The sequence below is a fragment of the Polynucleobacter rarus genome (assembly GCF_003072505.1).
Classification (GTDB): Bacteria; Pseudomonadota; Gammaproteobacteria; order Burkholderiales; family Burkholderiaceae; genus Polynucleobacter; species Polynucleobacter rarus.
In genome coordinates this window covers 2646390-2758447 of record NZ_NTGB01000001.1, presented here as the reverse complement: position 1 = coordinate 2758447, position 112058 = coordinate 2646390, and the positions used below count along the sequence as shown (strand labels likewise).

The 112058-nt window shown below is 39.7% G+C and carries 127 protein-coding genes and 2 tRNA genes (1 of these 129 only partly in view); 46 read left to right on the top strand and 83 right to left on the bottom strand.

Features of this window, described 5'->3' with window-relative positions:
* Positions 1-2: 2 nt before the first annotated feature.
* The 3 genes from gatB to gatC are packed head-to-tail and all read right to left on the bottom strand — an operon-like array spanning position 3 to position 3300.
* The gene (gatB, locus tag AOC35_RS13445; protein WP_108647825.1) at positions 3-1499 is read right to left on the bottom strand and encodes an Asp-tRNA(Asn)/Glu-tRNA(Gln) amidotransferase subunit GatB; all 1497 of its coding nucleotides are present in this window, start codon (positions 1497-1499) and stop codon (positions 3-5) included.
* A complete protein-coding gene (gene gatA, locus AOC35_RS13440) occupies positions 1496-2995 on the bottom strand; it encodes an Asp-tRNA(Asn)/Glu-tRNA(Gln) amidotransferase subunit GatA (protein ID WP_170107049.1) in 1500 nt (499 codons plus the stop codon). The genes gatB and gatA overlap by 4 nt, the downstream gene beginning before the upstream one ends.
* Before the next feature lie 11 nt (positions 2996-3006).
* Positions 3007-3300 (bottom strand): Asp-tRNA(Asn)/Glu-tRNA(Gln) amidotransferase subunit GatC, encoded by a 294-nt coding sequence (gene gatC, locus AOC35_RS13435; RefSeq protein WP_108647821.1) that lies wholly within the window; start codon positions 3298-3300, stop codon positions 3007-3009.
* Between the two features lie 80 nt (positions 3301-3380).
* Between gatC and AOC35_RS13430 the strand changes: the two genes are divergently transcribed.
* Genes AOC35_RS13430 through rodA form a run of 5 tightly spaced genes read left to right on the top strand, consistent with a single transcriptional unit; the run spans position 3381 to position 8893 of the window.
* The gene (locus AOC35_RS13430) at positions 3381-4421 is read left to right on the top strand and encodes a rod shape-determining protein (RefSeq protein ID WP_108647819.1); all 1041 of its coding nucleotides are present in this window, start codon (positions 3381-3383) and stop codon (positions 4419-4421) included.
* A gap of 26 nt (positions 4422-4447) precedes the next feature.
* Positions 4448-5347, top strand: a complete 900-nt coding sequence (mreC, locus tag AOC35_RS13425; RefSeq protein ID WP_108647817.1) for a rod shape-determining protein MreC — start codon at positions 4448-4450, stop codon at positions 5345-5347.
* Positions 5347-5832, top strand: coding sequence for a rod shape-determining protein MreD (gene mreD, locus AOC35_RS13420; RefSeq protein WP_108647815.1), 486 nt, complete (start codon positions 5347-5349; stop codon positions 5830-5832). The genes mreC and mreD overlap by 1 nt, the downstream gene beginning before the upstream one ends.
* A gap of 20 nt (positions 5833-5852) precedes the next feature.
* The gene (gene mrdA, locus AOC35_RS13415) at positions 5853-7769 is read left to right on the top strand and encodes a penicillin-binding protein 2 (protein WP_108648847.1); all 1917 of its coding nucleotides are present in this window, start codon (positions 5853-5855) and stop codon (positions 7767-7769) included.
* Positions 7751-8893 carry a rod shape-determining protein RodA gene (gene rodA, locus AOC35_RS13410; RefSeq protein WP_108647813.1) on the top strand — a complete coding sequence of 381 codons (1143 nt, stop codon included), beginning with the start codon at positions 7751-7753 and terminating at the stop codon, positions 8891-8893. Before mrdA ends, rodA begins: the two co-directional genes overlap by 19 nt.
* Before the next feature lie 75 nt (positions 8894-8968).
* Here rodA and AOC35_RS13405 read toward each other — a convergent pair whose 3' ends face one another.
* Both AOC35_RS13405 and AOC35_RS13400 read right to left on the bottom strand, forming a co-directional pair.
* Complete coding sequence (locus AOC35_RS13405) at positions 8969-9268, bottom strand: HU family DNA-binding protein (protein ID WP_281259312.1); 300 nt, start codon at positions 9266-9268, stop codon at positions 8969-8971.
* Between the two features lie 178 nt (positions 9269-9446).
* Positions 9447-9890, bottom strand: coding sequence for a hypothetical protein (locus AOC35_RS13400; RefSeq protein WP_211307523.1), 444 nt, complete (start codon positions 9888-9890; stop codon positions 9447-9449).
* 95 nt (positions 9891-9985) lie between these two features.
* Here AOC35_RS13400 and AOC35_RS13395 point away from each other — a divergent pair, with 95 nt between their 5' ends.
* Entirely contained in the window at positions 9986-10471 is a 486-nt protein-coding gene (locus AOC35_RS13395; RefSeq protein WP_108647810.1) for a disulfide bond formation protein B, read from the top strand.
* Positions 10471-11049, top strand: a complete 579-nt coding sequence (locus AOC35_RS13390) for a TMEM165/GDT1 family protein (RefSeq protein ID WP_108647808.1) — start codon at positions 10471-10473, stop codon at positions 11047-11049. The genes AOC35_RS13395 and AOC35_RS13390 overlap by 1 nt, the downstream gene beginning before the upstream one ends.
* Positions 11050-11089: 40 nt before the next feature.
* On the opposite strand, the gene AOC35_RS13385 is transcribed toward AOC35_RS13390, so the two are convergent.
* The gene (locus tag AOC35_RS13385) at positions 11090-11866 is read right to left on the bottom strand and encodes a hypothetical protein (protein ID WP_108647806.1); all 777 of its coding nucleotides are present in this window, start codon (positions 11864-11866) and stop codon (positions 11090-11092) included.
* Positions 11867-11871: 5 nt separating this feature from the next.
* The gene (locus AOC35_RS13380; protein WP_108647804.1) at positions 11872-12351 is read right to left on the bottom strand and encodes a DUF2721 domain-containing protein; all 480 of its coding nucleotides are present in this window, start codon (positions 12349-12351) and stop codon (positions 11872-11874) included.
* A 158-nt stretch (positions 12352-12509) separates the two neighbouring features.
* Here AOC35_RS13380 and AOC35_RS13375 point away from each other — a divergent pair, with 158 nt between their 5' ends.
* Both AOC35_RS13375 and AOC35_RS13370 read left to right on the top strand, forming a co-directional pair.
* A complete protein-coding gene (locus tag AOC35_RS13375) occupies positions 12510-13364 on the top strand; it encodes a hypothetical protein (RefSeq protein WP_159077597.1) in 855 nt (284 codons plus the stop codon).
* An 89-nt stretch (positions 13365-13453) separates the two neighbouring features.
* Positions 13454-15085 carry a peptide chain release factor 3 gene (locus AOC35_RS13370; protein WP_108647800.1) on the top strand — a complete coding sequence of 544 codons (1632 nt, stop codon included), beginning with the start codon at positions 13454-13456 and terminating at the stop codon, positions 15083-15085.
* 10 nt (positions 15086-15095) lie between these two features.
* On the opposite strand, the gene AOC35_RS13365 is transcribed toward AOC35_RS13370, so the two are convergent.
* Positions 15096-16091, bottom strand: coding sequence for a Bug family tripartite tricarboxylate transporter substrate binding protein (locus AOC35_RS13365; RefSeq protein ID WP_211307522.1), 996 nt, complete (start codon positions 16089-16091; stop codon positions 15096-15098).
* Between the two features lie 65 nt (positions 16092-16156).
* Between AOC35_RS13365 and AOC35_RS13360 the strand changes: the two genes are divergently transcribed.
* Together AOC35_RS13360 and AOC35_RS13355 are read left to right on the top strand one after the other, a co-directional pair.
* The gene (locus AOC35_RS13360) at positions 16157-17149 is read left to right on the top strand and encodes a Bug family tripartite tricarboxylate transporter substrate binding protein (protein WP_108647798.1); all 993 of its coding nucleotides are present in this window, start codon (positions 16157-16159) and stop codon (positions 17147-17149) included.
* A gap of 12 nt (positions 17150-17161) precedes the next feature.
* Positions 17162-18529: an MmgE/PrpD family protein gene (locus tag AOC35_RS13355; protein ID WP_108647795.1), complete on the top strand. Its 1368-nt coding sequence runs from the start codon at positions 17162-17164 to the stop codon at positions 18527-18529.
* 52 nt (positions 18530-18581) lie between these two features.
* Here the strand turns inward: AOC35_RS13355 and AOC35_RS13350 are convergent, their stop codons facing one another.
* The 8 genes from AOC35_RS13350 to AOC35_RS13315 form a co-directional block, all read right to left on the bottom strand.
* A complete protein-coding gene (locus tag AOC35_RS13350; protein ID WP_108647793.1) occupies positions 18582-19679 on the bottom strand; it encodes an amidohydrolase family protein in 1098 nt (365 codons plus the stop codon).
* A 47-nt stretch (positions 19680-19726) separates the two neighbouring features.
* Positions 19727-20701: a Bug family tripartite tricarboxylate transporter substrate binding protein gene (locus tag AOC35_RS13345; protein WP_108647791.1), complete on the bottom strand. Its 975-nt coding sequence runs from the start codon at positions 20699-20701 to the stop codon at positions 19727-19729.
* A gap of 19 nt (positions 20702-20720) precedes the next feature.
* Positions 20721-22061: an amidohydrolase family protein gene (locus AOC35_RS13340; RefSeq protein ID WP_108647789.1), complete on the bottom strand. Its 1341-nt coding sequence runs from the start codon at positions 22059-22061 to the stop codon at positions 20721-20723.
* The gene (locus AOC35_RS13335; protein ID WP_108647787.1) at positions 22062-22988 is read right to left on the bottom strand and encodes an NAD(P)-dependent oxidoreductase; all 927 of its coding nucleotides are present in this window, start codon (positions 22986-22988) and stop codon (positions 22062-22064) included.
* A 39-nt stretch (positions 22989-23027) separates the two neighbouring features.
* A complete protein-coding gene (locus AOC35_RS13330) occupies positions 23028-23924 on the bottom strand; it encodes an NAD(P)-dependent oxidoreductase (protein WP_108647785.1) in 897 nt (298 codons plus the stop codon).
* Between the two features lie 89 nt (positions 23925-24013).
* Positions 24014-25447: a DHA2 family efflux MFS transporter permease subunit gene (locus AOC35_RS13325; protein WP_108647783.1), complete on the bottom strand. Its 1434-nt coding sequence runs from the start codon at positions 25445-25447 to the stop codon at positions 24014-24016.
* Positions 25417-26208, bottom strand: a complete 792-nt coding sequence (locus tag AOC35_RS13320) for a glycosyltransferase family 2 protein (protein WP_108647781.1) — start codon at positions 26206-26208, stop codon at positions 25417-25419. The genes AOC35_RS13325 and AOC35_RS13320 overlap by 31 nt, the downstream gene beginning before the upstream one ends.
* Positions 26209-26249: 41 nt before the next feature.
* A complete protein-coding gene (locus AOC35_RS13315; RefSeq protein WP_108647779.1) occupies positions 26250-27125 on the bottom strand; it encodes a DMT family transporter in 876 nt (291 codons plus the stop codon).
* 257 nt (positions 27126-27382) lie between these two features.
* On the opposite strand from AOC35_RS13315, the gene AOC35_RS13305 reads away from it, so the two are divergent.
* From AOC35_RS13305 to AOC35_RS13295, 3 genes are all read left to right on the top strand, one after another.
* Entirely contained in the window at positions 27383-28135 is a 753-nt protein-coding gene (locus tag AOC35_RS13305; protein ID WP_108647775.1) for a TerC family protein, read from the top strand.
* A gap of 51 nt (positions 28136-28186) precedes the next feature.
* Positions 28187-29176 (top strand): Bug family tripartite tricarboxylate transporter substrate binding protein, encoded by a 990-nt coding sequence (locus tag AOC35_RS13300; protein ID WP_425440629.1) that lies wholly within the window; start codon positions 28187-28189, stop codon positions 29174-29176.
* Positions 29177-29362: 186 nt separating this feature from the next.
* On the top strand, positions 29363-29788 hold the full coding sequence (locus AOC35_RS13295; RefSeq protein WP_108647773.1) for a universal stress protein: 426 nt from the start codon (positions 29363-29365) through the stop codon (positions 29786-29788).
* A gap of 229 nt (positions 29789-30017) precedes the next feature.
* Here AOC35_RS13295 and AOC35_RS13285 read toward each other — a convergent pair whose 3' ends face one another.
* The gene (locus AOC35_RS13285; protein ID WP_108647769.1) at positions 30018-30434 is read right to left on the bottom strand and encodes an MAPEG family protein; all 417 of its coding nucleotides are present in this window, start codon (positions 30432-30434) and stop codon (positions 30018-30020) included.
* Positions 30435-30531: 97 nt separating this feature from the next.
* Here AOC35_RS13285 and AOC35_RS13280 point away from each other — a divergent pair, with 97 nt between their 5' ends.
* Positions 30532-30756 carry a TIGR02450 family Trp-rich protein gene (locus AOC35_RS13280; RefSeq protein ID WP_108647767.1) on the top strand — a complete coding sequence of 75 codons (225 nt, stop codon included), beginning with the start codon at positions 30532-30534 and terminating at the stop codon, positions 30754-30756.
* A gap of 75 nt (positions 30757-30831) precedes the next feature.
* Here AOC35_RS13280 and AOC35_RS13275 read toward each other — a convergent pair whose 3' ends face one another.
* The 3 genes from AOC35_RS13275 to AOC35_RS13265 all read right to left on the bottom strand — a co-directional run bounded on the left by AOC35_RS13275 (position 30832) and on the right by AOC35_RS13265 (position 34148).
* Entirely contained in the window at positions 30832-33126 is a 2295-nt protein-coding gene (locus AOC35_RS13275; protein WP_159077596.1) for a TonB-dependent receptor, read from the bottom strand.
* Positions 33127-33154: 28 nt separating this feature from the next.
* Positions 33155-33706 carry a YcnI family copper-binding membrane protein gene (locus tag AOC35_RS13270; protein ID WP_245898520.1) on the bottom strand — a complete coding sequence of 184 codons (552 nt, stop codon included), beginning with the start codon at positions 33704-33706 and terminating at the stop codon, positions 33155-33157.
* Positions 33707-33770: 64 nt separating this feature from the next.
* On the bottom strand, positions 33771-34148 hold the full coding sequence (locus AOC35_RS13265; RefSeq protein WP_108647762.1) for a DUF2946 domain-containing protein: 378 nt from the start codon (positions 34146-34148) through the stop codon (positions 33771-33773).
* A 381-nt stretch (positions 34149-34529) separates the two neighbouring features.
* On the opposite strand from AOC35_RS13265, the gene AOC35_RS13260 reads away from it, so the two are divergent.
* Both AOC35_RS13260 and AOC35_RS13255 read left to right on the top strand, forming a co-directional pair.
* Positions 34530-35465 (top strand): ABC transporter ATP-binding protein, encoded by a 936-nt coding sequence (locus AOC35_RS13260; RefSeq protein ID WP_108647760.1) that lies wholly within the window; start codon positions 34530-34532, stop codon positions 35463-35465.
* A 2-nt stretch (positions 35466-35467) separates the two neighbouring features.
* Positions 35468-36229: an ABC transporter permease gene (locus AOC35_RS13255; protein ID WP_108648843.1), complete on the top strand. Its 762-nt coding sequence runs from the start codon at positions 35468-35470 to the stop codon at positions 36227-36229.
* A gap of 47 nt (positions 36230-36276) precedes the next feature.
* Here AOC35_RS13255 and AOC35_RS13250 read toward each other — a convergent pair whose 3' ends face one another.
* The 3 genes from AOC35_RS13250 to AOC35_RS13240 all read right to left on the bottom strand — a co-directional run bounded on the left by AOC35_RS13250 (position 36277) and on the right by AOC35_RS13240 (position 39585).
* On the bottom strand, positions 36277-37284 hold the full coding sequence (locus AOC35_RS13250; RefSeq protein WP_108647758.1) for a sulfurtransferase: 1008 nt from the start codon (positions 37282-37284) through the stop codon (positions 36277-36279).
* A gap of 121 nt (positions 37285-37405) precedes the next feature.
* Positions 37406-38017: a histidine phosphatase family protein gene (locus AOC35_RS13245; protein WP_245898519.1), complete on the bottom strand. Its 612-nt coding sequence runs from the start codon at positions 38015-38017 to the stop codon at positions 37406-37408.
* Between the two features lie 44 nt (positions 38018-38061).
* Entirely contained in the window at positions 38062-39585 is a 1524-nt protein-coding gene (locus AOC35_RS13240) for a cryptochrome/deoxyribodipyrimidine photo-lyase family protein (RefSeq protein ID WP_108647755.1), read from the bottom strand.
* Between the two features lie 199 nt (positions 39586-39784).
* On the opposite strand from AOC35_RS13240, the gene AOC35_RS13235 reads away from it, so the two are divergent.
* A complete protein-coding gene (locus tag AOC35_RS13235; RefSeq protein ID WP_108647753.1) occupies positions 39785-41257 on the top strand; it encodes an MmgE/PrpD family protein in 1473 nt (490 codons plus the stop codon).
* A gap of 80 nt (positions 41258-41337) precedes the next feature.
* Here AOC35_RS13235 and AOC35_RS13230 read toward each other — a convergent pair whose 3' ends face one another.
* Positions 41338-42330: a Bug family tripartite tricarboxylate transporter substrate binding protein gene (locus AOC35_RS13230; RefSeq protein ID WP_245898518.1), complete on the bottom strand. Its 993-nt coding sequence runs from the start codon at positions 42328-42330 to the stop codon at positions 41338-41340.
* An 82-nt stretch (positions 42331-42412) separates the two neighbouring features.
* Here AOC35_RS13230 and AOC35_RS13225 point away from each other — a divergent pair, with 82 nt between their 5' ends.
* A complete protein-coding gene (locus AOC35_RS13225; protein ID WP_108647751.1) occupies positions 42413-43168 on the top strand; it encodes an SDR family NAD(P)-dependent oxidoreductase in 756 nt (251 codons plus the stop codon).
* Positions 43169-43235: 67 nt separating this feature from the next.
* Here the strand turns inward: AOC35_RS13225 and AOC35_RS13220 are convergent, their stop codons facing one another.
* Complete coding sequence (locus AOC35_RS13220; RefSeq protein ID WP_108647749.1) at positions 43236-44273, bottom strand: Ldh family oxidoreductase; 1038 nt, start codon at positions 44271-44273, stop codon at positions 43236-43238.
* 144 nt (positions 44274-44417) lie between these two features.
* Between AOC35_RS13220 and AOC35_RS13215 the strand changes: the two genes are divergently transcribed.
* A complete protein-coding gene (locus AOC35_RS13215; RefSeq protein ID WP_159077595.1) occupies positions 44418-45350 on the top strand; it encodes a tripartite tricarboxylate transporter substrate binding protein in 933 nt (310 codons plus the stop codon).
* A 32-nt stretch (positions 45351-45382) separates the two neighbouring features.
* Here AOC35_RS13215 and AOC35_RS13210 read toward each other — a convergent pair whose 3' ends face one another.
* The gene (locus tag AOC35_RS13210; protein ID WP_108647745.1) at positions 45383-46654 is read right to left on the bottom strand and encodes an alpha-hydroxy acid oxidase; all 1272 of its coding nucleotides are present in this window, start codon (positions 46652-46654) and stop codon (positions 45383-45385) included.
* Between the two features lie 188 nt (positions 46655-46842).
* On the opposite strand from AOC35_RS13210, the gene AOC35_RS13205 reads away from it, so the two are divergent.
* The 3 genes from AOC35_RS13205 to katG all read left to right on the top strand — a co-directional run bounded on the left by AOC35_RS13205 (position 46843) and on the right by katG (position 51263).
* Entirely contained in the window at positions 46843-47808 is a 966-nt protein-coding gene (locus AOC35_RS13205; protein ID WP_159077594.1) for an alpha/beta hydrolase, read from the top strand.
* A 314-nt stretch (positions 47809-48122) separates the two neighbouring features.
* Positions 48123-48839, top strand: a complete 717-nt coding sequence (locus tag AOC35_RS13200; protein WP_108647740.1) for a Crp/Fnr family transcriptional regulator — start codon at positions 48123-48125, stop codon at positions 48837-48839.
* A 270-nt stretch (positions 48840-49109) separates the two neighbouring features.
* Positions 49110-51263 carry a catalase/peroxidase HPI gene (gene katG, locus AOC35_RS13195; protein WP_108647739.1) on the top strand — a complete coding sequence of 718 codons (2154 nt, stop codon included), beginning with the start codon at positions 49110-49112 and terminating at the stop codon, positions 51261-51263.
* Positions 51264-51318: 55 nt separating this feature from the next.
* On the opposite strand, the gene AOC35_RS13190 is transcribed toward katG, so the two are convergent.
* The gene (locus AOC35_RS13190; RefSeq protein WP_108647736.1) at positions 51319-51837 is read right to left on the bottom strand and encodes an adenine phosphoribosyltransferase; all 519 of its coding nucleotides are present in this window, start codon (positions 51835-51837) and stop codon (positions 51319-51321) included.
* Between the two features lie 5 nt (positions 51838-51842).
* On the opposite strand from AOC35_RS13190, the gene AOC35_RS13185 reads away from it, so the two are divergent.
* The gene (locus AOC35_RS13185; RefSeq protein ID WP_108647734.1) at positions 51843-52415 is read left to right on the top strand and encodes a 5'-methylthioadenosine/S-adenosylhomocysteine nucleosidase family protein; all 573 of its coding nucleotides are present in this window, start codon (positions 51843-51845) and stop codon (positions 52413-52415) included.
* Positions 52416-52467: 52 nt separating this feature from the next.
* Here AOC35_RS13185 and AOC35_RS13180 read toward each other — a convergent pair whose 3' ends face one another.
* The 3 genes from AOC35_RS13180 to AOC35_RS13170 all read right to left on the bottom strand — a co-directional run bounded on the left by AOC35_RS13180 (position 52468) and on the right by AOC35_RS13170 (position 54556).
* A complete protein-coding gene (locus AOC35_RS13180; RefSeq protein ID WP_108647732.1) occupies positions 52468-53688 on the bottom strand; it encodes an ABC transporter substrate-binding protein in 1221 nt (406 codons plus the stop codon).
* Between the two features lie 36 nt (positions 53689-53724).
* Positions 53725-54015, bottom strand: a complete 291-nt coding sequence (locus tag AOC35_RS13175; protein WP_108647730.1) for a DUF1330 domain-containing protein — start codon at positions 54013-54015, stop codon at positions 53725-53727.
* Positions 54016-54151: 136 nt separating this feature from the next.
* Positions 54152-54556, bottom strand: a complete 405-nt coding sequence (locus AOC35_RS13170; RefSeq protein WP_108647728.1) for a DUF2177 family protein — start codon at positions 54554-54556, stop codon at positions 54152-54154.
* Between the two features lie 164 nt (positions 54557-54720).
* Between AOC35_RS13170 and AOC35_RS13165 the strand changes: the two genes are divergently transcribed.
* Positions 54721-56100: a carbohydrate porin gene (locus AOC35_RS13165; RefSeq protein ID WP_245898517.1), complete on the top strand. Its 1380-nt coding sequence runs from the start codon at positions 54721-54723 to the stop codon at positions 56098-56100.
* A 96-nt stretch (positions 56101-56196) separates the two neighbouring features.
* A complete protein-coding gene (locus AOC35_RS13160) occupies positions 56197-56904 on the top strand; it encodes a hypothetical protein (RefSeq protein ID WP_159077593.1) in 708 nt (235 codons plus the stop codon).
* A gap of 20 nt (positions 56905-56924) precedes the next feature.
* Here the strand turns inward: AOC35_RS13160 and AOC35_RS13155 are convergent, their stop codons facing one another.
* Genes AOC35_RS13155 through AOC35_RS13145 form a run of 3 tightly spaced genes read right to left on the bottom strand, consistent with a single transcriptional unit; the run spans position 56925 to position 58374 of the window.
* Positions 56925-57572: an aquaporin gene (locus tag AOC35_RS13155; RefSeq protein WP_211307521.1), complete on the bottom strand. Its 648-nt coding sequence runs from the start codon at positions 57570-57572 to the stop codon at positions 56925-56927.
* On the bottom strand, positions 57572-58048 hold the full coding sequence (locus AOC35_RS13150) for an arsenate reductase ArsC (protein WP_108647720.1): 477 nt from the start codon (positions 58046-58048) through the stop codon (positions 57572-57574). The genes AOC35_RS13155 and AOC35_RS13150 overlap by 1 nt, the downstream gene beginning before the upstream one ends.
* Positions 58045-58374 carry an ArsR/SmtB family transcription factor gene (locus AOC35_RS13145; RefSeq protein ID WP_108647718.1) on the bottom strand — a complete coding sequence of 110 codons (330 nt, stop codon included), beginning with the start codon at positions 58372-58374 and terminating at the stop codon, positions 58045-58047. The genes AOC35_RS13150 and AOC35_RS13145 overlap by 4 nt, the downstream gene beginning before the upstream one ends.
* A gap of 82 nt (positions 58375-58456) precedes the next feature.
* Between AOC35_RS13145 and arsH the strand changes: the two genes are divergently transcribed.
* Positions 58457-59140, top strand: coding sequence for an arsenical resistance protein ArsH (gene arsH, locus AOC35_RS13140; protein ID WP_108647716.1), 684 nt, complete (start codon positions 58457-58459; stop codon positions 59138-59140).
* Here arsH and AOC35_RS13135 read toward each other — a convergent pair.
* Complete coding sequence (locus tag AOC35_RS13135) at positions 59137-60030, bottom strand: LysR family transcriptional regulator (RefSeq protein ID WP_108647713.1); 894 nt, start codon at positions 60028-60030, stop codon at positions 59137-59139. The two genes, arsH and AOC35_RS13135, sit on opposite strands and share 4 nt — an antisense overlap.
* An 83-nt stretch (positions 60031-60113) precedes the next feature.
* On the opposite strand from AOC35_RS13135, the gene AOC35_RS13130 reads away from it, so the two are divergent.
* Positions 60114-61073, top strand: coding sequence for a sodium-dependent bicarbonate transport family permease (locus tag AOC35_RS13130; RefSeq protein ID WP_108647711.1), 960 nt, complete (start codon positions 60114-60116; stop codon positions 61071-61073).
* 33 nt (positions 61074-61106) lie between these two features.
* Here AOC35_RS13130 and AOC35_RS13125 read toward each other — a convergent pair whose 3' ends face one another.
* From AOC35_RS13125 to AOC35_RS13110, 5 genes are all read right to left on the bottom strand, one after another.
* Positions 61107-61712 (bottom strand): DsbA family oxidoreductase, encoded by a 606-nt coding sequence (locus tag AOC35_RS13125; RefSeq protein ID WP_108647709.1) that lies wholly within the window; start codon positions 61710-61712, stop codon positions 61107-61109.
* A gap of 99 nt (positions 61713-61811) precedes the next feature.
* The gene (locus AOC35_RS13120) at positions 61812-62198 is read right to left on the bottom strand and encodes a thiol-disulfide oxidoreductase DCC family protein (protein WP_108647707.1); all 387 of its coding nucleotides are present in this window, start codon (positions 62196-62198) and stop codon (positions 61812-61814) included.
* A gap of 1 nt (position 62199) precedes the next feature.
* Positions 62200-62373 carry a hypothetical protein gene (locus AOC35_RS15580; protein ID WP_211307520.1) on the bottom strand — a complete coding sequence of 58 codons (174 nt, stop codon included), beginning with the start codon at positions 62371-62373 and terminating at the stop codon, positions 62200-62202.
* Positions 62374-62533: 160 nt separating this feature from the next.
* Positions 62534-63289 (bottom strand): alpha/beta hydrolase family protein, encoded by a 756-nt coding sequence (locus AOC35_RS13115; protein ID WP_108647705.1) that lies wholly within the window; start codon positions 63287-63289, stop codon positions 62534-62536.
* A gap of 74 nt (positions 63290-63363) precedes the next feature.
* Positions 63364-64278: an MBL fold metallo-hydrolase gene (locus AOC35_RS13110; protein WP_108647703.1), complete on the bottom strand. Its 915-nt coding sequence runs from the start codon at positions 64276-64278 to the stop codon at positions 63364-63366.
* Positions 64279-64588: 310 nt separating this feature from the next.
* Here AOC35_RS13110 and AOC35_RS13105 point away from each other — a divergent pair, with 310 nt between their 5' ends.
* Together AOC35_RS13105 and AOC35_RS13100 are read left to right on the top strand one after the other, a co-directional pair.
* Complete coding sequence (locus tag AOC35_RS13105) at positions 64589-64837, top strand: hypothetical protein (protein ID WP_211307519.1); 249 nt, start codon at positions 64589-64591, stop codon at positions 64835-64837.
* Positions 64838-64860: 23 nt separating this feature from the next.
* Complete coding sequence (locus AOC35_RS13100; RefSeq protein ID WP_108647701.1) at positions 64861-65103, top strand: hypothetical protein; 243 nt, start codon at positions 64861-64863, stop codon at positions 65101-65103.
* A 55-nt stretch (positions 65104-65158) separates the two neighbouring features.
* On the opposite strand, the gene AOC35_RS13095 is transcribed toward AOC35_RS13100, so the two are convergent.
* The 5 genes from AOC35_RS13095 to AOC35_RS13080 all read right to left on the bottom strand — a co-directional run bounded on the left by AOC35_RS13095 (position 65159) and on the right by AOC35_RS13080 (position 68193).
* Positions 65159-65758 carry an alternative oxidase gene (locus AOC35_RS13095; RefSeq protein ID WP_108647699.1) on the bottom strand — a complete coding sequence of 200 codons (600 nt, stop codon included), beginning with the start codon at positions 65756-65758 and terminating at the stop codon, positions 65159-65161.
* A 110-nt stretch (positions 65759-65868) separates the two neighbouring features.
* Entirely contained in the window at positions 65869-66915 is a 1047-nt protein-coding gene (locus AOC35_RS13090; RefSeq protein WP_108648840.1) for a zinc-dependent alcohol dehydrogenase family protein, read from the bottom strand.
* A 50-nt stretch (positions 66916-66965) separates the two neighbouring features.
* The gene (locus AOC35_RS15575) at positions 66966-67115 is read right to left on the bottom strand and encodes a hypothetical protein (RefSeq protein ID WP_159077591.1); all 150 of its coding nucleotides are present in this window, start codon (positions 67113-67115) and stop codon (positions 66966-66968) included.
* 224 nt (positions 67116-67339) lie between these two features.
* Positions 67340-67879 (bottom strand): hypothetical protein, encoded by a 540-nt coding sequence (locus tag AOC35_RS13085; RefSeq protein WP_159077590.1) that lies wholly within the window; start codon positions 67877-67879, stop codon positions 67340-67342.
* Positions 67880-67944: 65 nt separating this feature from the next.
* Positions 67945-68193, bottom strand: coding sequence for a cation transporter dimerization domain-containing protein (locus AOC35_RS13080; RefSeq protein WP_108647695.1), 249 nt, complete (start codon positions 68191-68193; stop codon positions 67945-67947).
* Between the two features lie 226 nt (positions 68194-68419).
* Between AOC35_RS13080 and AOC35_RS13075 the strand changes: the two genes are divergently transcribed.
* On the top strand, positions 68420-69505 hold the full coding sequence (locus AOC35_RS13075; protein ID WP_159077589.1) for an acetamidase/formamidase family protein: 1086 nt from the start codon (positions 68420-68422) through the stop codon (positions 69503-69505).
* Positions 69506-69617: 112 nt separating this feature from the next.
* Here AOC35_RS13075 and AOC35_RS13070 read toward each other — a convergent pair whose 3' ends face one another.
* The 5 genes from AOC35_RS13070 to AOC35_RS13050 form a co-directional block, all read right to left on the bottom strand.
* Positions 69618-69995 (bottom strand): peptidase associated/transthyretin-like domain-containing protein, encoded by a 378-nt coding sequence (locus AOC35_RS13070; RefSeq protein ID WP_108647690.1) that lies wholly within the window; start codon positions 69993-69995, stop codon positions 69618-69620.
* Between the two features lie 328 nt (positions 69996-70323).
* The gene (locus AOC35_RS13065; protein ID WP_108647688.1) at positions 70324-71136 is read right to left on the bottom strand and encodes an ABC transporter substrate-binding protein; all 813 of its coding nucleotides are present in this window, start codon (positions 71134-71136) and stop codon (positions 70324-70326) included.
* A gap of 278 nt (positions 71137-71414) precedes the next feature.
* Positions 71415-71852 (bottom strand): CBS domain-containing protein, encoded by a 438-nt coding sequence (locus AOC35_RS13060; protein WP_108647686.1) that lies wholly within the window; start codon positions 71850-71852, stop codon positions 71415-71417.
* 343 nt (positions 71853-72195) lie between these two features.
* A complete protein-coding gene (locus AOC35_RS13055) occupies positions 72196-73209 on the bottom strand; it encodes a cytochrome d ubiquinol oxidase subunit II (RefSeq protein WP_108647684.1) in 1014 nt (337 codons plus the stop codon).
* Positions 73210-73211: 2 nt separating this feature from the next.
* Positions 73212-74564: a cytochrome ubiquinol oxidase subunit I gene (locus AOC35_RS13050; protein WP_108647682.1), complete on the bottom strand. Its 1353-nt coding sequence runs from the start codon at positions 74562-74564 to the stop codon at positions 73212-73214.
* 341 nt (positions 74565-74905) lie between these two features.
* Between AOC35_RS13050 and pstS the strand changes: the two genes are divergently transcribed.
* Genes pstS through AOC35_RS13035 form a run of 3 tightly spaced genes read left to right on the top strand, consistent with a single transcriptional unit; the run spans position 74906 to position 77747 of the window.
* On the top strand, positions 74906-75943 hold the full coding sequence (gene pstS / locus AOC35_RS13045; RefSeq protein WP_159077588.1) for a phosphate ABC transporter substrate-binding protein PstS: 1038 nt from the start codon (positions 74906-74908) through the stop codon (positions 75941-75943).
* Entirely contained in the window at positions 75940-76365 is a 426-nt protein-coding gene (locus AOC35_RS13040; protein WP_108647677.1) for a hypothetical protein, read from the top strand. Before pstS ends, AOC35_RS13040 begins: the two co-directional genes overlap by 4 nt.
* A gap of 47 nt (positions 76366-76412) precedes the next feature.
* Complete coding sequence (locus tag AOC35_RS13035; protein WP_108647674.1) at positions 76413-77747, top strand: carbohydrate porin; 1335 nt, start codon at positions 76413-76415, stop codon at positions 77745-77747.
* 258 nt (positions 77748-78005) lie between these two features.
* On the opposite strand, the gene AOC35_RS13025 is transcribed toward AOC35_RS13035, so the two are convergent.
* The gene (locus AOC35_RS13025; protein WP_245898516.1) at positions 78006-79121 is read right to left on the bottom strand and encodes an alpha/beta hydrolase; all 1116 of its coding nucleotides are present in this window, start codon (positions 79119-79121) and stop codon (positions 78006-78008) included.
* Positions 79122-79543: 422 nt separating this feature from the next.
* Here AOC35_RS13025 and AOC35_RS13020 point away from each other — a divergent pair, with 422 nt between their 5' ends.
* Together AOC35_RS13020 and AOC35_RS13015 are read left to right on the top strand one after the other, a co-directional pair.
* The gene (locus tag AOC35_RS13020) at positions 79544-79951 is read left to right on the top strand and encodes a GNAT family N-acetyltransferase (protein ID WP_108647669.1); all 408 of its coding nucleotides are present in this window, start codon (positions 79544-79546) and stop codon (positions 79949-79951) included.
* Between the two features lie 138 nt (positions 79952-80089).
* Positions 80090-80491: a BLUF domain-containing protein gene (locus tag AOC35_RS13015; RefSeq protein WP_159077587.1), complete on the top strand. Its 402-nt coding sequence runs from the start codon at positions 80090-80092 to the stop codon at positions 80489-80491.
* 171 nt (positions 80492-80662) lie between these two features.
* Here AOC35_RS13015 and AOC35_RS13010 read toward each other — a convergent pair whose 3' ends face one another.
* From AOC35_RS13010 to AOC35_RS12995, 4 genes are all read right to left on the bottom strand, one after another.
* Positions 80663-81751, bottom strand: a complete 1089-nt coding sequence (locus AOC35_RS13010; protein WP_108647665.1) for an alpha/beta hydrolase — start codon at positions 81749-81751, stop codon at positions 80663-80665.
* Between the two features lies 1 nt (position 81752).
* Positions 81753-82754: a Bug family tripartite tricarboxylate transporter substrate binding protein gene (locus AOC35_RS13005; RefSeq protein ID WP_108647662.1), complete on the bottom strand. Its 1002-nt coding sequence runs from the start codon at positions 82752-82754 to the stop codon at positions 81753-81755.
* Positions 82755-82982: 228 nt separating this feature from the next.
* Positions 82983-83489 (bottom strand): HPP family protein, encoded by a 507-nt coding sequence (locus tag AOC35_RS13000; protein WP_108647660.1) that lies wholly within the window; start codon positions 83487-83489, stop codon positions 82983-82985.
* A 182-nt stretch (positions 83490-83671) separates the two neighbouring features.
* Entirely contained in the window at positions 83672-84178 is a 507-nt protein-coding gene (locus AOC35_RS12995; RefSeq protein ID WP_108647658.1) for a TspO/MBR family protein, read from the bottom strand.
* 490 nt (positions 84179-84668) lie between these two features.
* Here AOC35_RS12995 and AOC35_RS12985 point away from each other — a divergent pair, with 490 nt between their 5' ends.
* On the top strand, positions 84669-86099 hold the full coding sequence (locus AOC35_RS12985) for a carbohydrate porin (RefSeq protein ID WP_108647654.1): 1431 nt from the start codon (positions 84669-84671) through the stop codon (positions 86097-86099).
* A gap of 265 nt (positions 86100-86364) precedes the next feature.
* On the opposite strand, the gene sorB is transcribed toward AOC35_RS12985, so the two are convergent.
* The 5 genes from sorB to AOC35_RS12965 form a co-directional block, all read right to left on the bottom strand.
* The gene (gene sorB / locus AOC35_RS12980; RefSeq protein WP_108647652.1) at positions 86365-86676 is read right to left on the bottom strand and encodes a SorB family sulfite dehydrogenase c-type cytochrome subunit; all 312 of its coding nucleotides are present in this window, start codon (positions 86674-86676) and stop codon (positions 86365-86367) included.
* Positions 86677-86686: 10 nt separating this feature from the next.
* Positions 86687-87907, bottom strand: coding sequence for a SorA family sulfite dehydrogenase catalytic subunit (sorA, locus tag AOC35_RS12975; RefSeq protein WP_108647650.1), 1221 nt, complete (start codon positions 87905-87907; stop codon positions 86687-86689).
* Between the two features lie 397 nt (positions 87908-88304).
* Positions 88305-88379, bottom strand: a tRNA-OTHER gene (locus AOC35_RS15570).
* Entirely contained in the window at positions 88359-88700 is a 342-nt protein-coding gene (gene mazF, locus AOC35_RS12970) for an endoribonuclease MazF (protein ID WP_108647647.1), read from the bottom strand. Before mazF (AOC35_RS12970) ends, AOC35_RS15570 begins: the two co-directional genes overlap by 21 nt.
* Positions 88700-88942: an AbrB/MazE/SpoVT family DNA-binding domain-containing protein gene (locus AOC35_RS12965; protein ID WP_108647645.1), complete on the bottom strand. Its 243-nt coding sequence runs from the start codon at positions 88940-88942 to the stop codon at positions 88700-88702. Before AOC35_RS12965 ends, mazF (AOC35_RS12970) begins: the two co-directional genes overlap by 1 nt.
* Before the next feature lie 563 nt (positions 88943-89505).
* Between AOC35_RS12965 and AOC35_RS12960 the strand changes: the two genes are divergently transcribed.
* Complete coding sequence (locus AOC35_RS12960) at positions 89506-89892, top strand: type II toxin-antitoxin system RelE/ParE family toxin (protein WP_108647643.1); 387 nt, start codon at positions 89506-89508, stop codon at positions 89890-89892.
* Entirely contained in the window at positions 89879-90199 is a 321-nt protein-coding gene (locus tag AOC35_RS12955) for a helix-turn-helix domain-containing protein (protein ID WP_108647641.1), read from the top strand. Before AOC35_RS12960 ends, AOC35_RS12955 begins: the two co-directional genes overlap by 14 nt.
* A 180-nt stretch (positions 90200-90379) precedes the next feature.
* On the opposite strand, the gene AOC35_RS12950 is transcribed toward AOC35_RS12955, so the two are convergent.
* Genes AOC35_RS12950 through AOC35_RS12940 form a run of 3 tightly spaced genes read right to left on the bottom strand, consistent with a single transcriptional unit; the run spans position 90380 to position 94437 of the window.
* Positions 90380-92335 carry an APC family permease gene (locus tag AOC35_RS12950; protein ID WP_108648838.1) on the bottom strand — a complete coding sequence of 652 codons (1956 nt, stop codon included), beginning with the start codon at positions 92333-92335 and terminating at the stop codon, positions 90380-90382.
* Positions 92336-92356: 21 nt separating this feature from the next.
* Positions 92357-93046, bottom strand: coding sequence for a response regulator (locus AOC35_RS12945; protein WP_108647639.1), 690 nt, complete (start codon positions 93044-93046; stop codon positions 92357-92359).
* Positions 93043-94437 (bottom strand): DUF4118 domain-containing protein, encoded by a 1395-nt coding sequence (locus tag AOC35_RS12940; RefSeq protein WP_245898569.1) that lies wholly within the window; start codon positions 94435-94437, stop codon positions 93043-93045. The genes AOC35_RS12945 and AOC35_RS12940 overlap by 4 nt, the downstream gene beginning before the upstream one ends.
* On the opposite strand from AOC35_RS12940, the gene AOC35_RS15790 reads away from it, so the two are divergent.
* Positions 94349-94555, top strand: a complete 207-nt coding sequence (locus AOC35_RS15790; protein ID WP_245898581.1) for a hypothetical protein — start codon at positions 94349-94351, stop codon at positions 94553-94555. The two genes, AOC35_RS12940 and AOC35_RS15790, sit on opposite strands and share 89 nt — an antisense overlap.
* Before the next feature lie 272 nt (positions 94556-94827).
* Here the strand turns inward: AOC35_RS15790 and AOC35_RS12935 are convergent, their stop codons facing one another.
* The 7 genes from AOC35_RS12935 to AOC35_RS15565 all read right to left on the bottom strand — a co-directional run bounded on the left by AOC35_RS12935 (position 94828) and on the right by AOC35_RS15565 (position 99589).
* Positions 94828-95412, bottom strand: a complete 585-nt coding sequence (locus AOC35_RS12935) for a uracil-DNA glycosylase family protein (protein ID WP_108647634.1) — start codon at positions 95410-95412, stop codon at positions 94828-94830.
* Positions 95413-95452: 40 nt separating this feature from the next.
* Positions 95453-95899, bottom strand: a complete 447-nt coding sequence (locus AOC35_RS12930) for a GNAT family N-acetyltransferase (RefSeq protein WP_108647631.1) — start codon at positions 95897-95899, stop codon at positions 95453-95455.
* Positions 95900-96052: 153 nt separating this feature from the next.
* Positions 96053-97867 (bottom strand): carboxypeptidase regulatory-like domain-containing protein, encoded by a 1815-nt coding sequence (locus AOC35_RS12925; protein WP_159077586.1) that lies wholly within the window; start codon positions 97865-97867, stop codon positions 96053-96055.
* A 1-nt stretch (position 97868) separates the two neighbouring features.
* Positions 97869-98234, bottom strand: a complete 366-nt coding sequence (locus AOC35_RS12920; RefSeq protein WP_108647627.1) for a c-type cytochrome — start codon at positions 98232-98234, stop codon at positions 97869-97871.
* Between the two features lie 410 nt (positions 98235-98644).
* Positions 98645-98971 carry a DUF1398 domain-containing protein gene (locus AOC35_RS12915; protein WP_245898515.1) on the bottom strand — a complete coding sequence of 109 codons (327 nt, stop codon included), beginning with the start codon at positions 98969-98971 and terminating at the stop codon, positions 98645-98647.
* 119 nt (positions 98972-99090) lie between these two features.
* Positions 99091-99453: an HVO_A0114 family putative DNA-binding protein gene (locus tag AOC35_RS12910; protein ID WP_108647625.1), complete on the bottom strand. Its 363-nt coding sequence runs from the start codon at positions 99451-99453 to the stop codon at positions 99091-99093.
* The gene (locus AOC35_RS15565; RefSeq protein WP_159077585.1) at positions 99437-99589 is read right to left on the bottom strand and encodes a toxin-antitoxin system TumE family protein; all 153 of its coding nucleotides are present in this window, start codon (positions 99587-99589) and stop codon (positions 99437-99439) included. The genes AOC35_RS12910 and AOC35_RS15565 overlap by 17 nt, the downstream gene beginning before the upstream one ends.
* 132 nt (positions 99590-99721) lie before the next feature.
* Between AOC35_RS15565 and AOC35_RS15785 the strand changes: the two genes are divergently transcribed.
* Both AOC35_RS15785 and AOC35_RS15855 read left to right on the top strand, forming a co-directional pair.
* Positions 99722-99973: a hypothetical protein gene (locus AOC35_RS15785; protein ID WP_245898514.1), complete on the top strand. Its 252-nt coding sequence runs from the start codon at positions 99722-99724 to the stop codon at positions 99971-99973.
* An 18-nt stretch (positions 99974-99991) separates the two neighbouring features.
* The gene (locus AOC35_RS15855; protein ID WP_281259288.1) at positions 99992-100123 is read left to right on the top strand and encodes a hypothetical protein; all 132 of its coding nucleotides are present in this window, start codon (positions 99992-99994) and stop codon (positions 100121-100123) included.
* A 77-nt stretch (positions 100124-100200) separates the two neighbouring features.
* Here the strand turns inward: AOC35_RS15855 and AOC35_RS12900 are convergent, their stop codons facing one another.
* Positions 100201-100953, bottom strand: a complete 753-nt coding sequence (locus AOC35_RS12900; protein WP_108647623.1) for a hypothetical protein — start codon at positions 100951-100953, stop codon at positions 100201-100203.
* 10 nt (positions 100954-100963) lie between these two features.
* Positions 100964-101710, bottom strand: coding sequence for a hypothetical protein (locus AOC35_RS12895; protein WP_108647621.1), 747 nt, complete (start codon positions 101708-101710; stop codon positions 100964-100966).
* A gap of 611 nt (positions 101711-102321) precedes the next feature.
* On the opposite strand from AOC35_RS12895, the gene AOC35_RS12890 reads away from it, so the two are divergent.
* Entirely contained in the window at positions 102322-103287 is a 966-nt protein-coding gene (locus AOC35_RS12890; protein ID WP_108647618.1) for an alpha/beta hydrolase, read from the top strand.
* A gap of 117 nt (positions 103288-103404) precedes the next feature.
* Here the strand turns inward: AOC35_RS12890 and mazF (AOC35_RS12885) are convergent, their stop codons facing one another.
* From mazF (AOC35_RS12885) to AOC35_RS15560, 3 genes are all read right to left on the bottom strand, one after another.
* On the bottom strand, positions 103405-103746 hold the full coding sequence (mazF, locus tag AOC35_RS12885; protein ID WP_108647616.1) for an endoribonuclease MazF: 342 nt from the start codon (positions 103744-103746) through the stop codon (positions 103405-103407).
* On the bottom strand, positions 103746-103988 hold the full coding sequence (locus AOC35_RS12880; RefSeq protein WP_108647614.1) for an AbrB/MazE/SpoVT family DNA-binding domain-containing protein: 243 nt from the start codon (positions 103986-103988) through the stop codon (positions 103746-103748). Before AOC35_RS12880 ends, mazF (AOC35_RS12885) begins: the two co-directional genes overlap by 1 nt.
* 66 nt (positions 103989-104054) lie before the next feature.
* Positions 104055-104231: a hypothetical protein gene (locus tag AOC35_RS15560; protein WP_159077584.1), complete on the bottom strand. Its 177-nt coding sequence runs from the start codon at positions 104229-104231 to the stop codon at positions 104055-104057.
* A 238-nt stretch (positions 104232-104469) separates the two neighbouring features.
* Here AOC35_RS15560 and AOC35_RS12875 point away from each other — a divergent pair, with 238 nt between their 5' ends.
* Together AOC35_RS12875 and AOC35_RS12870 are read left to right on the top strand one after the other, a co-directional pair.
* Positions 104470-104802 (top strand): type II toxin-antitoxin system RelE/ParE family toxin, encoded by a 333-nt coding sequence (locus tag AOC35_RS12875; protein ID WP_108647611.1) that lies wholly within the window; start codon positions 104470-104472, stop codon positions 104800-104802.
* Positions 104803-104827: 25 nt separating this feature from the next.
* Positions 104828-105097 carry a helix-turn-helix domain-containing protein gene (locus AOC35_RS12870; protein ID WP_425440648.1) on the top strand — a complete coding sequence of 90 codons (270 nt, stop codon included), beginning with the start codon at positions 104828-104830 and terminating at the stop codon, positions 105095-105097.
* Between the two features lie 101 nt (positions 105098-105198).
* Here the strand turns inward: AOC35_RS12870 and AOC35_RS12865 are convergent, their stop codons facing one another.
* From AOC35_RS12865 to AOC35_RS12860, 3 genes are all read right to left on the bottom strand, one after another.
* Positions 105199-105564, bottom strand: a complete 366-nt coding sequence (locus tag AOC35_RS12865; RefSeq protein WP_108647607.1) for a VOC family protein — start codon at positions 105562-105564, stop codon at positions 105199-105201.
* A gap of 133 nt (positions 105565-105697) precedes the next feature.
* Positions 105698-105856, bottom strand: coding sequence for a hypothetical protein (locus AOC35_RS15555; protein WP_159077583.1), 159 nt, complete (start codon positions 105854-105856; stop codon positions 105698-105700).
* Positions 105853-106326, bottom strand: coding sequence for a hypothetical protein (locus AOC35_RS12860; RefSeq protein ID WP_108647605.1), 474 nt, complete (start codon positions 106324-106326; stop codon positions 105853-105855). Before AOC35_RS12860 ends, AOC35_RS15555 begins: the two co-directional genes overlap by 4 nt.
* An 89-nt stretch (positions 106327-106415) precedes the next feature.
* Between AOC35_RS12860 and AOC35_RS12855 the strand changes: the two genes are divergently transcribed.
* Positions 106416-106811 (top strand): winged helix-turn-helix transcriptional regulator, encoded by a 396-nt coding sequence (locus tag AOC35_RS12855; protein ID WP_245898513.1) that lies wholly within the window; start codon positions 106416-106418, stop codon positions 106809-106811.
* A gap of 45 nt (positions 106812-106856) precedes the next feature.
* Here AOC35_RS12855 and AOC35_RS12850 read toward each other — a convergent pair.
* The 6 genes from AOC35_RS12850 to htpX all read right to left on the bottom strand — a co-directional run.
* Positions 106857-106932 (bottom strand) — tRNA-Phe (locus AOC35_RS12850).
* 143 nt (positions 106933-107075) lie between these two features.
* Positions 107076-107795: a response regulator gene (locus tag AOC35_RS12845; RefSeq protein WP_108647603.1), complete on the bottom strand. Its 720-nt coding sequence runs from the start codon at positions 107793-107795 to the stop codon at positions 107076-107078.
* Between the two features lie 61 nt (positions 107796-107856).
* The gene (locus AOC35_RS12840; protein WP_108647600.1) at positions 107857-110082 is read right to left on the bottom strand and encodes a sensor histidine kinase; all 2226 of its coding nucleotides are present in this window, start codon (positions 110080-110082) and stop codon (positions 107857-107859) included.
* Complete coding sequence (locus AOC35_RS12835) at positions 110079-110660, bottom strand: DUF4390 domain-containing protein (RefSeq protein ID WP_108647598.1); 582 nt, start codon at positions 110658-110660, stop codon at positions 110079-110081. Before AOC35_RS12835 ends, AOC35_RS12840 begins: the two co-directional genes overlap by 4 nt.
* Entirely contained in the window at positions 110660-111982 is a 1323-nt protein-coding gene (gene rsmB / locus AOC35_RS12830; protein WP_108647596.1) for a 16S rRNA (cytosine(967)-C(5))-methyltransferase RsmB, read from the bottom strand. Before rsmB ends, AOC35_RS12835 begins: the two co-directional genes overlap by 1 nt.
* A protein-coding gene (gene htpX / locus AOC35_RS12825) for a zinc metalloprotease HtpX (protein WP_108647594.1) crosses the window boundary here: on the bottom strand, positions 111982-112058 show its 3' end. Its footprint extends 781 nt past the window's final position; the window shows 77 of its 858 coding nt (coding positions 782-858); the start codon falls outside the window, past its right edge — the gene reads right to left on this strand; its stop codon occupies positions 111982-111984. Before htpX ends, rsmB begins: the two co-directional genes overlap by 1 nt.

The window sequence follows — 112058 nt, the reverse complement described above, 5'->3', positions numbered from 1 at the left end:
AATTATATTAGTTTCTGTTTTAATAAAGTGTTGACTTGTCCCGGATTTGCTTTTCCTTTTGAGGCTTTCATAATTTGCCCAACGAGTGCGTTAAAGGCTTTTTCTTTACCACTCCGATACTCTTCAACTGACTTTGGATTCTCGATTAATACCTGATCAATAATTTTTTCAATAGCTCCTACATCGCTAATTTGACGCAGGCCTTTTTGGTCAATAATTTGGTCGACTAATCCTTCTAACAAAATAGACTCTTGGCGATTAGATGCATTGAGGCCAAGTTCCCATATTTGTGAAAAGATCTCTTTTGCGATTTTGTTGGAGATCGTCCCATCTTTAGTTCTTTTGAGTAACTCAGCAATATGTATTGGCCGCACTGGTGCCAAGTCTGCGCTCAAACTTTCTTTATTCATGGCAGAAGCAAATTCACCTGCCATCAAATTCGCTGCTGGCTTCGCTAGGTCAATCTCAATTAACTTTAATACTTCTATAAAAAAGTGTGCTAAAGCCTTATCTTGCGTTAGTAAACCAGTATCGTAGCTACTCAGACCATATGTGTTTTGCCACTCTTCGCGTAACTCTTTAGGTAAAGCAGGCATCAAAGCACGAATACCATTAATTCGCTCTTGAGATATTTGGAGGGGCAACAAATCAGGATCGGGGAAATAACGATAGTCTTGCGCATCTTCTTTACTACGCATACTCCGTGTTTCCATTTTGTCTGGGTCATACAAACGTGTTTCTTGTACCACTCGACCACCATCTTCAATTAATTCAATTTGCCTTTGCACTTCATGGAGAATTGCTTCCTCTAAAAATTTAAACGAGTTTAAATTTTTAATCTCACAACGTGTACCAAATTCTTTTTGTCCCTTTGGTCTTACAGAAACGTTGGCATCGCAACGGAACGAACCCTCTTGCATATTGCCATCACAAATACCTAACCACATCACTAAAGCATGTAGCTCTTTTGCATAGGCTACCGCCTCAGTTGCACTGCGCATTACTGGTTCTGTAACAATTTCTAATAATGGTGTGCCGGCTCTATTGAGATCTATGCCGCTGGATGACTCTCCATGAGGGCCAGCAAAATCGTCATGTAATGATTTACCCGCATCTTCTTCGAGATGAGCTCTAGTCAATTGAATTTCTTTGACTTGTCCATCTACTTCAATCATTATTTTTCCACCAACGACTACTGGTAAAGAAAATTGACTAATTTGGTATCCCTTTGGTAAATCAGGATAAAAATAGTTTTTTCGAGCAAAAACACTCATTGGCGCGACTACAGAGCCAATCGCTAAACCAAAGCGAATCGCGTGATTGACAGCCTCTTCGTTTAACACTGGTAGAGTACCTGGCAACGCTAAATCAACGGCACAGGCTTGTTCATTGGGACTTGCCCCAAAAGCAATACTGGCACCACTAAATATTTTTGACTGCGTCATCAATTGTGCGTGTGTCTCAAGACCGATTACAACTTCCCATTCAATTTGACTCATGATTTTTCACCTGCTACATTTTGTAATGGTTGCATTGAATGCCACTCTGTCGCAGTTTGAAAATGATTTGCAACTTGAAGCATTTCAGCCTCATTAAAATAATTGCCAATCATCTGTAAACCAATCGGTAAGCCTGATTGATTAAATCCGCATGGCAGACTCATAGCAGGTAGTCCTGCTAGGTTAGCACTCAAAGTAAAAATATCTTCTAGATACATAGCAATTGGATCCTTTGATTTTTCACCAATTTTCCAGGCCACATCTGGCGCAACAGGCCCCATCAAAACATCACACTGCGTAAAGGCAGTCTGAAAATCTTGGGCAATGATTCTTCTTATTTTTTGTGCCTGCAAATAATATGCCTCGTAGTACCCTTGTGACAAAACATAAGCGCCCACCAAAATACGACGCTTTACTTCGGCACCAAAGCCCTCAGTTCTTGAATGGGTATACATTTGAGCTAAATCTTTATATTTCTCTGAGCGATAACCATAGCGAACACCATCATATCTACTCAAATTACTCGAAGCTTCAGCGGGAGCTAAGACATAGTAGACCGGGATTGATAATTCTGTTTTTGGCAAAGAGACTTCCACACAAACGGCACCAAGTGCTTCGAATTGCTTTAATGCTTCCTCAATAGCCAGTTTGACTTCATGATTCAAGCCTTTTGCAAAGAACTCCTTAGGCACCCCAATTTTGAGTCCTTGAAGAGGTTGACTGGCGTTTGAGTTACTAGAATCCCAATTGGCGCCCAACAAGCGAGTAAAGTCCTCGTTTTCTCGTTCAATACTTGTAGAGTCCCGTAAGTCTTTGCCCGCGATAGCGTTCATTAACCAGGCGCACTCACTCGCCGTTTTAGCCATTGGCCCAGCCTGATCCAATGAGGATGCATAGGCAATCATCCCATACCGGGAAACACGCCCATAAGTGGGTTTTATCCCTGTAATTCCGCAAAAAGCCGCAGGTTGACGGATAGAGCCCCCAGTATCTGTTCCTGTGGCGGCTATTGTTAAGCCTGCCGCAACCGCCACTGCCGATCCACCTGATGAGCCACCTGGAACATAATCTAAATTCCAAGGGTTTAAAGCCGGGCCAAAAGCTGAGTTTTCATTGGAGGACCCCATTGCAAACTCATCCATATTGGTTTTACCAAGGCAAACCATGCCTGAGCCTAGCATTCCCAGTTTTTCCACAACAGTAGCATCAAAAGGACTTTGATAATTTCCCAGCATCTTCGAAGCGGCAGTAGATTTCCAACCCTTTGTCACAAATACATCCTTATGTGCAATGGGAATCCCTGTTAAATATCCTTGATTACCTTGTGCAATCAGTTGATCAGCTTGTCGAGCTTGCGCTAAAGAAAGCTCTGGTTGCACATCAATATAGGCGTTTAAGTCTTTTGCAGTATCGATACGATTTAAAAAATAGTTAGTTACTTCGACGCTACTTAACTGTTTGTTAATTAAGGCTTCGTGTAACTTTTCAATGGTCATTTGATGTAGGTTCAATCGATCACCTTTGGAACTAAAAATAATCCTTCAAATTGCGCTGGGGCATTTGCCATATTCGCTTCTCGTTGATTTAACTCTGTCACCTGATCGGGACGTAGGGGCTGCATTAAAGGGGTAATCATTTCAATTGGGTGGAATAATGGTTCAATCCCAACCGTATCGATAGATTGCAATTGATTGGCCAATTGCAAAATTGACTCTAGCGCTTCAGATAGAGCCTCAATTTCATTTTCTGGCACCTCTAAACTAGATAGCTTGGCTAAATGTGTAATTTCTTCAGTTTTCATAATGTGCTTGCAGTATCATATGGTTTATACATTCTATTAATTAATAATTTAAATTATTTCATTATTTTCCCACTAAGCTTATGTTCGGTCTCTTTCGCAATTACTTTTCAAATGATTTAGCTATCGATTTAGGTACAGCTAACACTCTAATCTATGTCCGCAACAAAGGTATTGTCCTTGATGAGCCTTCCGTTGTCGCTATTCGTCAAGATGGCATGGGTGGTAAAAAGACTATTTTAGCTGTTGGACATGAAGCAAAAGCAATGTTAGGTAGAGTGCCGGGTAATATTCAAGCCATTCGCCCGATGAAAGACGGCGTAATTGCTGATTTCACTATTACCGAGCAGATGCTCAAGCACTTTATCAAAATGGTTCATGAAAGTAAATTTCTCAAACCAAGCCCTAGAATTATTATTTGTGTTCCTTGTGGATCTACTCAAGTCGAGCGCAGAGCAATTCGTGAGTCTGCTTTAGGTGCAGGCGCGTCCCAAGTATTTTTGATCGAAGAACCAATGGCTGCCGCAATTGGTGCTGGTTTGCCAGTGACTGAGGCCTCAGGTTCAATGGTAATTGATATTGGTGGTGGCACTACCGAAGTTGGTGTCATGTCACTTGGTGGCATGGTCTACAAATGGTCAGTGCGTGTAGGTGGGGATAAATTCGACGATGCTATTACGAATTACATCCGTCGTAACTACGGCATGCTAATTGGCGAACAAACAGCCGAAGCAATCAAGAAAACTATTGGTTCAGCTTTCCCGGGCACTGAGGTGCTTGAAATGGAAGTAAAAGGTAGAAACCTCTCTGAAGGGATTCCACGTAGTTTTACAGTCACTAGTAATGAAATTCTAGAAGCTCTTTCTGACCCACTGAATCAAATTGTAATTGCCGTTAAATCTGCCTTGGAGCAAACTCCCCCAGAGTTGGCTTCTGATATCGCAGAAAGAGGCATGATGCTAACTGGTGGTGGCGCGTTGTTAAGAGATTTAGATCGCTTACTTCTCGAAGAAACTGGTTTACCTGTTCACGTAGCAGAAGATCCGCTAACTTGTGTTGCCCGCGGATCTGGTATGGCGCTTGAACGTATGGATAAACTCAGCAGTATCTTCTCTCAAGAATAAATTTCACTCTACGCTAGAGGTATAGCTTGTTCAGGAGTCCACCAGCGCTTTTCAATACAGGTGCTCCAGTTTATAAAACGCTGTGGCTAGTTGCGATTGCAATTTTGCTAATGGTTCTTGATCTGAAGTATCAATCTGCAGATCAAATTCGTTCTGTAATTCAGCACCTTCTGCATCCGGTTCAAATCCTAGTTAGTCAACCAGGCAAAATTATGTCTAGTTGGGGTGATGACTTGATGACAATGCGAACGATGAAAGAAACCATCGCCGAACAAAAAAATTCGATTAGAGATCTTACTTTACTATCTAGTACTAGTGAAAATTTAGAATCTGAAAACAAGAATCTTCGTAAATTACTTCAATTAAAAGAGCAAAGTCCCTACACCTCCATTGCAGCAGAGATCATTTACAACCCAATTAATCCGAGTTCTCAAAAAATAGTCATTTCTCGTGGGAAAAAAGATGGCATTTTATTAGGAATGCCTGTAGCAAATGAAGCCGGTATTATTGGCCAAGTGGTGCGTTTATACGATGATGTCGCGGAAGTCGCTGTGCTCGAAGAAAAAGATGCTACGATTCCTGTAATGGTGTCTAGGAGTGGTCAACGAGGGGTTGTATTTGGGGCGGGTAGAGCTGCTCCTTTAGAACTTCGTTTTATAAGTAATTTTGGTGATTTAGATGTCGGGGATTATTTATCAACCTCAGGAATTGATGGGGTTTTTCCTCCGGGTATTCCTGTCGCAATTATTACTAAAATAGAACGTGCTTTAGATAATTCTGGAGCTCAAATCTCTTGTCGTCCATTAGCTGATTTAAATACGTCCAAACATTTGATCGTATTGCTTTATCGTCCTAGCAACGATGCCCCTAACCCAATAGTTCCTGAATCCATCAAGAACAAGAAAAACTTCAAAAGGGTTAACTGATGAGGTCAAATTTCTTGATGAGTATGACAATGACCTTATTGTTCGCCTTTATGATCAATATGCTTCCTTGGGGTAATCATCCTTGGATTCCTGATTTCATCTTGCCTGTCTTGCTTTATTGGGTATTGTTTTTCCCTGAAAAAATCAGCTTGATTTTATTTTTCCTACTCGGCTTAATGATGGATATTCAGACCTCTTGTCCACTAGGGTTACATGCCATGGGTTACGTCGTAGGAAGTGTTGTCATGTTTTTTTGGAGTAGAAAATTATTAACGAATTCTCCGCTCGGTCAATTGCTAGTTGTGTTCCAAATATTTTTATTAATCCATTCCATCATTAATATTATTTTTTGGTTGCTGGTTCCATCCTTTTTTTTCTCAGTTTCTTATATTTTATTTCCTGCAGTGATTGAATTATGTCTTTGGCCCCTCGTTAGAAAAGTATTAACGCATCTTGGTACCTTTTTAGCTCGAAGAAAATTGTAGTGATTTCGGGGTTATTAACAATGTCTAACAAAATAGATCCGGCGATTCGTTTAGATAATTTTCAAAAGAGAATCCAAATAGCTGTTTGGTTTGTCATCATTTGCTTGTCCCTGTTATTTTTACGGTTTTTTTGGCTGCAAGTGATTATGCATAAGAAGTACTCTACGGCTTCTGAGAGTAACCGTATTGCAATTATTACGACTCCAGCCCAACGCGGGCTTATCATCGACCGGAATGGGGTTGTCATTGCTAATAATATGCCATCCTACTCGCTAGAAATTACTCCGGCAGAAATCAATTTACCTCCTGCAGAATTAATAGATGCCTTAGATAAAGTTATTCGGATACCGTCTCGAGACAAACAACAATTTCTAAGGACTATTCAGAATAGTAAGAAAACAGAAAATTTATCGATTAGAAACTTCCTTAGTGACGAGGAAGTTTCAAGGTTTTATGCGCGCCGTTTTGAATTCCCAGGCGTTGATGTTCAAGTTCGATATTTTAGAGAATATCCTTATCAACAACTTGGCTCTCATTTACTAGGCTACACAGGTAAAGTGTCGATTAAGGATAAAGAAAAATTATTGGCGGAGTTAGAAGAAGACGCTGATGAAAACACCCCTGATGATCTGAAGGCAATTCGTATTAAAGGTATTCAGTCTGTCGGAAAAATTGGTATTGAGCAAAGTTATGAAAAATACTTAAGGGGCATTGTCGGTTCAAATCAGGTAGAAATTACTGCTGGGGGACGAGTGATTCGTAATTTATCAGTTACTCCCTCTATCCCAGGCTCGAATTTAACTTTAGCGGTTGATATTAAATTACAGTATCTAATAGAGCAACTCTATGAAAAACGTCGTGGAGCTGCAGTAGTTATCGAGGTTGCTACTGGGGATGTTCTTTCTTTTGTTTCCATGCCAACTTTTAACCCTAATGCCTTTGTTGATGGGATTGACTCTGACCTTTGGAAACAGTTAAACGAATCCCCTGAAAAACCTTTATTTAATCGTCCATTACGTGGCACCTATCCCCCTGGCTCCACTTTTAAACCCTTTATGGCACTAGCAGCTCTTGAGGGGGAATTTCGTACTGCTAGTCAGGCAATTTCCGACCCTGGTTATTTTCAGTTTGGAAATAATATCTTTCGAGACGATGCTAAAAATGGTCATGGTTTAGTCAATATGCAAAGCTCTATTGCATTATCCTGTGATACTTATTACTACATGCTTGCCAGAGATATGGGAATCGATGCGATTGCGAAGTTTATGGAGAAAGTTAGCTTAGGGCAGTTGACCGGAATAGATATTAACGGGGAGGTTAAAGGAATATTGCCTTCAAAGGAATGGAAGCGTAATTACTTTAAAGATCCCATTAAGGGAAAATGGATTGATGGAGAGACAATTTCGATTGGGATTGGTCAGGGGTATAACAGTTATACAATTCTACAGCTTGCTCAAGCAACAGCAATTGTGGCAAATAACGGCAAAGTGATGAAGCCTCATCTCGTCAAGGTAATTGAAGATCCCATTACGCATGAAAAAATCTTAACCGTTCCATCAGAGTCGAGGGTTGTAGATCTTAAGCCTGAAAACATTAAAACAATTACTGATGGAATGATTGGTGTTAATCAAATCGGTACTGGCCAAGTTCCTTTTGCTGGTGTTAGTTACCTCGTTGCTGGTAAAACAGGTACTGCTCAAGTTTTTAGTTTAGCTGGTAAAAATTACAACGCAAGTCAGGTTTCAGAATTCAAACGAGATCATGCTTTGTATATTGGTTTTGCGCCAGCGGATAATCCCAAATACGCAATGGCTATTGTGGTTGAAAATGCTGGCTTCGGTGCAACTGCTGCTGCGCCAATTGTTCGCCAAGCTTTTGATTATTTAATACTCAATAAGTGGCCCGGAGGTATCCCAGAGTGGAAAAACGCTCATTAATTAAACGTATCCGGTTTCTTTGGGCGGGATTAGATCCTAATCTGAGTTTTATCTTACTAGCCTTAATCGTTGTCGGTAACGTGACCTTTTTATCTGCTAGTTCAGGTACTGTAATTACCTGGGTAGAACAATTGAGAAACCTAATGATAGCATTCATCATTATGTGGTTTACCTCGAGGGTTCCAGTTAAATGGTTAGAAAAAGCTTCCGTTTGGATTTATTCAATTGGTCTCGGACTTTTAATCGCGGTTGCTCTTTTTGGTTTAATCAAAAAAGGGGCTCGGAGATGGCTAAATATTGGTATGGTCATTCAGCCCTCAGAAATTATGAAAATTGCAATGCCAATGATGCTTTCTTGGTATTTTTATAAGCGCGAAGAAAACACTAAGCTATGGGATTTTGGTGTTGCATTTTTATTTTTATTATTACCCACTATTTTAATTGCTAGACAGCCGGACTTAGGAACTGCAATCTTAGTTTTTGCAGCTGGTTTTTATGTCATTATTTTAGCGGGCTTACCCTGGAAATTTATCTTACCTTTTATTGGGCTTGGCGTAATTGGCATTCTTTTAATCGTCATTTTTGGTGACACCATCTGTGCCAAAGGTGTTACTTGGCCAATATTAAAAAGTTACCAACAACACCGTGTTTGTACTTTATTAGACCCTACAACAGATCCTCTAGGTAAAGGCTTTCACACCATTCAATCAATGATAGCTATTGGTTCTGGTGGATTATTAGGTAAGGGTTGGCTGAAAGGTACACAAACTCATTTAGACTTTATTCCAGAAAAACATACTGATTTTATTTTTGCTGTGTATTCGGAGGAGTTTGGCTTAGTTGGTAATTTTGTTTTATTAATTTTATTTTTATTGTTAATTCAGCGCGGTTTAAAAATTGCCGCAAGTGCGCCCAATTTGTACACGAGGCTACTTGGTGGTTCAGTAACACTTATTTTCTTTACCTATGCTTTTGTGAATATGGCTATGGTAAGCGGACTATTGCCAGTTGTAGGAGTACCATTGCCCTTCATTAGTTATGGGGGTACAGCATTAACAACATTGGGCTTAGGTGTTGGGATTTTGATGAGTATCCATCGGCATCGCCGCTTAGTTCAAACCTAAAAGTTCAAACCAAAAAAAAACCCCAATTACATTGGGGGTCTTAATTGATCCTCATTGAATGAGGTTTCAATTTAATTACTTCTTACGCTTATTAACGCTATCTTTAAATGCTTTACCAGCAGTAAATTTAACAGTTTTTGAAGCGGCAATTTTAATTGCTTCGCCAGTTTTTGGATTGCGGCCCATACGTGCAGCACGCTTACCTGAACTGAATGTGCCAAAGCCGATTAACTGAACGTTATCGCCTTTTGTAACTGCTTTTTTAATTGCTTCGAGCGCTGCGTTTAAAGCATGTTCTGCCTTAGTCTTAGATAATTCTGATTCGCCAGCAATAGCTGCAACGAGTTCTGCTTTGTTCAAATTATGCTCCTTAATATGAATAACTAAAAATGTACTTACTCTAGAGATGTACCTAAATTAATTAATGTACGGATTCATTTTACCTCGAATTTATAAGCCTGTAAGAACTTTTTACTAAGGATAACCCTTATTTTGATTAGCTGTAGGGCTTATATATTTTTGTAAACCATATTCATGAATGATTTAAGTGCTACTATTTCATCGAATCATTCGTTATTTCTTTAGCAGGCTCAACTGCCCCATTTTGCACGTCTCTTTGAAAAGTGATACTTTCAGGGACTGTTTTGATGTTCTTTAAAAAATATTCTGTTTCACCAAAGCAGTTGGAAGGGACCCCTATATGTTGAGCATAATCCACTTCGATTCTTTTACCGATAGCAGCATTGACCTCTTTAGCTAACTCTGGATCACGTACGGAAAACATAAACTTTTCTTGATTACCAAGCATACTACCCGTTACGATCTCGCCTTCCCAAGTCTTACAAACCCATCCTCTTTTAGAAAACTTTTGTAAAAAACCTGCTCTACTACCCTCAGAATAGGTGTATGTTAAGGTTATCCACGTATAGAGTGCACATAACCCTAATACAATCACTAAGAATAAGAATAATTTCAATTTAATACTTTTTGCTGTCATTTTTTACTCCCTTTACAATACTCTAACTATATCAAGTTTGTTTGACCTAGTAACTTCTTAAAGCAGTTATTCTAAATTAACTTTAAAAATAATCCATGCCTAAAACCTCTTATCTGCTTATTTCGCTAGTTTGTTTTTGCTTACTAGGGGTGGCATTATTTTTACAACACGTTGGATTAAATGGGGTTCATTACCCGCCTTGTCCGTTATGTATTTTACAAAGGATTGGGTTTTTATTCGTTGGCCTGAGTTGTCTATTTGCATTCAACATTCCTAAAGCACGAATATCTTTTCACCTGTTCGCTTTACTTGCAAGCTTATTTGGTTTGATCATAGCTCTTCGTCATGCCTACGTTATCGCGTACCCGGAAATTTCTTGTGGTTTAGATCCACTAGAGGTTTTTATCAATCAATTTGAGATAGTACAAGCTTTACCTTTTTTCTTTAAAGCGGATGGTTTTTGTAGTATGCCCTTACCTCCCATCTTCGGTTTATCTGTTCCTAACTGGTCACTCATTTGGTTTTTTTTATTAATAGTGTTATTTGGTTACTCATTATTTAACAGAAAAAAGGCGTACTAATGGACCTTCACAGCATTCTAGTCAGTACTGGCATTGTGACGCTTGCTGAAATGGGTGATAAGACTCAATTATTAGCTTTTTTACTTGCCGCCAAATATAAAAAGTCCGTACCAATTATTTTAGGTATTTTGTTTGCAACTATTTTGAATCATGGTCTTGCTGGCATACTTGGTGTGTGGATTACCCAAATATTAAGCCCAGAGATTTTACGTTGGGTGCTCGGACTCTCCTTTATTGCAATGGCATTGTGGACATTAGTGCCAGATAAAATTGAAGATGAAGAAGCTTCTTTTGGCGTGAAGTCTGGTGTATTTATTACGACCTTAGTCACTTTTTTTCTGGCGGAAATGGGTGATAAAACTCAAGTGGCAACAATTGCAATGGCAGCGCATTATCCCTCGCCTATCCTAGTGGTAATTGGCACTACACTTGGTATGATGATTGCAGATGTCCCTGCAGTTTTTTTAGGTAATTCTTTTGCAAAACAATTACCTCTCAAATTAATTCATACTATTGCAGCGTTTATTTTTCTCATCATGGGAGTTTTAGTGCTCTTAAAAATCGATCAGATTTTTTAGAGCACTCTGCTTAATTACGCGCTTCGAAATTTGAAGTTAATTAATGAAGCTTCGGGGTAAGAATTAGTTTTAAGGTAAAGGTATCGGCCGAGTCCCAACCAAAACCGGCACCAAAGTGAAGGTCAAAATTATTCATCAAACCACGCTCTGCTTTGGTTTCAAAGATAGCAAAAACTTGCTTAGCTTGAGAGTTGTTTGCGGGGAAACTATTTATTGGTCCAACTCCTTGATAGTACTCTAGACCCACTCCCGAAAGTGCTCCTTCCAATTTATAAATGCTTCTGGCACCATAATAAAAGTTAGGCGTTCGGTCCTGGCCATCAGAAAGTGCTACGGATAAAATCGGATTAAATGCTAATGACCATTGGCTATTTTCCCAACCAATAATAAATCGTGACTCGATATTTTTACGAGGTAACTCCATGCCCCATTTCAAATCACTGTATTCAAGATTTACACCAAGGGACCAAGGAGATTGCTCATTAGCTTGAATTGGCAACCACTTTAAACGCGGTTTATATCCCGCTAACTCATAGCCATAGCCTGGAGTATAAATCGTTGGCAAATAAAACCCTAGCTCAACTGTCTTGGATAAGCCGTAGGAAAACTCCGGGGTTAATCTAGTGCCCGATTGGGATGTTCGTTGTCCATCAAACTCTGGTGTTGTATTACCTCTCACCGTTGTATTGATATGTAACTCAAGGCCAAATTCTCCCGGCTCATTTATTTCTCCATCGTACACTTGAATTTCATCTAAAAAAGCAGCGTTGACGTTAAAACAAATGAAACTAAGGACTAATAGGATTCTAAATTTCATTATATTTACATTGGTAGAGTTTGTTTAGAGATGGGCTTCATTCTAACAGTATAGGATGCCAGTAGCACTTCAATGAGTAAGCCTATCAGCGCAAATACAAAACAAACGACACCCCCAATAAATGTGTACATCAATGTTTTAGATGTAACAATCCTGCCGGAGGCGGTTTCGGACAAAAACAATTCCAAAATAGTTAATGCAATGAAAATCGCGCAGACCACAAGTAAAACCATTGAGGTATTCACGACCGTTGCTCTTTTGGCAAGATTATGAAGTTCTTGGTTATAAATCCTTACTAAGAGAGGCGTTAAAGGCATGTTCCCTTCGTTGTGTAATTCCATTTGTAAGAATCTTGAGCGGTCGATTACTCTTGCTACACGCTGAGTCAAAACGCTAATCATTCCCGCGACGGCGGTTAATAAAAAAACTGGTGCGACAGATAATTTAATACTTTCACCGACGATGTCTAAGAGTGGGTCAGCCACGAGTTATCCTTTTGTAAAAAATTGCTAGTATCTTAATATGATGAATTTTACTAATTATTGCCTAGCTTTATTGTTAGGTCTTCATAAATTAAGCTTTTCAAATAAATGAAATTTATATCCCTTAGTATTTACCTATTAAACACCTTCTTTACTTAAAGATGAAATTTTTCTCTCTTTTTTATATTACCTGTATTTTGGTTTTTTCTTCATCAGTACAAGCCTATGAGCCCTTTTTTACTGAGGACGCAAGCACGCTTGAACCCGGGAAATATCAGTTAGATCTTTATTTTTATAATATTTTTGAAAAATCTGACCCCAATCCTCAATTCAAGTCACTAAGCACTGATGCAGAAGATCAAATCTTTTTTGGCGCGGATCGGTCCATTGCATTTCCAATTACTATCTCAAGAGGGATTACAAATAATGTTGAAGCGTCTTTTGGCTTGGTTTATTACCAACAGCCCAATGGCTCTTATTTTCCCATAGCGAACTGGCAACTGGGTGCAAAGTATCGTTTTTATGGGAACGGGGAAAATAGTTTTAGTTTTGCGGTAAGGCCTTACCTGAACCTTCCTGAAACCCAAAATCAACAAATTGCTGGTCTTGGTATGGCAAAAATAGGTGGTGGTTCCAACTTGATTGCTTCCTACTACGGCGAACAATTCGATTTCTACCTGAATGCCGACGTTACCTATGCCCCCTATAACGAGAATATTCCAATGGGCACAGATTTAAATCCAGATAATAGAACGACACTCTATACATTTGGTATTGCCCCGGTTTGGAAGGTAAATCCTAAATTTAAAATTGGTTTTGATATTGCCTTGGTTTCTGCAATTGCTAACTCAGACTCTCCGTTTAATACCTCTTTACAATTTGGCTTTCTCTATTCCATCCGGCCAGATATAGACTTAGTTGCCTCTTACCTAAGAACTAGTCACTTATTAACCAACAATTTTGTTGAAGGTCCCCATTCATCTATCGGAAAAATGGGTGTTTCAATTAGGTTTTAGGGATTCAAAAAGGGCTTTACTTCGAGGAAGCCCTATAATCTAGCTTTACTCATTTAAGCAAGATTTATACTTTTCTTGCAGTACTTACCATGTCAAATCACCCACTAATCAGCACTATTGAAAAAGAAGTTGGGCGAAGAAGAAGCTTTGCGATTATTTCTCACCCAGATGCCGGCAAGACCACATTAACTGAAAAGTTACTTTTGTACGCAGGAGCTATTCAAATTGCTGGCAGCGTGAAAGCACGTAAAGCGAGCCGCCATGCCACTTCTGATTGGATGGAAATTGAAAAACAACGGGGTATTTCTGTTGCCAGTTCTGTAATGCAAATGGAGTACCGAGATTGCATTATTAATCTTTTGGATACTCCCGGTCACCAAGACTTTTCTGAAGACACCTACCGCGTTTTAACTGCGGTTGACTCTGCTCTAATGGTTATTGATGCGGCAAATGGTGTAGAAGCTCAAACAAGAAGATTGATTGAAGTGTGCCGGGCAAGAAATACGCCACTCATTACCTTTATTAATAAGATGGACCGCGAAGTAAAAAGGCCGCTAGATTTAATGGACGAAATTGAGCAAGCGCTTGGCATGTCGGTAGTCCCAATTACTTGGCCGGTCGGTATGGGTAAATCATTCAGTGGTGTGATTGACATTGCCAGTTCACAAATGCGAATGTTTAAAGCGGGTGAAGATAGGATTGGGCATCAAGCAGACCAACTCGTAAGTATCTCCGATCCTGCACTTCAAAAAAAATTAGGTGAATCCTTAGAAACCGCCTTAAATGAAGTGGATCTCGTGCAAGGGGCAATGCCTAGCTTCGATCAAGAGGCCTTTTTAAATGGCCAGCAATCTCCCGTCTTTTTTGGTTCAGCCATTAATAATTTTGGCGTACAAGAAATTCTTAATACTCTAGTTGAGCTAGCTCCGGCCCCAAAATCTCGCGCTACCATTCAACGTGAAGTGTTTCCATCTGAAAAAAACTTTTCTGCCGTTGTTTTTAAAATTCAAGCGAATATGGATCCTGCGCATCGTGACCGCGTGGCCTTTTTACGAATTTGTTCGGGCTATTTTGAGCGAGGAATGCGTTTAAAAATTTCCAGAAATGGCAAAGAAGTAAGGACCAATAATGCGCTTTCCTTTTTGTCTCAGAGACGAGATATTCTTGACGAGGCATTCCCTGGCGATATTATTGGTATCCCTAATCATGGATTGCTGCAACTGGGTGATACGCTTACCGAAGGTGAAAAACTGCAATTTACAGGATTGCCTTTTTTTGCACCTGAAATTTTTAAAATGGTTGAAACCGCAGACCCTTTACGGACTAAACAACTCCGTGATGGATTGATGCAGTTAGGTGAAGAGGGTGCGATTCAGGTCTTCAAGCCGATGCTTGGTGGACAAATGTTATTAGGTGCCTTTGGTCAATTACAGTTTGAAGTCGTAGCGCATCGATTAAAGAGTGAATATAACGCTGAAGTTAGGCTGTTACCCTCTAGATACTCACTCTCACGTTGGGTAAGTAGCAAAGACCCCGCTATTCTTAAGAAATTTATTAACGATAACTCCCACCGTATGAGTGAGGATGTAGTGGGGGCACCGGTATTTTTAGCGGCGCACCGCTCTGAATTAGAGGTAGCTCAACAACTTTGGAAAGATATTGAGTTTCATGCGCTGCGTGAACATGCAGGTCTTGTATTCCAAAAAGACCTGCTGTCTTAGTTGGAATTATTTAGGGTTTGATGTTTGCGATTTTGACCACTGCGCTCCACTTCGTGGACTCGGATTTAATTAATTTTGCGAAATCTTCCGGAGAACCTCCGCCCACTTCATTACTTTGACTTAATATAAATTCCATCACTTTGGGATCTTTTAAGATTTGATTGACCGCAGCATTCAACTTATCAACAATGGCTTTAGGCGTGCCCTTGGGGGCTACGAGACCTTGCCAATTATCTACAGCTACTGAGGGGTAGCCAACTTCGGCAAAAGTTGGTACATCTTTAAGCATCGGTGATCTTTTTTTACTCGTAATTGCGAGTGGTCTTAATTTTCCAGCAGTAATACTCGGCATCGCTGAGTACATTTGATCAAACATCAAATTTACATTACTACCCATTAAGTCAGTTAAAGCGGCAGCACCACTTTTATAGGGCACATGAATCATGTCAATCCCAGCGCTTTGCTTAAATAACTCGGCTGATAATTGGTGGCTTCCACCAATACCACCTGAAGCAAATGTTAAAACGCCTGGTTTGGCTTTAGCATCAGCCACAATGTCCGCAACTGATTTGTATGGGGAGTTTGGATGCACTACTAAAACAAGTGGCCCCTTTTCGATTAGTATAATCGGCGTTAAGTCTGTTTCAGGGTCATATTTCAAGTTGCCAAATAAGGTTTTATTGACTGCTAGTGGAGCAAAATTTCCCATACCAATGGTGTAACCATCAGGATTTGCCTTAGCAATATATTCTGTACCAATATTGCCACCAGCGCCTGGTTTATTTTCCACAATGACCGGTACATTTAAAATTTTGCTCAATTCAAGACCAATTTGTCTACTTCTTGAATCAGCGCCTCCGCCAGCACCGTATGGCACAATAAAGTTAATGGCTTTAACCGGATATGCCTGCTGGGCATGGACTTGTGAGCATAACATGCTCATAAAAACTAAGCCTAACAAAGATCGATAACTATGAATTTGTAATCTATCAAAAATTTTAGGCATAATTTACCCTTTAGTGGTTTTAATTAGATATCAACTATTCTACAGATAGGTTAGGGATAAGCAAAATGAATTCAATTTTCAATCAATTTTCTGTGAGATTCTTTCAATTTATCATCACTTTAGTTACGGGATTATTATTTTTCGGCACCCTCAACGCGGCCGAGTACCCTACAAAACTTGTAAAGATTATTGCGCCTGTGGCACCAGGGGGTGGGGTAGATTTAGTTGCCCGAACAGTTGCTGACAGTCTCACAAAAGCTTTAGGGCAGAGTTTTATTGTAGACAACCAAAGTGGTGGTGGTGGAGTTATTGCCAGCCAGGCCGTGGCGCGTGCTACTCCAGATGGGTATACATTGCTCCTGTCTTATGTTGGCACCCACGGCACGAATCCAGCAGTAAGAAAGTTGCCTTACGATGCAATCAAAGATTTCACCCCTGTTGCGATGGTCGGTGGCACACCCAACGTACTAGCAGTTTATGCTGGTTTACCCATTAAAAATCTTAAAGAGTTTGTCGCTTATGCTTTGGCACACCCTGATACGATGAGCTATGGCTCGGCTGGACCTGGAACTTTAACTCATCTCGCGATGGAGCAGTTAAAAATACAAGCTAATTTTCCTAGTACTCACGTTCCCTATCGTGGTATTGGTCCAGCTTTTATTGATACCTTAGGTGGTCAAACTTTATCTATGTTCCCAGGACTTGCAGCGGCTCTGCCGCATCTTAAATCTGGCAAACTTCGGGCGATCGCTGTTAGTGGAACAAAAAGACATCCTTTAATTCCAGATGTACCCACTTTTAAAGAGTCTGGGTTCGACGGCTTTGATGGAGTTCAGTGGTATGGTATCTCAGCCCCAGCCAAGTTGCCTTTGGCGATTCGGGATAAGCTCAATCAAGAAATCAACAAGGCGATTCAAAATCCAGAACTCAAAGAGCGTTTATCTGCGGAAGCAATTACGCCAATGCCTATGTCCCCTGAGCAATTTTCAATTTATATCAAAGACGATATAGACCGCTGGACAAAAGTAGCAAAAGAAAGAAAAATTTCACTCGATTAAAAGAAAGTTAATATGGCCATTAATACCCAAGTAGAAGCAGATCGTAACGCCCCTCCCATTACTCAAATTCTTGCAGAATTTGTTACTAATCATCCTTCAGCTGGTTGGAGTGATGAGGTCGATCATGAAGCGCACCGTACCTTCCTTAACTGGTTAGGTTGTGCAGTAGGCGCGGCAAACCACGAAAGCGTTCAAGCAGCTTTAGCTGCTATCCAAGAATTTGCTCCAGCTGAGCAAGCGACTATCCTAGGTCGCGCTGAGCGCGTTGATATGGCTGGTGCTGCCCTCATCAATGGCATTAGTTCACATACCTTTGATTTTGATGATACTCATCTAAAAACGATTATTCATCCAGCGGGTCCAGTTGCCTCTGCTGTCCTAGCATTAGCTGAGCATATTGGTGCTTCTGGTCGACAAATTTTAGATGCGTTAGTAATTGGTATTGACGTTGCTTGTCGTATTGGTAATTGTATTTATCCGAATCACTATGATCGTGGCTGGCATATCACTGGTTCAACGGGAACTGTTGGTGCTGCGGCAGCTTGTGCTCGTTTACTAGGATTAGATGTTGCTAAAACTCAAATGGCTTTGGGTATTGCGGCTTCACAACCCGTTGGCTTCAGAGAACAGTTTGGTACCATGACTAAACCGTTCCATCCTGGTGGCGCAGCCAGAGCTGGTCTTACTTCAGCCTTACTCGCGAAACATGGCTTTACTGCTAGCACGAAAGCACTCGAAGCACCGCGTGGCATGATTCAGTCTTTCTCCACAAAATATGATTGGTCAGAAATTACGACGGATTTAGGTAAACGCTTTGAAATTTCCTTTAACTCTTACAAGCCATTTGCTTGCGGTATCGTGATTCACCCAAGTATTGATGCTTGTGTACAGTTAAAAGCAAAAGGTGTTACCCCTGAGAACCTAGAGCGCATTGAATTAAAAGTTCACTCCTTAGTACTAGAACTCACAGGTAAGAAAACTCCTAAAGATGGTTTAGAAGGAAAGTTTAGCGTCTACCACGGTTGCGCTGCTGGCCTAGTGTTTGGTCGTGCTTCTGAAGATGAATATCATGATGAGATTGTTACCCGTCCAGATATGGTTGAATTACGCGCCAAGGTAATAGCTACAGTTGACGATTCAATCAGTGAGGCCTCTGCTGATGTGACTGCTGTCTTAAAAGATGGTCAAAAAATCCATATTTTTGTTAAGAATGCAATTGGTTCTTTAGAAAATCCAATGACCAATTCTGACCTCGAAAATAAATTCAAAGGTTTAACACACCCAATCATCGGTGAGCAACAAACACTGGATTTACTTGCAGTTTGTTGGGACTTAAAAAATCAAGCCAACTTAAACAAGTTGTTAGCGTTATCTAAATAAGTTTAGAAAAGATCCCAAGAGTCTATCTTGGGATCACTTGCTTTAAAAATTCTTAAATCTTAATACCGAGCACTTTTGCTGCGTTTGAAGAGAGAATATTAATTCGATCTTGGTTCGACAAATTAGGTGTTGCCATCACATGATCAACTGGTTTTTCTTCCCATGGAATCGGGTGATCAGTACCAATCATAATCTGACTTGCCCCTACCTGTGCTACTAAGTGCCTTAAAGCCTCTGGTGTGAAGACGAGAGAGTCAAAATAAATTTGACGTAAATACTCGGTTGGTTTTTTCTTTAAGTTAATACTTGGATCGCAATTTTGTGGTGAAATAAAACAACCATGATCTGACCTAGGTGCATAAGAACCTAAATAACCACCACCGTGCGCACCGATTACTTTAAGTTGTGGGTACTTATCAAATACGCCATCAAAAATTAAGCGCTGTAACGCAATCGTTGTGTCGAGAGGATTACCAATCACGTTCGATAACCAACCATTGCCTTTAAAACGAGAGGCTAATTGGGGAGTGCTTTGGGGATGAATAAATAAGGCAACATTGAGCTCTTGCGCCTTAGCGAGTACTGGATGATATTTAGGATTCGAAAAGTCATCACCAAGAACACTACCACCGATGGCAGCTCCGACGAGTCCATATTTTTTTACTGCCTCTTCGAGTTGCTCTACAGCCAATTCAGGGAACTGCATTGCAAGTGAAGCAAAGGCCCGGAAATGGTCAGGTTTTTGTGCAGATAACTCTGCTAAATTTTTATTATTGATCCGACAAATTTCTGCTGCGGTTTCTTTGTTTTGACGATACCAAAAGGGGTTCACGCTCAACACTTGCAAATCGATACCCTCTGACTGCATGTTTGCAATCCGTTCGTCAACTTGAATAAAGTGTTCTTTTTGACCCTTTGTTGGAGGCGGTACTGACTTTGCATCTTCTCCCATCAGATCGATAGAGTCTTGAAATAAACAGTGGGCGTGTACATCAATCGCCTTTATTTTCTTGCCATTAATGATGACTGGAGGTCTTCTTAATGGCTTATTGGTTTGGGCGTTTACGGCATGTAAAAGTCCACAGCCACAAAAAGTTAAACCACCTAATGCTTTTGCTGAAGTACTCAAAAATGCTCGTCTATTATTCACGCGTGTCTCCTTGTTTAATGATTCGAATCATTCATCTTATTTGCTGCTTAATTCTTTAAATTTGCCGCTTTACTAATTTTGCTAGCCACGTCCATCTCAGCTTTAATAAATGTATTAAAGGCTTCTGGGGACATTGGTAAAGGTTCTGCACCTAATTTTGTAAAACGGTCTTTTACTTCCTGGCTATTCAAAGCTTTAATGACCTCATCATTGAGTTTTTTAATAATCACAGGGGAAGTAGCTGACGGAGCAATCAGTCCAACCCAAAAAACATATTCAGAGTTTGGCACGCCTGCCTCAACTGTAGTTGGCACATTTGGTAAGGCACTAGTTCTCTTTGGAGTACTCACCGCTAACGCCTTTAATTTACCACTTTGAATTAATGGTAAAGCTGAAGATAAAGGCGCAAAAAACCAATCAGCACGTCCCCCAATTACGTCTGAAATAGCTTCTGGTGTTCCTTTATAAGGTACATGAGTCGCTTTAATACCAGCGTATAAATTAAATTTTTCAGCATTCATATGGGTGGCACTACCAACACCTGCAGAAGCAAAATTGAGATCTCCAGGTTTTTCCTTGGTCGCTGCAATTAAATCAGCAACATTCTTCCAAGGCTTATTCGGTGAGACAACGAGAACATTAGGCAGAGCTGCAAGCGGAATCACACCTGTTAAGTCTTTTAATGTGTCGTAACTCAGGCTTGGGTAAATAAAGGGATTTAAAGCATGTCCAGAAGAATGGACTAATAAGTTATATCCATCTGGTTCAGATTTAGCTACCTGTGAGGCAGCAATGGTTCCACCAGCGCCAGGTTTATTATCAATAATGAGGGGTTGACCAAGACTTGTGCCCATCACATCCCCAACCGCCCTAGCGATAATGTCAGTACCACTTCCAGCTGTAAAGGCTACAACAAAGTGAACTGGCTTAGTTGGATAATTTTGAGCCTGACTCATTGCGCTTAGAGCAATAAATGATAAGGCCATGCAGCCTTTCAAAAAAGAAAGTTTACTAATTTTCATACTGTTCTCCCTAACGTTTTTATAAGCCTAAGGCCTGTTTTATTTTGTTCGCTGACGCATTTAAATCTTGAACTTTACTAGGTACATTTTTTGCAAGTAAAGCACCATGACGTTTTTGCCAAGTTCCAGCAATCATGACATTCTCAATATTAGCCAAACTCGTTTGCATCACAACCGAACTAACCAAATCGTTAACAGGTTGCATATTAATATCAGTTGCTCGAATCATCACCAAGTCAGCTTGCTTTCCAACAGCTAAACTACCGATTCTATTTTCTTGACCTAGCATCTTGGCACCCTCAATAGTGACCCAAGATAGCGCCTCACGCGTTGTAATCGTTGAAGTTGGCGGAATACTGCCGTGTAATTCACGGTATTCAAAGTTATCTAAGCTGCGTTGTATTCCTAAAGCAACACGTGCTTGGATAAACATTTCACCACTACAAACACTCTCTAAATCAACGCCGAGAGATGGCGCTTTTCCAAGCGCCCTTAATCTTCCAGTTAATGGATGACCATGGCCTTGGGTCATTTCATTTTCAGCTGTTGCGGAGAAAGACATACCTAAGTCACAAAATCTTTTGAGTTGCTCATCCGACAGTGCGTGACCATGCACAATATTAATATGGGGTCCTAGTAGTCCCTTTGACTCCAGCACTTGCCAACCTTCTGGGGTTCTTGCTGGCCCACCACCTTGATGCATCGATGCCACAATCCCTAACTCTTTTGCCATTGCAAAATCATGTAGAGCAACATCTAAGGTGGAGTAATGAGGTCCTAAAACAGCACAACCAATCGTTAGTAAAGAATTACTTTCGTAATTCTTCATTAATCTTAATAGCTCATGTTTAGGATGTGGTATTTCCCAGAAAGGCGTTTCACCAGGCTTCGGTTCGGGTTTTGGTGTGCCATGAAAGAATGCGCTACGGATACCGGATTCTAATAATCCGGAAATTGCCGCGTCATTATGCTCAGGTGTTTTATTATTGTGGCACCAATCAACAAGCGTTGTCGTGCCGCAATTGATTTGATTTAAAGCACCCATATAGGTTGCAATATACAAATCCTCAGGTTCAAACACCTTAGCTAAGCCAGAATGCATCTTCTGGAAGTATTCTAAAAGTGTCCAGTTAGAAGCTAAGGCACGCAATGCTGTTTGCCATGTATGCATATGGGCATTGATAAACCCAGGTACTAAGATATAACCCTGAGCATCAATCTCTTCATCCGCCTGAGCATCAATGTGCAAGGAAATATCTTTGATCTTGTCATCTTCAATCAGGATATCTCCCTTGGAGATTTCTCCAAGGGCATCCATCGTGACGATTGCCGCTCCGCGAATTAAGATTGTTTTAGCCACTTATTTTGCCTCTAAACCATCGCTAATTACTTTATTCTCAGAAGTTAACTCTAAGCCAGCATCTCTCGCTGTTTCAACTAGTAAAACTGAGAAATCGATATCGCCATAACCTCTACCAACTGTTCTCGCAATGGACTCACGGGTTGCTGCAGCAGCTGGCATCGCAACGCCATGCGCCTTGGCTGCGGACATACCTAAATCCATATCCTTTAAGAGTAACTCTGGTGTAAATGTTACTTGATCAAAAGTCAAATTTGTCATGACCGGCGTTTTATAGCGGGTATACATTGAACCTAGAACAGAGTCATTAATGCTCTCTAAGAATAAATGTCTTGGAATACCCGCTTTTTCAGCTAAAACAGTGATCTCACATAAGTTTTGAATCACTACTCCGAACATCGTATTGTGGGCAATCTTCCAAACACGAGCGAGTTCACCTTCACCAATCCACATACATTTTCTGGCAATTGCTTGGAAGTAAGGCTCAACTTGGTCATAGAGCTCTTTAGGACCAGATGAAACCATTAATAATTTACCAGCCTTAGCAACTTTTGCGTTACCCGAGACTGGCGCACACAAATAAGCAATTCCTAGAGCCTCTAGTTCACGACGCACTTCTGCAGAGCCTTCTTGTGAAATAGAAGAACTATCCACCACGACCTTAGGTTTTTGCGCACCAGTTACTAAACCACCTTCACCAAATAAAACCTGCTTCAAATCCTTGGTGGTAGAAACCATGGTGATCACTGTTTCGCAGCCAGATAAATCGATAATGTTATCCACCACAGTACAGCCATATGCTGCAAGTGGATCAGCTTTACTTCTAGTGCGATTCCAAACATCTACCCCAAATCCTGCTTGAGTTAAACGTTTTACCATCGACTCACCCATACGTCCTAAGCCAATCCAACCAATCTTTTGCGCCATACTATTTCTCCGTTTGTTTGCTAATAAATAAATTTTTACTTAAGAGAGGTCTTTAATTCCGACCTGTCTTTCTAACACTCTAATAATTGCTGCATAATCCAATAAGCCATCACCCTGTGCAATAGCTTGGTTCATCCAGCCTAAGGTTGTCTTCGTTTGAGTAAGTGAGGCGCCTAGATCGTCACCCGCACTCGTAATCAGTTCCAAATCTTTAATCATTTGATGCACGGTGAAGGTTGGACTAAAATCCCGACTACCTAGCGGCATTCCTAACTGCGCAGATTTAGCTTTCAGAATTGGTGAGCCTACTGCTGAGGCACTTAAGACTTGCCACATATCTTGCCAATCCAAATTCCCTAAGCGGCCTAAAGTTAAACCCTCTGCCAACATCGCACTGGTTTGGGCAATTAACAAATTCACCACCAACTTCATGAGGCGCGCTTGCTCTTGATCGCCTAAATAAAACTGACTTGCTCCCCAGCTAGAAAGAAGTGGCTGTGCTTCATCGTAAATTTCTTTGGGCCCTGAAGCGAGTATCGTCAAATTTGCTGCAGCTGCCATGTGGTTATTACCGGATACAGCAACTCGTAAATACTCAATCCCAGCCTGTTTCAATAATTCAGCGGCACTTGCTGAAGCACCAATCGAAATCGTACTGGTATCAACATATCTGGTGTTCTTTGAGGCTTTTTTTGCAACGAGATTCGCAACCTCTAAAAATGCTTTGTCATTTGGTAAAGAGGAAAAAACATAGTCTGCCCACTGAAAATCTTCTATGGAATCCAGAGATTGGTCCCCAATCTCTAGTCCTGAAGCTTTCGCTTCTACCAATCGGCTTGAATCGGGATCTTGCACACGAACTTCATGACCTTGTTTTAAAAGGTGACCTGACATGGGTAAACCCATCTTTCCTACGCCAATAAAGAGAATTTTCATTATTAATATGTCTCAAGCAATAAATGCTTTTCTAGTTATTTAATTAATTCTGTATTAGGTAACATTCTAAGATAACTGCATGGAAAAAACTAATTTTTTAGTTTCCTTAAGGAATTGCCGGCATCTTTACTTAACATACTCAAATTCCATAAGCTACATATAGGTAACAGAGTGATGAGAACAAAAGCTAGTCGGAAGTCTTGAATAAGGGGCGTTTGCGCATTACCTTGGTTGATAAGGCTTGCTAGGGTCAGAATTAATGAACCAACAGCAATACCTAAAGCCATGCTAATTTGCATCGCGGTACTAGCAAGGGCAGAGGCTGAGCTCATTTGTGGCTTTGGAACATCTGCTAGGGATAGGGTATTAATCGAGGTAAATTGCAATGACCTAAATAAGCCATTCATGAATAAAATCAATGCCATCATCCAAAATGGCATTTCTTTGGTGATTAACGCACAGGCTAAAAAGGAGAGGATGACTAAATAGCCATTAATAGTCATTAACTTTTTAAAGCCAAAACGATTGAGCATGGGCGTTGTAAATGCCTTCATGACTAAATTACCAATGAAAACACTCAATACTAAAAGTCCGGCAATAAAGGGGTCGATCCCTAAACCCACTTGTAAATACAAAGGGATTAAAAATGGAATCGCCGAGAGTGCTGTTCGAATCCATAAACCCACCCACATCGTAATACTAAAGGTAGGAATACTGAACAAACTTAAATCAATCATTGGGTTTAGAGCACGCTTGAGATGACGAATGGAAAGCACGCCCGCAATGACCCCCAAAATAACAAAACTAACACAAGCAATTTGAGTTTCTTGAATCTTTCTACTCAATTCAATTGCATAAATCAGGCTGGATAATGAGGTTCCTGTGTAAAGAAAACCCAAATAATCAAGCGGCTTCTGATTTTGTTCTTTAAATGGCTCAATTAGTACCCAGCTCAAATAAATTCCAACAATACCAATCGGTACATTAATGAAAAATATCCAATGCCAAGTGGCATAACTCGTTAAAAAGCCGCCAATTGCAGGCCCAACCACCGGCCCAATCAGACCAGGCCAAGTAATTAAACCAACGGCTCTAATAATGTCCTCGGTTTTGGTGTTTCTCAGAACGATGATTCTACCTACTGGCACCATGAGCGCCCCGCCAACTCCCTGTAAAACTCTAGATAGGGTAAAGAACCAAAGACTTTCGCTCAAGCCACACAAAATAGAGGAGCCAGTAAAAATAATAATGGCAATGGTAAAGATATTTCGGGTACCAAACCGATCGGCTAACCAAGCACTAATCGGAATCAGAGTAGCTAAAGTTAGGAGATACGCGGTAATACCGATACCAACATCCACGGGAGCAACCCCAAAGTCCTCTGCCATTTTAGGTAGAGCAGTTGCAATCACCGTACTATCCAGGGTTTCCATAAAGAAAGTTGTGGCGACGAGATACAAAACGAGATTATATTTACGGGAGCTCATTATTTTTACACGTCTGTCTTTTGAATTTGTTTCCATTGTGCATCCCACTCCTCGTGATGAGCGAGCTCAACTGCTTTGGCATAACGGTACAGGGTGACCTCAAAATAGGAGAAAGCAATAAAAAATCCTGCCCAGCCATCCAAGAAGCCTTTTTTAAAGAAATAATGTCGAATAAACGCCCAGCTAGCATGTCCAAGCGCTTTTGCATAGGTTGAACCTTTCTGACGACTTTTCGACGCACCTAAGGTAGAGTATCGATTCATTTTTGCAATAGACTCACTTAAGTCATTGAACGGCAATTGCCAAATCGCATGATTTAAATAAATCACCTTTGCGCCTTTAGAAATTTCATATCCCTCGTGGACAGGACTATTGTCATAAGTTAGGCATGATTTTTTAAATAGCTGGGGTTGTCGATAGTTAGGATACCATCCCGAATGTTCTATTTTTTTACCTAAGAAAAAGTTTCGCCGAGGAACATAACAAACATCACTAAGATTTTGGTTAATAATTTGTTGAATTTCTTGAGCCGCCATTGGCGTGCATCGCTCATCGCTATCTAAACTAAAGACCCACTCATGTGAACAAGCACTGACTGCATCGCGTCTTAATTGACCAAACCCCTTGAATTCAACTTGGACAACTTTGGCGCCAAGTTCTTCTGCAATGGTAGCGGTTCGGTCCTTACTATGCGAATCAATGACAATAATTTCATCAGCCCAAGCAACACTATGAATTGCATCTGCAATTTTTCTTTCTTCATTAAAAGCGATGATATAAACAGATACTTTAGGCATATGGGTCAATGATCAATTCGTGACAGTAGAATATAAAACTCTCAGTTAGATTTAACAATCAGCATTTTTTTACCAATCATTACGGTTAACACCACGAGTGTAGCAAAAACTAGATTGAGAACTGTAAGTTCATCGCCTAGTAAGAAACTGGCGGCAATCATAGTAATAAAGGGTTGTATTAACTGTACTTGACTGACTCTCGCTATACCTCCGACCTTCAACCCCTCATACCAGAAGAAAAAACCAATATACATGGAGAAGAATGCTAAATAAAGAAAAGCGATTGAAGACTTTAAAGATAGTTGTAGAAAATCGACATCCAAGGTTAAATAGGACAGGATGCAATTAATCGGAAGTGAGAGAACAAGCACCCAAGATATCACCACTTTAGGGTTCATCACTCTAGATAAATCAGCACCTTCAGAATAGCCGATACTGGCAAAAAGACAGGCTCCAAATAACAACCAATCATCGTGGGCTACTTTTCCCCCTCCGGTAATAAATGAGAAAATAACTACTAATGTTGATCCAATCACAGCGCTAATCCAAAATCCAATTGACGGCTTCTCATGATGGCGGATTGCTCCTAAAATGGCAGTAGCCAAGGGTAATAATCCAAGAATAATGGACCCATGCGCTGAGGACCCGTTCTGCATCGCTAGGTTTACCAATAACGGAAAGCCAAAAACCACTCCTGTAGCCACCACAAGCAGTTGGGGAATATACTTCGTTTCTACCCACCCAGCTTTTGACACAATCAGATAAGCAACTGCTGCTAACCCAGCAATAAGAGCACGACCATATGCCACAAAGTAGGGATTTAAATCCAGCATCGCAACCTTCGTAGCCGGCAATGTGAGGCTAAAAATAAAAATACCAATAAAGCCAATGAACATCCCTTTGGTTTCAGATTTCAATTGAAGCTTTCAAAAAATGGGTTGCACACATATGATGGATCTTCAATTTCCGATTCGTGACATTATTAAAAGACAATCGTTGAATGATATAGGAAAACTCCCTCAAATCTTCATCTCATCTTCTTCACTAGACACGAAGAAGACTTCAATTTTAGCGATTGATGACAATAAACTTAAAAAAACTAAGGTTAATTTTCATCAAATAAACTCGTTTTTATGCCATATTGATGCTTTATAAACACTGACTGGATTTTTAGATGGAATTTCTTTTTGACACACAAACCATCATCGCGTTTTTCACCTTAGCAATTCTTGAAATTGTTCTTGGTATCGATAATATTATTTTTATCAGTATCATTGCTAACCGTTTACCCCTAGAAATCCGCAATCAAGTCCGCCGCTTTGGCTTGCTTTTTGCACTGATTACACGAGTTTTACTTTTACTCAGTTTATCTTGGGTAATGGGCTTAACCTCCCCACTTTTTAATGTTTTCAACCAGGATATTAGTGGGCGTGACTTAATATTACTATTGGGAGGTCTATTTTTATTGTGGAAATCTTCCAAAGAAATCTATCTTGAAGTAGAGGCCGTAGAGCATGAGAAAGTGAGTGAGGAAGCTTCTAGCAGTAATTCTGGCGAGCTTAAAAAATCAACCAAAAAACTTTTTTGGGGATCAGTCATTCAAATTGGTATTTTAGACATTGTCTTTTCTCTAGATAGCGTCATTACAGCAGTTGGTCTGGTGGATGAAATTTTAATTATGGTTGCTGCTGTTATCGCATCGATGTTTATTATGCTGTTTGCTGCAAAACCAATTGGTGATTTTGTGAATAATCATCCTTCAATTAAGGTCCTAGCACTTTCTTTTTTATCAATCGTCGGTATTGTTTTAATTGCCGAAGGACTGAACTTCCACATACCTAAGGGGTACATTTACTTCGGTATGGCTTTCTCATTTGGTGTAGAAATTCTCAACATCCGCTCAAGAACCAAGAAAACCACCATCTAAAAAAGTTACAATGAACTACATTTTTAATTAACGATTTCTTGGGATTATTTCATGGGACTTTTACATCGCTATCATCATTTAGTTTGGGTTACCTCTATCCTAGCAATGTTACTTGGTATCATTAGCACATCCCAAGCTCAAGAGTTTCCGCCTAAAAAAACAATCACAATGTACGTAGGTTTTGCGGCAGGTGGTGGCACGGATACTGCAGCTAGAATCATTGCTAAAAAGCTAGGTGAAAATATTGGCCAATCCGTCATTGTTGAAAATAGAGCCGGGGCGGGCGGTAATATTGTTCATGGTACGGTTGCAACCGGCCCAACGGATGGCTCTGTGATTCTTTTAGGATCTATTGGACCTTTATCCATTGCGCCACTATTAATGAAGTTATCCTATGACCCCGTTAAAGACTTAGCACCACTCACGATGGGTGTCGCTTTTCCGAATGTACTCGTTGTCCCCTCAGAATCAAACATCAAATCGTTAAAAGACTTCATTGATCTTGCTAAAAAAGATCCTGGCAAACTGACTTTTGCATCCACAGGGAATGGTTCAGCTTCGCATTTACAGGGTGAACTTTTAAACTCTTTAGCAAAAATTGAAACAACCCATGTCCCCTATAAAGGTGGCAATCCAGCCATGATTGATGTTTTAGGTGGAAGGGTGAATTGTTATTACTCAACGATCTCATCAGCGATGCCCCATATTAAGAGTGGCAAACTACGTCCTATCGCCATTACAGGCGCTAAAAGAATTGAAGCCTTACCTAACGTTCCAACCATTGCTGAGTCAGGTTTCCCAAGTTTTGACTCTAGTAATTGGTATGCATTTGTGGCCTCTTCTAAAAATTCTGATGCAATGCTAGATCAATGGAATAAAGAATTAGTTAAAGTGCTAAGTGATAAAGAGATTATTGCTGCCCTGAAGGAGCACGGCCTCTATGCATCGCCAGGTACTCGAGATGATTTAAGAAAATATATTGCTAAGGATTCACAAATCTGGGCGAAGATTATTCAAGAACGTCACATAACAAACGAATAATCGTTTTTCATTTTCCCTGTTGAACTAACTCAAGTAGTGCTAGTAGAGTTAGTTCAGCAATTTGATTTTAAGACTTCTAAGTCAAGATAATTCGATGGCTATAGTTGAGTGATTTAATCCATTATTTTTTTCATATTTGACACAATATTTTTATAGTGCTTAAATGGGTTTAACCTGGAGGTGTTTATGAAAATATTAGTACCCGTTGATGGTTCTCAAAATTCTTTCAAAGCCCTTAAGTACGCTGTTAATTTAGCAAAAGGATTAACCGCTAAATCTTCGATTGTTGTTATCACTGTTCACGACGATTCAAGTTTTAACTACATCAATCAATTTGTTACCTATGAAGATATTAAGAATTTCTTAATTGAAACTAGTCAAAAGGAATTGAAGCCCGCCCAAAAATTATTAGCGAAGTCCGATGTTCCTCATAGCTTTATTATTGAAATCGGCAATGTATCTGATACGATTTTATCGGTTGCTGATAAAGAAAAGGTTGGCATGATTGTGATTGGCTCAAAAGGAAGATCTGAAGTTTCGGACATCCTTCTAGGTTCAGTTGCCCACCGAATTACTCACAAAGCAAAACAGCCCGTACTGGTCGTTAAATAATTGAATTGAATCCCTTAGGGGATTCAACTTCAGTGACGACATCAGGTTTAAAAGGGAAAACTGTAACTAAAAATATACCTAAGGCAACAGTGGCGCATCCCGCTGAATATAGGAATGCATATTGCGTTCCATAGCTTTCATAGAGCCATCCAAAAATGATGGCTGAAGGCAAAATTATTACACCAGCAATTAAGTTAAACCACCCATTCTGATTGGTCGAATACTCTATCTAGATAATCAGCCCATTTAAAGCTAAAACAACATAAATTGCCCATCCTAAATTATCCGCAATCAATCCGATCATTGCAAAAAACGTGCACTTCATTCCTAGCACTCTTTTTGAAAACTTAGGCGGTGGCTGATTAATTCCTATGGCATGGATGACTCTCCCTATGATTAATAAAACTCCGAGCGGCACAAATAACCACCAAGGCGCAAGATTGACTTCTAAACAGGCCATTAATAACAGGTTAATTGGCACATATTCAGCGAAGTTTCCTTGTGCCCGAATCGCTCTTTCCAAATCAGCATTAGCTCCAGAACCTAATGCAATTTTATTCTTACGCCGCAAAGCAATTACGGCTAAAGATAGTCTTAAAAATAGAATCGCTAAAATTGATGCAAAAATAGAAGTAATAATCAGCATAAAAAGTATGTTCGATAGTTAATAGGGATAACTGAGCTAAAAATTTTCTTATCCTTCATGTTATCTTAGCTGAAGAATCATTTAAATACCTGAAAAGATGAAGAATCCACTGAGCCCCAAAAAACTGTTATTAACTAAATGGACAGCAGCTCTACCCGTGGCAAAAAATAAACACTTTATTGTGACAAAGGTGATTCAACCTGAGGAAGAAAATGCTCCCATTGATTTAATTGAAATTGAAGCGGTTTTCTCTAAGAAAACGCTACAGCTTTCTTGGCGAGAACTTCAGGACCCTGCAAAGTGGCTACAGGGTTGGAAATGAGCTTTTTTCTGGAATGCTAAAGCAAACTCAAAAGTAGGAAATCAATGCCAACTTTTGAGCAGTACTCATTTTTTATTAGTTATACGAGTATCGTAGATTCGCCACAAAGGTTCTTTGTGGGAAGGGGTGGTACATAAAATAGTCCCGATTGGTTAAGTTATCAATACCAAAACTTGCTCGCCAATTTTTATCGATTTGATATCTTGCTTTAACATCCATCACAAAATAACCAGAGAAGCCTAAGTAGGTGTTTGCATTGACATCGTTGTTATCAATGGATGAGGCAAATTGTCGTTGATATCGACCGCCTAAAGTAAATGCCCATTTCTCATCTGGACGGTAAGTTGCAACTCCTGTAATTCTTAATGGCGATACTCCAGGCGTTGGGTTGCCGACGATACTTTGTTTAGATGATCCTAAACCGTTACTATCCACAATTGTGGAATCAACTGCAGTAACACTTCCGCCAAAATCGACCCCCTTGAAATAAAGGTCTCTCAATTGGCCGGATAGTTCAATACCGTAACTTCTTACCCTGTTTACATTTTGCCAATAGGAATAGAAGTATGTTGGATTGTTAATGTCTGGATAGCCGTATTGTGAAATCAAGGCATCATCAACCTGTTCCGTAAATAACGCTGTCTTCACATAGCCATTTAATAATTTCTTCTCAACACTCCACTCAGCAGACCAAACGTTTTCTGGACGGATGTTAGCGGGGTCTGGAGCATAGTACTTTGTTGCTTGGCCAGAAGCGGTCGCTGTAGTCGTTGAACTAACCACGTTATATAGTTCACCAGCAGTTGGAAAGCGCATTGCATTGGCAATCGATACGGTACTGATCCAATCATTTGGTGCGTCATAACTTAAAGATAACTTTGGTGAAAAATGTTGATATTGAACGCTAGCTTGATTGACGCCTTGCGCAATTGAACCAGGTGCAGACGAATTCAAAAGATAACCGTCAAAGGTTTGCCAAGCTTCATAACGAAGACCCGTAGTAAGCCTTAAAGCCTCATTAATATAAAAAGTATCTTGAGCCCATAATGCTGACGTTTGGGTAACGCCTTTCCCCACCGCTGATATATTCCCAGTTTGGGCATTCATCCAATCCGCCACAGAATATTGAGAATTGTTTAAGCGGTTGTAATCATAATGCGCCCCAAAACTAATGGTGTGTTTACCAAAATCACTATCAATCTTGTAATTTCCGCGCCAATCGGCATTAGTCCATCCTGTGCCGTTATAGTCTGATAATGTGCCATTTTTACCATTCACATTATTTACAATGCTGCCATCTTGATTTAAATACCCAGCCGTTCTTTGCAGATTTTTATCATAGTAAACATTTGAAACGATAGCTTCCCATTCAAAGTTGGTAAAGTTTTTTCCACTGAGTGCAATACTATTCATATAGTGTTGTTGACTTAGGTTGTAAACTCCAGACGCAAAGGTAGTACACGGTGCATTCGTAGTGCAATAACTTCCGTTCGGACTTCCTGGTAAATAACTTTGAACTTTACTATCTGTATTGCCTGACCAGATTCCTGTATGAACACTAACGGATAAACCTGGGTTAATGTCATATTTCAATTTGAAATTAGCATCATCTGAAACACCGTGTAGCAAGTTGGAGGCTCCTAAATAATAGCCACCGTTTGTGCCATCTTTTTTGACGTATGGATAGGGTGTTTCTGGAGAGGTCCCCGTTACAAATGCTCTAGGTTGGGTATTTGCATCTGCATGGTTCACGGATAAGCGCCATGAGGTGCTTCCAAGGTGATCACCAATTAAGGTAGATATTTGTCCAGATAAATAATTATCATTAGTACCGAATTTACTAAAAGTTTGCAGACTTCCAGTGGTGTTTACGATAGCCATAAATTGATCTGGCGTTTTCGTAGTGATGTCGACCACAGCGCCCATCGAATTACCTGAATACGCTGCCGAGTAAGGGCCGTACATCACTTCAATCTGCCGAATTTCTTCTGGAGAAACCATAAACCATCTTGGCGTACCATAGTTATTATCGTTATAGAGTTGATTACTAATTGGCATGCCATCCACATTCACAATACTTTTTGCGCTATAACTGACTCCCCAAATTCGGGTAGCTAGGGTCGCACCACCATAGTCTGCAGAGTCTCGTTTACGAACCATCAGACTCGGGGCGTACTTGAGTGCATCGGGCGTGTCAACAACATTGACCGTATCGTTAATGGTCTCGTCCTCAAGCGTAATACTCGATGCACTAAACGCGGGAAGAATTTTTTTATCAATGGCACCAGAAATTGAAATTGCATCCAATTCAGTAAGATGATCCGCTTTGACATGAGTGGTCGTAGCCATGATGACGGAAAGTATCGTCATATTTATATATTTTGTTTTCATGGCCGGATTAATGCTGATGTTGAGAATGATCTTCAGGGTCAGCAATGACTTTTAATAAGGCGGCTGGATTCTTATAATCTTTCAATGTTTTACCTTCGGCAGGAACTTCATTCCACTCTAATTTGCCAGATGCACAAATTTGAGTTACCTGCCAATAGAGGGGTCCTGCCTCCATCGGTGCTTGTCCAACAATCACAAACTCATCATAGAACTCGGATGGTAGGTTGCCATTTTTCCATTCTATTTTGGTGACATCCTCAATCATTTTTTTGCCATGACTGGTGTAGGGTTTTTGCAGCTTCTCTTTTAAAACAGAGATATCCCACGCGGCTTTCACCATTGGTTTTGCGCCTTTAAAACCCTCAGGAACATTAATAATGACTTGTTGCGTTGGCGACCCATCACAGCCGTGACTGATCTTAAATACAGCTTTGTAATAAGCGCCTGCGTAAACTGTGGGGGTTTCAAGGACAACATGGGCCTGGGCTACAGAAATAAACAGACCAATTGTTACTAATACATACTTGGGCATACCCAAGATAGAGAGTAGGGATTTCATAATAACCTTCTTAATTAAATAACGTGAAGCGTCAAACAAGTGTTGACTGCCAGAATTGAGTTATTTAATGAAGCGGTGGCGCCTGCGCGGGTAGCTTTACCCAAGCGAACTGTCGGGATGCTGACTGATAAAAAAGTGGAGGATAAAAAGTATTTGTAAGGGGTAAAGCAAAGGTTAATAAACTATTCGTCGATGGCACAAAGTAAGTGTGTGCTAAACAGTAAGGACAAGACGATTGCATATTGTTTGTTGGCGAAGAATCATCTTGGTTTAGATGAACCGCTTGCATCCCAGAAGAGGTACAAATTTCCATCGTCTGAAGGTTGCTTGTTTTATCTAGAGCAATCGCCTGCGAAATCAAAGGTGCGAAAGAGCCTAGCGCTATTGAAAGAATAGCGAACCAAGGAATAACAAGGCGTTTAAAACTTTTTGATAAAGACATATTCCCCAAATTTTACTATTTTTTTGATTTTTATGCAGTATGTTTCAACATATCAAAAACCAATCACAATTAATGCAAAGTATTTTTCCTTAAGGTTTGATTCATCATTTTTCAAAAGAACTTCTAATAATTAGTATCGTTCTGAATTAAAAAATGAAAGAAGCTTGCCAACTAGGAGTGATTTTGAAAAGACAATAAAATTTATAAATATCTTCAATCAGTTTGTACTGAGGCTTAGCCAAAACCATTTTTCAAATCCAAAAATTTTCTGTGGTTTTTTTTCATCAATCATCTGATTAAATTCTCAGAGTAATTTCATTTACTCAGCCGTAGTTCGTATTTGTCACAGTGAAATACAAGTTCCTGTGGTACATTCAAGACATGAAGAATGTTCTATCAGTTTCGGGTATCAATAAAACTTATCAGTCTGGATTTGTAGCCTTACATGACATTACTTTGGATATTCATTCGGGTGAGATTTTTGCACTTTTAGGCCCAAATGGTGCTGGTAAAACTACGCTTATCAATATTATTTGTGGGATTGTTAAGGCAAGTAAAGGTGTTGTTACTGTTTTGGGAAGTGACAATGTAAGCGATTATCGTTTAGCTAGATCTGAGATTGGTCTTGTCCCTCAAGAGCTTTTTACTGATAGTTTTGAAACCGTCTGGAATACCGTTTCTTTCAGTAGAGGATTATTTGGCAAACCAAGAAATCCTCTTTATATTGAAAATATTCTCAAACAATTGTCACTCTGGGATAAACGTAATAATAAAATCATGACCCTATCTGGTGGTATGAAACGGCGTGTCATGATTGCCAAAGCACTCTCCCATGAACCTAAGATTCTTTTTTTAGATGAACCTACAGCTGGCGTTGATGTGAGTCTTCGCCGCGATATGTGGGAATTAGTCCGTGGTTTACAAAAAACTGGGGTTACCATCATTTTAACGACCCACTATATTGAGGAAGCTGAGGAGATGGCCGACCGGATTGGGGTTATTCGTAGTGGCAAATTAATCCTTGTTGAACCCAAAGTTGATCTAATGCACCAATTAGGAAAAAAGGAATTAACTCTTCAGCTCCACGAACCACTTTCTAAATTACCCCAAGCACTTTCGATGGATGGAGTCAGTCTGTCCCTAGACGGGTTGACAATTAGATATAGCTACGATAGTCACGGAAAACATATTGGCATTGCTAAGATTTTAGAAATTGTCGCTGCAGAAAATATTAACTTCAAAGACCTTCATACAAGTCAGAGTTCCTTAGAAGACATTTTCGTAAGTCTTGTCAATGAAAAGGAGTTAAGCGTCTGATGATTAACTTACATGCAATTCTGGCAATTTACCGCTTTGAAATGGCACGAACCAAGCGTACTTTAATGCAAAGTGTTCTTTCACCTGTCATTTCTACTTCACTCTACTTTATTGTTTTTGGCTCTGCAATTGGCTCAAAAATGCCACAAATTGACGGTGTTACCTATGGTGCATTTATAGTCCCTGGCTTAATCATGTTGGCTTTGTTAACGCAAAGTATTTCAAATGCCTCATTTGGAATCTTTTTCCCTAAATTTACGGGTACCATTTATGAGTTACTTTCAGCCCCGATTTCTCCCTTCGAAATCATTTTGGGGTACGTTGGTTCTGCTGCAACGAAATCCATTATTTTGGGTTTAATTATTTTGCTCACAGCCGGTTTTTTTGTACCACTACAAATTCATCACCCTATATGGATGCTATTCTTTCTGGTATTAACCGCGATTACTTTTAGCCTCGTAGGTTTTATTATTGGTATCTGGGCTGATGGCTTTGAAAAGCTGCAAGTGGTGCCTCTATTGATCATTACTCCGCTCACTTTCTTGGGGGGAAGCTTTTACTCTATATCAGTACTACCCGATTTTTGGCAAAAGGTTGCCCTATTCAATCCTATTGTTTATTTAATCAGTGGTTTTCGCTGGAGTTTTTATGATGTGGGTGACGTCAGCATGAAACTAAGTGTGGGTATGGCAATCTTCTTTTTGCTGTGTTCATTGGCAATCATTTTAAGAATATTTAAAACTGGCTACCATCTTCGCAATTGAACTGTAGTTAATTAGCAATTCAATTGCGTTTTGTGACTCGGAGCTAATTAATTACTCTTCGCTTTCAAGGCTTCTTCTAATTGGTTAATTTTTGCTAGCATGCCTGCGATTTTGGCATTGAGTGCACCAACATTCAGAAAAGTTTCTTCTGCCGCAGGAGCATTCAAATTATTGCCCCATCCCAGCCAAGATGAGTCATAAACTCTGACATTCTTAAACCCTAAATCTTTGAGAACAGTGGTTGTTTCTGAGGCACGAACACCACTTTGACAATAAACGACGGTTTCTTTATTTGGGTCTAACTTCGAGTAAAGCTTTTTCAAATCAAGCTTACTTTTAAGAGCCATCCCACTGTTATCTGAAACGAGCTTTTTACTCAGCTTAATAGCAGCAGCTGGGTCTTGCCAATTTTCCTCAAAAGGTATGTTAATCGCATTAGGGATGTGACCTCCACGGATAGCACGAACATCTTTACCTGAATACTCATCTGGTGTACGTGCATCCACAATTTGTAAATTGCTATCGTTATACAGTTTGAGCATTTCTTCATTCGTCACCATCAACTGTGGTTGCTCATTCAACGCAACGGAAACTGGAGGTAAGCTTGTCCGCTCTTTTATTAGCGGTAATCCAGCAGCTTTCCAACCATCAATACCGTCGTGATAAGCTTTTGCTTGCTGACCACCAAAATAATTTACTGCATACAAACCAAAATAAGCATTTGGGCTTCCACGTAATCCATAAACCATTATTTCCAGACGAACATCTAGCCCAGCAGCATCAAATATTTTTTTAATTTGTTCGGTCGCAATAAAGTCTTCTTTATTCGGGTCTTTTAAAACAGCACCGACATCACCAAAGTTGATGGCTCCTGGTAAATGTCCCTCTAAATAACTTTTTTCATCACGTACATCCCAAATGATGGCACCACGCTCCATCGCTTTTTGCATTTGCTTTGTATCGATGATGGTGTCATTACTCTGTGCCGAAGCACTGGATATAATCAAAGTGCTCAGAACACTAAGAGCAATTATTTTTAAAAGATTGGCCTTCATTTTTGATCCATAAAGTTGTGTTGAAATCAAGAATCGCAATCAGTTATCTTGAAGTGAAATTTAATTTTAACCATTTTGTAAAAGAATAAGTTCTCTTCAAGGATTAACTTCAAAAGAGTCATTAATACGGTGGACTTTTGATCACACTATGGGAGATATGCTGCCCATTTTTATTCACTTTTACTAAAACCATATCACCCACATTAACTACTTTTCCCGTAAATGCTTGGATATTCACATGGTGCGTTACAAGAATCAGAGGTGTCTTCGGATTCTTTACTAAGGTATTCTGAATGAATATCTCTAATTCTCGTGTCTGTTTCTTTTCTAAACTCATCTCATCGAAAAAAGAACCTAAAGAGGGTTCAATCATTAGAGGCCCTTTGTTCATGAGCGTTGCGGTATCTAAACATCTGCACCAAGGACTACTAAATAATTTAGGAGCCTTAATTCCTTGCGAGTCTAACCACTCACCAATAATACGAGCTTGTCTTTTCCCATCAGCGCCTAAGTTCCGCTGAGTAGAGCATTGGCTAAGAGTATAACCAGCTGGATCACCAAAGCCAGGGGCATCAGCATGTCTCATTAATAAGACGTGCTGACCATCTTGTAAAAGATCTAATAATGCTGCTTTCACAGGTAAAACTGTAGAGAGGAGTGCGATTAGAAAAACTTTGAAGATTACTTTATTTTTGAAATAATTCATTTCGATTTTATGGGTGGTTATGTTCATTATTGAGTTCAACTGTATCCTTTATTGAACTCACCTGCAATCTTCTAAAAATCAAAGCCTAATTGATTCTTATTAACTGTCTTCGCACTCTTTTTAGAGTTTTTTTCTGGATTTTTACGTGATGCATGTTTGATTACTATTGCTGATTTTCCTGCTTTTACTAATGGCTTTTGTCGTCTTGCATGCAAGCGTTGCTTGGACTCGATGAGTGCCAACTTCAAGTCCACCTTTGGAGCGGGTATATCTACTCCCAGTTTCACCCCTGAGTTTATTTGCACTTGTTCAGTCATCAGCCATGGTTCTAGTAACCAGGAATCTGGTACTTTACGCATTGGTGGTAGCCACTTTCTCACAAAATAGCCCTTAGGGTCGTGATCTTGAGCTTGTTTAATGGGGTTATATACTCTCGTCGTATTAATGCCGGTGGTACCTGATTGCATTTGTAATTGGCTCCAGTGAATACCTGGTTCATAGTCTAGGAACTGGGTCGCCAACCACTCACCTAAAGGGCGCCAATGTAACCAAAGTGGATAAGCCGCCACCGAAACGAGCATGGCTCGCATCCGAAAATTTATCCAGCCAGTTTCTTTAAGCATCGTTACACAGGCATCAACCATTGGCCAACCTGTATTGGCATTTTTTAAATCTTCGAATAACTGATCATTAAAGTCGTTTTCTCGAAGACCATCGTAACCTCGGTGCATATTTTGCCACTCAATTTCTGGTTCACTTTCTAATTTTTGTATGAAATGACAATGCCAATGTAAGCGACTAATATAGGCCGTTAATCCTGCTCGGTGTCGAACGGCTTGGGGAGGGATTTTGGTTAGGGCTAGGCGAGTTTGTTGTACAACCTCTCGCATGCTAATGCAACCCCAAGCAAGATACGGGGAAATTCGGGAACAAGCATCGGGCGCTAACAATGGTGAGGAAATACCTCCACGGTAACCAATGCTGCGGGCATTTAAAAAACTATTTAAGGTGGCAATGGCTAAGACTCTGCCGCCCCGCTGTCGCAGTGGTGGATTATGCTGAAGATGTTCTGGTGCTGGCATCACTAATTGAGCTCTCAAACCTTTTTGCCAGAAGTCAATCTTCGAGATTGTCTGAATGGGTGCACTCATGAACTTTTCCCAGGCGAGGTCCCATTGGTTTCTATTTTTTAAACCTCGAATTACCCCAAACTGCTGATATTCCTGCCAGACAACTTGATGCTGTTTGCACCAAATAGCTACTTTTTGATCCCTTGTATAGGTAAATCCGTTCCCGGTTTCTTGATGCGAATGAAGCTTAGCAAACGCAGCTTCCTGCATGATTTTTGATAATACTTCAATGACTTCACCGTAATGAATTTCGATACAACCGCCATATCGACCAAGGTCAGTATTTAAATCTTCTAAAGACTCTTTGATAAATTCAAAATGTTGGAGAGCAACATCGGGTTGTAGCCATAATTCTGGTTCGACAATATAAATACATCTTACCGAGCCTTGCCTCGCAGCCTCTGATAAAGCCATATGGTCTTGGCTTCTTAAATCTCTTTTAAACCAAACAAGCTGATAACTCATAACTTTTCTAAATTTTAAGAGAATTAAGTATTTCAGATCTCAAAAAGAAATGAAGGAACTGTATTTATAACATTTCTTAGGAAAGCTTGTTTGGTCTCACTACATTTCTAATGTTGGCAAAATTAAATGTAACTTCGTTTAGGCATGATTCTGTGCGTTAGAATAAATACAAATTAATACACCAATATGGAGACAAGCAATGGAAATGAATCGACGGGATGTTTTGGGTGCTGGGCTATTGTTAGGCGCTGGTTATTTTGCAAGTCAACCCGCACTTGCTCAGTCCACACCGTCGACCACAGAGTCTACTGAATCATATGGTGCAGGCAATACCGGTCTTGGTATTACTCAAGCTCTCTCAAAGCATATTGCAAATTTAAATTATGATGATTTACCCGCACAATCTTCGCATGAAGCAAAAAGAGCAATTTTGGATTGGATGGGGTGTGCGATTGCAGGCAGCCAACATCCAACCCCACAAATTTTAATTAAATCTTTAAAAGAAATTGGCTCTTTACCTACCGCTACTGTTTTAGGACAAAAAGGTCTTAAATTAAGTATGTTAGATGCTCCTCTTGCCAATGGGCAAATGGGGCACGTATTAGATTTTGATGACACTCATTTAGGTGGAGTGATTCTGCATACAAGTACCGCAACCATGCCAGCTCTCTTAGCCATTGGTGAGGCTGAAAAGTCTCCTGGCAAGGATATCATCACTGCCGTCGTTGCAGCATTTGAGGCTGGTATAAGAGTAGGGCAGGGTATGCCAGGTCACCACCGAGGAGGCTGGCATTTAACTGGGACTTTAGGCACGATAGCAGCAACAGCAGCAAGTGCACGACTGCGAAATTTAAATGCCGCCCAAACTGTCAATGCATTAGGAATTGGCTGTACTCAAGCAGCTGGGATGCAACAAAACCGAGGTAGTGATTGCAAATCTTTTCATGCTGGTAAATCAGCTTACCACGGAGTTTTAGCCTCTCTACTAGCGAAAAATGGCTTTACGAGTTCCCCTGAAATCTTAGAAGGTAATCTTGGTTTTACAAAAATCTATAGTAAAACGCAGGACCTCCCAATGATTACCTCTAATTTCGGCAATCCCCTCATGATTAATGGTAACGGTTATAAACCTTATGCCTGTGGGGTAGTTTTACACCCTTTAATTGATGCTGCGATTAAAGCGTCGAAAGACTCTAAGATTTCGCCGGAAGAAATTGAATCTTTAGAAATAATAGTTCATCCCGATGTGATTCGTATTACTGGTGTGGACGCACCTGGATCTGGGCTCATGTCAAAATTTAGTGCGAATCATGCAGCGGCGGTTTCTTACATTGATCAGGCTGGTGGAATTTCACAATTCACTAATGAAAAAGCGCAACAACCTAAAGTACAGGCCCTTCGTAAACTCGTTAAAGTGACTGCCTCATCCAGTTACCGTCTAGATCAAGCGTCCGCGATTGTTCGAACAAAAAATGGCAAAGTCTTTGAAGCAGGTATTGAGCATGCAACAGGAACTGTGGCTAATCCAATATCAGATCAAAATTTAGAAGCCAAATTCCTCGGTAACACTGTCTCATTAATGGGCAAAGAAAAAGCCAATAATGCGATTAAATCGATTTGGAGTTTAGACAAGATGGCGAATATTCAGACCTTGATTCGTTTGTTTGCCTAAAAGATTAATGTTGTTCTTACATTACAGGATTGAACAAATCCTGTAATTTATCGCTTAAACACTCAGACTTTTCTTAATGATTAGTTGGCAGTAATCTTCGTTTTGGCAATGACGCCTTTCCAGTACTCCGCTTCTTTAGCGACAAATTGCTTTAATTGTTCTGGCGTCCCAGTTTCAACTTCAGCCCCTTGATCCTCAATTTTCTTTTCAACGATGGGATCTTTTAGGATGAGATTCATTTCTTCATTTAAGAGTTTTATGACCGCTTGTGGAGTTTTTGCTGGAGCAAACAAAGCGTACCATTGATCAACGTTCACATCTGGGATACCCTGCTCGGTTAAGGTCGGCAACTGAGGCATTACTTTTGAGCGTTTCTGGCCAGCAATACCTAATGCCTTTAACTTACCAGCGACCACCTGAGGATAGGCCGTATATAAACTTGGGAACATTAATTGGGTTGTGCCAGATATTGTATCCATCACACCTGGTGAAGCACCTTTATATGGAATATGCAGAATATCTGTTCCAGATGCTAATTTAAATAACTCACCAGCAAAGTGGGGGGCAGAGCCATTCCCAGCAGAGGCATAGCTAATTGTATTTGGCTTAGATTGAATATATGCAATTAACTCCTTGGTGTTTTTAATTGGTAGGGCACTGTTAGCAACCAGTAATGTTGGAGAAAACGCAATCATACCAATCGGCTCAAAGTCTTTGATTGGATCATATTTTTGCTTTAAAAGTGCTGGACTAATGCCATGCGTAGCGGTGTAACCCAGTAGGATTGTATAACCATCAGGAGCTGCTCTAGCCACATATTCAGCAGCAATACTACCGTTCCCACCCGCTTTATTTTCAACAACTACCGCTTGACCCAATTTACTTGTTAGGCCCTGTGCGATATACCTAGCAAAAGCATCTGTGCCACCACCAGGTGGGTTTGATACCACAATCGTAACGGTTCTATTAGGGTATTTTGTTTGAGCGTAACCCACATTGACAATCAGACCTGTGTGGAGACATATCAACACAGCTAATCTAATTTTTTTAAGGCAATGAATTAAAAAAGACAATTTGATCTCCAACTTAAATTATTATTTGATGATGTTAGCATTAAGTGTTAAATACATTAATAGATCTAATTAAAGGAAGACGATGGATTGGGGACTAAAAGGAAAAACAGCTTTAGTAACAGGCGCAAGCCAAGGAATTGGTAGAACAACCGCTAAGATGCTTGCTCAGGAAGGTGTAACTGTCATTGGCGTTGCTAGACGCCTTGAACTCGTTGAAGCTTTATCAAAAGAAGTCGATAGCCAAAGCGGTGGCAAAATAATTCCGCTCGTGGCCGATTTTTCAATTGCAGGGGACTCGGAGAGAGTTGCCAAAGAAGCGCTAAATATTTTAGGTCATGTCGATATTTTGATAAATGCCGCTGGCGGAAGTCGGCCTATTCCATTTGATGCCACACAAGAACAATGGTTAGAGGGTATGACGCTAAATTTTTTCCGTATTAGGGAACTCACCCACGCTTTAGTACCCAAAATGCAAGAAAGGAATTGGGGTAGGATTGTCACTTTTACTGGCACCTCTGAGCCGCGAATGCTAAATGCCGCTTTCACGGCCAAAGCGGCAGTTCATGTTTGGGCTAAAGCACTTTCGCGTGAAGTGGCTCCCCAGGGTGTTACTGTCAATTGCCTTCAGCCTGGCCGTATTCGGACTGAGCAAATTCAAAAGCGTTATCCGACCTTAGAAAGTGAACTAGAGTATTCTCGTCAAGAGATTCCAATTGGTCGATTTGGTACTACGGAAGAAATTGCCTCAGTGGCATTATTTTTCAGCTCACCATTATCGAGCTACGTTACTGGCACTGTCATCCCTGTTGATGGTGGTTCGAGTCGTTTTGCTTTTTAAATCTTAGTCTCTAAACAACTGGTCTTAGCTAGTGGTGTAAGCTGCTGGCTAAAATCAGTTGCCTAGATTAGTTACGTGCTATAGCGTCAATATCTACTCCGACTGTCATCGCCGCTTTTTTTACCGCATTCCAAGTATCTTGGGGAATTTGAATCCCCTCTTGAGCTCTTTTTTTATGAGTTCTCGCCTCTGGTTCACCCGGTAATAAAACCTCATCAAAACCTTTTGCCGGTGGAATAGCCTTAAACTTTTTAATCGATTTTTGTAAGGCTTGGTTATATTGTTCCATTGGCTGAAAGAGCGAAGCTTTTAGTGCAAAAATAAAGATGCCACTGCGTTGAGTCACTCCTGGAAAAGATTCTGAACCAACCAATGGTCCACTCATGAGCTCTGCCATCACGGCTAAAGCGTAGCCTTTGTGACCACCAAATGGCAACATAAAACCACCATCAAAAAAATCATTGGGGTCAGTCGAAGGGTTGCCGTTTTTATCAACTAAACAATTGGGAGGTAGAGCTTCGTGCTTTGCTTTTGCTACTTTAATTTTTCCAGCCGCAATTGCTGATGTTGCAAAATCTAGAGTAACATGAGGCCCACCTTGATTAGGTAAGGAAATCGCTATTGGATTCGTGCCTAAGAGTGGCGCAGCGCCTCCATATGGGGCCGTCATGGGTCGATCAACGGTACCAATCGTCATGAACATAACTACTCCTTGCGCAGCAGCTCTTTCCGTAAAAACAGCCAACCGACCAGTGTGCGCAGCTTGCACAACCGAAACTGCGCAAACACCCACTTCTAATGCTTTTTTAATGGCGATATCTGTCGCAAAATTTCCCGCCACTTGACCAAAGGACCAATTACCTTTTACGACTGCACTAGTTGGGGTTTCTTGCAGAATTTCTGGTTGTGCAGTTGGATCAATTTCCCCATCTTGAATACTTTGTAAATATTCAGGTATTCGTAAAATACCGTGAGAATCGTGACCAGCCAAATGATTGTCGACCAAAATATCGGCAATCTGCTCTGCATCTATCGGAGTAGCACCTGCAGCTGCAAAGATGGTCTGTACTACTTGATTGAGATCGGATGCGGGTAATTGCTTCATGGCAAAAATTCTGATTTAGTTGTTGGAATTAGGAGGACATTTAATGGTAATCTTATCTTATAACGAAAATTACTAAGGAGAACAAAAATGCTAATCCAGCCAACCTCATTACTAAAAAAGCTTCTATTTTGCTTCTGCTTTTTTATGAGCCTATTTAGTTTTGCGCAAAACAACTTCCCCAATAAAGCCGTTAATCTGATTGTGCCATTTCCTCCGGGAGGTGCAGCCGATCAACCCTCGCGATTAATTTCTCAAGCCTTATTTAATGTCTGGCAACAACCGGCCGTTGTATTTACTAAACCTGGGGCCGGAGGTGCGATTGGGACTGCTTTTGTTGCCAATGCGCCAGCAGACGGATATACCCTGTTAGCAACTAATCCGTCCATGATTATCGTGCCGGAAGCTGATCGAATGTTCAGTAGACCACCCACCTTTGATATCACCAATTTTTCGCCATTAGCGTTACTAGTTGCCGATCCAATCGTGCTTGTTGTGAAAGCTGATTCTCCATGGAAAACTTATAAAGACTTTATTGCTGACGCAAAAGCAAAACCCGGTGAAGTAACTTATGGCTCTTCTGGGGCTTACAGTGCTTCTCATATTCCCATTGAAATGCTAGCAAACGCCGCTGGTGTCAAATTAAGACATATTCCTTTTGCTGGGGGTGGACCTGCGATTCTGGCAGTTTTAGGTGGTCATATATCAACCACAGCCAGCTCTCCTGCTGCAGTCGTTAATCAAATTAAATCGGGTGCACTTAGAGCCCTAGTTGTGACGGGTAATAAAAGATTAGCAGCACTGCCGGAAGTACCAACGGCGATAGAGTTGGGCTATAAAGATGCTGAATTTTATTTATGGATAGGCTTATTTGCCCCCGTAAAAACTCCACCAGATGTTTTACAAACGATCCGTAATGATTTAAATAAAGCAATCACTCAAGATAATGGCTTTATTCAGAATATGCAGAAACTGGGTGCAACCACAGACTATCGTGACGCGCCAGCTTTTAGTGAGTTTTTAATTAAAGATGCTGAGCGCATCAAATCTACTATGATAAAAATCGGGAAGGTCGACTAGGACTGAACTGTGCGAGTTCAGTCCTGACTCATTTAGGATTCTTTAATTACCATCGATGGGTGAATATCCGCAATACTTGGGGCACCCATTTGCTGCATAACTCCTGTAAATTCCGTTTTCAGTATATCCATCACTTTTTCAACGCCGGGCTGACCGAAGGCACCTAAGCCCCACAAATATGGACGACCGACACAAACTGCACTGGCTCCTAAGGCTAGTGCTTTAAAGATATCAGAGCCGCGTCTTACGCCACTATCAAATAAAATGGGAACTTTTCCTTTTGCAACTTTTGTCACTTCTGGTAAACACTCAATTGAGCCGCGACCACCATCTTCACTACGTCCACCATGGTTGGATACGTGAATACCGTCCACACCATACTTTAAGCATAATGTAGCGTCCTCTTCAGTCAGAATCCCCTTTAAGATAATTTTCATCTTAGTGGTGTCACGAACTTGCTTAATAAAGTCCCATGTCATATTGGACGACTGCATACTTTTAACGCCGGACAAATCAATACCGTCATAATTTGGTCGCTCTTGCGCGCTTCCAATGCCGTGAACGTGGCAACCAGCACAGTTTCGAGGGTCTAACTTTTTAAGTCTAAAAAAGGTTTCTTGATTACGACCACCATTTCTGTCCACAGTAATTTCTAAAACTGGTGCACCTGCTCTTTCTACACGACGAATGACTTGTTTAGCTACCTCAACACTTGAAGTTGCGTAAAGCTGGAACCATACTTCACCCTGCCTTGCTGCAATCACATCTTCAATCGAAGAAGCACCCGCGTTAGAGAGTACATTTAAAAAACCACCCGCTCTAGCAGCCCTAGCAACAGCAATTTCACCTTCCGGATCATATGCTTTATTACCTCCAGTCGGTGCGATGATGATTGGGGTTTTCCATTTGGTACCAAATAAATTGACTGAAGTATCAATTTTACTAACATCACGTAAGCGTCGTGGACGTAATTGATACTTCAAAAATGCGGATCGATTTGCCCTTAAGGTTATTTCATCATCAATTCCAGCTGCCATATATCCAAAATGCGCAGGAGGCACTTTTGTAAATGCCACGGGTTCAAAATCAAAAACATTAATTGCATCCTTGGGACTTGCAATTAAGTCCAAGGGAGTCGTTGGCGTCCAAAACATCGGATCGGGTCGCTTAGAAAAGTTTCTTATTAATTCCTTACTTTCTTGAGCAATCGACTCTTGTCCAAGGCCAAGAGCAAATAATGGACTTGCGGCAAGCCAATTTAAAAATTGTCTGCGTTGATCATTTAAATCATCTTGATGACTCATATATCTCCTTTTTTACTTTTATTTTCAATAGTATTGCATACTCTTTTCTGGTCTCCAATAAGGAAAACCCTTGTCATTTTTTTCTTCTTGATTGTGTTTGATTAACTAATTTGAGGGAGTTCTATCTTCTTTCCTTCCTTTATTTTTTCCGCAACTTAATTCATAATGGACCATTACTTGGGGGCATGATGAACACTAAACGAAAACTTCTTTTAACCATGGGCTCTGGCTTTATATCTTCTGCTTTTGGTCAAGAGATTAAGCCAAGTCAAACCAAAGAAAAAGGCCCACTTGTTTGGATGAAAATGGATCAAGCAGATTTAGACTCTGCTTATGACCAGAGTGTTTACGCGCCAAATATTCAACAAGTCATCAAACGCTATGCATTTAATAGTGAACTCACTCGCTCGCGCTTAGGAAATCCAAAAACCTTTTCCTACGGTCCAACACCCATCGAGACGTTAGATGTTTTTCAATGCAATCAAGCCAAAGCACCAATTAATATTTTCATCCACGGTGGAGCTTGGCGATCAGGTTTAGCAAAGGACTTTGCTTACAATGCTGAGATTTTTGTAAACGCTGGAGCGCATTATGTTGTGCCAGATTTCATTAATGTCATTCAATCCAATGGTGACTTAATGCCCATGGCTGAACAAGTCCGCAGTGTGGTTGCTTGGGTTTATAAAAATGCGGCCAGTTTTAATGGTGATCCCAATAAAATTTTCATTTCAAGCCACTCTTCTGGATCTCATTTAGCCGGAGTTGCACTAACTACCGATTGGCAAAAAGACTATGGACTGCCGATGAATATCCTTAAGGGTGGAGTTTTGTGTAGTGGCATGTATGACTTAAAGCCTGTTCGTTTATCAGCAAGAAGCTCTTATGTGAAATTCACAGATAGTGTTGAAAGTGCGCTCAGTTCACAGCGGCGCCTAGAATATTTAAATACGCCGATTATTGTCGCTCATGGTAGTCTCGAAACTCCAGAATTTCAAAGACAAAGTCGCGACTTTGTTAAAGCAGTTAAGGAAGCTGGGAAATCGGCAGAGCTTGTAATTGGACAACAATATAACCATTTCGAAATGCCAGAAACCTTAGCCAATCCCTACGGAATCTTAGGTAAATTAGTGTTGAAGCAGATGAAAATTGGTTGAAGGTTTCGACTGTTTTCATGTAGTTGCTTTAAAGTTGCAATTTTAGTTCAAAGCAATCGCTTTAGTTTTACCTATTTAATGTTTTATTAGCCATAAAGCTCCTTTAAGTTCTCGCATCTTTTTAATTAGGACACGGATATTTTTCTTCCTAAGGAAGATTCCTTAGTTTTAGAGAACTGTTCATCAACTCCAGTACTGATTAACTTCAAGCTTTGAAATCATCTTTTACCTTTTAATGTTCGTGAGGGTACATACTGAATAAAGGATAAAAGTTATCTACGTATCTGCTGGTCTATATAAATGGAATTATAAAAATGACAACCTCAATAAAAGTCCAGAACCATCTGTTCAATTGCATCCCGAATCATGAATGGGATAGACTTCTTCCGAATGTAGAAAAAGTCGAAATGCCTCTAGGTATGTCAATGATTGAACCTGGAATGAAGTTGAGTTTCGCTTACTTTCCATCCACTGCGATTGTTTCAATATTACATGAGCTAGAAAATGGTTCTTCTGCTGAAGTAGCGGCTGTCGGGAATGAAGGTCTCGTTGGCATATCCATTTTTATGGGTGGGGGCACAACTCGCAGTTCCTGTATAGTCAAAAGTGCCGGTTACGGTTATCGTATTAAAGCCAAGGTTTTATTAGAAGAGTTTAATTATTCGGTAGAACTGATGCATTTGTTTTTGCGTTTTACTCAGGCTTTAATTACTCAAATCACACAAACAGCCGTTTGCAATCGACACCATCTATTAGAACAACAGCTTTGCCGACTATTACTGATCAATTTAGATCGATTACCAGATAATCAACTTTTTATGACACAAGAACTGATAGCGAGATTATTAGGTGTTCGTAGAGAAGGGATAACCGAGGCTGCTTTGAAAATCCAGAGTGCTGGATTTATTAAGTACTCTCGCGGTCATGTCACGATTTTAGATCGTCTTGGATTAGAGAGTAGAGCATGCGAATGCTATCAAGTGGTAAAAAAAGAGTATCAACGTCTCCTTCCAGAAAGAATAGCTGACTAATGAATAAAGTAAGTTAAAACTAAAATAAACATTAAAAACAACATATTTACGTGTACTATTAAGAAATGAAATATTTGATTCGAATGCGCTACTAATATTTTTTCTTTAGTTGGTAGGTATTATTTCCTCCAATACCTTAAGTTGTTTTATTCACATTTTTCTAGTCATTACCTTAGTCATATTTTTAGTCAGATTCACTCAAGGACGAAGGCTTTAATTCTCTTAATCATCATTTATGATGATTTACATTCATTTTTTTAAGGATATATTATGTCTACCCGTGGAATGTGCCCTATTGCGCATGGTGCCAATACAGAAGTAGGTAACAACCCTGTTTCTTGGTGGCCAAATGCTCTTAATTTAGATATCCTACATCAACATGATAGTAAGACAAACCCCATGGGACCTTCTTTTAACTACCGAGAAGAATTAAAAAATTTAGATATCCCTGCCTTAAAAAATGACTTAAAAGAATTACTCATTACGAGTCAAAGTTGGTGGCCAGCAGACTGGGGGCATTATGGTGGACTCATGATTCGCTTAGCTTGGCATTCAGCGGGTAGCTACCGGATTGCCGATGGTAGGGGCGGTGCTGGTGCTGGCAACCAGCGTTTTGCACCCTTAAATTCATGGCCTGATAATACGAATTTAGACAAAGCACGTCGACTATTATGGCCAATTAAAAAGAAATACGGTAATAAAATTAGTTGGGCAGATTTGATGATTTTAGCGGGTACTATTGCCTATGAGTCCATGGGTCTTAAGACTTTCGGCTTTGCATTTGGTCGTGAAGATATTTGGCATCCTGAAAAAGATATTTACTGGGGATCAGAAAAGGAATGGTTACAAAAAAGTGGCGGTGAAGGTAGTCGTTATTCCGGTGAGCGTGATTTAACCAATCCATTAGCGGCTGTCATGATGGGCTTAATTTATGTTAATCCAGAAGGGGTGGATGGCCATCCTGATCCTTTAAAAACTGCCCAAGATATTCGGATTACTTTTGCAAGAATGGCCATGAATGATGAAGAAACGGTTGCTCTGACCGCCGGCGGTCATACCATTGGTAAAGCACACGGTAATGGTGATGCGACTCTTCTTGGGCCGGCGCCAGAAGGTGCTTCCATTGAAGAACAGGGTCTAGGCTGGATGAATCATCATGTTAAAAGCGTCGGAAGTAATTCGGTTACTAGCGGCATAGAGGGTGCTTGGACGACTCATCCTACAAAGTGGGATAACGGTTACTTTCAAATGCTGCTTAATCACGATTGGAAGCTCACCAAGAGTCCGGCTGGTGCTTGGCAATATGAGCCAGTCGATATTAAAGAGGAAGATAAGCCAATTGATGTTGAGAACCCCAAGGTTCGTCATATGCCAATGATGACGGATGCGGATATGGCTATGAAAATGGATCCAGAATATCGTAAGATTTCAGAAAAATTTAGTAAGGATCAAGCATATTTTTCCCAAACATTTGCTAGAGCATGGTACAAACTTACCCATCGTGATATGGGGCCGAAAGCAAGATACTTTGGCCCAGATGTTCCTCAAGAAGAACTCATTTGGCAAGATCCTATTCCCTCAGGTTCCACTGATTACGATATTGAAGCAGTAAAAGCAAAAATCATCTCTAGTGGACTTTCAATTAGTGACATGGTAACCACAGCTTGGGATAGTGCTCGGACTTATCGTGGCTCGGATAAGCGTGGCGGTGCCAATGGTGCAAGAATTCGATTGGCGCCTCAAAAAGATTGGATCGGTAATGAGCCTGAGCGCTTAAATAGAGTATTACAAACACTAGAAAAAATTATTAATGGCTTTTCCATTAGCATGGCTGATGCAATTGTTTTGGCTGGGAATGTTGGGGTAGAACTTGCAGCCAAAGCTGCTGGTTTTGATGTGAAAGTACCATTCACGAAAGGGCGTGGTGATGCCTCTAAAGAAATGACCGATATCGAGTCATTTGCAGTTCTTGAACCATTAGCAGATGGCTATCGAAATTGGATAAAAGATCATTTTGAAGTAACCCCTGAAGAATTATTATTAGATAGAACCCAACTGATGGGGCTTACCGCTCAAGAAATGACGGTGCTAGTTGGTGGTATGCGCGTACTTGGAGCCAATCATCACGATAGTAAACACGGTGTATTTACGGATCGAGTAGGCGAATTGACGAACGATTTTTTCATCAATTTAACCAATATGAATTACGAGTGGAAACCAACAGGTCGAAACAACTATGCCATTGTTGAACGAGTTACAGGAAATACCAAATGGACGGCAACTCGGGTTGACTTAGTATTTGGCTCCAATGCTGTTCTGAGAGCATATGCAGAGGTCTATGCTCAGGATGATCATCAACAAAAATTTGTGGATGATTTTGTTGCAACTTGGGTCAAGGTAATGAACGCAGATCTTTTCAACTAATTTTTAATCTATGGTGTTGGTACATTTTTTTAGCAAGGACTTTATTATTTGCTGCTTAAATTTGGATTAATGCCATAGATTGAATATTTGCTTTCGTGAGTTTTTCGCCACCCATTAGCTCTGTTATTTCTAGTAAAACTAGGCTGCCAGCAACCGTTGCGCCAGTTTGTTTTACTAGCTTCGCAGCAGCCAAAAGTGTTCCTCCAGTAGCAAGTACATCATCAATTAACAATACCTTGGCATCACTAGGTAATATATCTTGTTGTATTTCCAATGTATCAGATCCGTACTCTAAGCCATAGCTCTCTACATATACTTTTTTAGGTAACTTATTAGGCTTTCTTGCCAAGACCAATCCTTTGCGTGAAACTTGAGCAATTGCGGTGGCAAAGATAAAACCTCTTGACTCTATTCCTAGAACATAATCAAAGTCATAATGATGGCTAAGATCATACAATTGATCTATTGCAAAATGAAATGCCCTTTGATTGGCCAGTAGCGGGGAAATATCTTTGAACATAATTCCTGGTCTTGGAAAGTCAGGAACTGTCGGTAAATAATCTAATAAATTCATAAAATATGAAAAACTCTTTAGTGGTAATTGTTGCTCTTGAAGACGAATTCGATAGTAGTCTCTTATCTTCTCATATCCCAGTCATCTATTCTGGAATTGGTAAAGTGAATGCTTCCATTGCAACATTTAAAGCCATCTTAGAATACCAACCCAGCTTAATTATTAATTACGGTACCGTTGGAAAAATTACATCTACCCTCTCAGGTCTTATACCAATAGGAACTGTCGTTCAGCGAGATATGGTTGCCGAACCTTTAGCTCCTAGAGGATCTGTGCCATTTTCCAGAAAGCCCAATCAACATCAATCCCTTTTAGAGGGCCATGTTTGTGGGACAGGGGACAGTTTTGTAACACAACGCGATGATTGGCTAATTCAAAATGGTGTTGATGTCGTGGACATGGAACTTTTTGCAATTGCCGCCGTAGCCCATGAACATCAAATCAACTGGTTATCTTACAAATTCATTTCTGATGAAGCCAATGAGTCCTCAGGTCAAGATTGGTCTAAAAAAGTAAGTCAAGGTCAACAACTCTTTCTAGAAAAGTTAGAACTTCATCTACGAAACATGGTTGAATAAAAACTTCTTAAACCTGTACTCGATTGAAGTTCTTTAGTTGAATACTAAGATTTCACCTCTTAATGAGGGGACACTTACTCTCGGCTAAGGAAGCAAACGCTTGGCTACCTGGTATGGTTTGTTTAAGCGTATATAAATCCCACGGACTTTTACTTTGCTCGGGAGTTTTTACCTGAAATAAATACATATCATGCACCATCAGACCATCTTCGCGAAGCACACCATTTTTTGCGTAAAAATCATTAATGGGCATTGACTTCATTTTTGCCATAACAGGACCAGCTTCAGATGTTCCTGCAGCTTTAACTGCTTTCAAATAATGCATGACCCCTGAATAAGTACCAGCTTGAATCATGGATGGCATCCGCTTATGGCGATCAAAAAATCTTTGCGACCATGCACGAGTCTCACTATTCATATCCCAGTAAAACGCCTCAGTTAATTGAATCCCTTGGGCCGTCTCTACCCCAAGTCCATAAACATCGGTGACATAGGTTGTTAAGCCAACAATTTGTTGTTTCTTGTTTTTTAACAATCCAAATTCTTTAGCCCCTTTAATTGCATTGACCGCATCCGTTCCAGCATTAGCAAGACCTATAACCTTTGCGCCAGAGGCTTGTGCCTGCAATAAAAACGAGCTAAAGTCAGAAGCATTCAGTGGGTGTTTGATGGAGCCCAATATTTTTCCACCAGCGGCTTTAATAACGTCTGTGGTATCTTTTTCTAATGAGTGACCAAAAGCATAATCCGCGGTAATAAAGTACCAACTATCGCCCCCTTGTTCAAGCACAGCTTGGCCAGTACCGTGCGCCAAAGCATAAGTGTTATAGACCCAATGGGCTGTTCGATCATTACATTCTTCATTGGTAATTCGGCTTGAGCCAGATCCGGTATTAATCACTATTTTATTTTTTTGTTTTGCAATGCCCATGACCGCCAAGCCAACATTACTCGCAGCCAAATCTAAAATGACGTCGACTTTTTTTACGTCATACCATTCTCTAGCGATGGTTGAACCAATGTCCGTTTTGTTCTGGTGGTCTGCAGAAATCAATTCGATGGGTACCCCTAATACCGAGCCACCAAAATCCTCAATGGCCATTTTGGCAGCAACGACACTACCAAGTCCACCCATTCCAGAATAAACACCAGACTGATCATTCAGTACTCCAACACGAACTGCTCCACTTGGAACTTTTGACTCTTGAGAAAAAGCAGCTTGCAGAAAGAATAGGGTTGCTATTATAGAAATTAGGTGAATAACTTTTTTCATTTGTCGCCCTCTAGTTTTTAAATGATCTAGGTGAATTTATCCTGCCTCTACTATTCGAATATCTCGTACAGCGGTATTGCCAAGTGCTTTCAAAGCTGCTTGATATCCATCGCTGTGATACGCTGTCATTGCTTTTTCAAGACTTTCGAATTCAATCAAAACAACTCGTTCTTGTAGGCCCGACTCAATGATTTGCACTGGGTTTCCCCTAGCGATAAAAACACCCCCATGCGCCGTCATTGCTTCAGTAGCTAATTTTGCATAAGCTGCTAAAGCCTCTAAATCTGAAACAGATTTATATACACTTACCCAATAGACTTTTGCCATCTAAGACTCCTCCAAATTTATCTCGAATAGAAATCATTAGTCACCTTTAAACAATCGATGATTGAATGCATTTCTTCATTTTTTTGTAATTATTCTATTGTTTCTGATTTCTAATTTTGTAGCATCATGAGAAACCCTAGCATGTGCGTTTTCTTTCAATTAAATAAGTGATGCCTGCACACATGCTCGTTACAAAGCTTCCCCAAGCAAGATCAATGAAAGTTATTTGGAAAGGGAAATTTTGTATTACTGCTAAATTCGTAAGGTCATAAGTCATATAGCAAAAAAATCCAAATAAAGCCCCATCTTTTATCGCAACACTTAGAGATTGTTTTAATTTGGCAGGAATCAAAACAAATTTACAAACTCCCAATGCATATATTAGATAAAAAGCAACTCCGGCAATTAGTTTAGGCTCTGTAGCCATTAAACTTCCCATCTCATCACGATAGAGATTTTTTGCAATCCCAAGTAACCAAATCATGTCAAACGTAGTTAACAATATGAGAAAGATCAGATAAATACCCAAATTTTTTCGCAACTTGATTCCCCTTCATTTTCTTTAAATAATAAATCTATCTTACGCTCATTCTTTCATCGCAATTTTCAACATACAATTACTTTCTTTCAGATTTGACCCAACTTAAAATGATTCTTCAATCTGTTAAGATAAGAATTATTCTCATTTAGCCTATTTGGTGTTTTTTGTCTTCTCCATTTTCTTTTCTACTAAAGGGTATTACCCACTTCATAACAGGTCTCTTTTTGGCTTGCCTGTCTCTTTGTGCTTTGGGACAATCCTCTGATATTAATCAGGAAAGTGCTGAGCCTGAACAGTGGAGTATTCATGGCCAAGTCACCTACATCAACCAATTTAAAAATAATTTCGACTCACCTTACTATGGTCCTAAAAGTCTTCTTAATAAATCGGAAGGTGATATTGCTAAAAGCTATACCCTTTCAGCAACTGCTTTTTTAGGTGCAAGACTTTGGAATGGCGGTGAAGTCTATTTCAATCCGGAGATGTTCGAAGGTATTCCCTTTTCCAATTTAAGCGGCTTAGGTGGGTTTAGTAACGGCGAACTTCAAAAGGGGACAGCCATTCCTCCCATCTATTACATGGCAAGAATGTATTTGCGTCAAACGTTTAACTTTGGGGGCGAACAAGAATACATTGCAGGCGCGCCCAACCAAATAGCAGGCAATGTAGATCAACGTCGCCTCGCAATTACCTATGGCACATTTTCAGCATTAGATTTTTTTGATGCAAACACTTATAGCCATGATTCGCGTACACAATTTTTAAATTGGTCTTTAATGGCAAGTGGCGCTTATGATTATGCCGCGAGCTCTCGTGGCTATACTTATGGACTTCTGACTGAGTATTATCACGATACCCAGTGGGTCTTCCGCTTTGCACGCTTAGCCATGCCAAAATCCCCAAACGAATTAGATCTTGATTATGGTCTTACTCAGCAATATGGTGACCAAGCTGAAATCACTCACGCTCATGCTATCGATAGTCAACCTGGAAAAATAAGGTTTTTACTTTTTAGAAATCGTGGACTCATGTCAACCTATACTGATGCAATTAACTTTGGAATTTCTACGAATACAACGCCTGATATTTTCAATACCAGATATGCTTATCAAACGAAGTGGGGTTACGCCATTAATGGTGAACAAGCAATTACTGAACATATTGGCGCTTTTGCGAGATGGAGCTGGAACGACGGGCAAACTGAGACGCAAGCATTTACAGACATCAGTAACTCCTTGTCTGGAGGTTTTTCTATTAAAGGTGCCTACTGGGGTAGGCCTCAAGATACGGTTGGGATAGGCGGTGCAATCAATGGGATTTCTGCTCAACAAATTGGCTATCTTCAACAGGGTGGTATCACCATGTTCATTGGAGATGGCAAGTTAAATTACAAAAAGGAACAGATATTTGAAACTTTTTATAACTGGAGTCTTTACCAAGGCTTTTCGCTTTCAGCACATTATCAAAGGATAGAAAATCCTGGGTATAACGCAGATCGAGGCCCAGTTCACTTTTATGGAATTAGGGCCCATATTGAAAAATAATCATCTAATGCGTTTATGATTATTTCCTAACCACCTTCTTATTATTCAATGTCTTGCCTCTTGATCAATCCTAAAATTTTTAAAAAAAGCATCTTATTGCTTTTGTTTACAAGTTTTTATAGCCATAGTGCCCCTTTTGAAATCAAGGTGCACGACGAGTTAATTGCAGAATATCAGCAGTCTGCTTATGAAATCGAAACGAACCTTTATCCAGCGTTTCTTTCACCAAATCAAAAAACGAATGTCTTTCAAACAAGGCTTGAATATGGATATGGAATCTCTCAGAATAGTGAGTTGGGTATCAATGTTTATCTCAGTAATTACAATGGGGATAATTTTTTCAATGGCGGAAAAATTAGCCATCTGTACGTTCCCACTCACGACGAAAAAGGGTTGTGGCATTACGGTGTAAAAAACGAAATCAATTACCTTAAAGATATTGGTGGGGAAGATACCGTTTTTTACGAAGTTACACCAATCGTAGCAATGCAACTTCAGGATTGGCGATTTGTGATTAATCCAAGTATTGATGTGACCTTGAATAAAACAAGTTACGTCAGTTTTTCTCCGTCTGCAAAAGTGACCCACAGCTTTAACCATACGCTTGATTTGGGAGTTGAATACTATACTGATAATTTACCAATTAAAAGCTTGAATACCATTTCTCAACAACCTAATACGGCTTACTTAGTGACGAACGTCAAACATGGGACATCACTTTTTCATTTTGGTATCGGCAAAGGCTTAACCTCTTCAAGCGATAGTTGGGTACTCAAAATGATTGCCTCATTTAATTTCGACTAAATTTTTCTAGTTAAATTTCCTCAGGGCTGTCGTTTTGAACGACAAAATAATCCAATCATCAGCAAGGCTGCCAACATCTCACCAATCCAAAATCCGTAAACATCATGGGGAGCAATGCCGACAAAGGTATTAGTGAAGCTTCTTGCGAAAGCAACCGCAGGATTAGCAAAGAATGTGGACGAAGTAAACCAATAACCCGCTGTAACGGTCAAGGCGACCAGCATAGGCACCTTATCTTTTGCCTCTTGATCACCAATACGAATGACTGAGAGTAATACAAGTGTGGAGATTATTTCACTGACCCAAATCCCCACACCCGTTCTGACCTTCGTTGACTCTTGAATAATAGTTAAGCCAAACATCAAGTGCGTTATCCATATGCCTGCGATTGCACCAGTGAACTGACAGACCCAGTAACCAAGCATCTTTTTCAAGTTAAGGTGGCCCAACTTCCAAAACATCAAACTGACAACTGGATTGAAGTGAGCACCGGAGATAGGGCCAAGCAAGGTAATCAGAGCGTATAACCCCGCTCCTGTAGCAATACTGTTTCCAAGAAGTGCGACGGCTGCATTTCCAGCACCTAGTGACTCACCCATGATGCCTGACCCAGCTACTATAGCTAATAGTAATGCAGTTCCAATAAATTCTGCTAGATAAGATTTCATCATTTTGTGTGAATCTCTTTTAGACTTTTCGCATCTAAGCTTTCTAATGAAGCACCTGCTAAAAGATCAATCCGTTTTTTAAGGCCCAACATGACTTCTCTAAATGCAGATCTTTTATCTTCATCCGTGCCCTGGACTTGAGATGGGTCAGGAAACCCCCAATGAGCGGAAGCTGGTTTACCAGGCCAATAGGGACAAACTTCACCTGCGGCGTTGTCACAAACAGTAATGATGAAATCCATTTTGGGTGCATCAGGTAATCCAAATTCGTCCCATGACTTAGATCGTAGCTTGCTTGCGTCATAACCCATCTCTATAGCTAGTTCTCGAGCAAACGGATTAATGGAAGTTCCAGGGGTTGATCCCGCAGAATACCCTACAAACTTACCGCTTGGATGGGTAGATGCTAGAGCTTCTCCTAATACCGAACGTGCAGAATTATGGGTACACAAAAAAAGAATGTTGTATTGGCTCATTTAACTTTAGCTTTCTTCAAAGTTTGAACAGGAATGCAGGGTTTGCCACCACAACAGTTTTCTAACAGGAACGCACTTAATTTTTGAACTAGCTCAGCGTTAGGGCGATAAATCATGTTACGTCCCTGACGCTCAACCAATAATAGTTCAGCATCAACCAAATCCTTTAAGTGAAAACTGAGAGTGGCATTTGGAATGCCTAGTTTTTCAATCAAATCACTCGGTGTTAAACCCACATCGCCCCGCTGAACGATGAGACGAAATACATTTAAACGCGTTTCTTGGCCAAGAGCCAAGAATGCGGAGATAGCATTTGAATTTTTCATATTTCCAATTATATGGAAATATATTTCATTTTTTAAATAATGGTTTCTAATTGATGTTCTACGTTAATTCACACCTCTATTTATGAACGATCTACCCAATATTGATAAAGCTCTTTTTAACAAACCAAGTCTTGAAGAATTTCAAAGCTATGCCATGCAAAATCATTCGCCAAAGATATTACTTTTATATGGTTCATTAAGAGAAAGATCCTTTAGTCGTCTTTTAGCAGAAGAAGCAGAAAGAATATTGAAGTCGATGGACTGTGAAACACGATTCTTTAATCCAAAGGGGTTACCTCAGGTAGACGACGCTCCTGAAACACATCCTAAAGTTGTGGAACTCAGAGAACTCGTGCAATGGGCAGAAGGCATGGTTTGGAGTAGTCCCGAGCGTCATGGTGCTATGACAGGTCTTATGAAATCTCAAATTGATTGGATCCCTTTGAGTATCGGCTCTATTCGACCCTCACAAGGCAAGACTTTAGCTTTATTACAAGTAAGTGGTGGTTCACAATCTTTTAATGCTGTTAACCAAATGAGAATTCTGGGTAGATGGATGAGGATGATCACCATCCCGAATCAATCATCAGTCCCCAAAGCATACCTAGAGTTTGACGATGATAACCGCATGAGGCCCTCCGCTAATTATGATCGGGTTGTTGATGTCATGGAAGAGTTGGTTAAATTTACTTTGTTAACTAGGTATGTGTCTAGTTATCTTACCGATCGCTATAGCGAGCGAAAAGAGAAAGGCCAAAACATCTAAGTTCGCCCAGTTAAAGAATTTTTACTTAATAAATGCTCTTTAAATACCGTCGCGATTGGGGATAATCTTTTACCTCTCGGACTTACAATATGCCAACTAGACTCGATTGGAAACTCTTTACATCGTAGGATAACAATTTCATCTTGATCTACTAAAGAGTATTTTGAGAGTACCGCAAGCCCTAAACCGCCAATCACAGCTTGTTTAATAGCTTCGTTACTTCCAAGTTCTAAGCGCACTTCTGCTTTGAACTTTAACTTTTTAAAGTGCGCATCAGTTGTCATTCTTGTTCCAGAGCCCTTTTCTCTGAAGATGAATTTTTCATTCTTTAATGAAATAAGATCAATCGACTTTTTCTTTGCAAATGCATGGTCTTTGGGTGCTATCAGAATTAAAGGATTCGGCATAAAAACTTCATCATTAATTTCGATATTTAATGGCGGCTGAGACATGATGTACAGATCATCGAGATTTTCTTCAAGTCGTTTAACCACTCCATCACGGTTGAGCACCTCTAAAGAAATTTCTATCTCTGGATACTTTTCACAAAACGTTCCCAATATTCTGGGGATAAAATATTTTGCTGTGCTCACCACGGCTACTTTTAGCTTACCTCGCGTTAACCCTTTGATGCCATGAACTTGTTGTTCAAATGTTTCCCATTCGCCTGAAATGGCTCTTGCAGTTTTAACTAACTCTAAGCCCATTTGAGTTAAGTGTACTTTCCTAGCCACGACTTCATAAAGTGGCACCCCAACTGTATCAGTAATTTCTTTTAAACCCATTGATGCAGTAGGCTGGGCAACATGAACCATTCGAGCGGCAGCACTCACACTACCAGTTTCTGCCAAGGCCAGAAATAGTCTTAATTGTCTAAAAGTAATGTTCATAGATATTTACCTATATAAAACTATTTAAATATCAATTTTACTTTATATATTAACGCCTCTAAGATGGCCTTAAAGGACAATATATGAATATTTTGCTAGACCCCACCATCCTCTTTTTTATCTTTGGCATATTTGCTGGCTTAGTGAAGTCAAATTTAGAGATTCCACCGCAAATTTCCAGATTTCTATCCCTTTACCTATTAATGGCTCTTGGGTTAAAGGGGGGCTTTGCTTTAAATAAATCAGGTTTTACTCCCGAAATTATGATGAGCATTGCACTTGCTATTTTTTTAGCGATTTGCATTCCCCTTCTTAGCTATAGTTTCTTAAAAAGTAAACTTGCAAAATTGGATGCTGCTGCGATTGCCGCCACCTATGGTTCAATCAGTGCTGTAACGTTCATTACAACCACGCAAGTTTTAGATCAATTAGGAATTAGTTATGGCGGTCATATGGCCGCAGCGATGGCACTCATGGAGTCCCCCGCCATCATCATTGCCATTATTCTTGCTAACCGCATTCGGCAACAATCTCCACATAATTCAAGAGCGCCAATTTCATTAGGCAAAGTATTTCATGAGTCCTTTACTGATGGTGGTCAACTCCTTTTATTAGGCGCTTTAGTAATAGGACTTATATCTGGCGATGCTGGTCAAAAAGTCATGGCACCTTTTTCAATAGATTTGTTTAAAGGTCTATTAGCTTTCTTTTTGTTAGATATGGGGTTACTGGCATCAAAAAGTCTAGGTGAAATTAAAGGTAAACCTTTAATAACTTTGGTTTATGCCTTTGGTGCTCCGCCAGTACATGCCTTGATCACTCTAAGCTTATGTCATTTATTAAATATACCCTTGGGTGATACGATTCTCTTAATGATTTTGGCGGCTAGTGCCTCGTATATTGCAGTTCCAGCAGTTCTGCGTCAAGCAATGCCTGAAGTGAGTCCGGCCTTGTACATGGGAATGTCATTGGGGATCACCTTCCCTTTAAATATTATTTTTGGCATTCCAATCTATATCGCTATAGCTAAATATTTTGTCTAAAAGCTCTCACCATTACGTGAGGAGATGCGTCGCTTATTGGATTTTTGAAATAATTTGATCTAATTCTGAATAGGTTGTGTAACCAACTACAGGCATAAAGCTTCGTGGCGAGAAGTCTTTCTCACCAATCATCATTGCTGGTATTGCTGGGAATCCTAAAGTTTTAAATTCTTTCTCATCAAGAAGGACTTGTTCTGTAAAAAGCGCATCATCAAGCGCCTTGTTTAATTCCTTATTATCTAAATCAATACTTTTTCCGATATCTAAAATTTCATCTTGATCACTGATGTCAATTCCGTGATTAAAGAATGCATTAAATATCGCATTTGCCATTTCCAAGGACTTCAGTTGAGTATTTGCATAGTGAATACTTTCCTGGGCAAGTCTTATGTTTGGTAGCGTTTTAGGCTTAAAAAAACTGATATGATTTTCCTGAGCGATGAACTCTTTAGAAGCAATTTCTAAGTTTTTGATGTATTCCTCAGAAGGAGTCGTGAAATTCTCACGGGTATTCATCTCGACCGATCTCCAGTCGATGACGATTCTTTCTTTATATTTTTCTTTTAATTTCAACAAAACAATAGTTTGAAGATAAGAAAACGGGCATTCAAAGTCGCCCCAAATTTGTAATTCAATCATGAGTTCCTAAAATAAAGTTATGCATTCATTTACAGTATGCTCTTATAAACAATACAAGGGGCTAATTCGAACCGGTAACACCTAAGATAGTTAAGAAAACTATCCTACAAGTTTACGAATTGTTGGGCCAATTAATTTTGAAATAAAGTGCCGATTTTTTGCAAATATTTTATAGGTTAAATTAAAGAAGGGTCTTAGGATTTTTCTAGAAAAAATCCAAGCTAGAACAGGAAGATTTGCTCTTGAATAACTTTGTGCAAAAACCTCAACTCCCTTAATTAACGTCCCATCCTCATATTGACCATACATTTCGGCTAGTGCTATTTCACACGATAATCCGGTACTTTGTGGCGAGAATGAGATTGAATTCACATCAACAAAGTCCAGTAAACCAGCTTGGTTTCTTCTTGATAAAAATACAATCTCGGCTTCGCATAAAGGACATAAGCCATCATAGAAGAGAGTCAGTTTTTGTAAACTTGTCACTTCAGTTCTTTTTTTCGGTCAGATTGGATTGATCAGAATTACTTCCCGAATCCAAGGGAGCTAGCTTCGAAGTAACCATCTCTTTACCATCCCAAACTTGGCCACACCAGCATTGACCATGTTGATTAATAATGCAAACTCCTGAGCCACAACAACGTTGATCCTGATCAGTCAATTGAAATTTCCCCAAATATTGTTTTATCCTAATACGTGATGATAGTTTGTTTGAGGCAAAGTTGCAGAGCGCTTCCCAGAATTAGAATTAAGTTCTATGTTAATCCAGCGTCTTGATACCTTATCGACCTTTAAGTAAATACCCCTTTAGGCATTTACTCTTATTTTGTTAAATATTGAGTTAAAAACTCTTTAACGCCCTTTCGCGCTTCTGAATTTCCGTAGGTGTTATGAAACCATCCCTCTAGGTCTATTTGTTTGAAATTAGTTCGACCTTCTGCCTTATCTGCGCAGCGCCCCTCGGTAGGCTTGCCTTTTCTCCATTCGTCATCAATATATGCAATGGCAAGGAGAGGTAAATTTTTTGGTGAATAAATGCCATCATAAGCCGGATATAAAGGATTGATGCAGGTCCAGCCAGAGATTATTTTCCCAGCAAACTCAGGATGGGATGATTTAGCTACTGCCATTCCACCTTCACTATGTCCCATCAAGAAAATATTATTTTTATCTGCCCAAGGACTCTTCAATACCTGTGAAAGGGCATAGGTAATTTCTTCTTGGCGATAGCGACCTGCATTGGGAAAGGCATTGATACCTATTTTTAACTTAGGGTCACAATTAGGTATTCTGCCAGGTCGAGCCATGCTATCGGGCAAAATCACTATAAAACCCTGATCTGCAATATAGGATGCCCAACTGAAGTCGTGAGCACCATTTATTCCCGTACAACCATGCAGATAAATCAGTACCGGTAACGGCTTATTGCTCTCAACTTTTTCAACTGTCGTAGAAAATAGTTTGCCAGGCAAATAAACTGATGCTTTTTCCCAGCTTAACTCCACATCTTTTTGTGCAAAACTAAATAATGGTAAAAATAGAAGGGAAACACTCAGCGCTACAAAGATTTTTTTCATCACTCAAAATGCTCTAGAAAAATGCCTCAACAGACTCATTATCAAAAGGGCTGTCGAAGTTTAATAAAGGCTTTTCAAGGTAAAGCAATAACGTCACCTAAGCCCGAATGATCGTGCTTATCAGAAAACACCTTCGTAATTTCCACTTGGGCGAAATGTCCAGTACAGTGACCTGCTGCGACCCTTTGCAATTTCCACTTTTCTTTAAAATTCGTCACCGTTTGTCTTACTACCTCATCTGATTTATCTACCAAGTGAAGCCCGCCAGCAATAGTGTAGATATTGGGGTTAATTTCGCTCGCCTTAGCCAATATTTTTTCAATCCCTGGATGGGAACAACCGACGATTACAGCTAAGCCTTTTGGCGTCTTGATTGCCATGGAGACTTCAGCAAGTTCTAGTGTCCCTTTGACATCGGATACCGTTCTGATTAAGGAAATATTTGGCGCCACCTCTGATATGTCAGTAATACGTTTGATGTTGGCACTCTTCCATGGTGAATCTACTTCTCCGTTGCCAATTTTTCCATCAAAATACTGTAAATCATCAGGTAATGAGTCAACCTTCCTTTGCAGTGCTTGCGGTGCACTAAAAGGGGTTCCAAAAGAACCCGTTTCAGAAGGAGCGTATATAACGACATTTGGGTTTTTCTCGAGCACATAAGCTAATCCGCTGGTATGATCGCCATGACGGTGTGATAGCACAACAAAATCAAGTTTAGTTAAATCAATTTTTAGCTTATTGATGTTGGCTTTAAATGCCTCATATTGACCGCCTGTATCAAATAGAATTCTCTTACCGCCATATTCCACTAAAGCGGAATATCCCCATCCACGATCAAGATCAGAAGGCTTACCAAAAGCATCATAAATAATAGTCACTTTTCCGCCGGAGAGCTCTTGATCCTTGGCAGCGGCAAGTTGAAAAATGGTTGATAAACTAACAATTGAAATTATTGCTACTAGGCTGAACGATATAAATTTTTTCATGATTTAAAGGGCTTCTTAAGCTTGAATTTACTTAGTAACAATTTAGCACATCTCAATCTGAGCATCAGGATCTCCTAATAAACGCGTCGTGCGTAGAATAATATGCTTATTCTTTATCGAATTGGAGCTTAACTACTTATAACTATTCATAGTCCTTCTTAATGTGTGTTGGCATACCGAAAATTTTTATGGAATCGATTAAGGTAAAGGTTCTTAGGTATTAGTTCATTCCATCAAAAAATTTTTACCGTTTGATTCAATACCTAAACTTGATGAAACAAAATTAGTAAAAAAATAATCGGAGGGCTTTATGCCACGCAAGGATCCTAATCACACCCATCATCAGTTTGAAGCCAATTTTCATGTTGAAGCCGCGAACCATCATGAACAAGCTGCAAAGAGTCATTTGGAGGCTGCACGAATGCGGTTACTGGGCAATCATGAGGCCGCAGCAACGCATGCTCTCACCGCTCACGGACATACTCTTAAGGCTCTTCATCAAAGTGAAGAGGCAATCCATGAGCATGCAAATATTCAGTCTGCTGTTCAACGGCCCTAATAAGGAGAAAGGGATTGTAAAAAATGAACATTAAAAAATTCCCACCCTTAGAAAATATCGCTTCAGCAGTGGATCATATCGATCATTCTGTGAAAACCCAAAGCATCAGTCTTAGTGCCGCTTTGGGTCTTATTTACAGCATTACTGAAACTTTGGGTGTAATTATTGGTGATCCTGATCTACCCAACCATATCCATAGTGGTTATGAGGGACTTGCTGAGATTGCTATGGAATTACAAACTAGAATTGAGAATTTAAAAGATTAATCAGTGTGGACCTTTGATCGTTGGGTCTTAGCAAGGATATTAAAAGTTAAATAAATTAATGGTCGTAGTCATTTGCAAACTGATGGTTGACATCTCTATGGCCGGCTTCATCTTCTCTAACGACAATAATGACATCGCGCAAAGTTGCATCAGCGGGCAGCTTCCAATAGTCGATAGCAATTTTTGGAGCTGGAATATTTGGTATCTTCCCGGAATCCACCTCTTTTAGATATTCGGTATAAGAGTAGACTGCTTCCTCCTCGAAATATCCTACAATTCGGTGCGCTGTACGTGGGAAAAAAACATAAATAATAAAGAAAAAATTCCAAAAAATAGCTTGGGCAAATAGCACTAAAAAACGTTCGAATGCGTTAGGTTTAGCGATCTCAATAAAAGTCATGAGATGCATACGTTCGTTTTCCGCCTCAGCTAATAAAGTACGAATCTTTGGCCCATATCCTGTTTGCATTTTTCGCAGACTCGTTAGATGCGTCCACATACCAGCAACCATCCCTGGAACGCCCGCTACCGTTTCAAGAATAACCGCTCTATGGCCGTATCTTTTTTGAAAAAAAGTATCTGCAAAAAATCGTAAGGTTTTAGTAAATAACCTTGCTATTCTGTCAGAGATATTGACTGGTTGATAATGTTCCATAAAATAAGTATATACTTTTTTAAAAGTAAGGGTGGGCCTACTAGGTGATTTTATTAGTAATAAAATTCATGGCCCAAATATTGATAACAATACTCTGAAGTATTTTAAGCTTAGTGATCTAAGACATCGATAATGACTTTTAGAGCATTGGTTTTTGCTGCATTACCAAATGTTTCATAAGCCTCTTTCACTTTTTCTAGTTTGAAGTGGTGAGTAATTAACTTTTTGGGATTAATTTTTTCTGACTGAACTATCTTTATTAAAACTGGGGTACTTGAAGTATCAACTAACCTAGTCGTTATCGTCACATTCCTATCCCATAGGCGCTCGAGGTGTAAATCTACCTTTAAACCATGTACACCAATATTTGCAATAACTCCTCCAGGGGCAACAATTTCTTCGCAAAGTAAAAAGCTTCCAGGTACTCCTACGGCTTCAATGGCGGTATCAACTCCAAGATTGTTAGTCAGCGCCATTACTTTTTCTACTGCCTTGCCATCAGAACTATTGATGACCTCGGTTGCTCCAAACTGTTTTGCCATTTGGAGTCGGTTGTCATCAAGATCAATCACAATAATTCTGGACGGCGAATAGAACTGGGCCGTCAGTAATGCCGCTAAACCAATCGGTCCTGAACCGACTATAGCAAGCGTAGAGCCAGGCTGTACTTTTCCTTTTAGGACACCGCATTCAAAACCAGTGGGTAAAATGTCACTTAACATTACGAGAGCCTCTTCGTCCATTCCTGTGGGAACATGATAAAGACTGGTGTCAGCATACGGAATACGAACTTGCTCTGCTTGTGTGCCATCGATGGTGTTACCAAGTATCCATCCACCAGTTGTGCAATGGGAATACATCCCTTTACGGCAGTATTCGCACTTTCCACAAGAAGTGATACAAGAAATAATGACATGGTCTCCCTTCTGAAAATTAAGAACGGAAGTGCCCACTTTTTCTATTATTCCAACACCCTCGTGACCTAATATTCGCCCAGATAAGCAAGTGACTACATCACCTTTAATAATGTGTAAATCAGTTCCACAAATAGTGGTTTTTAAAACTCTGACAATGGCGTCAGTCGCAGCCAACATTTCAGGCTTCATATGATCTTCTAGAGCGGTTTTTCCGGGACCTTTGTAAACCAACGCTTTCATCATCATAATTTTTGACATCCCAATTTTAGGGATAAGTCAACCAAATCATTTTATTCGCTTAACTCACGCATTCTTTGAGCATTGGATCGATTTAAGTATTGCCAAATTACTTGATCTTTGAAGTTATCTTTTATATGTAATTCTCGATCAAATTGACTAAACTTTTTTGCGTGATCTGCCAATCCGTTTATTTCATTCATTATTATTCTCCGCTGAAATTCCCGTTAAGTCATCAATCCAACTCAAAGATTTTTGAGTTATATGATCATCTTAAGGAGTCCAAGCGGTTTTAAATGTCCGTTACCAAACATAGTAAATAATTATTTTTAGCAAGATTATTTTAGGATCACTTTTGCGATTACTAAAGGACCTAAGCACATGAAGCTAGGTATTCTAGAAAACCAGTAGAAGTTAAAGTGACAATCTATTTCAGACCCAAAAGGCTAAGTATTTCTCTTGCCTTATTTTCGTCATAAAACCCTTTTACGAAGCCTAGGTTTTTTCCTGATCGATCTATCACTGCAACATAGGCCTCGTTTTTGTTGTATTCAATTCCCATTGATTTAGCAAAAGCTTCCCTATCGGTATAAAGAGTAATCACTCTTTCTCTAACTTTTGGATTTGGAATTCCTCTACGCATGCCTGAGTTAATAATGAAACTACCCAATACATAAGGAGTAGAAATAACGGGAACCTCAATCCATGCAATTTGGCTATTTAGTAAATCCAAACCTTGTGACCATGAATCTAAATCTACCTGCTGCTCTCTTTGAAAAGCAATCAAAACCAAAGTCTTCTCAGCTGGAAGGTCCTGTGGCAGATTAAAGGTTTTCCCATTGAGGTTTTCACCTGATAAAAATGGAAAAGTGCCTTTACTTTCATCGTTTGGTTGAGCTTTTATAAAAAAAGACATCGTTAAGAACAGCGCAACCATCAAATATTTAGTAGTGTGTATTCTTTTCATTTGTATTTCTTAAATTAATTGATTTAAAGTTACTAAATCCTGCATTACAAAATTATCAATTATTGTCAAACAGGGTCAACGTGCGTCATCACATTCAAAACTGGTAGCTCTTTCATCATTTGATTTCTAACTGCCAAATCAATGTTATGCCCCTCCATCACAGAAACCTGGGCGTCTACATCAAGATGCTCATCAACCAAAATCATATCCCCCATCTTACGCTTTTTAAGATCATGAAAGCCTAAAACTCCTTCAGTCGATTGAATAATTTTTTCAACTCTTTGATACTCTTCTTCAAAATCTGCACTATCCATCAAATCACTTAACGCCTCCCAACCAAATTTCCAACCTAATTAATAAAGAAAAATTGATTTTTCTGTTGGGTAGAGCACTACCTGACTCGTTAGAAAATGCTGAGTTTTTTTATTGAAAATAGTACGCCCCACAATGGAAGGGCAGATGATAATGATTCCCTTTTTAAATGCTATAGTTAATTGCAACATCCATTAAATGAATCAAAAAAATTATGAGGAGATTTTTATGCAACTTATGAAATTTTGTATTTTGGCATCTTTATCATTTACATTAAGTCATTCTGCCTTTTCTCAAACCACATCAAAAAGTAAGGTAGATGTTCATGTTAAATCAACTACTGAAAATGTTACTTGGGGTTATTTACCGGTGGGAAGACTTCCTATTGCGAAAGTTAAATCAGGTCAAATTGTCTCTGTAGATACCCTAACCCATCAGGGAATCATTAATGGTATTGACCCAGTTAAGTTTTATGAAAACGGTGGTGTTTCAGAGAAAGAAATACTTCCAGAACTTCTCGAAGTATTTAATAAAGTAAATCATCCTAAAGACTCCGGTGCTCATGTAATGACTGGACCGATTTATGTTGAAGGAGCTGAGCCCGGCGATATGCTTGAAGTTAGAATGATTGATTTTAAATTCCGAGTACCTTATGGTGTCAATAATAGTAATAAGGGCGGCGGTGTAGTTCCAGAACTTCATCAAAAAGCCTATCCTAAAATTATTCGTTTTGACTTAAAACGAAATGTCGCTTTATTTGCTCCCAGCGTAGAAATTCCCATGGTGCCATTTATGGGTACGATGGCCTTATTACCTTCGGATGGATTAAGTAGCACTCGTCCTCCAGGCACTTATGGTGGCAATATGGATATGAATCGCTTAACAAAAGGATCGTCACTTTATTTGCCAGTTGTTTACGAAGGTGGCCTGTTTTATACCGGGGATGCCCACGCAGTCCAGGGTGATGGAGAGGTTAACGGGACAGCAATTGAAACTTCATTAACACCTACTTTTCAGTTTATTATTCATAAAAATAAAGGCTCAGTAATGAAGTGGCCCAGAGCAGAGGATGCTAAAAATTATTACGTCATGGGAATGGATAAAGATTTGAATATTGCATTAAAAGAAGCTGTAAGCGAAACAATTAATTTCTTGAAAGCGGAAAAGGGGATGAGTGCTGAGGATGCTTATGCTTTTTCAAGTATTGCAGTAAATTATATTGTTGGTGAAGCAGTGGATGATGTTTTAATGGTTTATGGAGAAATCCCTAAAAAGAGTTTTTTAGCTAAAACCAAGTTTTGGTCTCAAAAGTAATTATTAGAGAATTACTATTAAATAACTCAACTCAATTATTGATGAGTTGAGTTATTTTTCATTAGTATTAAAGAATTTCGATTGATAAATACTGTCGAGCAGCTTTTTTCTTTTAGTCTATTTTTTTCATTATGCAATCAGTTTCTAAATATTTCTTTGTACCTGATCGTCGAACAGTTTTAATTTGTAGATAACCGTCTTTGATGCAGGTTAACTTAAGAATTTCAGGCTTCGCTTCTTGATGGATGTGGCCACGATATACGCCCAATACATTGGTGGTAAATGTAGCCGTTACTCCTGATGTGCCAAAAGATTTAGCGGTTACAACTACCGAGGCAGACTTGATAATATGCCCTTTTTCATCTTTTACAAACCCAAAATAAGCTGGCCCTTGAACATTAGTGTCATCCGCCATCATTGATTCCATACCACCAGCAAAACACAATAACGGTGACAACAAGCAGAAAACAACACTGATTATTTTTTTCATAGTTATTTAAATTTCAATGGCCTTTTGCTGGTGAGATTATTAAATACAATCCCTTCGTTTTATTAATAAACCCTATTTGTTATTAAAAAATATTGTAGAAGTCCATCAACTAAAGTGAACTAACTGTCTTCAAAATATCTTTTATTTTTATATTTTCTTTTTCTCGATTAACTGATTCTAGCAAATATAAAATTCTGCACTATTCGGGAATTCTCTTTGCTAATTTATACACTTTTTTCTCAACACGACCACTGCATTTTTTCTTTCAAATGCCGTAATCAGCCTATTTTCTTCAATCCACTAGCCACTAAACATCATGCGTTTGAATTCATTTATTACTATTAGGAAAAAAGAGTTGTTTGCCTTCAATCTTATATAGCGAAATGACCTCTTGTCCATCTTTAGAAATTATCCAATCAATAAAGTTCTGTCCTTCTTTTACCTTTACATGTGGGAACTTTGATGGATTAACCAACATAATTCCATATTGATTAAATAGCTGAGGATCACCTTCAATTAAGATTTCTAAATCACCACGGTTTTTTTGTGCCAACCAAGTGCCACGGTCAGACAAGATATATCCATTCATTGCTGATGCTGTATTTAAAGCTGGGCCCATGCCACTGCCAGTATCCTTATACCATGCCATTTCTTTGTTAGGTTCTATACCTAATGTTTTCCAATAACGCAGCTCCGCTGCATGCGTACCACTCTTATCCCCTCTCGAAATAAAAGTTGCTTTAGCATTAGCAATTTTTTGAAGAGCTACTTTAATATCTTTACCACCAGCAATTTTGGCAGGGTCAATCTTGGGTCCAATTAATACAAAATCGTTATACATCACATCATATCTTTTGGTTGCATAACCTTCCTCTAAAAACTTCATTTCGGCTACTTTGTCATGCACAAAAACCACATCCGCATCGCCGCGACGACCAATATCTAGAGCCTGTCCAGTGCCAACGGCAACCACCTTTACATCTACTCCCGATTTACTTTTATAGATTGGTAATAGAAAGCCAAATAAACCAGATTGCTCTGTAGAAGTAGTAGATGAAACAACAATAGATTTCTGAGCAAATGATGGCGTAACGATAGCAACACTGATTGCCAATAAAGCAACTGATAATAAGCTACGCATTTTATGATTCCTTATTTTGTTAGTAATAACAGAAATATTTCTAAATCCCTTCGGGAATTTGACGATTAAGACTCAAGGCTTTATATCCTGGACTAGTGTCTCCATACCAGCCAAAATTACATTTGAGATTACCGAGTGGGTGAATTCTTTAACTAGATATCCATTTTGTTTTAATCGATAGATTGATGATACCTATTCCGATTCGCCCAACTACTCAACTGACTACTTTCAGACAGCAGTTAAGATTTTGAAGTATTCCAAACCAATTTCCATTAAGGTCAAACACCATGACCTTTGATGTAAGTCTCTAAAAACTTAATTTGATTATCTTGGTTTTCAATAATATTTTTCACAAGGTCACCGATAGAAATAACCCCAACCACTTTATTGTTATCTAAAACCGGTAAGTGTCTAATATGCTTGTGGACCATGATAGCCATACACTCATCTAAAGAATTAGAAAGTGTCACTGTTAGTGGTTTAGCCGTCATGATTTTGGAGATGGTTGTTTGTTTTGGGCTAATATGGGGTAACAACACCTTAATCGCACAATCGCCTTGCGAAACAATTCCCACAAGTAATCCGTCATCAATGACCATGATGGCTCTAACTCGATTATCACGCATGAGTATCAATGCATTTTCAACAGAATCAGATGATTTTACAGAGAATATCGTATTGGTTTTTTGAGCAATACATTGTTTTACAGTGGTCATAAAAAGCTCCTAATCAATATCTCAATTATAACTTTAGAATTCGCTTTCTTTTTGATTGAATTAACTGTTGATTCATAAAAATAAAGCATTAATTGCAATTTTTTGGATCTTTGTGCCCCAGTTTGGAATCAAGTAGCGCCAAGGCCGTCAAATCCTCAACTAGAGTGGATCCATCAATTGAGGAGTAGTTGCTATGGTTAATAAATGGTTGCCAGTAGTCTAAGCTATGCCTAGCATCCTTAGGGGGCTTTATAAAAATCCTCCCAAAAAAACGGCCAAAATTAGTTAGAAATCTTTAACTTTTTGAGCTCTGTTCGATTTACTTAACGCGTCAACTTTTACTTTAGTAATAACTGAGTGGCTCAGCCTTGCCCCAAAAGATTTTATAGGAGTAAATGGTGTATCCAATGATGGTTGGCAATACGATTACAGCTCCCCAAAATATTACCCACAAGGATTCCGTGGCGGCAGCTGCTTGCCAGATAGTCATTTTATCTACCACGATATATGGGAACAAACTGTAAGCAATTCCTAAGAAGGCTAGAACAAAAATACCTACACTTAAAGCAAAAGGAAGCCAAACTGGAGCAATCTTTCTTCTTTGCAATTTTAGTAAGTTTAAATCGATGAAGAAGAAGCAAGTTATTGTCAGAATAGGGAAGGGTAATAAGAAAAAGATATTGGGGAATGTAAACCACTTAGCCGCAATCTCTGCGCTAAAAAATGGTGTGGCTACCGAAATAACTCCTACGCCAAGCCCTGTTAATAAAAGGCACTTTCTTGCCCAGCCAACCGCCTTTAATTGCAACTCATCGGAAGTCTTCATAATTAACCAACCAGCTCCCAATAATGCATATCCTGCTGGCAAACATAGGGCTACGAGGAAGGCAAATACCCAGCCTAAAAATCCAGAGTCAAAACCAATTACTTCTCTGCCAACCATAACCCCTTGAGAGGCAGCAGTCACCAAGCTCCCAAAAAAGAATAAAAAATTCCAAACTGATTTTTGTTTTAAGTGCGCCTTCGCTCGAAAGTCAAATGAGACGCCACGCAATATTAAACCGGCTAACATGATGCCTGCTGGCAAATAGAGCTCAGTCAAAATGATTCCGTGAGCCATAGGAAAGGCAATCAAGAGTACGCCGACTCCGAGTACCAACCATGTCTCATTAGCATCCCAAAAAGGGCCAATTGAAGAAATCATGATATCTTTTTCTGATTCACTTGCCTGATTCAACAGGATGCCTACACCCAAGTCATATCCATCTAAAACAACATAGGCAACCATTGCAATTCCCATTGCCACCAAAAAGAAAAGTGGTAACCATCCAGAAGGTTCGTATAAATTAGGAATCATTTTTATGCTCCCGCAATGCTATTAATCAAGCCGGTTTTTTCTATACCAACAAACTGGTCAGTACTGGTTTGTCTTGCCAAATAAAAAACAACCCAAATGTAAGAGGTGATGAGTCCTAAATAAAGTATTAAGTACATTATCAGTGTTCCCAAAACCATATTAGCGGGAACTTTAGTAACTGCATCAGCTGTTTTTAGTACTCCAGTAACAAGGTAAGGTTGTCGTCCTATCTCGGTCACATACCAACCAGCGATGACTCCTAGCCAACCAGAAAAAGTCATCACATTTAGAGTTTTTAAAAACCATTTCGGTAGCTCTTTGCTTTTTCTTGTGAGATAAAAACCTACGCCCGCAGTGATGAGCATCAATATCCCTATACCCACCATAATGCGAAAAGCAAAAAATACAGGCTTTACAGGTGGTTTTGTATCTGGGAAAGCGTCCAAACCCTTTACCTCTCCATCCCATGAATGGGTCAAATACAAGGAGGCCAACTTTGGAATAGCAATTTCATATTGATTGGCTTTAAGACTTTCGTTGGGTAGCGCAAATAAAACAGCTGGGGCACCTTTTGTTGTCTCCCAAATTCCTTCCATTGCTGCGACTTTTACTGGCTGATACTCCAAGGTATTTAGGCCATGTAAATCACCAAGCACAATTTGTAATGGTGCTAAGACGATTGCAACAGCCATTGTTAACTTTATCAGTGTTTGGTTACCGGTAAGGTTAATACCTCTCAAATAGCGATATGCTGAGATACCTGCAATTAAAAAAGTGACCGTCAAAAATGATGCTGTCATCATATGCAGGAGTCGATATGGCATGGAGGGATTAAAGACAATCTCAAACCAATTGGTTGCATGTGCTTGCCCGTTAATCATTTCAAACCCCTGTGGTGTTTGCATCCAAGAGTCCAAAGCAATGATCCAAAATGCAGACAATGAGGTACCAAAAGCAACTAGAAAAGTAGCAACAGTGTGAACTTTTTGGGATACGCGCTTAGCACCAAATAACATAATTCCTAAAAAAGTTGCCTCAAGGAAGAATGCTGATAAAACCTCATATCCTAGCAATGGTCCTGCGATATTCCCAACCGTCTCCATATATCCAGGCCAATTGGTACCAAACTGGAAACTCATCGTAATACCGCTCACTACACCAAGGGCAAAGGTTAAAGCAAATATCTTGACCCAGAATTGATAGGCCTCATTCCATATTGAGTTGCCAGTTTTATTGTATTTAATTTTGAAATAGTAAAGTACCCATCCTAAAGCAATGGATATCGTTGGAAAAAGAATATGAAAAGTCATATTCGTGGCAAATTGAATTCTGCTCAGAATAAGCGTATCCACCATAGATGTCGTCCTTATTTAATGATCTCAATTATTCGCTTACTCAAATGCACTTATAGAATCTGCAATATTCTTGGAAGATGGTTCACCAAACCTCATCTGCCCAACGCCGAACTATCAATGTTTGACTCTATTTCTAAAAATAAGGTGCGTCTGTCTGATAACAAACATAAGAACAAATGAAAATAGCCTGACGAGTGAGCTTTTATTTTTTACCTAAGTTGGAATCGAAACACCGACACAAGGTGTTGAGGACACGATCAAGAGGGCTCTATTAATCAGCCCTTGATTCATCAAAAAGTCATAACCTTGGCTTACTATATAAAATTATCGTGATTTTGCCCATGATTAATATACAAAGCTCCTTTGCTGCCGTACTCTTCTTTTCAATGATGATTTGTCAGTACACCTATGCTGCTACAGAAATAAGTGGTGCTGGAGCAACCTTTCCTTTGCCTATTTTGAAGCAATGGATTTCTGGATATGAAGAGAATCATTCTGTCAAAGTTAGCTATTTAGGACTAGGATCCGCAGAGGGCATCAAACGCGTTACGGCAAGGACTGTAGACTTTGCCGTAACGGACATTGGACTAACTAAGTCAGAACTATCTCAGGATGACTTACTCCAGTTTCCTTTAGTTGCCGGTGGTATTACTCCCGTTATCAACCTGCCAAATGTTCGAGCGGGTGAATTCAAGTTAACTGGAAAGGTGTTGGCAGATATTTATTTAGGCAAAATCACTTTTTGGGATGACTCTCGTATTCAAAGTCTTAATCCCTCTCTTTTGCTGACACATTTACCGATTCATGTCATACATCGCAAAGATGGTTCTGGAACCACCTTCACATTTTCAGGCTATTTATCTAAAGTTAGTGATGACTGGCAAAAATCTCTAGGGATGGGCTCTTATTTACGTTGGCCAGTTGGAGAGGGGCAAATTGGGAATGAGGGCATCGCCAAAAAAGTATTTGAATTAGAAGGGGCCATCGGCTATGTTGAATATCTTTATGCGGAGCGATTCAAACTCACCACTGTCAGCCTTCAAAATAAAGATGGTGATTTTGTCATCCCGAACATTGATTCTTTTAGACGAGCATTTAATCAAGCATCATGGAAGCGGCCTAGCTACTATGAATCCCTAACTAATTTACCGGGCTCCAATAGCTGGCCAATTGTAGCCATTTCATATGTGCTTATTCATCGCACGAATAACGATCGTTTAGAGATCATAAAAACTTTAGATTTTTTTGATTGGATTTTTTCAAGTAGCAAGAGTATTGATGGTGGCTATATCAGTATTTCAGATCCGACTTTACTAAGGAGAATCAAGAGCTCATGGAAAGTACTTACAGATTCCAAAGGTAATCCGGTGCTCAAATGACCAAGAAAAAATCTCTGCGCCTAATAACATTAAGTCTATTCACCTGCTTAACCATTTTTAGTCAAATTGTTTGGTCCGGCGGAACACCAACAACCTTTCGTGTCTCTAAGGATTTTAAGAGTCTCATTATTCAAGGTGAGCGACCTGAAATTGTTGCCTGCATGACGGCTACCTCCCGCTATGTTAAAAAATCTTTAGATTATAAAGAGTTACGTTGGTTAGATAGCACTTCACTCAGCGCTATCTTTAATGAGAATGAAAATAATGGACAACTCACAAGAGTGATCTCATTACAAGCCCTTGCTCTACTTAATACCTCTAATGTTTTTGATTCATGGATTCCTATCGTCATTCGTTGTAAGCAAGTAGATGAAGGCTATCCCGAAGTCAACTTGAATGTTGTAGGTAGTTCAAAGTGGTGAGCAAATTCGCTTGCCTTTTCCTTTTTTTGTCAATTGGCGTCATATCTTTGCAGCCTCAAATAGTATCAGCACAATCGTCCATTAACGATGAGTCTTCAGTTGATGATGAAATTTCCATTGAAAGTGATACCGAGCAATGGAGCTTTCACGGACAAGCGACTTATATCGCACAACAAAAAAATAACTTTCGTTCATCTTATTATGGGCAAAACAGTTTATTGAATAAATCTGAGGGTGATGGTTTAAAAAGTTACTCTTTAAGTGCTACGGCATTTGTGGGAACAAGACTTTGGGAAGGTGCTGAGGTTTATTGGAATGGGGAGATGTTTGAAGGCACTCCCTTTAGTGGGCAACTTACTGGTTTAGGTGGTTTTTATAATGGTGAATTACAAAAAGGTGCATTTGCTCCTCCAATTTACTATACCGCTCGAGCTTTCATTCGTCAGACTATTGGATTGGGTGGTGGCAAAGAAAGTGTTGAGAGTGACGCGAATCAATTAGCTGGAAATATTGACAAAAATCGACTTGTTTTTACTTATGGAAAATTTTCAACCTTGGATATTTTTGATGACAATATTTATAGTCATGATCCAAGAACTCAGTTTCAAAACTTTGCGATTTTCTCAATGGGTGCTTATGGTTATGCTGCTGACACTAAAGGATACACCTATGGTGCGGTAGTTGAGTGGTATCACAATGACTATATTTTAAAATTTGCTCGACTGGCATTGCCAACTGTGCCGAATACCGCTGAGCTTGATTACTCTCTGACTGAAAACTATGGTGATCAAATTGAGTTAACTCGTTCCCATTTGCTTTGGGGTCAACCTGGGGCAATAAGAGGTCTTTTTTATCAACAAAAGGCCTTTATGGCTGGCTATCAAAACGCGATAATACTTGGACAACAAACAAACTCTACTCCTGATATCACGAATGTTCGTCAATCCGCCACCAAATCATGGGGGGTTGGCTTAAATGTTGAACAAGCGATTAATGATGATATTGGTGTCTTTGGTCGGTTTAGTTGGAACCCCGGCACGACTGAAACCCAGACTTTGGATATTAGTCAATCAATCTCTGGTGGAGTAAGCATTAAAGGCTCATATTGGTCTAGGCCTAATGACACACTTGGTATTGGCTTTGCTGTGAATGGAATTTCTTCGTCACAGATTGAATATCTTCAACAAGGAGGTTTGACTGCTTTTATTGGTGATGGGGCATTAAGTTATGGTTCGGAACAAATTTTTGAGACCTATTACAATGCCAAAATTTACAAGGATTTATATGTAACCCTTGATTACCAACGTATTTCAAATCCTGCATATAACTCGGCGCGAGGTCCAGTCAATATCTTTGGCATTAGGGCACATTTTGAACTGTAATGTCTTTTAAAATTTTCGCGTTAAAAACTAAAATAAGTAATACCTTGAAATAACATCAGGCGTGGAACTGTGATAAGTTCAAATTGTCCGTGCTATTCATCCTCGCCCAGAACAGCGAGGTTTTCCGCACGATTAGATAAGATAGCCAACGCCAGCCCTGTAGTAAATCAAAATAAACGGCTAAAGGTATTCCAAACAAACCCATAAACGCCCAACCAATTACGGCGCCCCAAAGCGAAGCAGTAATGTTTTGCTCACTCATTTACTAATCTTACTAATTATCCATTGATGTAAAAAATCAGCAATTTCTAAATTATTTTTTTCAATCATCACCATATGTCCGTTGCCCCGAATACCTTTATCTGGCAACCTTATGAAATCAACTGTCGCACCTGCTTGTTTTAAATATGCCGCAGTGCAATGATCGTAAGGAGCATGGTATGAACTCTCTGAAACCGTTACCAAAATTGGAAATTGTCGGAAGTTCACTAACTGCCGTGGCGGTTCAGCTTGTAAAGTACAGGCAATCAAGTCCTGACCATCTGGTGACGCTTGTACTTGTGTTTTGATTTGCTCAGGTGCTGTTACTAATGGATCATAGGTAAGAGCAATATCAGCAACTCCCCAAGTACGCGCCTTGGGCATGCCGGGTGCATTATTATGAAAAGGCGGTCCTGATGGCTCGATGGACACAATACCTTTGACCTTTTGCGGTCTAGCCTCAGCAATGACCCAGCCCAATGGGCCAGACTGCGAATGCGTTAACAAAATGGCTGGGCCGATTTTATCTAGCAATGCAGCGCCTGCAGCTTGATTCAAGGTCTGCGTTTCAACATCACTCAGCAATGACTCAACCTGTGTGGCATAAAATGCATCGAAGGTTGCATCTCCTCGCTTACCCGAGCCGGGCCACTGCGTGTGAAGTTTAGCTTGTGGCCAATTTCCCAGAGTAGCTGATGCGGTAAACAGTTGCTCAATTTGCGGCGCGGTGTACATGCGCAATTTGCCATTCACATCAGGATGCCACGCCGAGCGGCCCCGCGCTGGTTGGTCTACCATGTAGACCACATAGCCCAAGTCTAAAAAATGCTCAGCCCACCCCTTTCGACCATCGGGTGTCATCATCCAGTTGGTAGCAGTTTGAGCTGCGCCGTGAATCAATACTAATGGGTATGGTTGCTTGACTTGCTGGGGCTGCAGTTTTTCGACATACATTTGTCCTTGCATGATCTGTTTATCGGGACTGCCGACATAGCTGCCACCGACATAAAAGAAACTTCTGCCCCGAACTGGTTGATCAGGCAAACTGGTACAGGACGATAAGAGGAGAATCAGTGAATAGATCCATAAACGATTCATTTTTTTTAATTGCATATCTCGCCCTATGAAAGATTTTTCCACTGATTTTTTGGAACAAATCGGTTATTTACAATGCTTGAGTATATGCAACTCTTCAATTCAATTCAATCCGTAATTACCTTGGCAATAAACTCTAAATATCAGCAGTGTGGAAGCAAACAGTCTACTTCCAGAAAGGCATCTCGATGAATCGAAAGAAGAAAACCCTTAACTTCCCTTTAGTTATTGCTATTTTTGACTAGGTAAGCAACTCTAATCCAATGTAAACATACCTTTTCATACTTTAATAGTAAGCAGGAAATAGAAACCGTTAGTAGGTGGGTTTGGTGGTTCTTAGCAACCTTAAGGCGGAATTAAACTAAGATTCAAGATACCGCCCCCTAAATTTACTTTATTTTGTTGCTTCTATAGACTAGTAACTTATTACAATTAAAACGATGAACATTACCTATTCCACTACAGCCAAAATCTCTACTGATCAAGCTATAGATCTATACATTAGATCGACGCTTGGGGAAAGGCGCCCGATTCATAATCGGCAAGTAGTTGATGATATGTACAAGCATGCCAATCTGATTGTTTCAGCATGGGACGTAGATAAGTTAGTTGGTATTTCGAGAGTATTGACAGACTTTTCATATGTTGCTTATCTATCTGACTTAGCTGTAGATATTCAATACCAAAAGCGAGGCATTGGAAAGCGATTAATTGAGGAGACTAAATCATGCCTCGGACCAGAATGTGGGTTGGTTTTATTAGCCGCCCCAAAGGCAAGCGAATACTATAGACCCCTTGGTTTTGATCAGCACCCAAGCGCCTGGACTCTTAAGAAGACCGTGAAATAAAATTGCCCAACAAGTGGGCTATCGTAACTTTTTATGGCTCGAGGGGGAATCAAACGATTTCTTCAAGAGGTTAACCTGTTGAAACTACTAAGGGTAATATCTAATGTTGAAAAATTCCTAAGATGGTTTAATTGGAGAATGAACAAAAATACACAATTAGTTTCTTTATCCTACATCAGCAATACGGCGGTAGAAATTTCTTTACTTGGGAACCTGAGATTATTAGCCCACTCCTTTCTTAATAATCAAAAATACAATATTACTGGTTTATTGATCTATAAAAATAAGCAATTTGCTCAAGTTATTGAAGGTGATGAAGACGCCATCGAACGTATCTGGAGCAAGATTCAACGGGATACCAGACATACAGATATTCAACTCTTATCTAAAGAACCGATTATTCACCGAAGTTTTACCAAGTGGTCTATGTTATTTCCTGAATCAGAGAAGGCGGTCGAATATTTTCCAGAAATGGTCGAAGCCGTTAGAGATTTAGAAATCCCGGCCAACCATCCACTTTTTAAGATGCTGGCTAACTAAAGCTTTCTTTATTCTTTTAAAAAACACTCCTTCCATTCAGATAATACTTAAGAAAATCTGTTGTCAATTTGTCAATAACTTTTTTTTTACCCTTGAAAAAGATATTTCTTAAGCCTGTTGAAGCGTATTTAACCCTCAGGACATTACTCACTCTCTCAAGAAACAAATATCCTAGATAGCATATAACTGTCGTGACATCCAGTCTGCTGTTTGATCGCGATATTTATACCAAAGATTATTCACCACATGATTACCGCCCGGAATGATCGATAGTTTGCATGGTCCTGAAACTTCTTCCGCCAATAACTTTGCTTGCTCTACAGGGGTTAAGCGATCCTTATCCCCCGCAACAATATAAATTGGACATGTAATATTTTTAGCAATCCCTTTTAAAGACATTCGTAATGCTACTTTTCCCGCCTCTTCAAGATTGGCACTTTTCGTTCGAACCCGAAATGCCTCAACATTGATTACCGGTCTTCCCTCAAAATTTGCCGAGCGTTGATATGCGCCCGATAGAGCTACGCAGGCTTTAATTCTTTTTTCAAAACAAGCTGCTCTTGGAGCTAAATGACCACCCAAAGAAACTCCCCAAATCCCTATACTGTTTAAATTAATGTCTGACCGAGTTTCTAAATAATCACATACAGCCCCTACCGGCTCTTCAAACTCAGGACAAAGTGGAAAATCATACTCACCCTCTCCCTGACCTGGTCCATCAAAAGCTAGGGTTGCTAAACCACGAACTAAGAAACGATTTTCATAATCGTCCATTTCTTCTTTTGCTGAGTCTAGCCCCATGCACATCACTACAATCGGTGGATTTGAGACACCTACTGGTTTTCTTAAATTGCCATATAAAAATTTACCTTGGTATGGAATAGCGACTCTTTCCCCAGGTGGCTTTAAATGCGGTAGGGCTAAATTACGACACTCTACAGCTTTCATATTTGCCTGGCGCATTTGCTCCAAATCGTTCACAAATAAAAATTTTCCAAAGTGATAACATACGGCCGCACGTGTCCAATGTTGGCTCGCTGAATATTCATAGCCATCATTAAATGCTTCATGCCCTAAACCTTCATGGATAGCGGCTCTTTGTGACCAAGCTTGACACCAATTATCCCAATGTTGCAAGCTTGCAGTAACTTCTAAAAAGTCTGTCATCGGTACCCCATTGGCAACAAAGCGTGGCGCCCAGTGGGAAATAGCAGATTCAATACGGGGGTCTTTAGTCTGTTCGTTGGTAGTTTGTGTCATATTAGTCAGCCTGTATATTTGCGTTTTTGATGATTGGAGTCCAGCGTTTAATTTCTGTTTGCACAAAATCTTCTAATGACTCCGGTGTTGAAGGTGATGCTTGAATACCCTGTTTCAAGAACAGTTCTTTTACATCTGGGCGACGTAGGATTTCTGTAATGTCTTGATTCAATTTTTGTATTACTGCTTTAGGAGTTTTTGCTGCGGTAAAAAGTCCAAACCATAATTTAGCCTCCATTCCCGACAGTCCTGCTTCTGATGAGCTAGGGACTTGTGGTAAGCCAGGAAATCGATCGCTTGTTGAGACAACTAAAGCTTTTAATTTTCCTGTTTTTAACTGTGCCGCAGCTGTCACTGGAGACAAAAAAGAGACTTGGGTTTCATTAGCGAGTAGAGCAGTTAATCCCGCACCAGCACTTTTATAGGGGATATGCATCATATTTACACCTGTAACTTGTTTAAATAATTCTCCAGTTATATGGCTAATCGTGCCATTGCCAGCCGATGAGAAATTGAGATCATTTCTTTTTTTTGCATATTGAATAAACTCAGCAACTGTATTGGCTTGAATACTTGGATGCACCATCATTACAGTTACTCCAGTTGCAACCATGGATAAACCAGCTAAATCTTTTACAGGATCATAAGGTAAGTTAGGATATAAAACGACGGAGCTCACCATGGGACCTGCATGGCCCATCAATAAGTTGTAACCATCGGCTGGAGCTTTAGCAACCATATCTGCAGGCACAGTACCGCCAGCCCCTGCACGGTTGTCTACTATTACAGGTTGACCCCATTTTTCAGACAACTTTTGCGCAATAACTCTCGACAAATAATCCGCAGTACTGCCTGGGCCATGACCAAAAATACGCACGGGTTTATTGGGAAACTCTTGTGCGCCAATAGGTCCACTCAAGACAATCAACATGCATAGAAAAAACTTTTGCCAATGTTTTACATAACAGCGCAATAGTGAGCCAACTCCACAACTCGGGTTCAAAGTGTCTCCTTCATTATTTATCTTTTTCCATACAGAAAAGTATTGGAATAGATTTTTTAATATTTTTAATACTTTAACATTTTTCTAATGAACCGATTATGTCTATTGTTTCTTTTTTTGGTCTATGACTTTTTTGGACCACGTCTAAATTTCCTATTGAAATTCTAGTCTGGTTTTAGTATTTCTTCGCTGCCCGAGGCGGAATCGAAAAACTCCAGGTTGTTAATCCTATTCACCCCAAATACTCCAGTTTATCGTTGGTGGTGAAGGCTGAGTCCACGAAACTGGATATGTTTTTGTTCCAAAGCCTAAGCGACTCCAAATCCATGCAACAAATGTAATGATGCTAATACCAACTAATACGGTTAATCCTATGTGGCTAAAGTTAGCATGTGCTTGAATCATGATCAGTGGATTTGCGCCAGCTGGAGGATGAACTGTTCGAGTAAGAAGTAAAACACAAATCGTTATCACGACTGCCGTGACCGAAACCCAAGTAGCATCTCCAAAGTACTGAACAAATATAATTCCAATCAAGCTGCTAAATAGGTGACCACCAAAAACTGCTCTTGGTTGTGCGGCAGGCGTTGTCGATAGACCGAACAAAAATAATGTAGTACCGCCTAATGAAGCAAGTAAAAAAGGCGTGGTTGCTTTCGTTGCAAGTAACGCTAAAGTAATTGCTACACTAGCGCCAATAGAGACCCAAAGTGCTCTTAGTAATATGGTTTTCATTAAATAATTCGAGGATTTTTTTTTTCGTTTTTAATTAATACTAAAGAATTTGTATTAGTCCTGAAAGCATCATTAATTTTACTCCGCACTCTATCTTGTCCTTTAAAAGGACGTTCACCAGACAAAGTTTAAGCTTCTATCAATTAGACGCTGATTAATTACTTTGGAAAAACTAAAGATTGTTATTTTGCTTTTTGCTGATCAAATGGTCCATTTAATTTCACATTAGTCCAGTTCAAAAACATGGCTATTGTTACCCAAAGCAGATATGGTGCAATCAACCAACTGGAAATGGGGGAATACGATCTTGGAGCAAGCAGGATTGCTAATACGGATAACCATAAACTAACTGCTTCAATTAGTGCCCAGTCAGGACGGCGCATCCGGAAATATAAAATACTCCAAACTAGGTTCAATAAGCCGTTCACGATAAACAGGATTATCAATATCCGGATAGTTTCATCATCGGGCGCACGATTGTATGCTTTTACAAAAGAAGTCCCTGCACATATAAAGATCGTTGTCCACATCGGACCAAAAAGCCAATCGGGCGGCTTCCATCGAGGTTGTTGGAGTTTTTTATACCACTCACCAATATCCGTAGCCCAGGCACCCCCAATAGCTAAGACAATACCCCAAACTACCGAGAAAATGATGGGTTTATAGTCTAGTAACCATTCTATATTCATGTTTTTCTGAAAATTTATTATTGATTGAATATTAATTATGCGCCTTGGAAATATTAAAAACTATTTCTAGATTAATGCGCCACGACTTATTACGAATCAATTCAATCGGCGCTTATTTGACACAGGAATGACCTCCCATCATCAGGCTTACTTTTAAAGGACATGTCACTAACCTGATACCCCAGTCTAGAACCAGAGTAGCTGAATCCTGACTTACGGATTATAACTATAGAACATGGTTCCAAAGTAATTGGAATGTGATCGGAAAAAGTGTAAAGTATGTGCCCGGTACATTGTGTAAACAATGTGACCGGGTCATACCATTTGATTTTGGTGGCCCGAGGCGGTATCGAACCACCGACACAAGGATTTTCAATCATCCATCTAAGCCACTTGGCGAAACGAAAATCTAAATGAAATTTCTTAATACGAATGATTATCAATTGCATGTTAAGATAAGAATAGTTCTCATTTATTAAATTCATTACTAATGTTAATTTTTCCATTTAAGTTGTTTTTTGCTACAGTCATTACCTGGGCATGTATATGCTTACTCTCTAGTACTGTTGAAGCAGAATCACTTGATGGTAAAAACATCATTTTTTTAGCTGTATCTCCTGTCGATGACTCTCCAAAGTTAATTAATTCAACAAACTTTGAGGAAGTTCAAGGAGGATGGAGCATTCATGGTCAATCTACCTACATAGTGCAGCAGAAAAATAACTTCTACTCTTCTTACAATGGCCAAAATAGTCTCTTGAATGCTACTGAAGGGAATGGTGAAAAAAGTTATACCTTGAGTGCCACACTATTTCTTGGGGCTAAATTATGGCAAGGGGGAGAACTATTTTACAACCCTGAGATGTTTGAAGGTGTTCCCTTTGGAGGCCAGCTGACGGGTCTTGGAGGATTCCAAAATGGTGAGCTACAAAAAGGTGCTTTTGCGCCGCCTGTTTACTATACCGCTCGAGCTTTTTTCCGCCAAATTATTGGCTTAGGTGGTGAAAAGCAACGCTCGGAAAGTGGTCAAAATCAACTCGCTGACAACTATGATAAAAATAGAATAGTGATCAGTTATGGGAAATTTGCGACTTTAGATTTTTTTGACCAAAATACCTATAGCCATGACCCAAGAACACAGTTTCAAAACTTTGCGCTTTTTTCTATGGGTGCATATGGGTATGCTGCAGATACCAAAGGATTTACCTATGGAGCGGTATTAGAGTGGTATCAAGATGATTGGATTGTAAAAGTAGCTAGGTTGGCTGTTCCTACCATACCGAATACGGAACAACTTGACTATAGCCTCACGAGTGATTACACCAATCAGATAGAACTTACACATGAACATAATATTTTAGGACAACGCGGAGCAATTAGAGCGCTCATTTACCAACAGCATGCCTTGATGGGAACCTATCAAGATGCCTTAAATGTGGCGCAACAAACAAATACGACCCCTGATGTTTTTAGTGTTCGTAAGACAGGTCAAGAATCATTGGGATATGGGATTAATTTAGAACAAGCAATCAATCATGATGTTGGTCTATTTGCGCGGTGGAGTTGGAATCCAGGAAAGACGGAAACACAAACCTTAGATATCAGTAGTTCTTTATCTGCTGGAGTGAGTATTAAAGGCACGGGTTGGAAAAGATCAGAAGATACTTTTGGTATTGGATATGCTGTAAACGCCATTTCTAGCTCACAAATTAACTATCTTCAACAAGGTGGCTACACTGCCTTCATTGGAGATGGCGCCTTAAATTATAAGCCTGAACAAATTTTAGAAGCCTACTATAGTGCTCATGTATTTAAAAATCTTTTTCTTACGGCTGACTTTCAATATATATCTAATCCAGCTTATAACTCCTCTCGGGGACCAATCAGTTTCTTCGGAATAAGGGCGCATATTGAGATGTAATGTCGTTTTAAACAATTTGTCTAACCATAGGATGACTAATTAAAGTATCTTTTAAAAGGAAAAGTCATGAACCAGAGACCCCTGTCTAGAACCAAAGTGATGAAATCCTGATTGACGGATTGGAACTGTGAAGTTTGACTGAGCGCGCTAGACGCTAGATAGAAGCTCCATCAACAACTTCTAATATAAACAGCCCAACAAGTGGGCCTTGTGATTCTTGACGGCCCGTGGCGAAATCGAACCACCGACACAGGGAAACCAATCCTTATTTTCTGTTTGCCCCATAAGTCTTATTAAGGTAGTCGACTATGACTGGAACTTCCTCATCAGTAATGGGTGCCTTAAATACATTTTTCATCCTCAATACCTGAGCATTCCAATAGCCAACTCCAGTATTGGGAGGTTGATATTCTGCATAGTGAGAAGAGTGACAGGTAGAGCATTTCTGTAAAGTCAACTGATAGCCCGGCAAATCTGATGGTCGCCATAAAACAGTATCGGCCGGCAACTCAATTGTTTTAGCTTGTACCATTTGTGCCAAAGTAAGAGCACTTAGAAGCAGAATTATTTTTTTCATATTCTTCTCCTTAAACCGCTGTGACTTTGACAGTCTCAACAATATTTCGCATATAGCCAGCCGGCATCCAGCTTGCAGTCATCGGCTGAACTTGGCCAGCATGATTAAATGCTCTAACCCTCAAGTCCAGTGTCCCTTTTTGTTTTGGCGTAAATTCAATGCGCCACTCTCTAAATGAGAAGCGACCCAAATCTTGGCCTAATCTTGCCTCTGTCCAATTTTGTCCATTGTCCTGCGAGAACAAAACACTCTTTATTCCATAGCCAGCATCAAAGGCAATGCCTCGGGCTTGTACAGGCTTTCCAACCGTCACGATGCTGTTGTCGGTAAAGTTAGTAATGAATGAGCGAATCGTAAATTGATTAATTGGAATCGTTTTAGAAGGGGCCGTTCCAGGATCAACGCAATTACAATCGTTATCGGGAATGCGATAAGCAGGATTCATCCAATAACCGTTGTATACATCATCAACCACTTTAATTTCACTAAGATGCTTAACCCAGTAAGTGCCGTAATAGCCGGGAACAATTAACTTGATTGGATAACCATTTAAGAAAGGAATATCTGTTCCATTCATTTGATAGGCAACCATGACATTGCCATCCATCGCGTGGTCAATATCCAAACCTTTTACAAAATCAGAATCACTTGGCAATACTGGTTGATCTAAGCCATCAAAGGTCACTTGCTTGGCGCCGCGACTAGGATTGGCCGCCTTCAAAATATCCTTTAAGGCAACACCAACCCAAGCGGCATTACCCATCGCGCCATTACCAAGTTGCCCACCATTCACTCTAGGCTCAAACAAGCCACGACTATTACCAGAGCATTGATTAACAGCAACAATGCGTTGAGATGGAAAGTTTTTCTTTAAAGACTCTAGAGAAATCTCTAAAGGCTTTTCTACATTGCCACCCACTTTTAATCTATAAGTATTAGGGTCAATGGATGTTGGAATCCCGGCCATGTGATAGCGCACAAAGAATTCATCGTTTGGCGTAATTAGATGATTGTCGAAATACTTAAATGGAGTTTCTAATTGCGGCGGTCTAGAAGTCAGCACAATCATCGGCTTCTTTTCTGGAAAGGCCATGAGTTCACGCTCGCCATAGGCAAGGGGCAAATTAGTTCTTTCTACCCCCAAGACCCAGGATGGCAATAAAGAACTGGCTCCACCAGCCAATGCCGTTGCAATGACTTTGCGTCTATTGGAAAAGTTTTCTGAATTCATAGAAGTCTCCTTCATACTATTTTTAGGCTGATCTTAGAATACAACTTTTTTAGAAGTATACATTAGTGATTACCCTCATCGAGCATTAAAAATTTCGTTTTAAACGACATTAGGAGTGCCAACCATAGATGAGTATCGCTTAAATCAACACTTGACCAACACAAGGATGACAAATCCCCTCGTTCATAGCTGTCCTTTAAAAGGACGATTTAATATGTGAATATCTAAAGGAAATAGTGCCAGACCGCGACCAACACTAGATATTCTTTGGACCACCTCTAATATTTTGAGTGTATGACCTGAGACATACTTTACACTTTATACCAATGGGATGGACGCTCCCACCCAAACGGCATCAAATGTGCCAAAGTGGAGTTGTTGAATAACCACTTAATAGTGGCCCGGGGCGGAATCGAACCACCGACACAAGGATTTTCAATCCTTGTGTCAGCTACTCGATAGAAAGCAACACTTTTATGTTTTGACGTACTTTATTCAGTTGAGCGGGTGTTATTTTAGATTTGAATTTTGCTTTACGTTCTCGCCAATCTAAAGATTTAACCTGATCAGATAAAACTACACTCGTTGTTTTACCCATTTCTATTTCAACCTCAAATGGATATCCTTTTACTTTTGTTGATAACGGACAACAGATTGCCAAACTCACTTTATCATTGTAAATTGCGGGACTTAAGACCAAAGCGGGTCGATGGCCAGCTTGCTCTCGTCCTGCTTGAGGATCAAATTCTAGCCACACCACATCGCCTGCATCTGGAACGTAATTTTTAGGCACTATAAAATTTCCTTTCCAACTGCAGGACCAAAATTTTCTTCTGCATGGAGGTTGCTTTGAGTAATACCAGCTAACATTTCCTCAAGGCTAGGTTGTTTAGGCGAAATAGGTTCAATGATAATTTTACCTTTCAGCACATTTATATTAACCGCCTGTTCCAATTTTAGATTTGCCATCTCCATGATAGAACCTGAAATTCTTAATGCCGGGCTGTTGCCCCACTTTTTGATGATTGCTTGCATTTTATCCCCCATGTTTCTACATTGTATATACTCGAATGAGAAATGTCAACATTAGTACTTCCTAGTTGAAGATTTTGAAGTAAAGATAACTATCGTTCACCATTTATTTTTAAATTTAATGTTACTAGGGTTAATAAAAAAAACCACCCGAAGGTGGTTTGGTTGCTCAGAGCGTATTTGAACCACCGACACAAGGATTTTCAACTCCCTTGCTAGACTCGACATCGCTTCAAAGATGCCAAGGTAACCCCACCATATCGAAACTTTGTGCGCACTGCTTGGATAGGTGATTCTATGGCATTGATTTGGTTTAGTTATTTTGACCAACGCAGGGATTACATAACTTCGTGGTGGGATAGTGGGATTTGACTTACACAAGGATTACAAATTGGTTTAGTTACTACAATCAAATAAAGAAATGAGCTTGTTTCATTAATAGGAGTCGAACTATAAGTTAATATAATTATTGAGGCGCCACAATGAAGACCTGTCCTTTAAAAGGACATTAAATCAGCATTAATTAAGCGGTTGATATCTATACCACTTAGTGCTATATTACGAACATGGCAAAAAAACGTATCTTCAAAACAAAAGCTTTTTCTAAGTGGTTTAACAAGTCGGATCTTTCTGATACGGACTTGCTAGTAGCGGTTAAGGAAATAGAAAAGGGGCTATATGAAGCTGACTTAGGCGGTAATGTTTATAAGAAACGAGTAGCTATTGGTAATAGGGGAAAGAGTCGCGGCGCCAGAACGATCGTTGCAACCAAGCTCAGTGAACATTGGTTTTTTATTTTTGCCTTTACAAAAAACGAACGAGCTAATATCAACGATGTTGAACTTGCGAATTTACAAAAGATTGCTGAAGTATTGCTTGGTCTATCAAGCAATGAAATTAATAAGTTAATTCTAGAGAAATCACTAATAGAGGTAAATCATGACCACACTTAAAAAGAATAGCCGCATCATTGAAGAAATGCAGGAAACCTTTGCTGATCTCAAAAAAAGTGGAGTAATCAATAAAAAACAAATGGCTGAATTTGATGCATTAAAGAGTTTAGAAGTGAAAGCTTTTCAACCTAAAGTCATCAAACAATTAAGAACAAAAGAACGCCTTAGCCAAGCTGTTTTTGCGGCTGTTCTAAATACAAGCACGTCTACAATACAAAAGTGGGAAACTGGCGAAAAGAAACCAAGCGGTCCTTCACTTAAACTGCTTTCTATATTAAAAAATAAAGGGATTGAAGCCCTAATTTAAGTCTAATCATTACTAAATTTTGCAAACTTGAAGGAATAGGTTTGGTAGTGTGATAGGGATTTGACTGACACAAGGATGTGATGTCCTTGTTGTGGTCGGTGAACCCCATACATGAAGTGTCCTTTTAAAGGACAAAATAACACCACCCCGAAGGATGGTTTTAACTTTCATTAATTTTTCTTAACCTACCCGCATTGGTAATAGGATCATTTGACGGCCGCTAAAGTGCAAACGCTCTTGAATCTCTAATGGAGTCTGGTTATGCAAGAATTTAGTAAAGAAGTTTGCTTTAGCCAAGAGTAGCTTACTAGAGAAGCAAACGCTCTCGTTTGGAAATTCCACATAAGCCTCGTCTGTGAGCTTCATAAACTCTTTGATTGGGTCGGTACCAAATCCAATTTTTGAAGTTGCGGCCAATCCATGTTGATGACAGAAATCAACATAGTAAGACATCGACTTTTCCATCTTCTCTTTGAGTTCTTCCATTTTTTGATGGCCTTCAAAGCTGGTAGCATCTACTTCACCCACTGCAACGAATACATAATTCTTATAGTGAGGAAATAATCTCATCGCCCACATCAAAGCATGCATACTAGCGCCACGATGACGACTAACCAACACGATAGCGGCAGGCATTGATTTATCTATCTGCAGTGGTGTTACAGAATTTCCTGCTGGTAGGTCTGGAAAGGCTTCATCTGCTTTTGATAATTGAACCCTAAAGTTCTCGTAGTGCTTTCTCGTCAAGAGGCAGAGAACTACCACTACCGAAGTGACAAGGATGGTTAACCAGCCACCTTCAAATAGCTTTTCACTGATGGTGATAGCAAGAATAGAAGCTGTCACCACAAATCCCAATGCACTTAATAAGAAGTGTCTAATCCAGCCAGCATCTTTACTGTGCTTCACCCAATAAACTGACATACCAAACAAGGACAAGCTAAATGTTAAGAACACATTAATACTGTAAAGCACTACTAATGTAGCTACTGAACCACCTGTAAAAATCAAAATCAAAAATGCGGCAATGCCCATGACCAAGATACCATTCTGCCTTACCAAGCGGCTTGATAGCTCGCGAAACTGTCTTGGTACCCAATAGTCAGTGGCCATATTAGAGAGCACTGTTGGGCCATCTAAGAATCCCGCCTGAGCGGCAACGAATAATAAGCCAGCCTCAAGCAAGAGAACAACAGCTAAAGCAATATCGTTAACACCGCCGCCATTTGGATTAAGGTGATTAATAATTGCGCCAAATGCTGTTGCGTTGAGAGTTTGTCCATCTACTTTCTGTGACCCCCAAAGCATGTACAACAAAATGATGCCGCCAGCAGTAATTGCCAAAGAAAATGCTAGGTACCACATGGTTCTTTTTCCATGAGGTACTTTTGGCTCAGCTAGTGTGTTCACATTATTAGATACTGCCTCTAAGCCTGTATAGGTACCGCCACCTAATGAGTAGGCTTTTAAGAATAAGGATGCAACCATAATCCAACCTAAATTAGAGCCCAGTGCATTAGCTTCGGAGATCGCATTAGGAAATAGATTGCCAAGCTCAGGCGCATGAATACCAATACCGTAAGCGATCAGAATGGCATGGGTAATACAAAAACCTAAAAAGATTGGCAACAAAATCAAGATTGACTCTTTAATGCCTCTAAAGTTCAAAAAGATCATGAACACTACTAAGCCCAATTCAATGATCAATTTATAGTCTTGATACTCTGGCGGCACCAAACTAAATGCCGCATCAACTCCGCTTGCAAGAGAAATAGCAATCGTTAATACATAGTCAACCAATAGAGCTGATCCAGAAATTAAGCCCGCTTTAGAACCAAGTAATGCTGTAGCAACTTTATATCCACCACCCCCAGTAGGAAAGAGTTCAATAATTTGGTTGTAGCCAAGTGCAATAATAAAAACGGTTACAGCAGTAGCCATCGCCAAGAACAGCGCTAAATTATGATTAGCGCCCAAAGCCAAGAATGCCTCCTCTGGACCATAGCAAGAGGATGACAGTCCGTCTGCTCCTAATCCCACCCATGCCAGTAAAGGAATAATTGAGATTGCATGGCGAGTCTTTGGATCCATCGGATCTAAGGCTTTGCCTCTAAAAAAATTAATAATCTTTTCCATCATGACCTCTGCGTTTCTTGGTTATATGTCTAGGCGGTATCCAACGCCTGTTTCGGTTAATAAAAACTTCGGTTGAGTTGGGTCATCCTCTAACTTTTGGCGGAGGTGACCCATATAAATTCGTAGGTAGTGGTTATCTTCAGTATGTTGACCGCCCCATACTTCTTTTAGTAACTGACGATGTGTCACTACCTTGCCGCTATTTGTTAGCAAGATGTTTAGTAATTGATACTCAATAGGGCTTAAATGAATTTCTTCATCAACTTTAGTAACCTTACGAAGACTGAGATCAATCTTCACATCACCAAAGCTAAAGGTTGGCGTGTTGGTATCTGATTGTGACAAGCGTCTTAGTAGCACACGCATTCTTGCCATCAGCTCTGCGGTACCAAACGGCTTGGTAAGGTAATCGTCGGCGCCTGCATCAAGTGCCTTTACCTTCTCATGCTCTTGAACTCTGGCTGAGAGAACGAGGACGGGATTGGTAGACCAACTACGATAGTTATTAATAAAAGCAATACCGTCGCCATCAGGCAAACCTAGGTCCAAAATAATTAAGTCGGGCTTCTCTTTGGCGGCTATTTGAGTGCCATCATTAATTGTCTGGGCCTCCAAGGCTATCAAATCCATACCTTTAATCACTTTGATAATCAGCCCCCGAATATCGGCGTCATCTTCAATTACTAAAACTTTTGTCACTGTATTAGTCATAGCTTAGGCAATTCAGAATTTTCGGTAATGGGTAAAGTAAAGGTAATTACAGAGCCAGCTTTGGATTCATTGTTCTTTGCCGATATAGAGCCGCCATGCGCCTCAATAATTTCTTTACAAATTGCAAGTCCTAATCCCATGCCCGACTTATTCGTATCAGAAATTCCTCTGGCAAACATCTCAAATAATTGACTAGGCTCTTGAGCAAAGCCAGTACCTGCATCAATTACAGATACTTCAACGAATTGTTCGTTCTTCCTAACAAGCACTTCAATGGTGGCAGATTCAAGCGAATACTTGGCGACATTTTCAAGCAAGTTGCAAAGTACCCGCTCAATTAATACTTCATCAAAATATAAGGGCGGTACATCACTTGTAATACTTGTCTTCACGATGCTTTTAGGAAACGATGTAGAAAAGTGTTTAATACTGGAACCAATTACATCTTCTATTGGTTGCCATTCTTTTTTAAGGGTGGGGCCTTGCGTCTGCAGTCTTGCCATCTCCAGCAAGTTGCCAATCATGCTTGAAAGTCTTAAGCCCTGACTTCGAATAGTTTCAAGATCAGCCTTACTCTGAGAATTAATTCCTTGATTACGCTCTTGTAGGCTTTCAGCCAAACCAATCATTGTTGTCAATGGCGTACGAAGATCGTGTGAAAGGGAGGAGAGAATGGCACTTTTCAAACGCTCTGTTGCGGCCTCTACTTTACTGAGTTCCCGAGCTTGTGCAGAACGCAGTTGAACAACTTCCAACGCAATGAGATTTGCGGCGGTTTGTAGTAAATCATCACGACCATAGTGCCTTAAGGACTTTGTGGAATCAGATGCTACAAGAATACCCAGTGTCTTTAATTCAGAGCGAATCGGAAGATAAATGATGGATTTCCCATCCACCTCATCAACCTCATTAAATATCCGAGTACCACTTTGCATCGACCAAGCAACAGATTGCATATCAAACTTGTCAATCTTTAACTGATCTAGATTCTCGGTAATGAATAAATCTATTTCAATACCTAGGGGCACTTCTAGAGCAGATTTAGAAACTTGAACAATCTGCTCATCTGATTGGGCGCTAAAGAGGCCGCGGGATAAACTTTGAAGTGCTTTTGCCAACCTTTCTCTGGCTGAAACATCTTTAATCTGCTCTTTTAATTTTGCGGCCAAATGGCCTGTTACTAAACCGACAATCATCATCACTAAGAAAGTAATGAGGTACTGACTATCGTCTACAGAGAATGAGAATCTGGGGGGCACAAAAAAGAAATCAAAGAAAACGACATTGATAAAGGCCGAGAATATGGCAGCATCTCGGCCCAATGAAGTGGCTATCAAAAAAGTGCTTAACAAAAAGATCATCACAATGTTGGCAATATCGACTATGCCCAAGAGAGCAGTACAGGCCAAACTCAGAATTGATGCAATTCCAATGCATATCAAGCCAGAAAAAAGTGGCCGATCTGCTAAAGAGGAATTTATTGTCTTTTTATTCACACAATCATTTTGAATCTATTGGTGTAAAAAAGGCGTAAAAATGAATTTGTCATTTAAAACGACAACACAAGCACCGACCCTAGATGAGCGTCGCTTAAATCGACGCAGGACCACTACAAGGATGAATAATTGACTTGTCCTTTTAAAGGACGGTTCTAGATAGTGGTATCCGAGAACGATGGTGACAAACCGAACCTAACCATAAAAGAAAATAACCCAACAAGTGGGCTATTGAGATTCTTGGTTGCCTGGGGCGGAATCGACCATTGTTGAGGATGTCTAATCTTATTTCAATACAGCTTTCACTTTTCCTCTAAGAGAGGGCAATACCTCTTCCTCAAACCAAGGATTCTTTTTTAGCCAAATATTGTTTCTTGGGCTTGGATGCGGCAATGGAATTGCTTTAGGCCAGTATTCTTTCCATGCCATAACTGTTTCAGTCAAATTCTCTTTACCGCCTTTATCTAAGTGCCATGCTTGAGCATATTGACCAACAATGATGGTTAGCTTGATATTGGGTAATTGTTCTAATAGTTTGACTCGCCATGTATCAGCACACTCTGATCTGGGTGGCAGATCGCCTGATTTAACTGTTCCAGGAAAACAAAAGCCCATTGGTACCAGAGCGATTTTTTTGTCATCATAGAAAACTTCTTTATTTATTCCCATCCATTCTCTTAAACGATCGCCACTTGGGTCATTGAATGGAATTCCGGTTTCATGAACGCGGCTACCAGGGGCCTGACCAACAATGAGAATTTTGGCAGAACTACTGACTTGAATAATGGGTCGCGGCCCCAATGGCAAATGCTTGGCGCACAAGGTACAAGAGCGAATTTCTTTAACGAGCTTGGAGAGGGATTGACTCATCAGTTAAGAATACTCCAAATGAAAAACTACCCGAGAATGGCTAATCTAGTAAAAGCCTATAGGGCGTCATCTTGGATTTCACAAACCCTTTCTTTTGATAGAAAGACTGTGCTTGAGTGTTTTCAATATCCGTTAGTAAAGTAATTCGCTTACAGCCCTCTTTTTTGGCTTCGCTAATCGCATAGTCAATTAACTTTGAGCCGATACCTTCCCCTCTGGCTTCAGATAGCACAACCATATCTTCAAGAATGGCTACTTTAGAGCCAAGAGCGGTTGATTCTGTAAACAGCAAGTTAATCATCCCCATTATTTTTTTATCATCTCTAGCAACCAAAATGATGCCAATCGTTGGGTCAAGAATGATTTTGCTAAGGGCTTTTCTTTGGGCTTCTGAGTTAGGCTCAAACTCTGCCTCTTGCTCAAAAAGAGTCTTTAACAACTCAACGAGTTCCGGAATATCAGAATGAGTAGCCTTGGTTAATTTCATTAGTCAATTTTAATGAGTTTGTGATCACCTTTACCACACTCATTTTCATTCCCAACAGTTCAGCAATTACTAAATCTTCATAAGCAATTGCCGAACACCAAAACGATCTTTTCTTCTTATTATTTCCATTCATAAACGGATCAATTATTCGACTTACTCTGTGAGTTGTTTTTCACTCCTAAGCGTCATAACACCCATCTGGTTGGTCCGATAAACAGGTACTACAACTTCAAATTTCCCATTTTTATCTAAGACCGATAAATGTCTTATTTCTGTGGCCCGAACTGGTAAGTCAAAAAATGCCCACTGCTTTTGCTCTGGGTTGTAACGAAAGATTCGATCCGAAGACCATAAATTACCCCAAACATTATGGTCATGATCAACATAAACCATATAAGGTTGCATCGTTGGCTCTGGAAATTTAACTGTTTCAATATCCATTGTTTGTGGATCTATTTTTGATAGGCTTGCTCCCCAAGAATTTCCCACCCATAAAATATTGCTTTCTTTATCAGTTCCCATTCGACGCGGTCCAGCTGAGTAAGGTAAGGGAGCATTAAATCCTAAGCCATCAAATTTTTCATAAAATGCTCTATCTTCCGCAGACATTCCCCTTACCTCCACATCAGGTATTTTTAAAGGAATAGCACTTTGGTGCTCTTTATCAGATTTATAAATGGTATCCATACCCATTTGTGCCCACCAGCCATTATTCTGCTTGTCTGCAGCGACACCATACGTTGCGCCACTACCCCGTGGACCAACCCCTGGGATGAGGGATTTATACTCTGTAAATTTTTCTGTCGATGGATTAAAGCTAAATGCTCCATTCGGGCTCGAAATCCAAACTTCACCATTAGGTGCTACATCGACCGATACTGCACCTCCGACAGGAGAACCTGAAGCGGGTGTTTGATACACTGTAATTTTGTCTGTTAATGTATCTAACTTTCCTAAAGCACGGCGGCCCGTATCGGCATCAAACCAAAAATTACCATTCGTATCACGTACTAATCCATGGGAAGAGGCTGCTAAACCATTTATTCCTGGATACTTTAAGTTTTTAATAACCCCCGTTTTAGGGTCAATTTTTCCAATAGTTACTCGCGTATTACGACTATTGGATGAGAAGTAAATCGTACCATCTAGACCTAATCCACCATCATGTGGAATTTGTCCAATTTTTGAGGTCGCTCCTTTACTCCAATCCGTTCCATCATTTAAATGCTCATTTGTTTTCATACCCACACTTTCATTGCGTGGGATGTCATACAAGCGCCAAACCGCTCTTGCTGCCTCGCCAGTTGGTCTTGGTCTATCTTTAAAAACCATGCTGGTTGGACCTGGTCCTCTTGCATTGGCCAAATATTGCGCCAATTCACTTTGGTGTCTTTTTAAGATACTATTTGCCTTCGCATTGGGTCCTGGATATACTCCACTTACTGGAACAACAGACATCAAATTAATAATCTTGTTCCATCCTGCTTCATCAAATTTAAATTGCAACGGATAGGCAGGCGAATGGCATCCCGTACAGTTTGTAGTAAAAATACGCTTCATCAATGCATCGTGATCACTACTTTCTGGCAAAGCTGCAACCAACATTTCTGGGGGCAATTGACGATATTTTTTTTCTGAATCAGTAATTAATTCCAACTTAAAGTTCAGTTGAGTCTTTTGTTGAAGAGTCACCTGTTTACGACTCCATTCAAAACCTAAAGCTTGAGACCAAACACTATATATCCCTTTTGGCAATGCTGGAAAGATGTAATGTCCTGATAAATCGGTATACACGCTCGTGGTAATAGTGCTTCCTTGCGCTCTAGCTGAAACAGTAACTCCCTCCAAGTTCTGTCCCTTAGGCCCAATAATCTGACCACTTAGAACTTCCTCTGAAGACTGTGCCGATGCTAGAGATATGAATCCAATTAAGACACTCGAAATGGTTAGTAGTAATAGCTTTTTCATATTAATCATCCATGTTTGGGGAGTCTACAATTTTTTTAGGAGCTTCTTTTACTGGAACCGTTTTCATGTAAGCAGTAATTGCATTCATTTGCGCCACATTCAAGGTATATTTAAAACCAGGCATCTTTTCATTTCCATATTGAATAACTGAATGAATTGCAGCCTTATTGCCGCCAAGCGTTGCTTGATTTAAATAGGGGCCAAAAGGCTTAGATCCAATTTCAATTTGAAGATGACAAACGCCACAATTCTGAGCAAGTAATGCACGACCATTTAATTGATCTTTAGTTAACGTTTGAGAGTATGTATATCCCGCTGCAAAAGTGCTTAAGCACAACATAAAGATAACTTTAAAACATCGTTTCATCGTGTCTCCTTGTAGGTTCTTTTTAGAACTAATTTTAAATTTATGTTTCTTAGTGTAATACAGCTACCTCTTAAAATAACAAAAACCTTTGCAAAATTCTTACTAAATATTCAAATCCATAAAAAATTACTCAGCATATTTAGGGTAATTACTCATATAAATTTATTTTCATAAGCCCAAGTAACAATTAATTTTGGTAAATCTTTTTCTTTATACAAGTACTTCAACTATTCCAAAATGGGAAGTAAAAGAATAGCCACCAAATAAAATGCCCTGCTCAAGAGAGGAGTAATTTGATTTTGGTGGTCCAAATAAAAATGGACAGAGTTATAGTATCCTCATCTTTTTGGAAAATGCTCTAGATGAACTTCGCCCTGTCGCCCGAAATAACTTACATGCTTTCCAGTTATTCAAACCATGTATCCGACACAACCGGCAGATATCGTTAACCTCAAAAACTCGGGGTATCTAACCATATCACTTTGAGCGCCGCGAATAGCTGATACTATGCCATCTTTGTTAAATGAAATTGGAATATCAATCGATGGCATTTCCATCGAAAGAATATACCTTTCATTACTAGACAAATAATAAGTGGTTGATTGATTGCGATAGTCGGCAAAATATGACTCGACCCCAACTGTCATTAAGCGTCCCAACACCTCTGGAAAAGTGAGTAAGCCGGCATTCGATTCATGTGCGCATATTTCAATTACTTCTTTTGTGTTGAGATTCATAAAAACCTTAAATAAAAGAATGCAATTATCTAACTTTATAAATCAAAATCCACCCGAAGGTTGTTTTGGTTATATGACCTGAGACACACTTTACAGTTTTAAGCATAAGGAGGGCCAACTTATGCCATTTTTAAAGATACATGAGTACTTAACTCATCCCATGGGGCTGATAACTTCCGTCCATCTTGTAATAGTAATCCGACTGAAATAAGAACGGTTACATCGTTATGAACATTTTTATAATCTCTTCCCAATGCTAAGGCTAATGCCTTAATATTGTTAGCTCCATTTTTTCTTAAATATTTCAGTAAATCTGAACGTCGTGGAGATAAAGTGTCCAACATCGTTTGAATATCTAGGAATGTGACATTTGTTTCGTTTACTTCAATTCCTTTAGATGCCAGATTCCATGCATGAGTAAATCGATTTGCCATATCTTGAAGACTGCCAACAGGGACTTGAACTTTAGTCGATTTTTTCATGTTTAATCCTATCTATGTCTGCTAAGAAATCTGCGACAAGTTTTTCAACAGTAACAAATTTATAAGGAACTTCAACTTCATTAATATGCTTATGATCGCTTTTACCACGCTCATTGTCATATCCAACAATTCTCAAACCATCTCACCCATACTATTATATGGTGTCAATAACCATTATTAGGGTGGGGTCCTTTTATATTCAAACTTATTAAAGTCACTCTGATATTGTTAATTATCGAATTATTTAGAAGGTTGTGGAAAATTCAATATGGCAACAATTGAAAAAAATAGTAGGGTTATTCAAGAAATGAAACAAACATTAGATGGTTTCGTTAAGAGCAAGGTTGTTTCTGAGAAAAAACGTAAAACTATTAAGAAAAACTTATTAACTCATCAACAAATGTTTAATAAGATGCTCAAGAACTCCGCAGTTAAAGCTGAGGTAGATAAACTCAATCTTGAAGAGTTCGCTATTCTTGATGAAATTCTTGCAGCAAGAAAAGATTCTGGATTGACATAAGCCCAAATTGCCAAACTGATGGGAACCCAAGCTCCAGCAGTAGCGAGATTAGACAGCTCTTTGGCCACCGGTAAGCACTCTCCGAGTTTGAGTACTCTTAGAAAATATGCTGCCGCAGTTGGTAAGAAAATGGAGCTTCACTTAGTTTAAACACTCATCCGCCAGACCAAATGAAAAAACCGGTCGAATCAATTGTCACCGTTCGGTTTTTCACGAGGCATCAACGATTACTGTAAAGCGTTATATAACAATAAATCGTTTAAAGTGCTATAGGACGCCGAATTCTTACCAGCTGCAGGTAACACCAAAGTATTTAATGTAGTGACAGCTACTGCTCCAGCAATATCTATTGCAGATGCTTGGGCTTGAATGGCGGTCAAAGCAGTTGCTATAGTTGCCATGTCAGCTATTTTTTGACTCACCGTTAAACCCGTATTGAAGCTTGTAACTAGAGCATTAAAAGAGCTGTCGGGAATATAACTTACACCATTAACTATTCGCGTTGTACCATCAATAGCTGACAGCAAATTATTTACGCCCGATCCGCCAGTCATAATTGCAGTAACCGCGTATGCGCCACCAGCATCACGAAATGCCTTAGCTGCTGTATCGTAGCCAGCGGTATCTGTTTGAATCCAGACATTTGAAGATGAAACTGAGCTTGCGAAGTTATTGACCCAGGTAATTTGCCCAGTAGTACTGTTATAAGCTGGAGAGTTTATGGCTGAGGTATCAATATTTTTTATATCTACTGAAAGCGTTAAATTTTTCGAGGCCTGATCTAATAAGCCAGTTGCTGTTGAGTCATTCAAAGCAAATGCTGTTCCTACAGCTTTAAATGCATTGGCCACTCCAAGTAAGTTGGTTAATGCTGGAGCAACAGCTACCGACGCTGGGGCCACAAAGGTAAATGCGGTGGGTGGAGCTGCAAATACAGCAGTAGAAATTGTTAGTACGGATGATACTAGTAGCTTTTTCATTTTTTTAACCTTAGTGATTGAGGATTTCTCTTGGGTCACTGGCTGTTTTAGCCTGACCGTTTGAGGGGTTTAGTGGAATTTCTACTGCCTTTTCCGGTAAGCCAGGGAAAGCCTTTATTCGCCTAGCAATGATGCGCACTTCTTTATTAGCCTTGATGAGTTTTTCTTCAAGATCAAAGGTTGACTCACCCATCTCTTTTGCATCATCAAACTCAGCCTGCAAGTTAGCTAACCTATCTTTTGATACCTGCAGATAAACTGATGGGCTTGAAGTTCTAATCGCTTTTTCAACATCTTTGTTTTGCAACATCATTACTACTGCTGCATTACCAAAGCCTAAAGCCGCCATCCTTTGACTGTTCTTTAATAAAACACAGTTATCGTCCACATATGTGCTGCCTCCAGCCAATCCGAGTCCCAAGATAGATCCTGACGCGGATACAGAGCCAAGGCAGACATCGCTACCTGCTGCCGTTAAACCTGGGGCATACATAGTTGGAACGGAATTAACATTTGATGTGGTGTTTACTGGCGTACTCGTGTTTACGTTGCCATATCCACCTGTCACGTTAGTTAAGTTCTGCTGCGTACCAATATTATTTCCCAATAGATTTGATTGACCACCTCCAACTGAAGTATTTGCTGCTCCAGAGCCTGTAGAGTTGACGTCGTTTGAAGTCTGAGCTAATCCAGATAGGGATAATAAGGTGAATACAACAAAAAAGAATCGGATAAATCTCTCCAAGTTTTTAAGCAAAGCCTAAGCTCATAAATCAACTGTGATCTAGTCACTTTTACTGAGAATTACATACAAAAAGTTATGAATTTACTTTTGCTAATGAAGGAGTTGTGAATCGTAGTTATTTGACAAACTAATTTGATAGATATCCCCTACTCTTCTTCGCAAGAGAGGTAGACCGTTGGGTAAGGTTGAAGTAATAAGTAGTTATAAATTTTTCTTATTTATTACAACTTCTTCACCATACTCCTTAAACCCCCAAATAGATACTTCTTTTATTTATAGTTTCTTTTAAAGGAGCAATCAATGTCTCCATTGATATTTTTAGAATTCATTAGGGGGGCTTAATGCCGATTTGAAATGGTCATATATTTCTAACATCAAACATCAATCGTCCTTTTAAAGGACAGGTAATGCATGGAGCACGCAGAACACTACTCAAACGCAGGCTCAAGGTAGATGCGCCATCAACTAGCTTAGAAGCAAACGGGCAATAAAAAAGCACCTGAAGATAGTTTTGGTATTTTTTGGTGGCCCGGGGCGGAATCGACCAGGGCCGAGGATGTTTGATCCGGTTCTTTGCCTTTATTAACAAATTCCCCCATAATCAAGAATCTAATGGGGGCAATATGAACACAAAACGATCACTACTTTTTACAATGGGAGCTGGAATTGTTTCTTCAGCCTTTGCCCAATCTACATCTTCAACCCCACCCAAACAAAAAGGGCCCTTGGTATGGCTAGATATGGATCAGGCAGAACTGGATGCCTCTTATGATCAAAGTGTTTATGCTCCCAATATTAGACAAATTCAAAGTCGATATGCCTCCAATAGCGATATCACTCGTAGCCGCCTAGGCAATCCAAAACGATTTGCTTATGGACCAACCCCAATAGAGGGTCTTGATGTTTATCTCTGCGATCGTCCTAAAGCACCTATTAATATTTTTATTCATGGCGGAGCATGGCGTTCTGGATTAGCCAAGAATTTTGGTTTTAAAGCCGAGACTTTTGTAAATGCGGGCGCTCATTTTGTGGTGCCTGATTTTATTAACGCTTTTGAATCTGGTGGCGATTTAATGCCCATGATCGATCAAGTAAGAAGGGCTGTTGCTTGGGTTTATAAAAATGCTTCTAGCTTTAATGGTGACCCCAATAAGATCTATCTATCTGGACATTCCTCTGGAGGTCATTTAGCCGGTGTAACCCTAGTCACAAATTGGAAAAAAGATTATGACTTACCAATGGATATCATTAAAGGTGGTCTTTTATGTAGTGGCATGTATGATCTGAAACCCGTTCGACTATCTGCTAGAAGCTCGTATGTGAAATTTACTGACAGCATGGAAGATGCTCTAAGTACCCAAAGACATCTTGAGTTTTTAAATACTCCAATCATTGTTGCTCATGGCAATCTTGAAACACCTGATTTCCAAAGACAGAGTAGAGACTTCGCCAAAGCAGTCAAAGATATGGGTAAACCCGTTGACTATATAGTTGGTCAAAACTATAACCATTTTGAGATGCCTGAAACAATCGCCAATCCATATGGGCTTTTAGGTAAGTTAGTTTTAAAACAAATGAAGCTCACTTAACTTTTCCTTTTAAAGGACCAGAAGAAAATGCCCCGCAAGAAGCAGGGCATTATTTGATTTTGGTGGCCCGGGGCGGAATCGAACCACCGACACAAGGATTTTCAATCCTTGTGTCAGCTACTCGATAGAAAGTAACACTTTTATGTTTTGACGTACTTTTTTTAGTTGAGCGGGTGTTATTTTAGATTTGAATTTTGCTTTACGTTCTCGCCAATCTAAAGATTTAACCTGATCAGATAAAACCACACTCGTTGTTTTACCCATTTCTATTTCAACCTCAAATGGATATCCTTTTACTTTTGTTGATAACGGGCAACAGATTGCCAAACTCACTTTATCATTGTAAATTGCGGGACTCAAGACCAAAGCGGGGCGATGGCCAGCTTGCTCTCGTCCTGCTTGAGGATCAAATTCTAGCCACACCACATCACCTGCATCTGGAACGTAATTTTTAGGCACTATAAAATTTCCTTTCCAACTGCAGGGCCAAAATTCTCTTCTGCATGGAGGTTGCTTTGAGTAATACCAGCTAACATTTCCTCAAGGCTAGGTTGTTTAGGCGAAATAGGTTCAATGATAATTTTACCTTTCAGCACATTTATATTAACCGCCTGTTCCATTTTTAAATTAGCCATCTCCATGATAGAACTTGAAATTCTTAATGCTGGGCTGTTGCCCCATTTTTTTATAATTGCTTGCATTTTACCCCCCCATGTTTCTACATTGTAGATACTCGAATGGGATAAGTCAACATTAGAACTAGTTAGTTAGAGGTCGAGAAGTCGATATAACGGCCCTACATCATAAATGAACTGCCCCCCAAAAGTTGGACAGCCAACAAAACTGGGGGTAGTGCCTACTAAGAACCCTAGTGTCTTTTGGTGTGGCGGTGACTGGTTGAGTGGCTGGGGGTTAGTTTTACCTGTCGACTTACCCTTATACATTTGATCGCAGTGTAAAAAGAAAGCATCAAAGGAAAGTGGTTTAAGCGTATATTATTTTTACGCTTACGCTTAAAGCAAAACACCCCAGTCGCTAGACTAGGGTGCTTCAGGTAGTTCAGTGGTGGCCCGGGGCGGAATCGAACCACCGACACAAGGAAATTTGATCCTGCTTTAGGTATGTCTTTTTGAAGGACAATTTTCCCTTGCCCCATGATAACAAATTTGTTATCATTTGGATATGGCATATTCCATCATTTATTACAGTCAAGAAGTTCAAGAAGAGATCATGAATTTGCCCGTAACACTTCAAGCTCGTTACATTGGCTTGACTGATCGAATGATTGAGTATGGTCCAAATTTAGGTTTGCCGCATACCGATGCTTTTGGTGGTGGTCTATTTGAATTAAGACTTAAAGGTGCTGAGGGTATTGCGAGAGTTTTCTTTTGTACGATGGTAGGACAAGAAATTGTCATGCTGCACAGTTTTATTAAGAAGACTCAAAAAACGCCAGATAAAGAATTAAAACTTGCTAAGCAACGCATGAAGGAGATAAAAAATGACAACAATTAAAACTAAAACGCTAAGCCATAAACAAATGGTTAATAAAATGCTCAAGAACTCGGCAGTTAAAGCTGAGGTGGATAAACTCAATCGTGAAGAGTTCGCCATTCTTGATGAAATTCTTGCCGCAAGAAAAGAGTCTGGATTAACCCAGGCTCAAATTGCTAAGCTTATGGGAACGCAAGCACCTGCAGTTGCTAGATTAGAAAGCTCTTTGGCAACGGGTAAGCATTCTCCAAGTCTAAGCACTCTTAGAAAATATGCTGCCGCAGTTGGTAAGAAGATCGAGCTTCACTTAGTCTAAACACTCATCCGCCAGACCAAATGAAAAAACCACCCGAAGGTGGTTTTGGTGTTTCTTGGTGGCTCGGGGCGGAATCGAACTAGGGTGAAGGATGCCTGATCCTATTTCACTTGTTTTGGATTGAAGTTAGGGTTTTGAATAAGTCCAAATCGATTTCCAAACGGGTCTTTAACAGAGGCAACCCTAATTCCCTCACCAACATCAGAAACTGGCTCAAGTGATTGAGCACCAAGATCTAATAATCTTTGAAAGGCGTTTTCTATATCTACCACACCCCAAAGAAGTTGTGAACCATCAGTAGATGATTCACCTTGTGGCAAGAGTCCAAGCTCAAAACCACCCACCCGAAAGCCAACATAAAAAGGTTGATCAAAGTAGGGCTTCATTTCTAATACTTGTGAATACCAGTCTTTGGCTTTGTTTAAATCATTTACTGGGTAGATTACTGTTCTGAGTCCGAGGATCATTTGCGTCTGTTTTAAATTGATTTATTAAATCATAGCAAATTCAAAAGAAAATACCTCAACAAAGCAGGGTACTATTGGCACTACCTGGTTAGAATGGAGTTATTAATCGTTTTGATAAATGCTCATCCCTCAATTATGGTGAAGAGCCAGAAGATCGAGCTTCATTTGGTGTAGAAGCCTCATCTTCCGCCAATCCAAATAAAAAACCACCCGAAGGTGGTTTTGGTGTTTCTTGGTGGCCCGGGGCGGATTCGACCAGGGCTAAGATAAGTAACTCTGTCGCAAGAATCACCTCTTTACTTTAATTAAACCAAATGGTGTGATTGAAATTACAATAAACCAAAGGACTGGTCCGCCAATTGTCCCGATATTCAATTCAATTATTCCTGATAACAACATATTGAACAGGAATGCTAAATCACCAATCCCAATAACTAATACAGCTATCCAATAAGCCAACCAAGATCCTTGTTTCCAAAGCATCCAAGATAAAAAGATTGCTAATACGCCATAACCACCAACATCTAAACAAAAGTTGATGAGCAATCTTGAATGGATAGTTGAAGTCATCTGATCGACAGCAAATTGAAAAGTCTCTTTTGAGCCATTAACTCCACCCAATAGCATGTTCCATTGAGACTGAATATCTCCACCAAGATACTGATGAATACCTTCAGCACCAACCCAAATGTGAAGAACTCCCCAAAGTAATAGAAGCATCGCACCAATCTTGGCACTCATTCTTATGTCAGTTGATTTCATCATTTTTCCTCTTCTATTTTTTAAAATAGCTTTTAATTAGCTTTTGGTATATTTTAGATATCTATAAAAAATATATAAGTAGGCACCAAATGGTAACCAATGAAAAAACATTAAAAATTTCCGTTGATAGCCCCTGTACTGCGAATAGTTGTGAAATTAGGGATGCTTTTATAATGATTGGAGGTAAGTGGAAGAGCATGATCTTGTATGTTCTTTCATCACAAGGCGTTGTTCGCTTTAATCAACTTAAGAAGACAGTTGCTGGAATTTCTCAAAAAATGTTGACACAACAACTGCGAGAACTAGAACGAGACGGACTTATCAAGAGACAGGTATTTCCTGAAGTACCGCCACATGTTGAATATTCCATGACTGAGCTTGGATTAAGTTTGGGTCCAATCTACCAAGCGGTTCATAACTGGGAACAAGAAAATCTGACGGAAATTTATAAATGCCGTCGTCAGTATGACGCCGCCTTAACTTAATTAATCAAAATGAAAAAACCACCCGAAGGTGGTTTTGGTATTACTTGGTGGCCCGGGGCGGAATCGAACCACCGACACAAGGATTTTCAATCCTCTGCTCTACCGACTGAGCTACCAGGCCATAATCGAATATTATAACTTAAGTTCAATTAGAGATAAAGAACTTAGAGCCCCCATAGTATATTTACCTTGTAATTTAGTATCCGACCGAATAAATTTTTTGAATATTGTGCCTTTAACTTTGGCTAGTTAATTATTTTAAAATTAACTTCCATTGTTACCAGCTTTGCGAACATCGATCCCTAACGCCTTTAACTTTCGATACAAGTGAGTGCGCTCAAGACCTGTATATTCTGAAACTTTGGTCATACTTCCGCCAGTTTTCTTAAGATGGTACTCGAAATATGCCTTCTCAAAAATATCTCTGGCTTCTCTAAGCGGTAAATCAAAATGACCGGGACTTAATTCGGCATCAGCGCCACTTGGAGATACAAACTCACCATCAATTGATTGTCTTGATGAATCCAATGCGCTAGATTTATCACTAGTACTAACAAGCATCGTCGTTGAATATTCTTTAATGACGTTTGAATTACCCTTAAATACATCATCTTTCGGTAAAACTCGTTCTAAAGCTTGATTCACTGTTTTAAGAAGCTTTTGTAAAGCAATCGGCTTTTCCAAGAAATTACAGGCTCCGATTCGAGTAGCCTCTACGGCGGTATCTATAGTGGCATGACCGGACATCATTACTACTGGCATTGTCAACTTATTATCTTTTGACCATTCTTTTAACAGTGTTACTCCATCTGTATCTGGCATCCAAATATCTAGCAACACAAGATCAGGTTGAAGTTGGTCTCGAACTGTCCTCGCTTGTTGGGCATTCTCTGCAGAATAAACTACATGACCTTCATCGCTTAATATCTCATTAAGCAACTCTCTAATTCCCATTTCATCGTCAACAACTAATATATTTGCCATTCTTTTTCTTCCTGTAAAACAATTTTAGTACGTCATAAATACAAATAATTCATTTCTCAAGTTATGCCAATTTCTGAAACAGTATTGAAATCCTTGCCCCACGAATCACTTCTTTCCTCATTCTATTTTTTAACTCTATTCTTGCTCCATGCTCATCAACAATTTTCTTTACAACAGCAAGCCCCAAACCAGTTCCTTTTGATTTCGAAGTAATGTACGGCTCAAAAGCTCTGCTAAGGATTCGGGGTGAGAATCCTGGACCATTATCAGCGACCGATAACCTTACTAATTTTTCAATATTCCCTAAATGGTCTGCGTGATTTACTGTTTCTGTTTTTATTTCAATTTCTGGTTCAGAGTGTATTTCTGTTGCAGCATCCAAGGCGTTTTGAAGGATGTTATGAACTACTTGTCTGAGCTGGGTAGAATCACCCACAATATGAGGACAATCTAAATCTAACTTTAATTCAATATGATTATTTTCATAAAGTCCCATAATTTGATTGATCAATTGATTCAAGTCAATTTCTTGCATATTTGGAGTTTGTTTTTTCCCAAAGTCTCTAAAATTATTTACCATTGTCTTCATGGCTTGAACTTGATGAATAATTGTATTCGTTAACTTTGCAACAATATCCTCTTGCTCAGTTGGAATTGTTCCAGCTAGTTTTTGGTAAATTCTTTCAGCCGATAACTGAATGGGGGTTAATGGATTTTTTATTTCGTGCGCTAAGCGCTGTGCAACCTCACCCCAGGCTAGCGCTCGTTGAGCAGTGATGACTTCGGTAATATCATCAAAGACAATAATATATTGTTTACCAATCAACTCTGTTCCTCTAGTCAGTAGCGTAGGGGTCGTTTTATCCCCATCAAGAGTATTGTCGTATAAAGAAAGCTGCCTTTGCCAAGAGGGTTGAGTGCCTGTGCTTGAATTGAGACCATCTTCACCGCCAATAGAAATTAAATTTGCTTTAAAAGCTTCTTTAATATTTGTCTCAAAAAACAATAATTCCGGAATCGAGCTCATTGTCTTACCTATTACATGGTTTAAGTCACGCTCTAAAATTCTTTTGGCACCCTCATTGGCTACAAGTAAATGGAAATCTTGATCAAAAACACAAACACCTGCTGTCAAATTAGTGAGAACTGATTCAGAAAAATCCTTTGACTCTTGAAGTGATTGGCGAGTTTCTCTTAGCTGTCTCGTCATATTGTTAAATTGACGAGTTAACATGCCCAATTCATCATTCGAATTAATTTCAGGTTTGGGTGATAAATCACCTTGTGCTACAGCTTGAGTTCCTCTTAACAACAATAACAAGGGTTGTGCCAATTGACGACCTAAAATTAGCGCTAAGGTTATAGCTAAAAAAAGTGCAATAAACATTGTTAAGGTTAATGAACCGATATACATTTTGCGCAAACCAACGCGACTTAATGACTTTTCTTGATACTCACTATAAGCATTTTGAATAATTTTTGCATTTTCAGCCAATTCAATTGGTATTTTTTTGGTTAATTTAATTATTTTTTTATTTTGTAGTTGATATAGAGCAATATAGCGATAATTATCTACTCCTTTTCCACCTCCAAAGTCATCAACCAACGCAACCTTGCCGTCTCTTTTTAAGAAAGGTAACGCATCAACATACGCGTAATTTTCAATTAAAGCCTCTGAAGTACATGGTTTAGTTAATAGTTGAGAACCTTGTTCGTTGAGTATTTCTATACCTAGTAGTTCAAACTCTTTACATAGTAAATTTTGCTGCGCTTCACTGAAATTGTCGGTTGATAATCTCGGAATAATTGTGAGGCCGGTATTCAAAAAATCCCTTTGGCCCATCTCAAAAGAATTTCTTCCCAAACTCAAGCCGGCATCAAGGGCTGATTCCACATTCAGATCAAACCAAGATTCAATACTTCTACCGACAAATTGAAGTGATACAGAATATAAAATTGCCCCTGGTAACACGCCAACTAATCCAAAAATCATAGCCAACTTAGCAATTAATCTAGTACCAAAATAGCGTTGTCGCCACCGGATAGTTAAAGTTACGACTAAGCCAATAATTAACAATAAAAGTGCTACCCCAATAATGATATTGGCTGTATATAACCAAACAAAATATTGACCTAAAATTTGTGCGTCTGCGCTAATTCCCGTTAGCAGACCAATCAAAAGAATGGCTAGTATCACAACAACAACAATAAAAGCTATTAAATCCCGCTTTATTCGGTATTGACCATTAAATGACTGGTTGGTAATGGGGGTTTTTAGTCTCTTCATTTACTATTTGGTATTCGATAGTGCGGCGTAAATGAGAACGCATGTTTTTCACTGGAAAGATTCCATTCTCTAGCGTTTAAGGCATTTATTTGGAATGGTTTTGGTAATTGGCTTAAGTCTAGGCGCATCCGAATAATCCCTTGGTAGGTTTTATTATTATCTAGTGCCACAAGGTCCGCTACCTGCCATCCACCAATGGATCCCAATTGTAAGAGGGCTTCCTCCAAAGTACTAGTTGAAATGGTTAAGCCACCGCCATTGATTCGATATTGTTGAGTTAGTGGTTGATAAGACAGTCGAATGTTTTTCATTACTTGAATGGGTCGCTCTTCAAACCAATACCAACGACCTCTTGTAACCTCGAATTCGACTAAAAAATGAAAAGTAACGCCTTTTCTTACCGCATCACCCAGTTCCGACGGTAAGTCTATCTGGTAAGAAGCATTTAATACCCAATTAGATTCTGCAGGATCAAATTGTATTTGTCTTAGCTTAATCCCTTCAGCAAATACTTGTACGCTGATTAATCCTAAAATCAGAGCTAGTATTATTAAAAGTTGTTTTCGCCAAAAATTCATTATTTTTTTTGTAGTAACCCGTAGAAGAAGCCGTCATGCCATTCATTAGGCAAGAGTTGCCCTAAACAATCTAATCTTATTGCGTCATCAAATTTTTTCATTAACCATTGCAACTGATTCTCACCTTCATCAGGAAAGATAGAGCACGTCACATACAGGAGGACACCTCCTGGTTTTAGAACCGTCCACAAATTTCCTAAGATTTTCTTTTGGGTAATCGACAGTTGTTGAAAATCTTCGTCCCTTCTCAATTCTAAAATATCTGGATGCCTTCTCACAATCCCACTTGCGGAACAGGGGACATCGGCTAAGACCGCATCAAAACTCTCCCCATTCCACCAAGTTGATAAATCACAAGCATCTCCTTGAACTAAGTTAGATGAAAGCCCAAGTCGACTTAAGTTTTCCTGGACTCTGGTTAATCTAGACGCATCTAATTCAAGGCTATTTAAATGAATTGTATTTAATTCTAATAAATGGGTAGTTTTACCACCTGGCGCACAGCAAGCGTCTAAGACTATTTGATCGGGTTTTAACGGCAATAAATGGGCAGAAAATTGAGCACCCAAGTCTTGGATACTAAAGTAACCTAAATCATATCCCGGTAGTTGCTGAACGGGTGTCGAATGCGCCAATCGAATCGCTTCTGGCGCCAACTTCAAAAACTCAATGGGAATATCGACAGTCTCAATACTCTCACTTTGAAGTAAGTCTTGGTATTCTTGCTTTGTAATTTTTGAGGTATTAACACGCAAATAAAAGCCTGGTTCATGCAGATTCGTTTCCAAAATACTTCGCCAATCTTTTGGATAGGCTCTTTTCAAACGTTTAATCCACCACTGTTGATAATACGGAACATCATCATTAACTGGTCCAATAAATAATTGTGGATTTTCAACGCAACGCCTCATCACGGCATTAATCATGCCTTTGGCAAATTGTGTTTTGGTAGATAAAGTAGCAGCATTCACCGCTTCATTGACTAAGGTATGCGAGTTGTACTGATTAGGAGAGTCCGGTAGTAATACGCTTGCTGCAACTAGTAGCAGATTTTCTACTTCGATCTCAGGCTCTTTATTAATAAACTCATAAATTACATGTAGCAAGCGTGCTTTATGACGTAGGGTAGTGAAAGTGAAGCTCTGGACTGCAGAGCGTAATTCCTTTGGCAGATTAACAAAACTCTCTGTCAAGGTGGTGCCCATTTCTAAAGCATTTAATGCATCGGCGGAATATTGCAGGATTTGACTAAGGTTAGCTCCTTTTAACTCATTAGGTACCTTGCTTAACTCGGGTTGGGGTGTTATTTTTGCCTTATTCACTAATTTGGATAGATTCCTGTTTTGGACATTTGTAAAAGTTTTCTGACTCGTTCTTCCGTGTCAGGATGGGTTGAAA

Excerpts from the sequence above, each read along its gene's own strand:
- AOC35_RS13225 (WP_108647751.1), top strand. The coding sequence starts at position 42,413 with ATGGATTGGGGACTAAAAGGAAAAACAGCTTTAGTAACAGGCGCAAGC.
- AOC35_RS12995 (WP_108647658.1), bottom strand. The coding sequence starts at position 84,178 with ATGAATATAGAATGGTTACTAGACTATAAACCCATCATTTTCTCGGTA.
- AOC35_RS13155 (WP_211307521.1), bottom strand. The coding sequence starts at position 57,572 with ATGAAATCTTATCTAGCAGAATTTATTGGAACTGCATTACTATTAGCT.
- AOC35_RS13055 (WP_108647684.1), bottom strand. The coding sequence starts at position 73,209 with ATGATTCCTAATTTATACGAACCTTCTGGATGGTTACCACTTTTCTTT.
- AOC35_RS13300 (WP_425440629.1), top strand. The coding sequence starts at position 28,187 with ATGGGACTTTTACATCGCTATCATCATTTAGTTTGGGTTACCTCTATC.
- AOC35_RS12960 (WP_108647643.1), top strand. The coding sequence starts at position 89,506 with ATGGCAAAAAAACGTATCTTCAAAACAAAAGCTTTTTCTAAGTGGTTT.
- mreD (WP_108647815.1), top strand. The coding sequence starts at position 5,347 with ATGAGGTCAAATTTCTTGATGAGTATGACAATGACCTTATTGTTCGCC.
- AOC35_RS13215 (WP_159077595.1), top strand. The coding sequence starts at position 44,418 with ATGAGCCTATTTAGTTTTGCGCAAAACAACTTCCCCAATAAAGCCGTT.
- mrdA (WP_108648847.1), top strand. The coding sequence starts at position 5,853 with ATGTCTAACAAAATAGATCCGGCGATTCGTTTAGATAATTTTCAAAAG.
- AOC35_RS12890 (WP_108647618.1), top strand. The coding sequence starts at position 102,322 with ATGAACACAAAACGATCACTACTTTTTACAATGGGAGCTGGAATTGTT.
- AOC35_RS13235 (WP_108647753.1), top strand. The coding sequence starts at position 39,785 with ATGGAAATGAATCGACGGGATGTTTTGGGTGCTGGGCTATTGTTAGGC.
- gatB (WP_108647825.1), bottom strand. The coding sequence starts at position 1,499 with ATGAGTCAAATTGAATGGGAAGTTGTAATCGGTCTTGAGACACACGCA.
- AOC35_RS13180 (WP_108647732.1), bottom strand. The coding sequence starts at position 53,688 with ATGAAAAAAGTTATTCACCTAATTTCTATAATAGCAACCCTATTCTTT.
- AOC35_RS13130 (WP_108647711.1), top strand. The coding sequence starts at position 60,114 with ATGAATATTTTGCTAGACCCCACCATCCTCTTTTTTATCTTTGGCATA.
- AOC35_RS13270 (WP_245898520.1), bottom strand. The coding sequence starts at position 33,706 with ATGAAATCCCTACTCTCTATCTTGGGTATGCCCAAGTATGTATTAGTA.
- AOC35_RS13205 (WP_159077594.1), top strand. The coding sequence starts at position 46,843 with ATGAACACTAAACGAAAACTTCTTTTAACCATGGGCTCTGGCTTTATA.
- AOC35_RS13370 (WP_108647800.1), top strand. The coding sequence starts at position 13,454 with ATGTCAAATCACCCACTAATCAGCACTATTGAAAAAGAAGTTGGGCGA.
- AOC35_RS13210 (WP_108647745.1), bottom strand. The coding sequence starts at position 46,654 with ATGAGTCATCAAGATGATTTAAATGATCAACGCAGACAATTTTTAAAT.
- AOC35_RS13185 (WP_108647734.1), top strand. The coding sequence starts at position 51,843 with ATGAAAAACTCTTTAGTGGTAATTGTTGCTCTTGAAGACGAATTCGAT.
- AOC35_RS12915 (WP_245898515.1), bottom strand. The coding sequence starts at position 98,971 with ATGAATCTCAACACAAAAGAAGTAATTGAAATATGCGCACATGAATCG.
- AOC35_RS13190 (WP_108647736.1), bottom strand. The coding sequence starts at position 51,837 with ATGAATTTATTAGATTATTTACCGACAGTTCCTGACTTTCCAAGACCA.
- AOC35_RS13025 (WP_245898516.1), bottom strand. The coding sequence starts at position 79,121 with ATGCAATTAAAAAAAATGAATCGTTTATGGATCTATTCACTGATTCTC.
- AOC35_RS13000 (WP_108647660.1), bottom strand. The coding sequence starts at position 83,489 with ATGAAAACCATATTACTAAGAGCACTTTGGGTCTCTATTGGCGCTAGT.
- AOC35_RS15855 (WP_281259288.1), top strand. The coding sequence starts at position 99,992 with ATGGGAACCCAAGCTCCAGCAGTAGCGAGATTAGACAGCTCTTTGGCC.
- AOC35_RS13295 (WP_108647773.1), top strand. The coding sequence starts at position 29,363 with ATGAAAATATTAGTACCCGTTGATGGTTCTCAAAATTCTTTCAAAGCC.
- AOC35_RS13110 (WP_108647703.1), bottom strand. The coding sequence starts at position 64,278 with ATGAAAAAATTTATATCGTTCAGCCTAGTAGCAATAATTTCAATTGTT.
- AOC35_RS13015 (WP_159077587.1), top strand. The coding sequence starts at position 80,090 with ATGAACAAAAATACACAATTAGTTTCTTTATCCTACATCAGCAATACG.
- AOC35_RS13115 (WP_108647705.1), bottom strand. The coding sequence starts at position 63,289 with ATGAAAAAAATCTTTGTAGCGCTGAGTGTTTCCCTTCTATTTTTACCA.
- gatA (WP_170107049.1), bottom strand. The coding sequence starts at position 2,995 with ATGACCATTGAAAAGTTACACGAAGCCTTAATTAACAAACAGTTAAGT.
- AOC35_RS12955 (WP_108647641.1), top strand. The coding sequence starts at position 89,879 with ATGACCACACTTAAAAAGAATAGCCGCATCATTGAAGAAATGCAGGAA.
- AOC35_RS13080 (WP_108647695.1), bottom strand. The coding sequence starts at position 68,193 with ATGGATAGTGCAGATTTTGAAGAAGAGTATCAAAGAGTTGAAAAAATT.
- AOC35_RS13075 (WP_159077589.1), top strand. The coding sequence starts at position 68,420 with ATGCAACTTATGAAATTTTGTATTTTGGCATCTTTATCATTTACATTA.
- AOC35_RS13250 (WP_108647758.1), bottom strand. The coding sequence starts at position 37,284 with ATGAAGGCCAATCTTTTAAAAATAATTGCTCTTAGTGTTCTGAGCACT.
- AOC35_RS13285 (WP_108647769.1), bottom strand. The coding sequence starts at position 30,434 with ATGCTGATTATTACTTCTATTTTTGCATCAATTTTAGCGATTCTATTT.
- gatC (WP_108647821.1), bottom strand. The coding sequence starts at position 3,300 with ATGAAAACTGAAGAAATTACACATTTAGCCAAGCTATCTAGTTTAGAG.
- AOC35_RS15560 (WP_159077584.1), bottom strand. The coding sequence starts at position 104,231 with ATGTATAAGGGTAAGTCGACAGGTAAAACTAACCCCCAGCCACTCAAC.
- AOC35_RS13220 (WP_108647749.1), bottom strand. The coding sequence starts at position 44,273 with ATGAAGCAATTACCCGCATCCGATCTCAATCAAGTAGTACAGACCATC.
- AOC35_RS13385 (WP_108647806.1), bottom strand. The coding sequence starts at position 11,866 with ATGAAATTTAGAATCCTATTAGTCCTTAGTTTCATTTGTTTTAACGTC.
- AOC35_RS13125 (WP_108647709.1), bottom strand. The coding sequence starts at position 61,712 with ATGATTGAATTACAAATTTGGGGCGACTTTGAATGCCCGTTTTCTTAT.
- AOC35_RS13240 (WP_108647755.1), bottom strand. The coding sequence starts at position 39,585 with ATGAGTTATCAGCTTGTTTGGTTTAAAAGAGATTTAAGAAGCCAAGAC.
- sorA (WP_108647650.1), bottom strand. The coding sequence starts at position 87,907 with ATGAATTCAGAAAACTTTTCCAATAGACGCAAAGTCATTGCAACGGCA.
- AOC35_RS13430 (WP_108647819.1), top strand. The coding sequence starts at position 3,381 with ATGTTCGGTCTCTTTCGCAATTACTTTTCAAATGATTTAGCTATCGAT.
- AOC35_RS12950 (WP_108648838.1), bottom strand. The coding sequence starts at position 92,335 with ATGGAAAAGATTATTAATTTTTTTAGAGGCAAAGCCTTAGATCCGATG.
- AOC35_RS13100 (WP_108647701.1), top strand. The coding sequence starts at position 64,861 with ATGAACATTAAAAAATTCCCACCCTTAGAAAATATCGCTTCAGCAGTG.
- AOC35_RS12860 (WP_108647605.1), bottom strand. The coding sequence starts at position 106,326 with ATGAAATCAACTGACATAAGAATGAGTGCCAAGATTGGTGCGATGCTT.
- AOC35_RS13355 (WP_108647795.1), top strand. The coding sequence starts at position 17,162 with ATGGCCATTAATACCCAAGTAGAAGCAGATCGTAACGCCCCTCCCATT.
- AOC35_RS13265 (WP_108647762.1), bottom strand. The coding sequence starts at position 34,148 with ATGTCTTTATCAAAAAGTTTTAAACGCCTTGTTATTCCTTGGTTCGCT.
- AOC35_RS13060 (WP_108647686.1), bottom strand. The coding sequence starts at position 71,852 with ATGACCACTGTAAAACAATGTATTGCTCAAAAAACCAATACGATATTC.
- AOC35_RS13175 (WP_108647730.1), bottom strand. The coding sequence starts at position 54,015 with ATGGCAAAAGTCTATTGGGTAAGTGTATATAAATCTGTTTCAGATTTA.
- AOC35_RS13320 (WP_108647781.1), bottom strand. The coding sequence starts at position 26,208 with ATGCCTAAAGTATCTGTTTATATCATCGCTTTTAATGAAGAAAGAAAA.
- AOC35_RS12840 (WP_108647600.1), bottom strand. The coding sequence starts at position 110,082 with ATGAAGAGACTAAAAACCCCCATTACCAACCAGTCATTTAATGGTCAA.
- AOC35_RS12875 (WP_108647611.1), top strand. The coding sequence starts at position 104,470 with ATGGCATATTCCATCATTTATTACAGTCAAGAAGTTCAAGAAGAGATC.
- AOC35_RS12965 (WP_108647645.1), bottom strand. The coding sequence starts at position 88,942 with ATGCAAGCAATCATCAAAAAGTGGGGCAACAGCCCGGCATTAAGAATT.
- AOC35_RS13020 (WP_108647669.1), top strand. The coding sequence starts at position 79,544 with ATGAACATTACCTATTCCACTACAGCCAAAATCTCTACTGATCAAGCT.
- AOC35_RS12945 (WP_108647639.1), bottom strand. The coding sequence starts at position 93,046 with ATGACTAATACAGTGACAAAAGTTTTAGTAATTGAAGATGACGCCGAT.
- AOC35_RS13040 (WP_108647677.1), top strand. The coding sequence starts at position 75,940 with ATGACCAAGAAAAAATCTCTGCGCCTAATAACATTAAGTCTATTCACC.
- AOC35_RS12835 (WP_108647598.1), bottom strand. The coding sequence starts at position 110,660 with ATGAATTTTTGGCGAAAACAACTTTTAATAATACTAGCTCTGATTTTA.
- AOC35_RS13135 (WP_108647713.1), bottom strand. The coding sequence starts at position 60,030 with ATGAACATTACTTTTAGACAATTAAGACTATTTCTGGCCTTGGCAGAA.
- AOC35_RS13105 (WP_211307519.1), top strand. The coding sequence starts at position 64,589 with ATGCCACGCAAGGATCCTAATCACACCCATCATCAGTTTGAAGCCAAT.
- AOC35_RS13345 (WP_108647791.1), bottom strand. The coding sequence starts at position 20,701 with ATGAAAATTAGTAAACTTTCTTTTTTGAAAGGCTGCATGGCCTTATCA.
- AOC35_RS12910 (WP_108647625.1), bottom strand. The coding sequence starts at position 99,453 with ATGAAAAAATCGACTAAAGTTCAAGTCCCTGTTGGCAGTCTTCAAGAT.
- AOC35_RS13260 (WP_108647760.1), top strand. The coding sequence starts at position 34,530 with ATGAAGAATGTTCTATCAGTTTCGGGTATCAATAAAACTTATCAGTCT.
- AOC35_RS13330 (WP_108647785.1), bottom strand. The coding sequence starts at position 23,924 with ATGAAAATTCTCTTTATTGGCGTAGGAAAGATGGGTTTACCCATGTCA.
- AOC35_RS13245 (WP_245898519.1), bottom strand. The coding sequence starts at position 38,017 with ATGAACATAACCACCCATAAAATCGAAATGAATTATTTCAAAAATAAA.
- AOC35_RS15785 (WP_245898514.1), top strand. The coding sequence starts at position 99,722 with ATGGCAACAATTGAAAAAAATAGTAGGGTTATTCAAGAAATGAAACAA.
- AOC35_RS12920 (WP_108647627.1), bottom strand. The coding sequence starts at position 98,234 with ATGAAACGATGTTTTAAAGTTATCTTTATGTTGTGCTTAAGCACTTTT.
- pstS (WP_159077588.1), top strand. The coding sequence starts at position 74,906 with ATGATTAATATACAAAGCTCCTTTGCTGCCGTACTCTTCTTTTCAATG.
- AOC35_RS13145 (WP_108647718.1), bottom strand. The coding sequence starts at position 58,374 with ATGAAAAATTCAAATGCTATCTCCGCATTCTTGGCTCTTGGCCAAGAA.
- AOC35_RS15575 (WP_159077591.1), bottom strand. The coding sequence starts at position 67,115 with ATGAATGAAATAAACGGATTGGCAGATCACGCAAAAAAGTTTAGTCAA.
- AOC35_RS13150 (WP_108647720.1), bottom strand. The coding sequence starts at position 58,048 with ATGAGCCAATACAACATTCTTTTTTTGTGTACCCATAATTCTGCACGT.
- AOC35_RS12865 (WP_108647607.1), bottom strand. The coding sequence starts at position 105,564 with ATGATCCTCGGACTCAGAACAGTAATCTACCCAGTAAATGATTTAAAC.
- AOC35_RS13390 (WP_108647808.1), top strand. The coding sequence starts at position 10,471 with ATGGACCTTCACAGCATTCTAGTCAGTACTGGCATTGTGACGCTTGCT.
- AOC35_RS13065 (WP_108647688.1), bottom strand. The coding sequence starts at position 71,136 with ATGCGTAGCTTATTATCAGTTGCTTTATTGGCAATCAGTGTTGCTATC.
- katG (WP_108647739.1), top strand. The coding sequence starts at position 49,110 with ATGTCTACCCGTGGAATGTGCCCTATTGCGCATGGTGCCAATACAGAA.
- AOC35_RS12985 (WP_108647654.1), top strand. The coding sequence starts at position 84,669 with ATGTTAATTTTTCCATTTAAGTTGTTTTTTGCTACAGTCATTACCTGG.
- AOC35_RS13280 (WP_108647767.1), top strand. The coding sequence starts at position 30,532 with ATGAAGAATCCACTGAGCCCCAAAAAACTGTTATTAACTAAATGGACA.
- AOC35_RS15790 (WP_245898581.1), top strand. The coding sequence starts at position 94,349 with ATGGCAGCATCTCGGCCCAATGAAGTGGCTATCAAAAAAGTGCTTAAC.
- AOC35_RS12870 (WP_425440648.1), top strand. The coding sequence starts at position 104,828 with ATGGTTAATAAAATGCTCAAGAACTCGGCAGTTAAAGCTGAGGTGGAT.
- AOC35_RS13305 (WP_108647775.1), top strand. The coding sequence starts at position 27,383 with ATGGAATTTCTTTTTGACACACAAACCATCATCGCGTTTTTCACCTTA.
- AOC35_RS13070 (WP_108647690.1), bottom strand. The coding sequence starts at position 69,995 with ATGAAAAAAATAATCAGTGTTGTTTTCTGCTTGTTGTCACCGTTATTG.
- AOC35_RS12925 (WP_159077586.1), bottom strand. The coding sequence starts at position 97,867 with ATGAAAAAGCTATTACTACTAACCATTTCGAGTGTCTTAATTGGATTC.
- AOC35_RS12900 (WP_108647623.1), bottom strand. The coding sequence starts at position 100,953 with ATGAAAAAGCTACTAGTATCATCCGTACTAACAATTTCTACTGCTGTA.
- AOC35_RS13360 (WP_108647798.1), top strand. The coding sequence starts at position 16,157 with ATGAATTCAATTTTCAATCAATTTTCTGTGAGATTCTTTCAATTTATC.
- AOC35_RS12935 (WP_108647634.1), bottom strand. The coding sequence starts at position 95,412 with ATGAGTCAATCCCTCTCCAAGCTCGTTAAAGAAATTCGCTCTTGTACC.
- AOC35_RS13095 (WP_108647699.1), bottom strand. The coding sequence starts at position 65,758 with ATGGAACATTATCAACCAGTCAATATCTCTGACAGAATAGCAAGGTTA.
- AOC35_RS13325 (WP_108647783.1), bottom strand. The coding sequence starts at position 25,447 with ATGGAAACAAATTCAAAAGACAGACGTGTAAAAATAATGAGCTCCCGT.
- AOC35_RS12845 (WP_108647603.1), bottom strand. The coding sequence starts at position 107,795 with ATGGCAAATATATTAGTTGTTGACGATGAAATGGGAATTAGAGAGTTG.
- AOC35_RS13275 (WP_159077596.1), bottom strand. The coding sequence starts at position 33,126 with ATGACGATACTTTCCGTCATCATGGCTACGACCACTCATGTCAAAGCG.
- AOC35_RS13400 (WP_211307523.1), bottom strand. The coding sequence starts at position 9,890 with ATGACAGCAAAAAGTATTAAATTGAAATTATTCTTATTCTTAGTGATT.
- AOC35_RS13050 (WP_108647682.1), bottom strand. The coding sequence starts at position 74,564 with ATGGTGGATACGCTTATTCTGAGCAGAATTCAATTTGCCACGAATATG.
- AOC35_RS13200 (WP_108647740.1), top strand. The coding sequence starts at position 48,123 with ATGACAACCTCAATAAAAGTCCAGAACCATCTGTTCAATTGCATCCCG.
- AOC35_RS12880 (WP_108647614.1), bottom strand. The coding sequence starts at position 103,988 with ATGCAAGCAATTATAAAAAAATGGGGCAACAGCCCAGCATTAAGAATT.
- AOC35_RS12930 (WP_108647631.1), bottom strand. The coding sequence starts at position 95,899 with ATGAAATTAACCAAGGCTACTCATTCTGATATTCCGGAACTCGTTGAG.
- sorB (WP_108647652.1), bottom strand. The coding sequence starts at position 86,676 with ATGAAAAAAATAATTCTGCTTCTAAGTGCTCTTACTTTGGCACAAATG.
- AOC35_RS13085 (WP_159077590.1), bottom strand. The coding sequence starts at position 67,879 with ATGAAAAGAATACACACTACTAAATATTTGATGGTTGCGCTGTTCTTA.
- AOC35_RS13395 (WP_108647810.1), top strand. The coding sequence starts at position 9,986 with ATGCCTAAAACCTCTTATCTGCTTATTTCGCTAGTTTGTTTTTGCTTA.
- AOC35_RS13335 (WP_108647787.1), bottom strand. The coding sequence starts at position 22,988 with ATGGCGCAAAAGATTGGTTGGATTGGCTTAGGACGTATGGGTGAGTCG.
- AOC35_RS13010 (WP_108647665.1), bottom strand. The coding sequence starts at position 81,751 with ATGACACAAACTACCAACGAACAGACTAAAGACCCCCGTATTGAATCT.
- AOC35_RS12855 (WP_245898513.1), top strand. The coding sequence starts at position 106,416 with ATGGTAACCAATGAAAAAACATTAAAAATTTCCGTTGATAGCCCCTGT.
- AOC35_RS13365 (WP_211307522.1), bottom strand. The coding sequence starts at position 16,091 with ATGCCTAAAATTTTTGATAGATTACAAATTCATAGTTATCGATCTTTG.
- arsH (WP_108647716.1), top strand. The coding sequence starts at position 58,457 with ATGAACGATCTACCCAATATTGATAAAGCTCTTTTTAACAAACCAAGT.
- AOC35_RS13375 (WP_159077597.1), top strand. The coding sequence starts at position 12,510 with ATGAAATTTTTCTCTCTTTTTTATATTACCTGTATTTTGGTTTTTTCT.
- AOC35_RS13090 (WP_108648840.1), bottom strand. The coding sequence starts at position 66,915 with ATGAAAGCGTTGGTTTACAAAGGTCCCGGAAAAACCGCTCTAGAAGAT.